The organism is Ruegeria sp. ABV3_008, from assembly GCF_056161185.1.
The window spans coordinates 113,760-225,114 of record NZ_JBSWYP010000003.1 but is presented as its reverse complement, the minus strand read 5'-3'; the positions used below and the strand labels follow the sequence as shown (position 1 = coordinate 225,114).

The 111,355-nt window shown below is 59.2% G+C and carries 120 protein-coding genes, 4 tRNA genes and 3 pseudogenes (1 of these 127 running past the window's edge); 61 read left to right on the top strand and 66 right to left on the bottom strand.

The annotated features are described in order from the left end of the window. Positions 1-185: 185 nt before the first annotated feature. Complete coding sequence (locus ACXAH8_RS07710) at positions 186-962, bottom strand: enoyl-CoA hydratase (RefSeq protein WP_170689390.1); 777 nt, start codon at positions 960-962, stop codon at positions 186-188. A gap of 66 nt (positions 963-1,028) precedes the next feature. Further along, on the bottom strand, positions 1,029-1,880 hold the full coding sequence (gene mutM / locus ACXAH8_RS07705) for a bifunctional DNA-formamidopyrimidine glycosylase/DNA-(apurinic or apyrimidinic site) lyase (protein ID WP_475217315.1): 852 nt from the start codon (positions 1,878-1,880) through the stop codon (positions 1,029-1,031). Between the two features lie 86 nt (positions 1,881-1,966). Here mutM and ubiE point away from each other — a divergent pair, with 86 nt between their 5' ends. Both ubiE and ubiB read left to right on the top strand, forming a co-directional pair. Then, the gene (gene ubiE, locus ACXAH8_RS07700; protein ID WP_170463041.1) at positions 1,967-2,719 is read left to right on the top strand and encodes a bifunctional demethylmenaquinone methyltransferase/2-methoxy-6-polyprenyl-1,4-benzoquinol methylase UbiE; all 753 of its coding nucleotides are present in this window, start codon (positions 1,967-1,969) and stop codon (positions 2,717-2,719) included. Then, positions 2,720-4,249, top strand: a complete 1,530-nt coding sequence (gene ubiB / locus ACXAH8_RS07695; protein WP_475217314.1) for a 2-polyprenylphenol 6-hydroxylase — start codon at positions 2,720-2,722, stop codon at positions 4,247-4,249. 97 nt (positions 4,250-4,346) lie between these two features. Here ubiB and ACXAH8_RS07690 read toward each other — a convergent pair whose 3' ends face one another. After that, entirely contained in the window at positions 4,347-5,522 is a 1,176-nt protein-coding gene (locus ACXAH8_RS07690; RefSeq protein ID WP_475217312.1) for an acetyl-CoA C-acyltransferase family protein, read from the bottom strand. Between the two features lie 118 nt (positions 5,523-5,640). Between ACXAH8_RS07690 and ACXAH8_RS07685 the strand changes: the two genes are divergently transcribed. From ACXAH8_RS07685 to ACXAH8_RS07660, 6 genes are all read left to right on the top strand, one after another. Next, a complete protein-coding gene (locus ACXAH8_RS07685) occupies positions 5,641-6,204 on the top strand; it encodes a helix-turn-helix domain-containing protein (protein ID WP_475217565.1) in 564 nt (187 codons plus the stop codon). A gap of 200 nt (positions 6,205-6,404) precedes the next feature. Next, on the top strand, positions 6,405-7,592 hold the full coding sequence (locus tag ACXAH8_RS07680) for a glycine C-acetyltransferase (RefSeq protein WP_475217311.1): 1,188 nt from the start codon (positions 6,405-6,407) through the stop codon (positions 7,590-7,592). Continuing rightward, positions 7,589-8,539, top strand: a complete 951-nt coding sequence (locus ACXAH8_RS07675; RefSeq protein WP_475217309.1) for a PLP-dependent cysteine synthase family protein — start codon at positions 7,589-7,591, stop codon at positions 8,537-8,539. The genes ACXAH8_RS07680 and ACXAH8_RS07675 overlap by 4 nt, the downstream gene beginning before the upstream one ends. 19 nt (positions 8,540-8,558) lie before the next feature. Beyond that, on the top strand, positions 8,559-9,587 hold the full coding sequence (gene tdh / locus ACXAH8_RS07670; protein ID WP_475217563.1) for an L-threonine 3-dehydrogenase: 1,029 nt from the start codon (positions 8,559-8,561) through the stop codon (positions 9,585-9,587). Between the two features lie 64 nt (positions 9,588-9,651). Further along, a complete protein-coding gene (locus ACXAH8_RS07665; RefSeq protein WP_475217307.1) occupies positions 9,652-10,527 on the top strand; it encodes a tryptophan 2,3-dioxygenase in 876 nt (291 codons plus the stop codon). Between the two features lie 56 nt (positions 10,528-10,583). Next, a complete protein-coding gene (locus ACXAH8_RS07660) occupies positions 10,584-11,366 on the top strand; it encodes an alpha/beta hydrolase (RefSeq protein WP_475217306.1) in 783 nt (260 codons plus the stop codon). A 28-nt stretch (positions 11,367-11,394) separates the two neighbouring features. Here ACXAH8_RS07660 and ACXAH8_RS07655 read toward each other — a convergent pair whose 3' ends face one another. The 7 genes from ACXAH8_RS07655 to pip all read right to left on the bottom strand — a co-directional run bounded on the left by ACXAH8_RS07655 (position 11,395) and on the right by pip (position 19,703). Further along, positions 11,395-12,159 (bottom strand): caspase family protein, encoded by a 765-nt coding sequence (locus ACXAH8_RS07655; protein ID WP_475217305.1) that lies wholly within the window; start codon positions 12,157-12,159, stop codon positions 11,395-11,397. A 260-nt stretch (positions 12,160-12,419) separates the two neighbouring features. Next, complete coding sequence (gene infB / locus ACXAH8_RS07650) at positions 12,420-14,894, bottom strand: translation initiation factor IF-2 (RefSeq protein WP_475217303.1); 2,475 nt, start codon at positions 14,892-14,894, stop codon at positions 12,420-12,422. Positions 14,895-14,902: 8 nt separating this feature from the next. Continuing rightward, entirely contained in the window at positions 14,903-15,526 is a 624-nt protein-coding gene (locus tag ACXAH8_RS07645; protein ID WP_425084209.1) for an RNA-binding protein, read from the bottom strand. A 23-nt stretch (positions 15,527-15,549) separates the two neighbouring features. Next, positions 15,550-17,160, bottom strand: a complete 1,611-nt coding sequence (nusA, locus tag ACXAH8_RS07640; protein ID WP_170463030.1) for a transcription termination factor NusA — start codon at positions 17,158-17,160, stop codon at positions 15,550-15,552. After that, positions 17,160-17,750 carry a ribosome maturation factor RimP gene (rimP, locus tag ACXAH8_RS07635; protein WP_475217301.1) on the bottom strand — a complete coding sequence of 197 codons (591 nt, stop codon included), beginning with the start codon at positions 17,748-17,750 and terminating at the stop codon, positions 17,160-17,162. Before rimP ends, nusA begins: the two co-directional genes overlap by 1 nt. A 160-nt stretch (positions 17,751-17,910) precedes the next feature. Then, the gene (locus ACXAH8_RS07630; RefSeq protein ID WP_475217300.1) at positions 17,911-18,729 is read right to left on the bottom strand and encodes an ABC transporter substrate-binding protein; all 819 of its coding nucleotides are present in this window, start codon (positions 18,727-18,729) and stop codon (positions 17,911-17,913) included. Further along, on the bottom strand, positions 18,726-19,703 hold the full coding sequence (gene pip / locus ACXAH8_RS07625; RefSeq protein ID WP_170470976.1) for a prolyl aminopeptidase: 978 nt from the start codon (positions 19,701-19,703) through the stop codon (positions 18,726-18,728). Before pip ends, ACXAH8_RS07630 begins: the two co-directional genes overlap by 4 nt. Positions 19,704-19,752: 49 nt before the next feature. On the opposite strand from pip, the gene ubiG reads away from it, so the two are divergent. Further along, on the top strand, positions 19,753-20,499 hold the full coding sequence (gene ubiG, locus ACXAH8_RS07620; protein ID WP_475217299.1) for a bifunctional 2-polyprenyl-6-hydroxyphenol methylase/3-demethylubiquinol 3-O-methyltransferase UbiG: 747 nt from the start codon (positions 19,753-19,755) through the stop codon (positions 20,497-20,499). A gap of 398 nt (positions 20,500-20,897) precedes the next feature. Here the strand turns inward: ubiG and ACXAH8_RS07615 are convergent, their stop codons facing one another. The 4 genes from ACXAH8_RS07615 to ACXAH8_RS07600 are packed head-to-tail and all read right to left on the bottom strand — an operon-like array spanning position 20,898 to position 23,243. After that, complete coding sequence (locus tag ACXAH8_RS07615; RefSeq protein WP_170379967.1) at positions 20,898-21,338, bottom strand: MarR family winged helix-turn-helix transcriptional regulator; 441 nt, start codon at positions 21,336-21,338, stop codon at positions 20,898-20,900. A 14-nt stretch (positions 21,339-21,352) separates the two neighbouring features. After that, positions 21,353-22,183, bottom strand: coding sequence for a carbon-nitrogen hydrolase family protein (locus ACXAH8_RS07610; RefSeq protein WP_475217296.1), 831 nt, complete (start codon positions 22,181-22,183; stop codon positions 21,353-21,355). Next, positions 22,183-22,440, bottom strand: coding sequence for a glutaredoxin 3 (grxC, locus tag ACXAH8_RS07605; protein WP_170379965.1), 258 nt, complete (start codon positions 22,438-22,440; stop codon positions 22,183-22,185). Before grxC ends, ACXAH8_RS07610 begins: the two co-directional genes overlap by 1 nt. Before the next feature lie 38 nt (positions 22,441-22,478). Continuing rightward, a complete protein-coding gene (locus tag ACXAH8_RS07600; RefSeq protein WP_475217294.1) occupies positions 22,479-23,243 on the bottom strand; it encodes a double zinc ribbon domain-containing protein in 765 nt (254 codons plus the stop codon). Between ACXAH8_RS07600 and ACXAH8_RS07595 the strand changes: the two genes are divergently transcribed. Continuing rightward, a complete protein-coding gene (locus ACXAH8_RS07595; protein ID WP_475217292.1) occupies positions 23,224-24,054 on the top strand; it encodes a class I SAM-dependent methyltransferase in 831 nt (276 codons plus the stop codon). The two genes, ACXAH8_RS07600 and ACXAH8_RS07595, sit on opposite strands and share 20 nt — an antisense overlap. A gap of 56 nt (positions 24,055-24,110) precedes the next feature. Next, positions 24,111-25,160: a ferrochelatase gene (gene hemH / locus ACXAH8_RS07590; protein ID WP_475217291.1), complete on the top strand. Its 1,050-nt coding sequence runs from the start codon at positions 24,111-24,113 to the stop codon at positions 25,158-25,160. Positions 25,161-25,235: 75 nt separating this feature from the next. On the opposite strand, the gene ACXAH8_RS07585 is transcribed toward hemH, so the two are convergent. Then, positions 25,236-25,418 carry a hypothetical protein gene (locus ACXAH8_RS07585; RefSeq protein WP_170379961.1) on the bottom strand — a complete coding sequence of 61 codons (183 nt, stop codon included), beginning with the start codon at positions 25,416-25,418 and terminating at the stop codon, positions 25,236-25,238. 140 nt (positions 25,419-25,558) lie between these two features. Then, complete coding sequence (locus tag ACXAH8_RS07580) at positions 25,559-26,158, bottom strand: L,D-transpeptidase (RefSeq protein WP_170470964.1); 600 nt, start codon at positions 26,156-26,158, stop codon at positions 25,559-25,561. Positions 26,159-26,327: 169 nt separating this feature from the next. Here ACXAH8_RS07580 and dalA point away from each other — a divergent pair, with 169 nt between their 5' ends. Beyond that, entirely contained in the window at positions 26,328-26,843 is a 516-nt protein-coding gene (dalA, locus tag ACXAH8_RS07575) for a divisome-associated lipoprotein DalA (RefSeq protein WP_209252808.1), read from the top strand. 69 nt (positions 26,844-26,912) lie between these two features. Here the strand turns inward: dalA and ACXAH8_RS07570 are convergent, their stop codons facing one another. The 7 genes from ACXAH8_RS07570 to ACXAH8_RS07540 all read right to left on the bottom strand — a co-directional run bounded on the left by ACXAH8_RS07570 (position 26,913) and on the right by ACXAH8_RS07540 (position 31,691). Next, positions 26,913-27,377, bottom strand: a complete 465-nt coding sequence (locus tag ACXAH8_RS07570) for a PTS sugar transporter subunit IIA (protein WP_475217289.1) — start codon at positions 27,375-27,377, stop codon at positions 26,913-26,915. A 57-nt stretch (positions 27,378-27,434) separates the two neighbouring features. Beyond that, the gene (gene hpf, locus ACXAH8_RS07565) at positions 27,435-27,998 is read right to left on the bottom strand and encodes a ribosome hibernation-promoting factor, HPF/YfiA family (protein WP_170379957.1); all 564 of its coding nucleotides are present in this window, start codon (positions 27,996-27,998) and stop codon (positions 27,435-27,437) included. 252 nt (positions 27,999-28,250) lie between these two features. Continuing rightward, on the bottom strand, positions 28,251-29,009 hold the full coding sequence (gene lptB / locus ACXAH8_RS07560; protein ID WP_170379956.1) for an LPS export ABC transporter ATP-binding protein: 759 nt from the start codon (positions 29,007-29,009) through the stop codon (positions 28,251-28,253). Beyond that, complete coding sequence (locus ACXAH8_RS07555; RefSeq protein WP_425084173.1) at positions 29,009-29,503, bottom strand: LptA/OstA family protein; 495 nt, start codon at positions 29,501-29,503, stop codon at positions 29,009-29,011. The genes lptB and ACXAH8_RS07555 overlap by 1 nt, the downstream gene beginning before the upstream one ends. A gap of 3 nt (positions 29,504-29,506) precedes the next feature. Then, complete coding sequence (locus ACXAH8_RS07550) at positions 29,507-30,106, bottom strand: LPS export ABC transporter periplasmic protein LptC (RefSeq protein ID WP_425084172.1); 600 nt, start codon at positions 30,104-30,106, stop codon at positions 29,507-29,509. Between the two features lie 11 nt (positions 30,107-30,117). Next, positions 30,118-31,080 carry a KpsF/GutQ family sugar-phosphate isomerase gene (locus tag ACXAH8_RS07545; protein WP_475217287.1) on the bottom strand — a complete coding sequence of 321 codons (963 nt, stop codon included), beginning with the start codon at positions 31,078-31,080 and terminating at the stop codon, positions 30,118-30,120. Beyond that, on the bottom strand, positions 31,077-31,691 hold the full coding sequence (locus ACXAH8_RS07540; protein ID WP_475217286.1) for a ribonuclease D: 615 nt from the start codon (positions 31,689-31,691) through the stop codon (positions 31,077-31,079). Before ACXAH8_RS07540 ends, ACXAH8_RS07545 begins: the two co-directional genes overlap by 4 nt. A 133-nt stretch (positions 31,692-31,824) precedes the next feature. On the opposite strand from ACXAH8_RS07540, the gene ACXAH8_RS07535 reads away from it, so the two are divergent. The 8 genes from ACXAH8_RS07535 to ACXAH8_RS07500 all read left to right on the top strand — a co-directional run bounded on the left by ACXAH8_RS07535 (position 31,825) and on the right by ACXAH8_RS07500 (position 38,873). After that, entirely contained in the window at positions 31,825-32,079 is a 255-nt protein-coding gene (locus ACXAH8_RS07535) for a metal-sensing transcriptional repressor (RefSeq protein ID WP_170379951.1), read from the top strand. Between the two features lie 3 nt (positions 32,080-32,082). After that, positions 32,083-33,297: an MFS transporter gene (locus ACXAH8_RS07530; protein WP_475217285.1), complete on the top strand. Its 1,215-nt coding sequence runs from the start codon at positions 32,083-32,085 to the stop codon at positions 33,295-33,297. A 49-nt stretch (positions 33,298-33,346) separates the two neighbouring features. Continuing rightward, a complete protein-coding gene (locus ACXAH8_RS07525; RefSeq protein ID WP_170764933.1) occupies positions 33,347-33,775 on the top strand; it encodes an Lrp/AsnC family transcriptional regulator in 429 nt (142 codons plus the stop codon). A gap of 73 nt (positions 33,776-33,848) precedes the next feature. Beyond that, complete coding sequence (locus ACXAH8_RS07520) at positions 33,849-34,547, top strand: lytic transglycosylase domain-containing protein (protein WP_475217283.1); 699 nt, start codon at positions 33,849-33,851, stop codon at positions 34,545-34,547. A 69-nt stretch (positions 34,548-34,616) separates the two neighbouring features. Beyond that, positions 34,617-36,644, top strand: coding sequence for a flagellar biosynthesis protein FlhA (flhA, locus tag ACXAH8_RS07515; RefSeq protein ID WP_475217561.1), 2,028 nt, complete (start codon positions 34,617-34,619; stop codon positions 36,642-36,644). Beyond that, the gene (locus ACXAH8_RS07510) at positions 36,641-37,414 is read left to right on the top strand and encodes a flagellar biosynthetic protein FliR (protein ID WP_475217281.1); all 774 of its coding nucleotides are present in this window, start codon (positions 36,641-36,643) and stop codon (positions 37,412-37,414) included. The genes flhA and ACXAH8_RS07510 overlap by 4 nt, the downstream gene beginning before the upstream one ends. Further along, positions 37,411-38,496: a flagellar type III secretion system protein FlhB gene (gene flhB / locus ACXAH8_RS07505; RefSeq protein WP_475217279.1), complete on the top strand. Its 1,086-nt coding sequence runs from the start codon at positions 37,411-37,413 to the stop codon at positions 38,494-38,496. The genes ACXAH8_RS07510 and flhB overlap by 4 nt, the downstream gene beginning before the upstream one ends. Further along, a complete protein-coding gene (locus ACXAH8_RS07500; protein WP_475217278.1) occupies positions 38,493-38,873 on the top strand; it encodes a hypothetical protein in 381 nt (126 codons plus the stop codon). The genes flhB and ACXAH8_RS07500 overlap by 4 nt, the downstream gene beginning before the upstream one ends. Before the next feature lie 5 nt (positions 38,874-38,878). Here ACXAH8_RS07500 and ACXAH8_RS07495 read toward each other — a convergent pair whose 3' ends face one another. The 9 genes from ACXAH8_RS07495 to ACXAH8_RS07455 are packed head-to-tail and all read right to left on the bottom strand — an operon-like array spanning position 38,879 to position 43,435. Continuing rightward, positions 38,879-39,400, bottom strand: a complete 522-nt coding sequence (locus ACXAH8_RS07495; RefSeq protein WP_475217277.1) for a flagellar basal body-associated protein FliL — start codon at positions 39,398-39,400, stop codon at positions 38,879-38,881. Between the two features lie 9 nt (positions 39,401-39,409). Then, positions 39,410-40,141 (bottom strand): flagellar basal body L-ring protein FlgH, encoded by a 732-nt coding sequence (gene flgH / locus ACXAH8_RS07490; protein WP_475217276.1) that lies wholly within the window; start codon positions 40,139-40,141, stop codon positions 39,410-39,412. Continuing rightward, positions 40,141-40,557 carry a flagellar basal body P-ring formation chaperone FlgA gene (gene flgA / locus ACXAH8_RS07485; protein WP_475217274.1) on the bottom strand — a complete coding sequence of 139 codons (417 nt, stop codon included), beginning with the start codon at positions 40,555-40,557 and terminating at the stop codon, positions 40,141-40,143. The genes flgH and flgA overlap by 1 nt, the downstream gene beginning before the upstream one ends. Further along, on the bottom strand, positions 40,557-41,342 hold the full coding sequence (flgG, locus tag ACXAH8_RS07480; protein ID WP_475217273.1) for a flagellar basal-body rod protein FlgG: 786 nt from the start codon (positions 41,340-41,342) through the stop codon (positions 40,557-40,559). Before flgG ends, flgA begins: the two co-directional genes overlap by 1 nt. Before the next feature lie 15 nt (positions 41,343-41,357). Continuing rightward, positions 41,358-42,068, bottom strand: coding sequence for a flagellar hook-basal body complex protein (locus ACXAH8_RS07475; RefSeq protein WP_475217271.1), 711 nt, complete (start codon positions 42,066-42,068; stop codon positions 41,358-41,360). Further along, positions 42,068-42,340 carry a flagellar biosynthetic protein FliQ gene (locus ACXAH8_RS07470; RefSeq protein WP_425084158.1) on the bottom strand — a complete coding sequence of 91 codons (273 nt, stop codon included), beginning with the start codon at positions 42,338-42,340 and terminating at the stop codon, positions 42,068-42,070. The genes ACXAH8_RS07475 and ACXAH8_RS07470 overlap by 1 nt, the downstream gene beginning before the upstream one ends. A gap of 3 nt (positions 42,341-42,343) precedes the next feature. Further along, the gene (fliE, locus tag ACXAH8_RS07465; protein ID WP_475217270.1) at positions 42,344-42,634 is read right to left on the bottom strand and encodes a flagellar hook-basal body complex protein FliE; all 291 of its coding nucleotides are present in this window, start codon (positions 42,632-42,634) and stop codon (positions 42,344-42,346) included. A 12-nt stretch (positions 42,635-42,646) separates the two neighbouring features. Continuing rightward, positions 42,647-43,033, bottom strand: a complete 387-nt coding sequence (flgC, locus tag ACXAH8_RS07460; RefSeq protein WP_170479807.1) for a flagellar basal body rod protein FlgC — start codon at positions 43,031-43,033, stop codon at positions 42,647-42,649. A gap of 12 nt (positions 43,034-43,045) precedes the next feature. Next, entirely contained in the window at positions 43,046-43,435 is a 390-nt protein-coding gene (locus ACXAH8_RS07455) for a FlgB family protein (protein ID WP_475217269.1), read from the bottom strand. A gap of 87 nt (positions 43,436-43,522) precedes the next feature. On the opposite strand from ACXAH8_RS07455, the gene ACXAH8_RS07450 reads away from it, so the two are divergent. The 6 genes from ACXAH8_RS07450 to ACXAH8_RS07425 all read left to right on the top strand — a co-directional run bounded on the left by ACXAH8_RS07450 (position 43,523) and on the right by ACXAH8_RS07425 (position 50,753). Beyond that, positions 43,523-44,860, top strand: coding sequence for a FliI/YscN family ATPase (locus tag ACXAH8_RS07450; RefSeq protein ID WP_475217267.1), 1,338 nt, complete (start codon positions 43,523-43,525; stop codon positions 44,858-44,860). A gap of 86 nt (positions 44,861-44,946) precedes the next feature. After that, on the top strand, positions 44,947-45,786 hold the full coding sequence (locus tag ACXAH8_RS07445; RefSeq protein ID WP_475217265.1) for a flagellar motor protein MotB: 840 nt from the start codon (positions 44,947-44,949) through the stop codon (positions 45,784-45,786). Between the two features lie 91 nt (positions 45,787-45,877). Continuing rightward, positions 45,878-47,173, top strand: a complete 1,296-nt coding sequence (locus ACXAH8_RS07440; protein WP_475217263.1) for a flagellar hook protein FlgE — start codon at positions 45,878-45,880, stop codon at positions 47,171-47,173. A 27-nt stretch (positions 47,174-47,200) separates the two neighbouring features. Further along, the gene (flgK, locus tag ACXAH8_RS07435; RefSeq protein WP_475217262.1) at positions 47,201-48,652 is read left to right on the top strand and encodes a flagellar hook-associated protein FlgK; all 1,452 of its coding nucleotides are present in this window, start codon (positions 47,201-47,203) and stop codon (positions 48,650-48,652) included. A 2-nt stretch (positions 48,653-48,654) separates the two neighbouring features. Beyond that, positions 48,655-49,662, top strand: a complete 1,008-nt coding sequence (locus ACXAH8_RS07430) for a flagellin (protein WP_475217261.1) — start codon at positions 48,655-48,657, stop codon at positions 49,660-49,662. Beyond that, positions 49,659-50,753 (top strand): flagellar basal body P-ring protein FlgI, encoded by a 1,095-nt coding sequence (locus ACXAH8_RS07425; protein ID WP_475217260.1) that lies wholly within the window; start codon positions 49,659-49,661, stop codon positions 50,751-50,753. The genes ACXAH8_RS07430 and ACXAH8_RS07425 overlap by 4 nt, the downstream gene beginning before the upstream one ends. A 24-nt stretch (positions 50,754-50,777) precedes the next feature. Here the strand turns inward: ACXAH8_RS07425 and ACXAH8_RS07420 are convergent, their stop codons facing one another. From ACXAH8_RS07420 to ACXAH8_RS07380, 9 genes are all read right to left on the bottom strand, one after another. Further along, positions 50,778-51,422, bottom strand: coding sequence for a DUF1523 family protein (locus ACXAH8_RS07420; RefSeq protein ID WP_170689426.1), 645 nt, complete (start codon positions 51,420-51,422; stop codon positions 50,778-50,780). A 10-nt stretch (positions 51,423-51,432) separates the two neighbouring features. Next, complete coding sequence (locus tag ACXAH8_RS07415; RefSeq protein WP_170720793.1) at positions 51,433-51,699, bottom strand: hypothetical protein; 267 nt, start codon at positions 51,697-51,699, stop codon at positions 51,433-51,435. 1 nt (position 51,700) lies between these two features. Then, complete coding sequence (locus tag ACXAH8_RS07410) at positions 51,701-53,038, bottom strand: DUF6638 family protein (RefSeq protein WP_475217258.1); 1,338 nt, start codon at positions 53,036-53,038, stop codon at positions 51,701-51,703. Beyond that, positions 53,035-53,799 (bottom strand): hypothetical protein, encoded by a 765-nt coding sequence (locus tag ACXAH8_RS07405; protein ID WP_475217256.1) that lies wholly within the window; start codon positions 53,797-53,799, stop codon positions 53,035-53,037. Before ACXAH8_RS07405 ends, ACXAH8_RS07410 begins: the two co-directional genes overlap by 4 nt. Beyond that, entirely contained in the window at positions 53,796-53,942 is a 147-nt protein-coding gene (locus tag ACXAH8_RS07400) for a hypothetical protein (protein WP_475217255.1), read from the bottom strand. The genes ACXAH8_RS07405 and ACXAH8_RS07400 overlap by 4 nt, the downstream gene beginning before the upstream one ends. Continuing rightward, the gene (locus ACXAH8_RS07395) at positions 53,939-54,229 is read right to left on the bottom strand and encodes a hypothetical protein (RefSeq protein WP_475217254.1); all 291 of its coding nucleotides are present in this window, start codon (positions 54,227-54,229) and stop codon (positions 53,939-53,941) included. The genes ACXAH8_RS07400 and ACXAH8_RS07395 overlap by 4 nt, the downstream gene beginning before the upstream one ends. Then, positions 54,229-56,160, bottom strand: coding sequence for an AAA family ATPase (locus ACXAH8_RS07390; protein ID WP_475217253.1), 1,932 nt, complete (start codon positions 56,158-56,160; stop codon positions 54,229-54,231). Before ACXAH8_RS07390 ends, ACXAH8_RS07395 begins: the two co-directional genes overlap by 1 nt. Before the next feature lie 53 nt (positions 56,161-56,213). Next, entirely contained in the window at positions 56,214-57,332 is a 1,119-nt protein-coding gene (locus tag ACXAH8_RS07385; RefSeq protein WP_475217252.1) for a hypothetical protein, read from the bottom strand. 251 nt (positions 57,333-57,583) lie between these two features. Next, positions 57,584-58,663, bottom strand: a complete 1,080-nt coding sequence (locus ACXAH8_RS07380; protein WP_170470903.1) for a coiled-coil domain-containing protein — start codon at positions 58,661-58,663, stop codon at positions 57,584-57,586. A gap of 261 nt (positions 58,664-58,924) precedes the next feature. Between ACXAH8_RS07380 and ACXAH8_RS07375 the strand changes: the two genes are divergently transcribed. Further along, complete coding sequence (locus ACXAH8_RS07375; RefSeq protein ID WP_475217250.1) at positions 58,925-60,400, top strand: NAD-dependent succinate-semialdehyde dehydrogenase; 1,476 nt, start codon at positions 58,925-58,927, stop codon at positions 60,398-60,400. A 189-nt stretch (positions 60,401-60,589) separates the two neighbouring features. On the opposite strand, the gene ACXAH8_RS07370 is transcribed toward ACXAH8_RS07375, so the two are convergent. Beyond that, positions 60,590-60,665, bottom strand: a tRNA-Thr gene (locus tag ACXAH8_RS07370). Positions 60,666-60,830: 165 nt separating this feature from the next. Between ACXAH8_RS07370 and ACXAH8_RS07365 the strand changes: the two genes are divergently transcribed. From ACXAH8_RS07365 to arsB, 4 genes are read left to right on the top strand one after another with little or no spacing between them, the layout of a single operon-like run. Then, the gene (locus ACXAH8_RS07365; protein ID WP_475217249.1) at positions 60,831-61,658 is read left to right on the top strand and encodes an arsenate reductase/protein-tyrosine-phosphatase family protein; all 828 of its coding nucleotides are present in this window, start codon (positions 60,831-60,833) and stop codon (positions 61,656-61,658) included. A gap of 1 nt (position 61,659) precedes the next feature. Further along, positions 61,660-62,658, top strand: a complete 999-nt coding sequence (locus ACXAH8_RS07360) for an ArsJ-associated glyceraldehyde-3-phosphate dehydrogenase (protein ID WP_475217247.1) — start codon at positions 61,660-61,662, stop codon at positions 62,656-62,658. Further along, positions 62,655-63,920 (top strand): organoarsenical effux MFS transporter ArsJ, encoded by a 1,266-nt coding sequence (arsJ, locus tag ACXAH8_RS07355; RefSeq protein ID WP_475217246.1) that lies wholly within the window; start codon positions 62,655-62,657, stop codon positions 63,918-63,920. The genes ACXAH8_RS07360 and arsJ overlap by 4 nt, the downstream gene beginning before the upstream one ends. Then, complete coding sequence (arsB, locus tag ACXAH8_RS07350) at positions 63,917-64,939, top strand: ACR3 family arsenite efflux transporter (RefSeq protein ID WP_475217245.1); 1,023 nt, start codon at positions 63,917-63,919, stop codon at positions 64,937-64,939. The genes arsJ and arsB overlap by 4 nt, the downstream gene beginning before the upstream one ends. Positions 64,940-64,944: 5 nt before the next feature. Here arsB and ACXAH8_RS07345 read toward each other — a convergent pair whose 3' ends face one another. Both ACXAH8_RS07345 and ACXAH8_RS07340 read right to left on the bottom strand, forming a co-directional pair. After that, positions 64,945-66,351: a bifunctional enoyl-CoA hydratase/phosphate acetyltransferase gene (locus ACXAH8_RS07345; protein ID WP_475217244.1), complete on the bottom strand. Its 1,407-nt coding sequence runs from the start codon at positions 66,349-66,351 to the stop codon at positions 64,945-64,947. 110 nt (positions 66,352-66,461) lie between these two features. Further along, positions 66,462-67,490 carry an AraC family transcriptional regulator gene (locus ACXAH8_RS07340; protein ID WP_475217242.1) on the bottom strand — a complete coding sequence of 343 codons (1,029 nt, stop codon included), beginning with the start codon at positions 67,488-67,490 and terminating at the stop codon, positions 66,462-66,464. A 114-nt stretch (positions 67,491-67,604) separates the two neighbouring features. Between ACXAH8_RS07340 and ACXAH8_RS07335 the strand changes: the two genes are divergently transcribed. From ACXAH8_RS07335 to ACXAH8_RS07325, 3 genes are read left to right on the top strand one after another with little or no spacing between them, the layout of a single operon-like run. Further along, the gene (locus ACXAH8_RS07335) at positions 67,605-69,368 is read left to right on the top strand and encodes an acyl-CoA dehydrogenase (protein WP_475217241.1); all 1,764 of its coding nucleotides are present in this window, start codon (positions 67,605-67,607) and stop codon (positions 69,366-69,368) included. 22 nt (positions 69,369-69,390) lie between these two features. Then, positions 69,391-70,200 (top strand): methylthioacryloyl-CoA hydratase, encoded by an 810-nt coding sequence (gene dmdD / locus ACXAH8_RS07330; RefSeq protein WP_475217240.1) that lies wholly within the window; start codon positions 69,391-69,393, stop codon positions 70,198-70,200. Between the two features lie 16 nt (positions 70,201-70,216). Beyond that, on the top strand, positions 70,217-71,830 hold the full coding sequence (locus tag ACXAH8_RS07325) for an AMP-binding protein (protein WP_475217238.1): 1,614 nt from the start codon (positions 70,217-70,219) through the stop codon (positions 71,828-71,830). 62 nt (positions 71,831-71,892) lie between these two features. On the opposite strand, the pseudogene ACXAH8_RS07320 reads toward ACXAH8_RS07325, so the two are convergent. From ACXAH8_RS07320 to ACXAH8_RS07295, 6 genes and pseudogenes are all read right to left on the bottom strand, one after another. Continuing rightward, positions 71,893-72,486, bottom strand: a pseudogene (locus tag ACXAH8_RS07320) (IS5 family transposase); the annotation flags it as partial. A gap of 350 nt (positions 72,487-72,836) precedes the next feature. Further along, complete coding sequence (locus ACXAH8_RS07315) at positions 72,837-73,772, bottom strand: glycosyltransferase family A protein (protein ID WP_475217237.1); 936 nt, start codon at positions 73,770-73,772, stop codon at positions 72,837-72,839. A gap of 71 nt (positions 73,773-73,843) precedes the next feature. Continuing rightward, entirely contained in the window at positions 73,844-74,941 is a 1,098-nt protein-coding gene (locus ACXAH8_RS07310; RefSeq protein ID WP_475217235.1) for a DegT/DnrJ/EryC1/StrS family aminotransferase, read from the bottom strand. Beyond that, complete coding sequence (locus ACXAH8_RS07305; protein WP_475217234.1) at positions 74,938-75,369, bottom strand: sugar 3,4-ketoisomerase; 432 nt, start codon at positions 75,367-75,369, stop codon at positions 74,938-74,940. Before ACXAH8_RS07305 ends, ACXAH8_RS07310 begins: the two co-directional genes overlap by 4 nt. A 7-nt stretch (positions 75,370-75,376) precedes the next feature. Then, positions 75,377-75,919: a GNAT family N-acetyltransferase gene (locus ACXAH8_RS07300; protein ID WP_475217233.1), complete on the bottom strand. Its 543-nt coding sequence runs from the start codon at positions 75,917-75,919 to the stop codon at positions 75,377-75,379. A gap of 43 nt (positions 75,920-75,962) precedes the next feature. After that, on the bottom strand, positions 75,963-77,066 hold the full coding sequence (locus ACXAH8_RS07295) for an alpha-1,2-fucosyltransferase (RefSeq protein ID WP_475217231.1): 1,104 nt from the start codon (positions 77,064-77,066) through the stop codon (positions 75,963-75,965). Between the two features lie 57 nt (positions 77,067-77,123). Between ACXAH8_RS07295 and ACXAH8_RS07290 the strand changes: the two are divergent. Next, a pseudogene (locus tag ACXAH8_RS07290) lies at positions 77,124-77,374 on the top strand (transposase); the annotation flags it as partial. Between the two features lie 67 nt (positions 77,375-77,441). Here the strand turns inward: ACXAH8_RS07290 and ACXAH8_RS07285 are convergent. Beyond that, positions 77,442-78,242: pseudogene (locus ACXAH8_RS07285) on the bottom strand (IS5 family transposase). A 445-nt stretch (positions 78,243-78,687) separates the two neighbouring features. On the opposite strand from ACXAH8_RS07285, the gene ACXAH8_RS07280 reads away from it, so the two are divergent. Further along, positions 78,688-79,401, top strand: coding sequence for a hypothetical protein (locus tag ACXAH8_RS07280; RefSeq protein ID WP_475217229.1), 714 nt, complete (start codon positions 78,688-78,690; stop codon positions 79,399-79,401). Positions 79,402-79,562: 161 nt separating this feature from the next. On the opposite strand, the gene ACXAH8_RS07275 is transcribed toward ACXAH8_RS07280, so the two are convergent. Next, positions 79,563-79,637, bottom strand: a tRNA-Thr gene (locus tag ACXAH8_RS07275). 83 nt (positions 79,638-79,720) lie between these two features. Here ACXAH8_RS07275 and ACXAH8_RS07270 point away from each other — a divergent pair. The 9 genes from ACXAH8_RS07270 to ACXAH8_RS07230 all read left to right on the top strand — a co-directional run bounded on the left by ACXAH8_RS07270 (position 79,721) and on the right by ACXAH8_RS07230 (position 85,519). Then, a complete protein-coding gene (locus ACXAH8_RS07270; protein WP_170379886.1) occupies positions 79,721-79,876 on the top strand; it encodes a hypothetical protein in 156 nt (51 codons plus the stop codon). Between the two features lie 6 nt (positions 79,877-79,882). After that, positions 79,883-81,151, top strand: a complete 1,269-nt coding sequence (murA, locus tag ACXAH8_RS07265; RefSeq protein ID WP_475217227.1) for a UDP-N-acetylglucosamine 1-carboxyvinyltransferase — start codon at positions 79,883-79,885, stop codon at positions 81,149-81,151. After that, the gene (locus ACXAH8_RS07260; protein ID WP_475217225.1) at positions 81,148-81,624 is read left to right on the top strand and encodes a DUF2948 family protein; all 477 of its coding nucleotides are present in this window, start codon (positions 81,148-81,150) and stop codon (positions 81,622-81,624) included. The genes murA and ACXAH8_RS07260 overlap by 4 nt, the downstream gene beginning before the upstream one ends. A 61-nt stretch (positions 81,625-81,685) precedes the next feature. Then, positions 81,686-82,141, top strand: a complete 456-nt coding sequence (locus ACXAH8_RS07255; RefSeq protein WP_475217223.1) for a GNAT family N-acetyltransferase — start codon at positions 81,686-81,688, stop codon at positions 82,139-82,141. 53 nt (positions 82,142-82,194) lie between these two features. After that, positions 82,195-83,496 carry a histidinol dehydrogenase gene (gene hisD, locus ACXAH8_RS07250; protein WP_475217221.1) on the top strand — a complete coding sequence of 434 codons (1,302 nt, stop codon included), beginning with the start codon at positions 82,195-82,197 and terminating at the stop codon, positions 83,494-83,496. 99 nt (positions 83,497-83,595) lie between these two features. Beyond that, entirely contained in the window at positions 83,596-84,075 is a 480-nt protein-coding gene (locus ACXAH8_RS07245; protein ID WP_475217219.1) for a UPF0262 family protein, read from the top strand. Between the two features lie 3 nt (positions 84,076-84,078). After that, positions 84,079-84,531: an arsenate-mycothiol transferase ArsC gene (locus ACXAH8_RS07240; RefSeq protein WP_475217218.1), complete on the top strand. Its 453-nt coding sequence runs from the start codon at positions 84,079-84,081 to the stop codon at positions 84,529-84,531. Positions 84,532-84,534: 3 nt separating this feature from the next. Beyond that, positions 84,535-84,933 (top strand): ketosteroid isomerase-related protein, encoded by a 399-nt coding sequence (locus ACXAH8_RS07235; protein WP_475217216.1) that lies wholly within the window; start codon positions 84,535-84,537, stop codon positions 84,931-84,933. Then, the gene (locus ACXAH8_RS07230) at positions 84,926-85,519 is read left to right on the top strand and encodes a GNAT family N-acetyltransferase (RefSeq protein WP_475217214.1); all 594 of its coding nucleotides are present in this window, start codon (positions 84,926-84,928) and stop codon (positions 85,517-85,519) included. The genes ACXAH8_RS07235 and ACXAH8_RS07230 overlap by 8 nt, the downstream gene beginning before the upstream one ends. A gap of 109 nt (positions 85,520-85,628) precedes the next feature. Here the strand turns inward: ACXAH8_RS07230 and ACXAH8_RS07225 are convergent, their stop codons facing one another. Then, a complete protein-coding gene (locus ACXAH8_RS07225) occupies positions 85,629-85,838 on the bottom strand; it encodes a hypothetical protein (protein ID WP_475217212.1) in 210 nt (69 codons plus the stop codon). Positions 85,839-85,984: 146 nt separating this feature from the next. Here ACXAH8_RS07225 and ACXAH8_RS07220 point away from each other — a divergent pair, with 146 nt between their 5' ends. From ACXAH8_RS07220 to ACXAH8_RS07190, 7 genes are all read left to right on the top strand, one after another. Next, positions 85,985-86,860: a carbon-nitrogen hydrolase family protein gene (locus ACXAH8_RS07220; protein ID WP_170720700.1), complete on the top strand. Its 876-nt coding sequence runs from the start codon at positions 85,985-85,987 to the stop codon at positions 86,858-86,860. Positions 86,861-86,950: 90 nt separating this feature from the next. Beyond that, positions 86,951-87,169: a translation initiation factor IF-1 gene (gene infA, locus ACXAH8_RS07215; protein ID WP_005978431.1), complete on the top strand. Its 219-nt coding sequence runs from the start codon at positions 86,951-86,953 to the stop codon at positions 87,167-87,169. Positions 87,170-87,180: 11 nt separating this feature from the next. Then, positions 87,181-87,759: a Maf family protein gene (locus ACXAH8_RS07210; RefSeq protein WP_475217210.1), complete on the top strand. Its 579-nt coding sequence runs from the start codon at positions 87,181-87,183 to the stop codon at positions 87,757-87,759. Then, positions 87,756-88,778: a ribonuclease E/G gene (locus ACXAH8_RS07205; RefSeq protein WP_475217208.1), complete on the top strand. Its 1,023-nt coding sequence runs from the start codon at positions 87,756-87,758 to the stop codon at positions 88,776-88,778. The genes ACXAH8_RS07210 and ACXAH8_RS07205 overlap by 4 nt, the downstream gene beginning before the upstream one ends. Continuing rightward, positions 88,775-88,957, top strand: coding sequence for a DNA gyrase inhibitor YacG (locus tag ACXAH8_RS07200; protein WP_170462961.1), 183 nt, complete (start codon positions 88,775-88,777; stop codon positions 88,955-88,957). Before ACXAH8_RS07205 ends, ACXAH8_RS07200 begins: the two co-directional genes overlap by 4 nt. A 79-nt stretch (positions 88,958-89,036) precedes the next feature. After that, a tRNA-Phe gene (locus ACXAH8_RS07195) sits at positions 89,037-89,111 on the top strand. Positions 89,112-89,174: 63 nt separating this feature from the next. Continuing rightward, positions 89,175-89,336, top strand: coding sequence for a DUF6538 domain-containing protein (locus ACXAH8_RS07190; RefSeq protein ID WP_475217206.1), 162 nt, complete (start codon positions 89,175-89,177; stop codon positions 89,334-89,336). 218 nt (positions 89,337-89,554) lie between these two features. Here ACXAH8_RS07190 and nadC read toward each other — a convergent pair whose 3' ends face one another. The 5 genes from nadC to ACXAH8_RS07165 form a co-directional block, all read right to left on the bottom strand. Further along, entirely contained in the window at positions 89,555-90,424 is an 870-nt protein-coding gene (gene nadC / locus ACXAH8_RS07185) for a carboxylating nicotinate-nucleotide diphosphorylase (protein ID WP_475217205.1), read from the bottom strand. A gap of 3 nt (positions 90,425-90,427) precedes the next feature. Then, positions 90,428-91,966 (bottom strand): L-aspartate oxidase, encoded by a 1,539-nt coding sequence (locus ACXAH8_RS07180; RefSeq protein ID WP_475217203.1) that lies wholly within the window; start codon positions 91,964-91,966, stop codon positions 90,428-90,430. Next, positions 91,963-92,934, bottom strand: a complete 972-nt coding sequence (nadA, locus tag ACXAH8_RS07175) for a quinolinate synthase NadA (RefSeq protein ID WP_475217202.1) — start codon at positions 92,932-92,934, stop codon at positions 91,963-91,965. The genes ACXAH8_RS07180 and nadA overlap by 4 nt, the downstream gene beginning before the upstream one ends. A 77-nt stretch (positions 92,935-93,011) precedes the next feature. Continuing rightward, positions 93,012-93,926 (bottom strand): NUDIX hydrolase, encoded by a 915-nt coding sequence (locus ACXAH8_RS07170; protein ID WP_475217201.1) that lies wholly within the window; start codon positions 93,924-93,926, stop codon positions 93,012-93,014. A 123-nt stretch (positions 93,927-94,049) separates the two neighbouring features. After that, positions 94,050-94,126 (bottom strand) — tRNA-Arg (locus ACXAH8_RS07165). Between the two features lie 137 nt (positions 94,127-94,263). On the opposite strand from ACXAH8_RS07165, the gene ACXAH8_RS07160 reads away from it, so the two are divergent. Both ACXAH8_RS07160 and ACXAH8_RS07155 read left to right on the top strand, forming a co-directional pair. Continuing rightward, the gene (locus tag ACXAH8_RS07160; RefSeq protein WP_170380279.1) at positions 94,264-95,289 is read left to right on the top strand and encodes a LacI family DNA-binding transcriptional regulator; all 1,026 of its coding nucleotides are present in this window, start codon (positions 94,264-94,266) and stop codon (positions 95,287-95,289) included. 4 nt (positions 95,290-95,293) lie between these two features. Next, a complete protein-coding gene (locus tag ACXAH8_RS07155) occupies positions 95,294-96,508 on the top strand; it encodes a winged helix-turn-helix domain-containing protein (RefSeq protein ID WP_475217199.1) in 1,215 nt (404 codons plus the stop codon). A gap of 3 nt (positions 96,509-96,511) precedes the next feature. Here ACXAH8_RS07155 and ACXAH8_RS07150 read toward each other — a convergent pair whose 3' ends face one another. From ACXAH8_RS07150 to ACXAH8_RS07140, 3 genes are all read right to left on the bottom strand, one after another. Continuing rightward, complete coding sequence (locus tag ACXAH8_RS07150) at positions 96,512-97,207, bottom strand: fumarylacetoacetate hydrolase family protein (protein WP_475217198.1); 696 nt, start codon at positions 97,205-97,207, stop codon at positions 96,512-96,514. 531 nt (positions 97,208-97,738) lie between these two features. Beyond that, positions 97,739-98,173 (bottom strand): homoprotocatechuate degradation operon regulator HpaR, encoded by a 435-nt coding sequence (gene hpaR / locus ACXAH8_RS07145; RefSeq protein ID WP_170380277.1) that lies wholly within the window; start codon positions 98,171-98,173, stop codon positions 97,739-97,741. A gap of 99 nt (positions 98,174-98,272) precedes the next feature. Continuing rightward, positions 98,273-99,415 carry a DUF3095 domain-containing protein gene (locus ACXAH8_RS07140; RefSeq protein ID WP_475217196.1) on the bottom strand — a complete coding sequence of 381 codons (1,143 nt, stop codon included), beginning with the start codon at positions 99,413-99,415 and terminating at the stop codon, positions 98,273-98,275. A 141-nt stretch (positions 99,416-99,556) separates the two neighbouring features. Between ACXAH8_RS07140 and ACXAH8_RS07135 the strand changes: the two genes are divergently transcribed. From ACXAH8_RS07135 to ACXAH8_RS07120, 4 genes are all read left to right on the top strand, one after another. Next, complete coding sequence (locus ACXAH8_RS07135) at positions 99,557-100,729, top strand: MFS transporter (protein ID WP_475217195.1); 1,173 nt, start codon at positions 99,557-99,559, stop codon at positions 100,727-100,729. Between the two features lie 21 nt (positions 100,730-100,750). Beyond that, on the top strand, positions 100,751-101,782 hold the full coding sequence (locus tag ACXAH8_RS07130) for a glycosyltransferase family 4 protein (RefSeq protein WP_475217193.1): 1,032 nt from the start codon (positions 100,751-100,753) through the stop codon (positions 101,780-101,782). 103 nt (positions 101,783-101,885) lie between these two features. Next, entirely contained in the window at positions 101,886-102,908 is a 1,023-nt protein-coding gene (locus ACXAH8_RS07125) for an aspartate-semialdehyde dehydrogenase (RefSeq protein ID WP_170380274.1), read from the top strand. Positions 102,909-103,068: 160 nt separating this feature from the next. After that, positions 103,069-104,901, top strand: a complete 1,833-nt coding sequence (locus ACXAH8_RS07120) for an amidohydrolase (RefSeq protein ID WP_475217191.1) — start codon at positions 103,069-103,071, stop codon at positions 104,899-104,901. Positions 104,902-104,922: 21 nt separating this feature from the next. On the opposite strand, the gene ACXAH8_RS07115 is transcribed toward ACXAH8_RS07120, so the two are convergent. Both ACXAH8_RS07115 and ACXAH8_RS07110 read right to left on the bottom strand, forming a co-directional pair. Beyond that, the gene (locus tag ACXAH8_RS07115) at positions 104,923-105,459 is read right to left on the bottom strand and encodes an SRPBCC family protein (RefSeq protein ID WP_475217189.1); all 537 of its coding nucleotides are present in this window, start codon (positions 105,457-105,459) and stop codon (positions 104,923-104,925) included. Positions 105,460-105,543: 84 nt separating this feature from the next. Beyond that, complete coding sequence (locus tag ACXAH8_RS07110; RefSeq protein ID WP_170380271.1) at positions 105,544-106,194, bottom strand: carbonic anhydrase; 651 nt, start codon at positions 106,192-106,194, stop codon at positions 105,544-105,546. A 153-nt stretch (positions 106,195-106,347) separates the two neighbouring features. Between ACXAH8_RS07110 and ACXAH8_RS07105 the strand changes: the two genes are divergently transcribed. The 3 genes from ACXAH8_RS07105 (at position 106,348) to ACXAH8_RS07095 (ending at position 108,909) form a co-directional block, all read left to right on the top strand. Then, positions 106,348-106,728: a hypothetical protein gene (locus ACXAH8_RS07105; RefSeq protein WP_475217187.1), complete on the top strand. Its 381-nt coding sequence runs from the start codon at positions 106,348-106,350 to the stop codon at positions 106,726-106,728. A 64-nt stretch (positions 106,729-106,792) separates the two neighbouring features. Continuing rightward, on the top strand, positions 106,793-108,175 hold the full coding sequence (locus ACXAH8_RS07100) for a leucyl aminopeptidase family protein (RefSeq protein ID WP_475217185.1): 1,383 nt from the start codon (positions 106,793-106,795) through the stop codon (positions 108,173-108,175). Continuing rightward, positions 108,172-108,909 (top strand): C40 family peptidase, encoded by a 738-nt coding sequence (locus ACXAH8_RS07095; protein ID WP_475217184.1) that lies wholly within the window; start codon positions 108,172-108,174, stop codon positions 108,907-108,909. The genes ACXAH8_RS07100 and ACXAH8_RS07095 overlap by 4 nt, the downstream gene beginning before the upstream one ends. Here ACXAH8_RS07095 and ACXAH8_RS07090 read toward each other — a convergent pair. The 3 genes from ACXAH8_RS07090 to ACXAH8_RS07080 form a co-directional block, all read right to left on the bottom strand. Next, positions 108,906-109,256 (bottom strand): DUF2794 domain-containing protein, encoded by a 351-nt coding sequence (locus ACXAH8_RS07090; RefSeq protein ID WP_170380289.1) that lies wholly within the window; start codon positions 109,254-109,256, stop codon positions 108,906-108,908. The two genes, ACXAH8_RS07095 and ACXAH8_RS07090, sit on opposite strands and share 4 nt — an antisense overlap. Before the next feature lie 73 nt (positions 109,257-109,329). Then, complete coding sequence (locus ACXAH8_RS07085; RefSeq protein WP_475217182.1) at positions 109,330-110,994, bottom strand: ABC transporter permease; 1,665 nt, start codon at positions 110,992-110,994, stop codon at positions 109,330-109,332. Between the two features lie 114 nt (positions 110,995-111,108). Continuing rightward, positions 111,109-111,355, bottom strand: partial view of a phenylacetate--CoA ligase family protein gene (locus tag ACXAH8_RS07080; RefSeq protein WP_475217559.1) — the 3' portion only. Its footprint extends 971 nt past the window's final position; the window shows 247 of its 1,218 coding nt (coding positions 972-1,218); its start codon lies beyond the right edge, outside the window — the gene reads right to left on this strand; the stop codon is at positions 111,109-111,111.

Below are 111,355 nucleotides of genomic sequence, written 5' to 3'. Positions count from 1 at the left end.
CGCCACGGAATTATCCGCACCGGATCAGAAATCACGAGTGTGAGTCGGGCCAGGCGGGCCGCACGCGCATGTATGACGGCGGTCTCTACCCAAGTTTTACAGGTTTGCCAAGCCGATTCTTACCCCCTACGCCAACAAAAAAAGGCAGGCCACAGCCTGCCCTTCCGAAATTCCTTGTCGCGACCCTACTTGTCGCGGAATTGCGCGGCGCGTTTTTCCAGAAACGCCGCCATGCCCTCTTTCTGATCTTCGGTGGCGAACATCGAATGAAAGACGCGACGCTCGAAAAGCAGACCTTCGCTAAGCGGTAGCTCATAGCTGCGGTTCACTGCTTCTTTGGCGGCTGCAGCCGTTAGCAAAGATTTCTCAGCAATCTTATGGGCTGCACCCACAGCTTCTTCGATCAGCTTTTTCGCAGGAACCACGCGGCTGACAAGACCCGCGCGCTCGGCTTCTTCTGCGTCCATGAAGCGACCGGTTAGGTTCATGTCCATCGCCTTGGACTTCCCAACAAAGCGCGTCAGGCGCTGGGTGCCGCCGATACCGGCTATAACACCCAGATTGATCTCGGGCTGGCCGAACTTGGCTGTATCGGCCGCAATGATGAAATCGCACATCATGGCGACTTCGCAGCCACCGCCCAGCGCGTAACCCGCAACCGCCGCGATGATCGGCTTGCGAATGGCCGAGACACGCTCGTTGACCGAGGCAAACAGGTCGGTGCTGAAAACGTCGACAAAGCTCATCTCGGACATTTCCTTGATGTCCGCTCCTGCGGCAAACGCCTTTTCCGAGCCGGTCAGCACGATACAGCGCACTTTGTCGTTCTGGTCCGCCTCTTCCAGCGCGTTGCACAGCTCACCCACCAATTGGGTGTTCAGCGCGTTCATCGCATCTGGTCGGTCGAGTTTGATAAGGGCGACGTGGTCTTCGATTTCGACGATGATCGTCTCAAAAGCCATGAGGTATAAGCTTCCGGTTGTTCCGTTCAGGTACGATTCCTTAACACGCGATTTCGCTGGATCAAGCTATCTTTGGCATTGCGCACAATAGAAGGATGAGCGACCAGACTGGGTGATTCTCTTGATTTCGGCACCGCAGCCCTGGGTTCGGCAGGGTTCTCCTTCTCGGCCATAGACATCAAAGCTGTGCTGAAAATATCCAAGTTCTCCATCGGCTTGACGGAAATCTTTCAGTGACGATCCCCCTGCCTCGATCGCGTCCTGCAACACCTGCCGAATGATCGGCACAAGGGCTGCGACACGCGCCGTAGAAATCTGTCCGGCCTTGCGACGTGGCGACACCTTGCCGCGATAAAGCGCCTCGCAAACGTAAATATTCCCCAACCCGGCAACGATTCCCTGATCCAGAAGCGCCGATTTGACCGGCGTGTTCTTGCCCTTGAACGCGTCAATCAGGTGCTGTTCGTGAAAATCATTGCCCAACGGCTCCGGCCCCAGAACGGACAGCAGTTTGTGGTCTTCTGCGGTTGCTGTTGGCAGTAAATCCATGGCCCCGAACCGGCGCGGATCATTGAACGTCACGCGGGCACCATTGGCCATGTGGAACACGACATGGTCATGCTTTTCGGGCATTGGATGGTCGTGGACGAACTGCCCCAGCGGGTCACCTGATACCGTCATGCGCCCCGACATGCCCAAGTGAATCAACAGTGTTTCGCCACTGTTGAGATCTGCCAGAATGTATTTCGAGCGCCGCCTCAACCGATCCACCCGCTGACCCGTCAATCTCTCGGCCATACGTTCCGGAAAAGGCCAGCGCAGATCGGGACGGTTCACATCGGCACGCTCGATCACCACCCCCTCCATCGCAGGGGTCAGGCCGCGTCTTACTGTCTCGACCTCGGGCAATTCGGGCATTAGATGGCTCCTATTCCAAAGGGCCGCATTGTGCCCGCCTCTGATGGCCCTATAACAGAGGCGAAATTCGACAAACGGCAAGGCAAATGTCCGACAACAGCGACAAGACGACTCATTTCGGGTTCGAAACCGTGCGCGAGGCCGACAAGGCCGGGCGCGTACAGGGCGTTTTCAACTCGGTGGCCTCGAAATACGACGTGATGAATGATGTCATGTCGATGGGCATCCACCGGGTCTGGAAAGACGCAATGATGGACTGGCTTGCTCCGCGCCCCGGTCAGCGCCTGCTGGACGTCGCCGGCGGCACCGGAGACATCTCGTTCCGCTTTCTCAAACGCGCAGGCTATGGTCACGCCACCGTTCTTGACCTGACCGAACCAATGCTGGTCGAAGGCCGTCAGCGGGCTGAAGCCGACCAGATGTCTGATAGCCTGAACTGGGTCGTCGGCGATGCGATGTCCCTGCCGTTCGAGGACAACACCTTCGACGTCTATACGATCTCCTTCGGCATTCGGAACGTCACCCGCCCGCAAGAGGCGCTGAACGAGGCCTACCGCGTGTTGAAACCCGGCGGCCGCCTGATGGTGCTGGAATTCAGCCAATTGCCAAATGACGGGCTGCAAAAACTCTATGACCTCTACAGCTTCAACGTCATCCCACGCATGGGCAAGCTGATCGCCAATGACTACGACAGCTACCAGTACCTCGTGGAATCGATCCGCAAGTTCCCCGATCAGGAGACATTCCTGGGCATGGTTCGCACTGCCGGTTTTGAGAACGCCAAATACCGCAACCTGAGCATGGGAATCGCCGCGCTGCATTCCGGCTGGAAGATCTAAATGCGCGGCCCTCACAACATCATACGCCTGATCCGCACAGGCGCCACGCTAGAGCGCACAGGCGCGATGAATGTCGTGCTTGACGCGTTCGAAGCCCCCCGCGCGGTCCGCTTTGTCGCCCACGCGCTCGGCAAACCGTTTCAATGGCTTGGGTACAAGGGCGACCCCGAGATGCCCCCTGCCACACGCGCCCTGACGGCGCTGGGTCCGGCGTACATCAAGTTTGGACAGGTCCTTTCGACCCGCCCCGACGTGGTTGGCGACGAACTGGCCGAGCAACTGCGCGTGTTGCAGGATAAGCTGCCGCCTTTCCCGAAGGCCGAGGCCATGGCCGAGGTCGAGAAGGAGCTGGGCCAGGCGATCTCGGAAATGTTCAGCGAGTTCAGCGAACCGATCGCTGCGGCCTCGATCGCTCAGGTTCATAAGGCCAAGCTGACCAGCACAGGCGAGGACGTCGCTGTTAAAGTCCTGCGCCCAGGCATCGAGCGCGCCTTCCGCAAGGATGTCGACGCGTTCTATTTCGCCGCCCGCATGGTACAACTCTGCGCCCCAGGCGCGCGTCGGTTGCGTCCGATGGAAGTGATCGAACATTTCGATGGCGTGGTTCGGGGTGAACTGGACTTGCGTCTGGAAAGCTCGGCAGCCTCGGAATATGCCGCCAACACCAAGGATGATGCCGGGTTCTGGTTACCTCCGGTCGTGTGGTCTCTGTCCGCGCGCCGGGTGATGACGCTCAGCTGGGCGGATGGCATCCCGCTTGGCGACAATGACGCTCTGGACGCCGCGGGCCATAACCGCCGCGATCTGGGTGAGCGAGTCTTGCGCCTGTTCCTGCTGCACGCCTTGCGCGACGGCTATTTCCACGCTGACATGCACCAGGGCAACCTGAAGGTCGCCGCCAACGGCGATATCATCGCCTATGACTACGGCATCATGGGCCATATCGACGAATACACCCGCCGGGTCTATGCCGAGATTCTGTTTGGCTTCATCCGTCGCGACTATAAACGCGTGGCCGAGGTGCATTTCGAGGCCGGATACGTCCCTGCCAATCAAGACGTCGACGAATTCGCCCGTGCCCTGCGCGCCGTGGGCGAGCCCATCTTCGGCATGGACGCCACCCATATCTCGATGGGTCGCCTACTGAACTACCTGTTCGAAGTCACCGAACGCTTCGGCATGGAAACCCGGACCGAGCTGATCCTGCTGCAGCGTACCATGGTTGTGGTCGAAGGCGTCGCCCGCTCACTCGATCCGCATATCAATATATGGGAGGTCGCGCGTCCGGTCGTCGAGGATTACATCAAGAAATCCATCGGCCCCCGCGCTGCGCTCCGCGACTTTGGCAAAACCGCTTTGGTTCTGGCTCGGTTCGGCCCACGCCTGCCCGCGCTGGTGGAAGACGCCCTGATCGCGCAAACGCAAAAAGACGATCAGACCAACTCCCGCCTGTGGTCCAAAGCCCTTCCCGCCACGCTCGGAGCCGTGGCAGGCGCTGCTTTGGTCCTGTTGCTAACAGCGCTCAGATAGGCGCAATCCGCCTGCTTCATCTGGCTGAAAATATCCTCGGGGGGAATCGCGCCCAGCGGCGCGATGGGGGCAGACAGCCCCCCGCCAACATCTGCAATCAGAGAAGCTCAAAGGCAATGGCGATTCCCTGGCCGCCACCGATACACATGGTCACCAGACCTTTAGAGCCGCCGGTGCGTTCAAGCTCATACAAAGCCTTCAACGTGATGATCGCTCCGGTTGCACCAACGGGGTGGCCCAGCGCGATGGCACCGCCATTCGGGTTCACCTTGGCCGCGTCCAGACCCAGCTCCTTATTCACGGCCAGCGCCTGCGAGGCAAACGCCTCGTTGCTTTCAATCACGTCGAAATCTTCAACCGACAGACCAGTGCGCGCCAGCAGGTTCTGGACCGCCGGAACCGGACCAATACCCATCACCTCGGGGCGGACGCCGGCGTGGCCGTAACCCAGAATACGCGCTTTCGGCTTCAGACCAGCCTTCTCGGCCGCGTCTGCCGTGGCCAGAACCATCGCCGCCGCACCATCATTGATGCCAGAGGCGTTGCCCGCCGTCACCCGGCCGTCCTTCTTGAACGCCGGACGCAGACCCGCCAGCGCCTCAATCGAGGTCGCCTTGGGATGCTCATCGACCATGAAGTCGATCATGTCGCGCTTGACCTTGACCTGAACCGGCGCGATCTGGCTTTGGAAATATCCGGCCTCAATGGCCGCCGCGGCACGGGTTTGGCTGGTTAGAGCAAACTCATCCATCTGCTCGCGTGTGACCTGATGCTCATCGGCGACGTTCTCAGCCGTCACACCCATATGACCGGTGCCAAAGGGGCAGTTCAACGCGCCAAGCATCATGTCGAGCGACTTGATATCGCCCATCTTGGCACCCCAGCGCGCCTGCTGCAGGATGTAGGGGCTGCGCGACATGCTCTCAGCCCCACCAGCCACAGCAAAGTCGGCATCACCCAGCATCAGCGACTGTACCGCCGACACAATTGCCTGCGCCCCCGATCCACACAGGCGGTTCACGTTCATAGCGGGAGTTTCGACCGGGATACCTGCTTGTTTGGCCGCCGCACGCGACAGATACATGTCGCGCGGTTCGGTGTTGATCACATGACCAAACACAACATTGCCAATCTGGCCGCCTTCGACGCCCGATTTCTCCATCGCGGCTTCGGTCACAACGGTCGCCAGGTCAATCGGCGCGGTCGAGGCCAGAGCGCCCCCAAACGTTCCAACAGCCGTACGGGCCCCATCCAGAATGACGATATCTTTCATGTCTCTTCTCCTCTTGGATTTGGCGGCACTATTACGCCCAGTTGGCGCGTTGTCCTATACGACGTACCGTCACAAGCAGAATTGACAACCCACCGTGAAAAGCGCATCAGATTCCGTCATGACGGAAAACACAGACGATATCCTGACCCTTCTGCCTGCCCGCCTGAAAGAGGCGCGTCGCGCCAAGGGCCTGTCGCTGGAAGCTGTTGCCAATCTCAGCGGCGTGTCCCGCTCGATGGTCAGTCAGATCGAACGGGGCGAAAGCAGCCCGACCATCTCGACCCTGTGGAACCTGACGCGGGCCTTGCAGGTGGATTTCGCAGGGCTGCTAGAAGAGACCAAAACCTCGGACCAAATCGAGGTTCTGCGCCAGGCCGAAGTGCCTAGCATCGACAACATGGGCACGAACTGCCGCATCAGTATTCTGTCCCCCCCGGAAGAGGCCGGAGGGCACGAGGTCTACGACATCCGCTTTGACCACGACGGCACTCTGAACAGCCAGCCGCATTCCCGCGGCACACGCGAACAGTTGACGGTTCTGGAAGGTGCGGTACGCGTCACCTCGGGCACTGCGATCTCTGAAATGCAACAGGGCGACACCGCCCGATATGCAGCTGATGTGACCCATTCCATTGCCTCGAAAGGCCCCGCGCGGGTTTTTCTGATCGTCAAGAACGCCTAAAGCGTTTTGCGTTTTACCTGAGGTAAGACCATCGAAATGCGCGTTCGACCGCAGGGAGAAGCAGCGTATTTCGTTTCAAATCAAACGCAAAACGATACACATTCCGCCTTCACGGAAATTTTTCCCGTATAGTGTAATTCTCCTATTTGGGAATTGTATCCGTTATGTTAGACATCCGACTCAGATGAACGGAGGTCGCCATGGCAGATGCATTCCTGTCCCATATCACGGACACCCTCGCGCAGATCGAAACCGAAGGTCTGTATAAACGCGAACGCATGATTACATCGCCTCAGGGCGGTGAGATCACGGTGGGCGACAAGCAGGTCATCAACCTTTGCGCCAACAACTATCTGGGTCTTGCAGATCATCCCGCGCTGATCGAAGCGGCCACAACAGCGATGGGGCCCAAAGGGTTCGGCATGGCCTCGGTCCGGTTTATCTGCGGCACGCAGGACATCCATCGTGAGCTGGAACAGAAGCTGGCCGAGTTCCTGAAGAAGGATGACTCGATCCTGTTCGCCGCCTGTTTCGACGCGAACGGGGGGCTATTCGAACCCCTTCTCGGCCCCGAAGACGCCATTATCTCGGACAGTCTGAACCACGCCTCGATCATTGACGGGGTTCGGTTGTGCAAAGCCAGGCGCTATCGCTATCTGAACAACGACATGAACGACCTCGAAGCCTGGCTCAAGCAAGCGCGTGAGGACGGGGCGCGGCACATCATGATCGCGACCGACGGCGTGTTTTCAATGGATGGCTACCTCGCCAACCTTCCGAAAATCCGTGAGCTGGCCGATAAATACGACGCCATCGTCATGGTCGATGACTGCCACGCCACGGGCTTCATGGGACCGAACGGCGCGGGCACGCCGGATCATTTCGGTGTTGATGTCGACATCCTGACGGGAACCTTGGGTAAGGCACTTGGGGGGGCAATCGGCGGCTATATCGCCGGACCGCAGCCAGTGATCGACCTGCTGCGGCAGCGGGCGCGGCCCTATCTGTTCTCGAACTCGCTGCCGCCCTCCATCGTCGCCGCCGGGATTGAGGCTATCCGTCTAGTTCAACAGGGCGACATGCTGCGCGCGCAGCTGTTCGGCAACGCCAAATACTGGCGGGCGGGGCTGGAAAAGCTGGGCTTTGACCTTCTGCCAGGTGAACATCCGATCATTCCCGTCATGCTGGGCGACGCGACTTTGGCGCAGGATATGGCGGCTCGGTTGTTTGACGAAGGTGTCTATGTATCGGGCTTCTTCTTTCCTGTGGTCCCGCGCGGGCAGGCCCGGATCAGAACCCAGATGAACGCCGCACTGACACGGCAGGAGCTTGACCAGGCGCTTGCCGCTTTTGAGAAAGTCGGCAAAGAGCTTGGGGTCATCAAATGACCCTTACCTCTGTCATCGACGCTATTGGCAACACCCCTCTAGTGGACTTGTCGCGCATCTGCCAGCAGCTTCAGCTGGACGGTCGCATTCTGGCCAAGCTGGATTATCTGTTGCCCGGCTTCTCGAAAAAAGACCGCGCGGCAAAATCCATCATCGAAATGGCCCGCGCCGACGGAACGCTTGCGCCGGGCCAAACTGTTGTCGAGCTGACCTCGGGCAATATGGGAACCGGTCTGGCGATTGTCTGCGGAGTCATGGGCCATCCTTTTGTCGCGGTGATGAGCGCCGGAAACTCGGTCGAGCGTGCGCGCATGATGCGGGCGCTGGGGGCTGAGGTGATCATCGTGCCTCAGGCCCCTGGCAGCAAGTCAGGTGAAGTTTCGGGCGCTGATCTGGCGCTGGTGGATGAGGCGGCGCAGAAGGTCACAGTGGAGCGCGGCGCGTTTCGCGCGGATCAGTTTGGTCACTCCGGTAACCCAAAAGCGCATTCAACCGGCACCGGGCCGGAAATCTGGGACCAGTCAGGCGGCGCTGTCACGGCCTTCTGCGACTTTGCCGGATCAGGTGGTACCTTGGCCGGAGCAGCCGCGTTTTTCGCGCCGCGTGGCGTGCGATGTTACGCCATCGAACCCGAAGGCGCACGGGCCTTGGCTGGTGAGGTCGTCAACATGCCCGACCATCCGATACAGGGCGGCGGCTATGCCATGGCTGACCTGACCCATATGAACGGCGTCCCCCTCGCCGGGCACCTTTCAGTATCAGGCAATGCGGCCCGAGATTGCGCCCGGCTGCTCGCACGCAGCGAAGGAATCTTTGCCGGATACTCAGCCGGCGCGAACCTAGCTGGTGCGATCGATCTGCTGCGCGGCCCGGAACATGGCGGCTGCGTAGCGATCGTCATTTGCGACAGCGGCCTGAAATACCTGTCCACCGATTTATGGGAGTAGTTCAATGCGTCCCAATACAATGAAAGCACTGGAAAAAACCGAACCTAAGGAAGGCCTGTGGATGATCCAAGCGCAGGTGCCCGAGATCGGCCCGGATGAGGTGCTGATCCGGATCAACAAGACCGGCATCTGCGGGACCGACATTCATATCTGGAACTGGGATGATTGGGCTGCGGCAACCGTTCCCGTTCCGATGATCACCGGCCATGAATTCGCCGGTGAGATCGTTGAGATCGGCCGCAACGTAACCGGGCTTGAGATCGGGCAGCGCTGCTCGGGCGAGGGGCACCTGATCGGAACGGACAGCCGACAGAGCCGCGCGGGCAAGTTCCACCTCGACCCCGGAACGCGCGGCATAGGCGTCAACGAACAAGGCGCGTTTGCGCAATATCTGAAACTACCAGCCTTCAATGTCGTCCCCCTGCCCGACGACGTGCCAGACGAAATCGGAGCCATTCTTGACCCGTTGGGAAACGCCGTTCACACCGCGCTCAGCTTTGATCTGCTGGGCGAGGATGTTTTGATCACGGGCGCTGGGCCGATTGGCATCATGGCCGCCGCCGTTGCTCGCCACGCAGGTGCCCGCAATGTGGTCATCACCGACATCAACCCTGACCGCCTGAAACTGGCCGAACACGTGGTGCCAACGGTCCGCACAGTCAACGTCGCCAAAGAGGACCTGCAGGATGTTATCGCCGAGCTGGGATTGAAGGAAGGTTTCGACGTGGGGCTGGAAATGTCCGGCTCACAAATCGCACTGGACCAGATGGTCGAGGCGCTGGTGATGGGGGGAAAGATCGCTCTGCTGGGTATTCCGCCAGGCAAATCCCCGGTCGATTGGTCCCGCATCGTGTTCAAGGCCATCACCATCAAGGGCGTCTACGGGCGCGAGATGTTCGAGACCTGGTACAAGATGATCGCCATGCTGCAAAACGGTCTGGATGTCAGCCGCGTGATCACCCACCAGATGAAGGTCGACGATTTTGCCGAAGGGTTTGCCGCCATGAAATCCGGCCAATCCGGCAAGGTGGTTCTCGACTGGACCTGACCCTCTGGCGCTGCGTGGGCTGACCCCTTACACATCGGGGAACCTCAGGCGTTTGGAGGAGCAAATGAGCGACACTGACAGGTATCTGGAACGAGGGATCGAAGACTCTCTGGTCACCGATTTCGCCGAGACCCATCGCAAAAGCTATGGCGATTTTCTGCAACTCAAGACGCTGCTGAACCTGCAGAAGACGTTTCAGGACCCCGCCCAGCCCGATGAGATGTTGTTCATCATCATCCATCAGGTCAGTGAGCTGTGGCTGAAACTGATGCACCATCAACTGGTCGAGGTGCGCCGCTTCCTGCAGGAGGACGCGTTTGGTCCCGCGATGAAAAACCTGGACCGCATCAAAGCCATCCAACATCAGCTGATCGCGGCCTGGGAAACCCTGCTGACCATGACGCCCGCCGACTACATGACCTTTCGCAACGCTTTGGGCAGTTCCTCCGGGTTCCAAAGCTATGGCTACCGCCAGATCGAGTTCATTCTGGGCAACAAGGACCCCTCGACCCTGAAGGTTCACGCCCATGATCCCGAAGTGATGGAAATGCTGAACGCGGCCCTCACCAAGCCTTCGCTTTATGACGAGGTGCTGCACATGCTGGCCCGCCAGGGCTTCGACGTGCCGAAAGACCTGCTGGAGCGGGACTATGCGCAACCCTACTCCGGCGATCCTCGGGTGGTCAAAATCTGGGTTCAGGTCTTTCGCGACACCGAAAAACACTGGGAGCTTTATGCGCTGGCAGAGAAGCTGATGGATGTGGAATGCCTGTTCCAACGGTGGCGGTTCGATCATGCGACCGCCGTTGAACGTGTCATCGGGATGCAGCCGGGAACAGGAGGCTCAAGCGGCGTCGGCTTCTTACGCAAAGCATTGGAATTGCGCTTCTTCCACGATTTGTATGATATGCGCACAGAACTGATCTATGCGGGGGATTGATGCTGTATCGCGGGTTTTCACAGGCTGAACTGGAACAGGAATATTCGCCGAGATCAATGATCGGCGGTGACTTGGCACCTTACATTGCCAGCTATAGCGCCCTCAGTGCGCAGGCACGGGGCAGTCTAACGGTTCAGGAAAATCTGACCTATGGCGCAGGCTCGGCACAGGTTCTGGATTATTTCCCAGCAGCCGAGGCAGGCGCGCCGTTGCATGTGTTTATCCATGGCGGCTATTGGCAGGCCCTTAGCCAGCGCGAGTCCGCCATGATGGCACCGGCGCTGATTGAAGCGGGTCAGGCTTTCGCAACATTGAACTATACTCTGGCCCCTGATGCCCGTATCGCGGACATGATCGATGAGTGCCGCGATGCGCTGTTATGGCTGGCGTCGCGGGCCGAGGCCCTGGGGTTTGACCCCAGCAGGATCACCTTGTCAGGGCACAGCGCCGGAGCGCAACTGGCCAGCATGGTTATGGCGCAATCTGCAAACGCGCTGGCCCGCGCCGGGTTGCGGGTGCGTGACGTGATCCTGATCAGCGGTGTTTACGATCTGGAGCCGATCAGCCTGACCTCGGTCAACGATCCGTTGCAACTGACCCCGGTTGAGGTCAACGACCTGTCCCCTATCCGTCACGTACCCCGACCCGGACCGCGCTACCACGTGACCGTGGCCGAGAGGGACACACCGGAATTCATCCGCCAAAGCCGCGATTACGCCGAGCACCTGCGCAAGGCCGGACACTCTGTCAGCTTCGATCTGAAAAAGGGGATGCAGCATTTCGACATCATCATGCATCCCGGGACGTTCACAGCTTCAAAGCAGTCGGGAACGTCCTAGTCTTCGCGATGCACGGGGTTGGCCACTGTCAATTCGCACTCGGGTCCTTGATGCCAATCCGTATGTTCAGGGATGACCGGGCCCAAGGGGATTGCACCCCGTCAGTTTCGCCAATCACGTCCGTACGCACCTGATCAAACATCTGCTCAAGGGTCAGACCTCGGGTCCCGATCGCACGCGCAATGGCTGCTGTGTAAGGACTGTTGGCTCCAGTCCCATCCAGTGCGACGTCGCCGGGTCCGGTGGCATAGGCGATCAGGTTGTTGGTGCGGGCTGTCATACGCGCAAGCCCGTCGCCGACATCCAGTGCACCGTCCGTTTCACTGCCAAAAGGATTGTCGCGGCAAGCGTCCAGAATCATTAAACTCACGGCCTGAGGCGTGTGAATGCGATCCAGAACCCACTCGGCCGGGACAGCCTGATCCGCAATATCGGCTTCGGACTGAATGTTCACGCCCAGGGGAAGAAGATAGTTGAACTCATCACTGCGCACGCCGTGCCCGGCAAAATAGAACACTGCCAAAGCCTCGGACCCCGCTGCGCGCACGGTGCTGGCAAAAGCTTCGACCTCCTGCTCCATCTCTGCGCGGCTTGCATCCGTCAGTGTCGTGACCGCAAATCCTGCACCGCGCAGCTCTTCGCTCATCAAGCGCGCGTCGTTCACAGGGTTGTCGAGGGCCGGGACAGTTGTGTACCCAGCATTCCCGATCACGAGGGCAAACCGTTCATGTGCCAATGCGGGCCCGGCGATCAGGGTGATGACAAAGCAGAGTGCTGTAAAAATACGTGTCAAATCTATCTCCAAATCCGGTCGAACGAGAAAAGCAGGTCTCTTCGTTTGGCCCTTAAGTGCTGCGGGTCCGTTCAATCCCGACCAACAGTAAATCAAGACCGGGCCTCGAAAGTCCATATACGAACTTGTTAAAGCCCCCTGCATAGCTTGAATGTAACGAGGAACACGTTGAACCAAAAAATAGACGTAGATCGCGATGTGCCAAAAAAAACAGCGGCCCAAGTCGAGCCGCTGTTTTCAAACTTACGTGCAGAACCGGATCAGTCCAGCGTGCGGGTGACTTCTTCGCGCTCGAAGATTTCGATCACGTCGCCTGCGCGGATATCGTCGTAGTTCTCGAACGCCATACCGCATTCCTGACCCGACTGAACCTCGGCCACTTCGTCCTTGAAGCGCTTCAGCGTCTTCAGCGTGCCTTCGTGGATCACCACGTTGTCGCGCAGCAGACGGACGCCTGCGGAGCGGCGGGCAACGCCTTCGGTGACCAGACAGCCAGCAACCTTGCCGACGCCAGTGACCTTGAAGACTTCGCGGATCTCGGCGTAACCGATGAACTTCTCGCGGATCTCGGCGCTCAGCAGGCCGGAGGCAGCCGCTTTCACGTCATCCACGAGGTCATAGATCACCGAATAGTAGCGGATCTCGACACCTTTTTGGTTCGCAGTGTTCCGGGCCGATGCGTTGGCACGGACGTTGAACCCGAAGATCGGTGCGCCGGAGGCTTCTGCCAGACCGACATCCGTTTCGGTAATCGCACCCACACCAGAGTGCAGAACACGCACGCGTACCTCGTCGTTGCCGATCTTTTCCATCGCCTGAACGATGGCTTCGGCCGAACCTTGTACGTCCGCCTTCATCAGAATCGGCAGCTCGGTGACGTTTTCGTCTTCCTTAGCCTTCTGCATCAGCTGTTCAAGGGTGGTCGCGGCACCGGCGGCGGCGCGTTTGTCCTTGGCGGCTTGCTCACGATAGGCGGCAATCTCACGGGCCTGAGCTTCGGTCTCAGTCACGTTCAGAACGTCGCCCGCTTCGGGTGTGCCGTTCAGACCCAGAACCTCAACCGGGACCGAGGGTCCGGCCTCTTTCACGCGGTCGCCCTTGTCGTTGATCAGCGCACGGACCTTACCGTATTGCTCACCCACAACGAAGATATCGCCCTGACGCAGCGTGCCGTTCTGAACCAGAACGGTGGCCACGGGGCCGCGACCCACATCCAGCTGCGCCTCGATCACAGCGCCTTGGGCGGCGCGGTCGGGGTTGGCTTTCAGTTCCAGAATTTCGGCCTGCAGTGCGATGGCTTCCAGCAGTTCGTCCAGACCTTGACCGGTGATGGCGGAGACTTCGACGTCCTGAACATCACCCGACATTTTCTCGACGATCACTTCATGCTGCAGCAGATCGGTCCGCACCTTGTCCGGGTTTGCATCTGGCTTGTCGACCTTGTTGATCGCCACGATCATCGGCACTCCGGCCGCTTTGGCGTGGTTGATCGCCTCGATGGTCTGCGGCATCACGGCGTCGTCAGCCGCAACAACCAGAACCACGATATCCGTGACCTGAGCACCGCGCGAACGCATCGACGTAAACGCCGCGTGGCCTGGAGTATCGAGGAATGTCAGCGTGGTGCCGCCATCGGTTTTCACCTGATAGGCGCCGATGTGCTGGGTGATGCCACCGGCCTCACCTGCCACAACGCGCGCGTCGCGGATTGCATCCAGCAGCGAGGTCTTACCGTGGTCAACGTGACCCATGATGGTGATGACCGGCGGACGAGGCTGCAGATCGTCTTCGCTGTCTTCGACCTCTTTGATGACGTCTTCAACATCCGAATCGGAGACACGAGTGACCTTGTGGCCAAATTCTTCGATGATCAGTTCCGCAGTGTCAGCGTCGATAGTCTGGTTCTGAGTAACCATCATGCCCATCTGCATCAGCGATTTGACAACATCAGCCACACGCTCGGCCATACGGTTGGCGAGCTCAGAGACCATGATGGCCTCGGGCAGCTGAACGTCACGGATGACCTTTTCGCGTTCGACCGAACCGCCCATGGCTTTCTGGCGCGCACGCTCTTGCTTACGCTTCATCGCGGCCATCGAGCGTTGGCGGTTACCTTCGCCACCAGTGGCCTGACCCAGTGTCAGCTTGCCCGAACGGCGATTGTCGTCTCGGCCTTTGCCACGACCACGCTGTTCACGCTCACGATCCTGTTTGCGCGGAGCAGCCGCAGGTGCAGGCTTGCTGGCCGGGCTACGGGCCGCTTTGGGCTCTTCCGGGGCCGGGGCGGCAGCCGCGCGTTTGGCAGCTTCCTCCGCCTCTTGGCGCTTGCGCTCTTCTTCTTCGGCCTTGGCGCGGGCTTTCTCTTCGGCCTCACGCTGTTCGCGTTCCTTGGCCTCTTGTTCCGCACGGCGACGGGTGCGTTCTTCTTCACGCGCCTTTTCAGCTGCCTCACGGGCGGCGGCCTCTTCGACCTCGCGCGCTTTGGCGGCCTGCAATGCCTTCATCCGGCGGGCCATTTCCGCGTCGGAGATCCCGGCAGGACGGCGCGACGGATCACCCGAGGGCGTTGCTCCGCCACCCGGCTTTCCGGCACCCGGCTTGGGGACCACCACGCGTTTGCGTTTGGTTTCCACCACGACATTCTTGGTGCGTCCGTGGCTGAAACTCTGTTTCACATTTCCGGGGCGCGCCCCGCCACGAAGACCCAATGTCTTTTTGCCGTCATTATCGCTCATAAAGCTTCTTACCCTTCCGCGCGGCCCCTGCCGCCGTCATCCGTTTCGCGCAAGCCACGCAGGCGCTGCGCTTCCTCTACAACACGTTTGGCGAGTCCGCCAGAGGCCAGCGCCGCATGAATCACGGTTTGGCGCCCAAATGCCGCCCCTAACTCGTCCGCCGTGAGCCAACCGATGTATTTTCCGAAGTGCGGCGTGCTGAGTTTCGACTTACCGCGCCCCGATCCATCGCTGGCCTGAATCAGTACCTGAGCCTCTTCCCGGTCCAGCCACGTCTTGACCTTTTCATATCCGGCGACCGCATCGCCGGACTTGCGCGCCAAGCTGAGAAGCTCAACCACACGACGCGCGACCTGTTTTTCGACCTCATCGGCCAGGTCCGCTTGAGCCGAGACCTGCGCCTTGAACCCGCGCGAGAACAGCTTTTTGCTGACCGCCTTATCCAAGGCTGCGCGATCTGCCGCCACATAGACCCCGCGCCCCGGCAATTTCGCCGCGACATCGGGATAGACCTGACCATCCGGCCCCGTCACAAAGCGGATCAACCCGTATTTGGGCTGAACTTCGCCCGTGGCGATGCACTTGCGCTCAGGTCCGTCGGACCGATCCTTATGGACGCCACCGCGACCCATCTCAGCCACCCGAGGCCCTGAGATCAGGCCTCGGCCTCCTCTTCGGCTTCAACGTCTTCTTCTGCCTGCTCCAGCTCGGCCGGATCAACCCAGCCCAACATGATACGAGCAGTCATGACCAGATCCTGCGCCTCTTCCAGCGTTACGCCGAACGGCTCAAGCACACCGTCATCCTTGATACGCTCACCATCGACCGTGGTCCAGCCACCGGCCAGTTCCCAGTCGGCACAGGTTGCAAAGTCTTCCAGAGTCTTCACATCATCCTTGGCCAGCGCTTCTACCATCTGGGGTGTCAGGCCTTCGAATTCAATAAGGCTGTCCTCGGCACCCAGAGCGCGTGCGGCATCCAGCGCGGCCTTGGCCTGCGCCTCAAGGAAATCGCGGGCACGCGCCTGCAGTTCCTGCGCGGTGCCTTCGTCGACGCCGTCGATGACAAGCAGTTCGTCCAGCTCAACATAGGCAACTTCTTCGAGGTTGGTGAAGCCTTCGGAAACCAGCAGCTGCGCGAAGAACTCGTCCAGATCCAAGCTGTCCATGAACAACTGGGTGCGGGCTTCGAATTCTTTCTGACGACGCGCCGATTCCTCGGCCTCGGTCATGATGTCGATGTCTAGGTTGGTCAGCTGGCTGGCCAGACGCACGTTCTGACCACGGCGACCGATGGCGAGGGACAGCTGTTCTTCAGGAACAACAACTTCGATCTTACCGGCTTCTTCATCCAGAACCACCTTGGAAACCTCGGCAGGCTGCAGAGCGTTCACAAGGAAAGTTGGCTGATCTTCGTTCCACGGAATGATGTCGATCTTTTCGCCCTGCAGCTCGTTCACAACGGCCTGCACGCGGCTACCGCGCATACCAACGCAGGCGCCCACAGGGTCAATCGAGCCATCATACGAGATTACGGCGATCTTGGCGCGCGAGCCGGGGTCACGGGCTACGGCCTTGACCTCGATGATGCCATCATAGATTTCCGGCACTTCCATTTTGAACAGCTCGGCCATGAATTCCGGCGCGGTGCGCGACAGGAAGATCTGGTGGCCACGAACCTCGCGGCGAACCTCTTTGATATAGGCGCGCACACGGTCATTCGGGCGATAGCTTTCGCGGCCGATCTTGTCATTGCGGCGCAGAACAGCCTCGGCACCGCCCAGATCGACGATGACGTTGCCGAATTCTTCACGCTTGACCGCACCGTTGATAATAGTGCCCGCACGATCCTTGAATTCTTCGTACTGACGGTCACGCTCGGCTTCGCGAACCTTCTGTAGGATCACCTGCTTGGCAGACTGAGCAGCAATACGGCCCATTTCAACTGGAGGAACTTCCTCAACAAAGACGTCGCCAACCTCGGGCGATTCCATGTATTGGCGCGCCTGCTCGACGGTCATCTCAGCCTGGTAGTTTTCCAGTTCTTCTTCCTCGACCACGGTGCGGACGCGGGTAAAAGTCGCCTTGCCGGTCTTGCGGTCGATCGACACGCGGATGTCCATTTCGGCGCCGTAACGGCTCTTGGCAGCACGAGCAAGCGATTCCTCCATCGCTTCGACAACCAGACCGGGGTCGATCATCTTTTCGCGGGCCACGGCCTCGGCGGTCTGCAGCAGCTCCAGCTGGTTGGCTGAGGTGATTGCCATCAGTTCGTCTCCTCTTCGGACCCTTCGGTCTCAATCTCGTCGAAAGCGTTTTCGTTCAGGGCACCGGCGTCTTTGCGCTGGCGCAACATTTCCTTGATCAGATCATCGGTCAGGACCAGCTTGGCGTCGCTCAGCCAGTCGAATTGCAGGCCGATGGTGATCGTCTCAGCCCCTTCGGGGATGTTGATCAGAACCTCATCCCCTTCGATCCCGGCCAGTTCGCCTTTGAAACGGCGGCGGCCGTCGATCAGCTCGGCAGTTTCGATCTTCGCCTCATACCCTTCGAAATTCTCAAAGTCCTTGAGACGGGTCAGAGGGCGGTCGATACCGGGGCTGGAGACCTCAAGCGTATAGGCATCGAGGATCGGATCCTCGACATCCAGTGTGGCGCTGACTGCGTTGGAAATCTCGGCGCAGTCATCCACTTCGATACCGCCATCGGGCTTGTCAGCCATGATCTGCAACGTGGTCTGCTTGCCGCTCATCAAACGGACGCGGACGAGTTCATACCCCAGATCCTCAATCACGGGGGTGATGATCTCGGCCAGTCGCTGGTCAATGGCCGCTTTGGCTATCAGGTCGTTTGTCATCAGGTTCTCTACCCTATCGATCGGGCACAAAAAAACGGGCGCGCGGCCCGTCGAATTTTCCGGTGGAGCCTTGGACCAGAAGTCCAACGCGCCGCTGTTGCAACTGCATATACGCAGGAGTTCCCGAGTCTGCAACCCCCGGCGCAATTCGTGATCGGATTTACGCCAACCACCACCGTTCAGCGATGCGACCATCATCCAGCGTCGCTTTGCCGATCTGCCGCGGCATCCCGACCTGAGCCGCCACAGCCAGCGCCATATCCGATTCGCTGGGGTAGTAGCGCAGCCCCCGTTGGGACTTAAGTTCGCCCCTTTCGGGCAGGGCGGCAATGTCCACATACCCGTCGCGTAAAGCTTCGGCCCGAACACGCGCATCGGGGATCACGATGATTTCGACCGTATCGACCCAACCGGCCTGCCCGTCCTTGTAGTGCCCGGCAACTTTGCGGCCCAGGAAATGACGCCCATCCTCGGCCCGCTCGACCCGGTAGCATCCGGTCCCGTTGGCCGCGTGTAAAGGCGTCACCGCCTGCCCATCGCGCGCTACGACAAAGCGGCTGTCGGCCAGCAGGAAAGGAAGACCGGGATTGGCCTCGGCCAGTTCCAGCCGCACGTGATCAGCAGCCAGGGCCTCGGCCTGACCAAGTTCGGCCAGCACGGCCACAATATCATCAGCGTGCAGCGCCGTTCCATTGTGGAACGAGACGTCTTGGCGCAGATCAAATCGCCAGATGCGCGCATTGTCTTCGGTCTGCCACCCAATCGCCAACTCTCCGCGCAATGTGCCATCCGGTGCAATCTCGGTCAGGGTGTCGAACACGGCCCCACGGGCCAACTGCTCCAAACTGTCATCGCGCGGAACTGCCAGCCGCAGCGCGCCACCTTTCTTCGGAGTATCGGCCAAAGACGCGCCCGTGGCCGCCAGCAGCGCTGCGGCGGCACCCGAGGCAAACAGGGCACGGCGGTCCATCCGGGTCATGCCACCCCCTCGGCCACGCGGTCCATGATGCGGACCAGCTCGGCACTTATTCCAGGTTCCGACAGGGCGTGGCCTGCATGCCGAACCATCTTCAGTTCGGCATTGGGCCAGCGCTCGGCCAGCGACCACGCCGCCTGAGGCGGGCAGATCATGTCGTAGCGCCCCTGCACGATATGTCCGGGGATATGCGCGATGCGATCCATCTGATCCAGAATCTGCCCATCCTTCTGCAGAAAGGCATTGTTGGTGAAATAGTGATTCTCGAGCCGCGCAAAGGCCCGCGCGTATTCACCGGGGCTTTCGCCGGTCGATCCGTTGGAATGGATCGACGCTAGGGCGTTCTCCCACGCGGACCAAGCGCGCCCATACAGGACCTCGGTCGCCCGGTCGCCCGAGAACAGGCGTTTGTTGTAGGCCGCAATCGTGTCCGACAGCTCTTCCTCGGACAGCAGGGCAGTAAATTTTGCCCACTGCTCGGGCCAGAACTTGCCCGCGCCGCCGCCGTAGAACCAATCCAGCTCGGCCTGTGTGGCCAGAAACACCCCGCGAAGAACCAGACGGCTAACGCGATCCGGATGCGCCTGCGCGTAGATCAGCGCCAGAGTCGCGCCCCAGCTACCGCCAAACACGGTCCATTCGTCGATATCCAGCAGCGACCGCAGCCGCTCGATATCCTCGACAAGATGCCACGTCGTGTTGTCCTCGACCGAGGCATGAGGCCGAGATTTCCCGCATCCGCGCTGATCGAACAGAATCACCCGGAACACGCGTGGATCAAAGTACCGCCGCATTGCAGGGCTGCAGCCACCGCCCGGCCCCCCATGCAGCACAACCACCGGCACCCCGTCGGGATTGCCGCTTTGCTCCATATAAATCTGGTGCCCATCGCCCACACTGACCAACCGCTGATCAAAAGGATCGATCGGCGGGTAGAGATATTGCACTGCGCGCTTTTGGTCCGGGTACTTGTCCATTATGGCCCTATATAGTCCTTAAGACGTAAAAGAGCACACGGAGACAGGAATGCAAGCGCATCCGAACACGGTCGACCCATCCGAGATCGCTAAATTCGAGGCGATGGCAGCGGAATGGTGGGACCCGCATGGGAAATTCAAACCTCTGCACATGCTGAATCCGTGTCGTCTGGACTATATCACACAGCAAATCGCGGGTGAGTTTGACCGCGACCTGACCGCACCTGCACCGTTTGAGGGCCTGCGCCTTCTGGATATCGGCTGCGGCGGAGGGCTGCTGAGCGAACCCATGGCCCGCCTTGGTGCCACTGTCGTGGGGGCCGACGCCGCAGCAGGCAACCTGCCCGTCGCGCGCATCCATGCCGAGCAATCCGGGCTTGAGATCGACTATCGCCACACCACCGCCGAGGACATGGCCGCCGCGGGCGAACAATTCGACGTGGTGCTGAACATGGAAGTGGTCGAACACGTCGCCGACCCGCTGAGCTACCTGACCGCCACGCAACAATTGCTGAAACCCGGCGGGTTACAGGTGTGTTCGACCATCAACCGCAACCCGAAATCCTATGCCATGGCCATCTTCGGGGCCGAGGTCGTCATGCGCTGGCTGCCACGCGGCACCCATGAGTGGAACAAATTCATCACCCCCGATGAGCTGTTCGACCTGCTGCGCCAAGCCGGGCTGGAGCCAGTCGACCGCAAGGGGTTCGTGTTCAATCCAATCCTCTGGAGCTGGTCGATCTCGGACCGCGACTTGAGCGTGAACTATGTGACCGCGAGTGTGAAACCGGGGTAGTCTCAGCACAAATATGCGACCGATCAGCAACTGGACAATTGGATGGTTCCTTCCGCTCTATGATCGAAATCCGCTTGTAGGAAGCGTTTTGGGCTTAGCGTGCATATTTTTTGCGCTCATTGCGATTGGTGTGTTCATGCTTGCGATCAAAGAGAGCGCCGGAACTCCAATTCCGACAACCGGGCTGGTATAGGCGCATATTGTCATCATGCTGTTGAAACCAATGTCGATGGTTATATGCCTAGCGTGCGAATTCCTATGGCGGAATTTTGGCGTATATTCTCTTCTGAGAGTTAAAGGTTGCCCCATTCGCGAAAGATATGAACCTGCAGACTTGAGCAAGGTCCTCTCGCGCCCTCAAGAATCCATCACTGGTGCGGAGTAACGCTTCTTCGCCGCTACTCCCCTTCCAACTGCAACCGCAAATCGCGCAGCACCGGCAACGTGCTCCGGACACGCTCCAACCCCAGCTCTCCGACCACACGGTTGATCAGCGGGGCGATGGACGAAATCGCCTGATCGCGCGCGCGGCGGCCAGCGGGGCTGATCGCGACCATCTTGCGGCGGGCGTCGTCCCAGTCGGGGCGGATGTGGATGTAGCCGGCCCATTCCAGCTTGGCCAAAGTGTTGGTCATCGCCCCTCGGGTCACGTGGAAGGTGCTGGCGAGTTGCGCGGGCGTCCGTTCTCCTCCGGCATAGGCCAGATGGTTCAGTACCGAGAAATGCGAGATTTCCATGCCCTTGGGCAGCACCCGGCTCAGCCGGTTGCGCAATAGCTGGTCGGCGGTCAGGATCTCGCTGAAAAGCGTGACCGCAAGGGCATTGGTGTCGTCTGTCATGGTCCGGTTCTGGTTCAGGGGCCGTCAAAAGCCCGCACATGGGTCAATGAGGGCACGCGACGGCGCGCCTCGGACACAGAACTATCATTCAATTCGAAAAAGTGAATGCCCGGATCGGTCCCTGCGTCGATCAGAACCTCTCCCCAAGGGGCTACGACCATGCTGTGACCATGTGTGTGGCGGGTTTTGCCTCGCGTTTTGGGATGCGTGCCGGTTTGCGCAGGGGCCAAAACCCAGCAGCCGGTCTCAATCGCGCGGGCGCGCAGCAGCGATTCCCAATGCGCGGCCCCTGTGACAGGCGAAAACGCCGCCGGAATGGTCAAAATCCGAGCTCCGGCCTGCGCCAGAGCGGCATGCAAGTACGGAAAGCGGATGTCATAGCAAATCGTCAGGCCGACCTTGCCGAAATCCGTCTCAGCGATGACGGCCTTGTCGCCGGGGCGGTAATTGGCCGATTCGCGGAAAGTTTCGGTCTCGGTCACCTGCACATCGAACATGTGGATCTTGTCATAGTGCGCCACGATCTGCCCCTTGGGGTCGATCATGTAGCACCGGTTGGCAAAGCGGCCATCCGCATCATGTGTCTTGATCCCCAATGATCCGATCAGCAGCCAAACGCCCAGCTCGGCCGCCTGCGCCCGCAAACCCGCCAGAGTGGTGTCGTCTTCCTCATGCTGCAAAACCTCGCGCTGTCGGGTGGTGCTGTTAGACACGCAATTCGTGATTTCGGGGGTCAGGATGAACTGTGCGCCCTGCTCGGCGGCCTCAGCCATCATGGCGCGCACCATTTCCAGATTCGCAGCCGGATCGTCCGACGAGGTGATTTGCAGCAGAGCAGTCTTCATCACGCCGCCAGAAGACGGTCCAGCTTGCCCTGACGATCGAGCTCATAGAGGTCATCACAGCCGCCCACGTGATCGGGGCCGATGAATATCTGAGGCACAGTGCGTTTGCCGCCGGCACGTTTTATCATCTCGGGCTTGCGCTTGGGGTGCATCAGCACATCGATTTCCTTGAACTCGACCCCCTTTTGCTTCAACAGGCGCTTGGCCGCGTGGCAGAAGCCGCACAGAGGCGATGTGTAGATTTCAACAGGTTTCATAAATCCGTCCCTTCGGGTTTCACACGATCTTGTGCGAATTAGGCATCCTTGGCAACGCGCGCCAGCACCAACACGAAAATATGATTTGCCCCTGCGGCAAGACACGCCCGCGTACAGGCTGCCAGCGTGGCACCCGAAGTCATCACGTCATCCACCAACAGGATATCGCGCCCCTCGATACGCTCAGACCGTTTGGGATGCGGCGCAATGACTCCATCCAGTGCCTCGGTGCGTTGGGCGGCTGTTTTGCCATCCAGAACCGGTGTGCGTGCCGTTCGCACCAAAAGGTCGGGGCAGACCTGCAACCCTATCTCGCGTCCCAGATGCTGTGCCAGAAGCGCCGATTGGTTGTATCGCCGCTTCACCAGACGGGACCAGTGCAGCGGAACCGGCGCGATCAACATGTCGGGCCTCAGAACCTCTCGGCCCGCCTGCGCCATCCAGCGCGCGGCAGGTTTCGCCAGTTCAGGCCGGTCACCATGTTTCAATGCCAGGATCAGGGATTTCGCCCGCCCCTTGTAGAGCAACGCTGCGCGCCCGTCCCTCCAGGGGCGAGGCGTTTTTCGGCAATCGTCACAGTCGATCCGAAAGCCGTCCCGTTCTCCGGGGACGGGCATGCCGCAACTGTCGCAGACCGTGCCGCCGATGAACGGCGTGTCCCGCCAACATGTGGCACACAGGCCAAAGTCGGATTCGGTCAGCTCTCCGCAGCTCATGCATCGCGGGGGATAGATCAGGTGCAACGCTGTTTGAACTCGGCGCCAAATGCGATACCTGCGGGGTATGAAAATGCCTGCGTCCAATGCACCCTCTCTGTTCGACCGAGCCACCCTGCGCCACCGCCGCGCGCGGGTTAAGGATGAGGCCCTGTTCCTGCACCGCGCCGCTGTCGACGAGGTGCAGGATCGGCTGAGCATGGTTAACAGAACCTTTACGGCGCCCGCGATTGTGACCCCGTTTGCGCATATCTGGCAGGATGCCCTGCCCGGCGCGACACTCGTGGCGGATGAGGAAACGCTTGAGCTTACGCCCGGCTCACATGATCTGGTGGTTCATGCGATGGCCCTGCATTGGGCCAATGACCCGGTCGGCCAGCTGATCCAATGTCACCGCGCCTTACGCCTGGACGGGTTGCTTCTGACCATCTGTCTGGGCGGAGAAACCCTGCATCAGCTGCGCACCGCCCTGGGGCAGGCCGAGATCGAGGTGACCGGTGGCCTCAGCCCCCGAATCGCTCCGATGGGAGAGCTGCGGGATCTAGGCGCTCTGCTGCAACGCACGGGGTTGGCGCTGCCGGTGGCGGATGCGGTGCCTGTGACGGCGGAATATCGTGACCTGACCCATCTGATGCAGGACCTGCGCGCGATGGCCGAGACCAACGTGCTGACCAACCGATTGAAATCCCCGACCCGCCGCAAGGTGTTCGAACGCGCGCAGTGCATCTACGCAGAACATTTCGCAACGTCTCAAGGCCGCTTGCCCGCCACGTTCGAGCTGATTTGCCTAACCGGCTGGTCGCCCGACGATAGCCAACCCAAACCGCTGCGCCCCGGATCCGCCCGGATGCGCCTTGCCGAAGCCCTTGGTACCAACGAGGGCAAACTGTCCGATTGACGACCGGATATTTCCCCTTATCTCAGGCCAGACCTAGAAAATGCAGGAAGACCCAAATGTTTGACGCCACACGCCCCGTGCATGCACCAGCCGACCACCCCAAGGTTAAAATGGGGCGCGTGGGCATCCTGCTGGCCAATTTGGGCACGCCCGATCACTACAGCTATTGGCCAATGCGCCGCTATTTGAACGAGTTCCTCTCGGACCGCCGTGTGATCGACTACCCGGCGTGGAAATGGCAGCCGATTCTGCAGGCGATCATCCTGACCAAGCGTCCCTTCAGCTCGGGTGAGGCTTACAAGTCCATTTGGAATCACGACAAGGGCGAAAGCCCGCTGATGACGATCACTAAGGAACAGACCGCCAAGCTGCGCGGTGCGATGCAGGCTCGCTATGGCGATCAGGTGATGGTCGATTTCTGCATGCGCTACGGCAATCCGTCGACCAAATCCAAAGTCCGGAATATGGTGGCGGAAGGCTGCGACCGCATCCTGTTCTTCCCGCTCTACCCGCACTATGCCGGTGCCACGACGGCAACCGCCAATGACCAGTTCTTCCGTTGCCTGATGGAGGAACCGTGGCAACCTGCCAGCCGTACGGTACCCGCCTATTACGACGAACCCACCTATATCGAGGCGTTGGCCCAATCCGTCGAACGCGCCTATGCCAAGATGGAGACCAAGCCGGATGTGCTGGTCTGTTCCTACCACGGGATGCCTGAACGCTATCTGCAACAGGGCGATCCCTATCACTGCCAATGCGTCAAGACCTCACGATTGCTGAAAGAGCGGCTCGGCTGGTCGGACGATCAGCTGGTTTCAACTTTCCAGTCACGCTTTGGACCTGAAGAGTGGTTGAAGCCCTATACAGTCGACCACGTGGCCGATCTCGCGAAACAGGGTAAAAAGAACATAGCGGTGATTGCACCGGCGTTCTCAGCCGATTGCATCGAAACGCTGGAAGAGATCAACGAAGAGATCAAGGAAAGTTTTGAAGAGGCCGGCGGTGAACATTTCACCTATATCCCCTGCCTCAATGACGATGATTCGCATATCGCCGCTTTGGGCAAGATCATCGAAGACAATCTGAACGGCTGGCTGGACTAACCAGCCCCGACAACTGGACATGAAAAAAGGCGGTGGAAAGCTCCACCGCCTTTTCTCTGGATATTGCTCGTCGAATTAGCTTGCTGCAACAGCTGCGGCAACTACAACCAGCAGGATCAGCGGCAGGATGATGCCCTGCGACGTGCCCTGGGTTTCTTCAACAACAACAGGTGCCTCAACAACCGGCTCTTCCAGGTTACCGGCATAAGCGGTCGAAGCAGCAGCGGTCAGTGCAGCGGCGAGAACGAGTTTTTTCATATTAACCTCCAGAATCTGCACGGCTCCAGTCCGCGGAACCGCACATCTAAGACTTACCTCGTGATATTTTTCTAATCAGCAAAGCGGTTGGAATGCAATTGCAACTTGCCGATTAATCGAGTCGGTGAGCGAAAATGTCGTCAAATTAGCAACACTTGCGTGCCAACCTTCGCCATTGAGAACAGCTCGGCAATGTCTTCGTTGAACAGGCCGATGCAGCCATTCGAAGATTTCCGCCCGATCTTGCGCGTGTCATGGGTGCCGTGGATGCGGTAATACTTCCACCCCAGATACAAAGCGTGCGTTCCCAATGGGTTATCGGGGCCGGGCGGGATGTAATCGGGCCATTCGGGGTTTCGCCTCTTCATCGACGGCGTCGGAGACCAGCTCGGCCCCTCAACCTTGCGAATGACGCTGGTGCGCCCGCGACGGGTCATTTCCTCGGTCAACGGAACCGAAGAGGGGTAGAGTTTGTATACAGATTGATCATTTGACCAATAATGCAGCGCTCGTGACGTGGTATCGACCAGAATGGCCCCGTTTCTGGTGTTCGAGAAATAAGGCCGCCAGTCCTGAGCGCGGAATCCTGAGACATTACGCCGGACCGGCGCTTCGGGTTCAGGTGCAGGTCGCAGCGGGTCGCCCGGGATGTACTGCGCGATCGCAGGCGCGGCCAGCAGAGACGAGGCTCCGGCCAGAAACCCCCGGCGGGTCGAAAGAGGAATGTGCTTTTTAACCATGACAAAAGGTCCTTCGTTATGGCGAAATGGAAAATCTGGCCCATTTTATTGCCAGAATGCTTCAGTCGCAAACCAAACCGGCAGAATCATGCAGGGTATGGTCATTGTGCGTTTGCTCAAGACAGCCTAGCGCGTTATGCCCGTTAACGACACAATAATCAGGTCGATCATGACGCGTATCTTTTCTTTTCTGTTGATTTGCCTTGTCGCCTTGGCGGCATGTACCGACACGGGGACAACGGCGCTGGGTGCCGACGGTCGCCCCTTGCCCTCAGTTTACAAAATCCGTGGCAACCCCGAGAAGCTGCAGTTCCGCATGCTCGATTCGGTGAATGCACTGCGGCAAGCGCAGGGCTTGCAGTCCGTGCAACTGAACTCTCAGCTGAACGCGGCGGCCGCGACGCATTCCAAGGATATGGCCCGGCAGAATCGCCCCTGGCACTTCGGATCGGATGGCTCTTCCCCAATCGACCGGGCGGCGCGCGTTGGCTATTTCGGGACATTCCTGGGTGAGGCGATCTCGGAAACCTATGAGACGGAAACCGAGACACTGGCTGCCTGGATGCAAGAACCCGGCCCCCGTTCTGTAATCCTGGACCCCCAGGCCACCCAGATGGGTTTTGCGTGGCATCAGGAAAACGGTGGCAAGATCTGGTGGACGCTGGAAATGGGAACCGGCGGCTAACGGACGCGCCCCTTCCAATAACAAAAAAGCCCGCGATTTTCGCGGGCTTTTTTGTTATTTCACAAAGATTTAAGCGGCTTGCATGGACTGCGCTTCGGTCAAGATCGCGTATAGCTTGACCGGATCGGGGTTCGCCCGCAGCTTGGCGCAAACAGCGCTGTCACGCAGGGTACGCGACACCAGTGCCAAAGCCTTGAGGTGATCCACACCCGCCTCTTCAGGTGCAAACAGCGCAAAGGCGATATCCACCGGCTGGCGGTCAACCGCGCTAAAGTCAATCGGCTTCTCAAGCATCACAAAAACGCCCGAGACCGACTCGATCCCGCCCAGCCGCGCATGTGGCAATGCCACGCCATGACCTACACCCGTGGGGCCGAGGCTTTCGCGCTCCAGCAGGCAATCCACGACGATCTGGGTATCCAGATCCAAAGCACCGGCAGCAACGTCGCCGATTTCCTGAAACAGCCGCTTCTTGCTAGACGCGGCAGATAACACACGTACTGCTTCGGGCTTGAGAATGCTCGAAAGCTCCATGATCATGCTCCATAGCGGCCTTTGCGTGCTAAGGCCGATTTCTCTCAACTTGCCTGTTTAAGGATCAATCCAGCCGATATTGCCGTCATCGCGGCGATACACGACATTCAACCCATCCTTGTTCTCATTCCGGAACACTAACACCGGCGCTCCGGCAAGTTCCATTTGCATTACGGCCTCACCAACGCTGAGCGATGGGATCTTTGTTTCCATCTCAGCCACAATCATGGGCTGTAGCGATTCGGGTTCATCTGCCGTGTTCGATTCGTCAGAGGCGAGGATATAAGAGGACGCCCCAAAGAGTTCAACAGGCTCAGAACGATCCTTGTGATGGTCCTTCAGGCGGCGCTTGTAGCGGCGCAACTGTGTTTCCATCTTGTCACAGCATGCCTCGAACGCTGCATAGATCTCGGTTGCGTGGGCCTTGGCCTGAGCGGTCAGGCCGGTGGATAAATGTACTGTAGTTTCGCATACATATTCATGCGCCGAACGGGAAAAGACGACATTGGCGTCGGTCGGGCGCTGGGCATATTTGCCAACAACTTCGCCCAGTTCGGTCTGCACGTGGGTCTGCAGGGCCGCGCCGATGTCGATCTGTTTTCCGCTGATTTGGTAACGCATGTGATCTCCTTCACAATTCACACCCATTCTGACGTTGCGTCACGCAACATGCTTGTTTTTATCGGGTGGGGGATATCGACATTTTGATCGGTTGCTGCCGTCCCAGCCCTTCAGTGAAGGGGTATCGAGATCCAGACTGGAACCGAATAAATGCCATACCCCAATTGAGACAAGAGGCGGCGGAAGAGTCAATCAAAACAGAGGTGTATATACGCGATTTCCGCGAAGCGTCCGGCGAAGAATCGCCCAACCCTATGAAATACGGAAGTTTTCGCCCAGATAAACCCGGCGCACGTTTTCGTTCTCGACCACTTCGTCAGGTGTACCTGACATCAGAACCTGCCCGTCATGCAGGATATAGGCGCGATCCACGATCTCGAGCGTTTCTCGCACGTTGTGGTCGGTGATCAACACGCCGATACCGCGCTTCTTCAGATCAGCCACCAGATGCCGGATGTCGCCCACGCTGATCGGATCAACGCCCGCAAAGGGTTCATCAAGCAGCAGATATTTCGGATCGGCGGCCAGACAGCGCGCGATCTCGACCCGGCGGCGTTCACCCCCCGACAGGGCAAGCGCAGGTGCGCGGCGCAGGTGTTCAATCGAGAAGTCCGACAGCAGCTCCTCCAACCGCTCTTTCCTGCGATGGGCGTGCTTGACGGTGATATCCAGAACCGAGGCGATATTGTCCTCGACGCTCATGCCGCGGAAAATCGACATCTCCTGCGGCAGGTAGCCGATCCCAAGACGCGCGCGCCGATACATCGGCAGCGTCGTGACATTCTGTCCGTCTATCGTGACCTTACCAGCTTCGGGGAAAACCAGCCCCGCGACTGAGTAAAAGGTCGTCGTCTTGCCCGACCCGTTCGGACCTAGCAGCGCGACAACCTCGGACCGGTCGAGCGTCATGGACACATCCCGGATCACGGTCTTTTTCCGATAGGACTTGCGCAGTTTCTCGATGCGCAGACCTGCGCTTCCTTCTGCGACAGACAAGGTTGGGGCAGCCATCAGTTTCCGCCACCCTGCTGAAGAATGGTTTTGACGCGGCCTGTCATTGTTGCAGTGCCCGAGGTCAGGTTCGCAACCATCTGATCGCCACTGATCGTGCTGGGCCCCTGTGTCAGCAGAACGTTACCCTTCATCACGATCACGCCGGTGTCGATGGTATATTCCGCCTGATCCCCTTCGGCGGCATCCGGAGGGCTGACCAGAACGACATTCTCGGTCGCTTCCATCCGTTCGATGGAGGAGCGATCCTGGCTGTAGATCACCAGAACCCGCTCAGCCGACAGGCGCATTTCCCCCTGAATCACGATCACATTACCGAGAAACTCGGCCGATCCGTCCTCCTGATTGACGTTCAGTGAGTCCGAGGTCACCTCGACCGGCAGGCTGGGGTCGGCCTTGACCGAACCGAATGCAACCTGCGCTTCCTGTGCGATGGCTGAAACCGGGCCCATCAACAGAGCCATGCAAACAAAGAGAAATCGAAAATGGATCACAGGTTATCTTTCTGCTTTTGTTGGCTCATATACCAACTTCACGCCGTCTGTAAAAAGAATATGGACCGGTCCGTCCTTTTTTTCAGTGCCAAATTGCATACGACCGGCAGAGAATGTGCCGATGACGCCGGTGCCATCGACCTGACCGGGAGTGTCGCCACGTATTTCTTCCAGCGATGTATTCAAAAGGTCGGTCGTGACCTGAATGCCGTCCGAGGTGGTAATCACCACATCGCCAACAAAGGTCGCCGTCCCCTTGTCGGGCCGGATCAGGCCAGAGTTGGAGTCCAGCTTGATTTCACCGCCGTTCAGCATCCCGAACCGCCCGCGAAACAGCGATGCCGTCGGCTCTTCACCCTCGGACCCTTGGGTCACCCTGGTCGACTCAATCTGGACCTCTTCGCCCTTTTTGGTGGTGCCGCGGTAGTTGGGTTGCGTAATGACCTGCCCGGCCAGGCGATCTTCGATATCCTCCTGCGAGAAGGGCACTGAGACATCAGTCTCGATGCTGCGCGACAGAAGGAAAACGGTGGACAGCAAGACAATCGCCGTCAGAGGCAGCAGCACCTTGAGGAACTGAACCATGCGGGAATAGCGGTCCACAGTTTCACTCCCTAACCCAGACCGACGCGCAGGCAGTCGTGGATATGCAGCAGACCCTGCGCCTGACCATCCGCGTCGGGATCAACTACGAACAGCGATGTGATCTTGCGGTCATTCATAATGCCCACTGCCTCTTCCGCCATGGCGTTGGGCGCGATGGTCAGAGGATCGCGAGTCATGACCTCATCCGTGGTCTTGTTCAAAAGCCCGTCCATGTTGCGGCGCAAGTCGCCATCTGTGACGATGCCCAAAAGGCGATCCGCATCATCTGTCACACCCACCACGCCAAAGCTCTTCTGGCTCATCACCAGCAGCGCCTCGCTCATGGAGGTACCTGACCGCACCACGGGCAGATCAGCATGCATGAGGTCGCGGACCGTGGACAGCTGCGCGCCGAGTTTGCCGCCTGGGTGGAAGGCGCGGAAGTCCTCGGGCTTGAAATCACGGTGCTTCATCAGCGCGATCGCCAGCGCATCGCCCATGGCCAGCGTCAGCGTGGTCGAAATCGAGGGCACCATGCCGAACCCACAGGCCTCACCCATGGACGGGATCAGCAGATGCACGTCGGCCTGTTTCATCAGCGTGCTTTCCGGCTTGCTGGACAGACCGATCAGCGGAATGCCAAAGCGGCGCGTAAAGGCCAGAAGGTTGACCAGTTCCGGCGCCTCGCCGGAATTCGAGATCGCCAGAACCACATCATCCTTGGACACCATGCCCAGATCACCGTGGCTCGCCTCGGCTGGGTGGACGAAATAGGCGGGCGTGCCAGTCGAGGCCAATGTGGCCGCGATCTTGTGACCGATATGGCCCGACTTGCCGATACCGCTAATGATGATGCGACCGTTGGCCTGCAGGATCAGCTGCACCGCTTCGGCAAATTCCTCGTTCAGGCTTTCGGCCAGCACGTCTAGTGCGCGGGCCTCGTCGGTGACAACCTGACGGGCGGTTTTCAGGAATGCTTCGATATCGGTCATGAGTGCGCAAAAATATCAGTTTCGGGCCAGCCTGCGAGGTCGAGTTTCGCACGCATCGGCAGGAAGTCAAAACAGGCCTGCGCCATCTCGGTCCGGCCTTCGCGGGCCAGCCGTTTGTTTAGCTCGTCCCGCAAGCGGTGCAGGTACAACACGTCCGAAGCCGCGTATTCCAGTTGGGCCTCAGACAGGGTCTCGGTGCCCCAATCGCTCATTTGCTGCTGCTTCGAGATATCGACGCCGATCAACTCCTGACACAGGTTTTTCAGCCCGTGGCGGTCGGTATAGGTGCGCACAAGGCGGCTGGCAATCTTGGTGCAATAGACCGGTGCGGCCAATGCCCCAAAGGCGTGGTACATCGCGGCGATATCGAAACGCCCGAAATGGAACAGTTTCAGCACGTCGGGGTCTTCCAGCACGGCGCAAAGGTTCGGAGCCTCCGTCTGCCCCTTTTCAACCTGAACGATATGGCTGTTTCCGTCGCCGCCGGACATCTGGATCACGCACAAGCGATCCCGATGCGGATTCAGCCCCATGGTTTCACAGTCAATGGCCACGATCGGCCCAAGGTCCAGCCCGTCTGGCAGGTCGTTTTTATACAGGTGGTTTGCCACAGAGGTTTCCTTTGTGCGGTCTCGACCCCGAGATAGGCGGTTTATCCGGCAAACTCAACGCTGAGCCTGTAGCCGGGCATTCTGTCGCTGGATGGGCTTGATATTATCCCCATGGGGGGGATATGGATATATCATGACCAATCACACGCATGAATCGCACCCGCAAATCACCGCCCGCCTGAAGAGGGCGCATGGGCATCTGGCGAAAGTCATTGCCATGCTTGAAGATCACGCGCCCTGCTCCGACGTTGCTCAGCAGCTGTTTGCGGTCGAGAAAGCAATCACCAATGCCAAGCGGGTTCTGATCCACGACCATATCGACCATTGCCTGACATCCGAGGACGGATCGGCCATCGAGGATTTCAAAACCATCACAAAGTACCTCTGACCAATGCTCAGTGTCCTGCAAAATCGCACCTATCGCCACCTTTTGGCAGCTCAGGTCGTTGCATTGACGGGGACCGGGCTGGCGACGATCGCATTGGGCCTTCTGGCCTATGATCTCGCAGGCGAGGCTGCGGGGATGGTTTTGGGCACGGCACTGACCATCAAGATGGTGGCCTATGTGGGCATCGCCCCACTGGCGGCGGCGTTTGCAGAACAGCTCGACCGGCGCAGGATGCTGGTGGTGCTGGATCTGATCCGGGCCGCGGTCGCACTGTGCCTGCCTTTCGTATCCGAGGTCTGGCAGGTCTATGTGCTGATCTTCGTCCTGCAATCGGCCTCAGCCGGTTTCACCCCCGCGTTTCAGGCCACGATTCCCGACGTCCTGACGGATGAGCAGGACTACACGCGCGCGCTGTCCTTGTCGCGCCTTGCCTATGATCTGGAAAGCCTGCTCAGCCCGATGCTGGCGGCTGCGTTACTGGTCTTTGTCAGCTTTGACACGCTGTTTTGGGGGACCGGAGCTGGGTTTATTGCCTCCGCCCTGCTGGTGGTCTCCGTTGTTTTACCTTCGCCCAAACCCGCGGAGCGACGCGGAATATACGACCGGACAACGCGCGGCATCCGCATCTATCTATCGACAACACGATTGCGCGGCCTTCTGGCACTCAGCTGGTCTGCAGCCGCGCTCAGCTCCATGGTGATCGTTAATACGGTGGTCCTTGTGCGCGCGGACCTCGGCCTGTCCGAAAGCGCGGTGGCGATTGCTCTGGCTGGGTTCGGAGGCGGCTCGATGATCGCGGCCTTCGTACTTCCCTCTCTGCTGGATCGGTTCAAGGACCGCCGGGTCATGCTGACCGGGGCGACACTTGGCGTGCTGGCCATGGCCGGAGCTGCAATAACATCCGGAGCACTCTCCTTACCGCTGCTCACGGCCTTCTGGGCCTGCGTGGGCTTCGGCTATTCGATGACCCTGACCCCCTCGGGCCGCCTTTTGACCCGTTCGGCCCGGCCCGAGGACCGACCCGCCGTATTTGCCGCCCAGTTTACCCTGTCCCATGCCTGCTGGTTGGTCCTCTATCCGCTATCGGGATGGCTGATGACCCGTTTCGGCGCAACCGTGGTAATGACCACCACAACCTGCGTTTCTGCCTTAGGCATCGTTGCTGCACTGATCATCTGGCCGCGATCCGACAAAGCCGCCTCGGCGCAGAAGCCTTGAGCCTCCGGGCGCTTCTGCTCTAAACCAAAGCGACCCTGCCGGAGGCCCCATGGATCAGCTCGACCGCCGCATCATCACCGCGCTGCAGCACAATGCCCGTGAATCGACCACGAATATCGCGGCCAAGTTGGGCGTGGCCCGCACCACCGTGCATGAGCGGATCAAACGTATGGAAGAGCGTGGCGTGATTGCGGGCTATTCTGTTCAATTGCACGCCACCGACGATACCCCGCGCGTGCAGGTGATCGTGATGCTTGAGGTCCAGCAAAAGCAAACCACCCGCATCATCAAACGGCTTGAAGCCTACCCCGAGGTCAAACGCTGCCTGTCGATCAATGGCGAGTTTGACCTGCTACTGTCTGCCGAGGCCCCCCGGATCGAGGATCTGGATATTCTGGTCGATGAACTGGCCAAAATCCCCGGTGTTCTGCGCACCAATACCAGCGTCGTGTTTGGGCGTCGGATCGACCGAAAATGATGGGGCGATAACCCTCTGTAAACCGATGACTGGCTAGCTTGGCCCGGAATGACCCGAATCCCGGACCGGCAGAATGCCCCATTGTTTCGTCTCGATTATCGTTGTGCTGACGCTTGCGCTGGTTGCGCAGGCCGGGCGGGCCATGCCGGATGCCCGAGCGGGTGATATCTGCGATCAGGCCGCACGCCGCGCGTCACTGTCCGAAGGCGTACCACTGGACGTCCTGCGCGCCATATCGCGGGTCGAAACGGGGCGCACCCAAGACAGACGGCTACAACCCTGGCCCTGGACCATCAATGTCGAAGGGCAGGGCTATTGGTTCACCTCCGAGGTTGAGGCAAAAACCTATGTTTTCCGGATTTTCAAAGCCGGCAAGCGCAGCTTTGACATCGGGTGTTTTCAAATCAACTACCGCTGGCACGGCAAGGCCTTCCGCTCGATCGACGCGATGTTCGACCCGCAGGAGAACGCCACCTACGCCGCAAAGTTTCTCAAAGACCTCTATGCCGAGCTTGGATCCTGGCCCGCCGCCGCCGGGGCCTATCATTCGCGCACGCCGTCTTTGGCCGAGGCCTATCGCGGTCGGTTCCGGACCGTTCTGGCCCAGCTGGACGGGTCCGTTCCAACCCAAACTCATTTGGCATCGCGAGACCCTTTCACAGGGGCAGCCGCCCCGTTGATCCCGGTACAACCAGTTGAATCCAATGGTGGGTCTCTGGGGTCTCTGGTTCCGGCGGCGGGTGCTGCCACCGCCTTCATCGCATTCAACTAGGAGGTCCGCGTGCCCACCATAAACGCCCGATCCCTGTTCTCGCCCACCGTCCTGTTGGCACTGGCGCTGATGACCGTCATCGTGATGATGATCCTGCCAATGCCCGCCTGGGTGCTGGATGTGGGTCTGGCCGCCTCCTTCGCGCTGGCCATTCTGATTTTCACCCTGACCCTGTTCATCGAGCGCCCACTGGATTTCTCATCCTTCCCGACGATCCTTCTGGCCTCGCTGATGCTGAGGCTGTCGCTGAACGTCTCATCGACCAAACTGATCATCGGTCAGGGCCATACCGGGCCAAATGCGGCGGGCAACGTGATCGAAGGCTTCGCCAACTTCGTGATGGGCGGCAGTATCTTTTTGGGCCTCGTGGTGTTCTGCGTCCTGCTGATCGTGAATTTCATGGTGATCACCAAAGGCGCTGCGCGGATGGCCGAGGTCGGCGCGCGCTTTGCTCTGGACGGGATGCCGGGCAAACAGCTGGCCATCGACAGCGACATGTCTGCCGGAGCCATCGATCACCAGCAAGCCAAAGAGCGGCGCGAACGCGAACAGCAGGAAACAACCTTCTTTGGCTCGCTCGACGGTGCGTCGAAATTCGTCAAAGGTGATGCGGTCGCCGGGCTGCTGATCACGCTGCTGAACCTTGTGATGGGACTGGTCATGGGTGTGATCGTGCATGGCATGCCGGTCACATCCGCCTTTGAAACCTACGCCATTCTGACCGTGGGCGATGGTCTGGTTTCGCAAATCCCGGCGGTGATCATCTCCATCGCTTCGGCGCTATTGCTGGCGCGCGGCGGCACGCAGGGCGCGACCGACAATGCCATCTTCTCGCAACTGGGCAAGCACCCGGCCGCGCTGGGCACGGTGGCTGTGTTGATGGTTCTTTTCGCGCTCGTCCCCGGCCTGCCCTTCCTTCCCTTCATTCTAGGCGCGGGCGTGTTGGGATACGCGGCCTACAGGGTCCATCAAAAGCAGAAGGCCAAGGTGCTTCAGGCACAAACTCCAGCCCCCGAATCGGAGACCCCTGTTACGCAAGCAATCGGAGATATCCTGGATCTGGACGACGTACATCTGGAATTTGCACCCGATCTGGTCAGCATGGTGTTGAACCCCGGAACCGGGCTGGACGCGCGTATTGCGAATATGCGGACCTATGTAGCCTCGACCTTTGGCCTCATCCTGCCCGAGATTCGCCTGACCGACCGCGCCGATCTGCCCACCGGCACCTATGTCATCAAGGTTCAGGGCGTCGAACAGGCGCGCGGCGTACTGAACCCCGATCTGGTGTTGGCGCTGGTGCAGGACGGGCATGAATTTCTACCCGACGGCAATGACGTGACCGAGCCTGTTTACGGTGCCCCCGCTCGCTGGATTCCACCTAAAGATCAAGAGGATGCCGCCCTGAACGGCGCCACCATCGTTTCACCGCCCGAGATTCTGGCAACCCATTTGCTGGAGATCATAAAACAGAACTTCTCGCGCCTACTGACATTGAAATCCCTGCGTCGTCTGTTGTCGGAAACGACTCGCCTCAGCGATCCCGTCCGGGCTGAAGCAAACCGCAAGCTGCTGGATGAGTTGATCCCCGACAAGGTGCCGATCGACACGCTGCACGCAGTTCTAAGGCTGCTGTTGGATGAGCGTGTTTCGATCCGCAACATGGCCCTGATCCTTGAAAGCGTGGCCGAAGCGCGGCTGACCACGACCCAGCCTGAAGGCATTTGCGAGTTGGTCCGCCAACGGCTGGGCTTTCAGCTGGTGGCCGAGATGAAGCGCGAGGATGGCTCGATCCCGCTGATCCAGCTGGCTTCGGAATGGGAGGATACGTTTGCCAGCTACCAGATCGACGGCCCCGCCACCGGGCTGGACGTGGCGTTGCCCCCCAACCTGTTCAACAAGCTGGCCGATGGTGTGGTGGACAGCGTCGCAAAATCCGCGGATCACGGGTTGTTTCCAGCCGTCGTGACCTCGACCCGCCGACGTCGCCTGTTGCGCTCGATCATGCAGGCGCGCGGGGTGTCCAATCCGGTTCTCTCCTTCGAAGAGATCGGGCTCGAGGCACGCCCTGCCCTGGTCGGAACCGTACCCGCATGATCGCCCTGCCGCCCGAGCTGTTGGGGCAACTCGGCACGGGGCTGTGGCATTTTTTTGCCGTTTTTTTGAGGGTGTCCGCGTTGGTCACCCTCTTGCCCGCTTTTGGCGAACGCAGCATCCCGGTCCGGGTCAAGCTTGCGGTCGCTGTGGCCTTTACCTTGATCGTGCTGCCAGCAGTGCCCTCTCAGCAATCCAATCCGGGCCTGCTGCCGATGGCGCGTCTGGTCGGTACCGAGGTTCTGATCGGCATGGTTCTGGGCATGGGGCTGCGCCTATTTGTGCTGGCCCTGCAGACCGCCGGGTCCATTGCGGCGCAATCGACCTCGCTGTCTCAGCTTCTGGGGGGCGCGGCCGCCGACCCGGCCCCGGCCTTGGGGATGCTTCTGACCTTGGCAGGACTGGCCCTTGCGGCGCTGATGGGGCTGCACATCCGAGTCGCCGAATTCCTGATCCACAGCTACGCGTTGTTTCCAATGGGCCAGACCCTCTCGGCCCCTGACCTATCACAATGGGGCGTCAGACAGATCGCTCACAGCTTTGGTCTGGCCTTTGCGCTGGCCACGCCTTTCGTGATCGCCTCCTTGATCTACAATCTTGCTCTCGGGGTCATCAACAGGGCGATGCCGCAGCTGATGGTTGCCTTCGTTGGCGCCCCCGCAATCACCTTTGCCGGGCTGTTCCTGCTGTTTGCCGGAGCCCCCCTGATCCTATCCGTCTGGGCGGATGCGTTGTTCTCATTCACACTGAATCCGCTGGAATCCGGTCGATGAGCTCCGATGACGACAGCGACAAGTCCTTTGACCCGACGCCACAGAAGCTGCAGAAAGCGCGCGAAAAAGGTGAGGTTGCGAAGTCCAACGATCTGTCCGTCGTTGCCGCCTATACCGGTTTGCTGATCGCGCTACTGACGGTCGGAAAGTTTACAGTCGATCAGATGGGCACATTGTTTGTGGTTCTGATCGACCAGTCGGATGACATCGCGCAGCTTGTTACTTCGGGGCCTGCATCAGCACCGGTCGCCGGAATGCTGAAGGGCGCACTTTTGCCGGTGGCTCTTCTGTTTGCACTTCCCACGGCGGCGGTTCTGCTGAGCCTCATCGCCCAGCGTGCGTTGATTTTTGCACCCACCAAGTTGCAACCCAAACTCTCGCGGATCTCACTCCTATCCAACGCCAAAAACAAGTTCGGGCGGGGCGGGCTGTTCGAATTCGCCAAGAGCTTTGCCAAACTGCTGATCTACGGCACCTGTCCTACCCTGTTTCTCAAGGCCAACCTGGCCGAGATCGTTTCCGCCAGCGCAGCCCCGGCCCATAGCTCGATCTTGCTGATGATGAACCTGGTGTTTCGCTTTCTGTCTATCGTGATCGCCATCGCACTTGCGATCGGGGTCGTCGACTACGTTTGGCAATATGCCGAACACATGCGCAAGAACCGGATGTCGCGCAAGGAGATCCAGGATGAGACGAAGGACGCCGAGGGCGACCCGCATGTTAAACAACAGCGCCGCGCCCGGGCGCAGGAGATCGCGACCAATCCGATGATGGCCGATGTACCGAAAGCCGACGTCGTAATCGTGAACCCGACCCACTATGCGGTCGCTTTGAAATGGTCACGGGCGGCTGGGGCGGCCCCTGTCTGTGTGGCCAAGGGGGTCGATGAGGTGGCCGCAGCAATCCGGACGGCTGCGGACGAGGCCGGCGTTCCTATCCACTCGGACCCGCCAACAGCACGCGCGATTCACGCGACCGTCGAGATCGGGCAGGAGATCGCCGAAGAACACTACCGCCCGGTCGCCGCTGCGATCCGGTTTGCCGAAGCCATGCGAAAGCGCGCGAAAGGACAGATTGGATGAAACCTCATGAACTGCCCGCCCTGAAATCAGTGACAGAAGCTGTCTATCAAAGCGAATATCAAAAGCTGCGCCCCGTGTTGGAGGCCGAAGCGCGTGTGCAGGCTCAGTTGGCGCGTCTTGACGCACAGGTCGTGCAAACCCGTCAGGACAGTGCGGTGACAGATGGGTATCAGATCACCGGAACCGATGTTTTGTGGAATGGGTGGGAGGCCGCGACACGGCGGCAATTGAACATGGAATTGGCGCGATGCCGGGCACAGAAACTTGCTGCCATGCAGCAACTGCGTCAGGCCTTTGGGCGCAAACAAGCCGTTGAACGCCTGAATGACACCCTCAAGGCCGAACAGAAACGCGCGCGGTCACGGCCCAAACCGTAACGGCCTCAGGTATCCTGGCGACTGACACTCATGATCAGGACCTTGGAGACATCGTCACCCAGATCCTGCTTCGCCACCTCAAGCAGAGATTTTCGCAAGGTGCCGAGGTTGTCGGAATGCGTGAAAGCTCCGTCAAACCCTCCGGTATTGGCGTGATCGAACAACACTTGCAGAAAACCGTTGCGCAGCTTTGGCTCGATCGCGTAGAAGGTTTCGGTGATGGCCGAGTTTGCCTCGAGGCTCAAGGACATGGTGACGAGGGCTGAGATCTCCTCATCCTCCACAATCGGCACGACAAATTGCTTGGTGAGTTTCAGGTATTCGAAGCCTCCGCCCTCACCCTTTTTCCCTTTGTCCTTTTCCTTGGACTTGGCGGGTTTTTCCTTTGTTTCTTTATCGGCCTTTTCCACCTTTTCGGTCTTCTCAGACTCGACCTTCGCCGCGCCGCCGCCAAGGAATTTCCCAGCGCCAATGCCGGCGCCCGTGCCAGCGATCAGAAAGATCACAGGAAGCAGTTTCTTGATCATGAGAACCCTTTAGAACGGCAAAACGGTATCGAGGATCTGCTGGCCGTAGCGCGGCTGTTGCACATCCGTGATCTGCCCGCGACCACCATAGGACACACGCGCCGAGGCGATCTTGTCATAGGTAATCTCATTCTTGCGCGAGATGTCCTGTGGGCGCACATAACCTGCCACCAGCAGCTCTCGCAGTTCGAAATTTACGCGCAGCTCTTGCGCGCCCGAGATCGAGAGAACTCCGTTCGGCAGCACGTCAATCACCGTTGCGGCCACGCGCAGGGTCAGTTTCTCATTCCGCCGCACCGATCCGCGGCCGGAACTTGAGGCCTCAGATTCGATCCCAACGGCCTCGTCGAACGAGGCCCCTTCGGGCAGTTTGTCCTGTGCCCTTTGCGGTAGTCCAAGCAAGTTCGGCACGGACAAGTTTTCAAATCCTGACCGCGACCTGTTGGTGTTGTTCGAAATCTCAGCCTCTTCATCCAGCTCAATCACGACGGTCAGGATATCGCCTTTCTTGATGGCCCTTTGGTCACCCAGCAGGGACTGCTGTCCGCCGCTCCAGAGCGACGATCGATCCACCGTGCGTTGCGGTTGAGTATGTAAGGGAAGGCCCGGCCACAGCATCGCCACCTGTTCCGGCGAATCCTCGGTCGGGGTGAAGCTGGGCGGTTTGCCCAGGTGATCCAATCGCCCGCAGGCCGAAATCGCAAGTACCGCAAGAAGAAGGGGTTTTGACAATCCAGACATTATTTTACCTCGATTTGACCATCGGACCGTATCCGGCCCGTCACTGTTGTCCGCGAGGACAGGTTCATTACTCGAATTCGGTCCCCCACCGCGCCCCGGCCCAGCGCGCGGCCTTCGGTGGTGATCGACAGCGGCTGGCTGCTGAACACCAAAACGACCAGATCATTGCGATCCACAAGCGCGGGCGGACCGACATCTGCCGCGCGAATGGGACGACCGGGATAGAGCGCAACGCGGGCCTCCTGCCCGATCAGTGCATTCAGATCGGTTACAGCGCCTGGCAGGTCGCGGGGCTTTGTCTCAAGATCCGCAGGTGAGATGATCTCTTTCGCGCGGATCGTTCGGGTCGGCACCACAATCTCGGCAAGGGCCGCGACCGGTGCCATCAGAGTCAGGCCAAGCAGCAACACACGCATCAGCGCACCTGCGTCGTTGCGCTCATCATCTGATCGACGGCGGTGATGACCTTGGCGTTCATTTCATAGCCCCGCTGGGCCTCGATCAGTTCGGTCACCTCGCGCACAGCATCGACCGAGCTGTCCTCAAGATACCCCTGCCGCAATGTGCCCAGCCCATCCTCACCAGGGACGCCCTGCACCGGTGCGCCAGAGGCCTCGGTCTCTTTGAACAGGTTGCTGCCAATGGCTTCCAGCCCCTTGGCGTTCGAGAAGCTGGTCAAGGTGAACTCGCCCAGCCGTTGGCCTTCGGGGGCATCGTCGAAATAAGCGTAGACCTCGCCTGACGCGTTGATCGAAATGGAACGAGCGTCATCTGGGATTGTGATCTCGGGTGATACGGCGAACCCGTCCGATGTGACGATCAGCCCTTCGGCCGAGCGTTTCAGGCTGCCATCGCGCGTAAAAGCGGCCTGACCGCTGGGCAGCGTCACCTCAAGATAGCCCCGCCCTTCGATGGCCACGTCGAGATCATTGCCCGTCGCCGACACGGCCCCTTGTGCCAGCTGCACAGTCACTGCGGACGGGCGCACGCCCAGACCCAGTTGAATACCCGTTGGCAGCACCGTTCCGTCTGAGGCATTGACCGCCCCGGCTCGTGCCATCTGTTGGTAGTGCAAATCCGCGAACTCGGCTCGGCGCGCGTTGTATCCGGTGGTGTTCATGTTCGCGAGGTTGTTCGAGATCGTCTCGACCCGCATCTGCTGCGCGGTCATACCTGTCGCTGCGATTTTCAATGCCCGCATGGGATGTCTCCTTTCTTAGCGCATCAGCGCCTTGAGCGCGCCGCGTACCCGTTCATGTTCGGTTTCGAGAAAGCTCTGACCCAATTCGTAAGCGCGCTGGATTTCGATCAGCCGGGTCACCTGAGCGATGGCGTTAACATTCGAACCTTCGAGAAAACGGTGTAGGACAACGGGCTCATCAACGGGGTCAATATTGCCGGTCGTACTGAACCGCGTATTGCCCTCACGCACCAAGTCCTTGAGGTCTTCGACGCGGTAGACCCCGATCTGACCCAGCAACTGCCCTTCGACGCTGAGCGTGCCGTCGCTGCCCACATCAATCGAGGCCGCATCCGGCGGGATGAAAACCGGCGAGCCATTGCTGTCCAACACCCGCGCGCCATCCGGGGCGACCAAATCGCCCTCGGCATTGGGAGAGAAGCTGCCCGCACGGGTCAGGCGGTTGCCTTCGGGTGTTTCCACCATGAAGAAGCCGTCCCCCTCGATGGCAAAGTCGAACTGCCCTCCGGTTTCGGTCAGGACCCCTTGCTGCTGAGAGGTATTGCGCGCCTCGGCCCGGCTCATGGACAGGGACGGATTACCCGGCATGTCGCGGACAAATTCCGAGAACACCAGCCCCTGCGCGCGGTAGCCGGTGGTGTTGGCATTGGCGATATTGTTCGCCACCAGCCGCATTTCATTCATCAGCCCGGATTGGCGGGACAGGGTGACATAGGCGGTATCCATCAGCGACCTCCTGCGATCAGCGGAACCAGGGTTCCCGTGAAAAACGTGACAAGTGTCTGGGTCATGAATCCCATCGAAATCCAAAACACGACGACGATGGCGATCAGCTTGGGTACGAAGGTCAGCGTCATCTCCTGCACCGAGGTGAGGGCCTGAAACAGACCTACGATCAGGCCCGAGATCAGCGCCACCGTCAGGATCGGGACCGAGGTGATCACCGCGACCCAAAGCGACTGACGGACGATATCGTAGAAAAGACCTTCGCTCAGCATGGCTCAGACCGGCATTCTCAGGATTTCCTGATAGGCCTCGACCACCTTGTTTCGGACGATCACGGCGGTTTCGACGGCCAGTTCCGTCTGGGCCAGAGCCTGCACCAGCGCATGCGGGTCGGCCTGCCCGGTCATCGCGGCCTGCGACATCTGCTCGCTTTGCTTGAGGGTTGTGGCAAAGTCCTCAAACGTTGAACGCAGGCCTTGTGCCATGCCTTCATGGTCGGGATTGGCCTGCGTTGCAGGGCGGGCGACAGTATAGTTCTGTGCGGCGGTCAGGGATCGGATATCCATTCTGGTTCTCCTTTATTTTCTAAGCAATTCCATAAGTGACGACGACATCTGCCGCGTCTGATCGAACATCTTCAGATTGGCCTCATAGCTTCGCTGGGCCTCACGCGCGTCTGCGATCTCGATCATCAGATCGACATTCGAGCCGAGGTAGTGCCCGCTTTCATCGGCAAGCGGATGACTCGGGTCGTGAATGCGAGACAGGTCGCGGCGATCCAGCTGCACGCGGCCCGCCTGAACCATCGCTTTTCCATCCTGCTGGACGGTCTCAAAAGGGACGGTTTTACGCCGGTATCCGGGCGTATCCGCGTTCGAGATATTCTCGGACACGTGCCGCAAGCGGGCCGCTTGCGCGCGCAAAGCACTGGCCGAGGCAGACAGGGAATGGGAAAAATCGCTCATATCAAACGCTCCTTACCCACGGCCCAGACTGGTGCGCAGAATGCCAATGGACGAGCGATAGATCGTCAGAGCGCGGTCGTGCTGGCGCTTGACCTCGATCGCTTTGAGCATCTCGCCTTCCAATGACACGCCATTGCCATTGGGATCGCCATGCGGCTCAGCCTCATACTCGGCCCAGCTTTGCCCGGTTAGGTTGCTGCCGTTCAGATGACCCTGCCGGGTGGCGGTCATTTCGGTCTTGGCCGAGGTGTTTTCGAATGCGGTTTTAAAGGCCTCGATATCGCGGGGCTGGTAGCCCGGCGTATCAGCGTTGGCCATGTTGCGTGCAATGACTGCCTGCCGTTGTCCGGCATGGGTTGCCATTGTGTACGCTGTCTTAAAGACGTTCAGGTCATAGAACATCGGGGCTTCTCCCTCGATCAATTTCAATCAAGGCTTAACCCCGATTCCTTTAGAAACCGTTTTCAGAACCCAGTTGGAGAACCCATAATGTCCGATCTCGATCCGATGCTTCTGAAATACGAATTCGACAGGCTGTCCGCAGTGCGCCATGTGGGCCTTGTGTCCGGCGTGGCGCATGGGGTGATCGAGGTCAGCGGCCTGACCGAACACGCGCGAATCAGTGACCTGCTGACGCTCCACCGCCGCGCGGGTCCCGATCTTGAGGGCGAAGTTCTGCATGTGGGGGCCGAGCATATCCACATGATTCCCGGCTCCGCGCCCGATGGCGTCAGCCTTGGCAACCGGGTGAGCCTGAAGGCCTCACCCGAGTTTGCGCCGGGGATGCATTGGTTGGGTCGGGTCATTGACCCGTTTGGCCGGGCGCTGGACGGGAAACCGCTGCTGCCGGGGGCGCAGGCGCGGGACATTGTGCAACCTCCTCCGCCCGCTGTTGAGCGCAAACCGCTGGGTGAGCGGATGGCAACGGGTCTGTCTGTACTAAACACCATCCTGCCGATCGTGCAGGGCCAGCGCGTGGGTCTATTCGCTGGCTCGGGTGTGGGTAAATCGACGCTGCTGGCGACTCTGGCCCGGTCGATGCAGGCGGATGCGGTTGTGGTGGCTCTGGTCGGGGAACGCGGCCGCGAAGTGAATGAATTCGTGACCCATGCGCTGGGGCCTGAGGCGATGAAACGCGCTATCGTGGTGGCGGCGACCTCGGATCAGTCCGCTCTGGCCCGACGCCGCTGCGCGTGGTCGGCGATGTCGGTGGCCGAGTATCTGCGCGATCAGGGCCTCAACGTGTTGTTCCTGGCCGATTCGGTCACGCGTTTTGCCGAGGCGCATCGTGAAATCGCCGTGGCGATGGGGGAATCCCCGTCGCTGCGCGGGTTCCCTCCGTCGGTGACCCCTTTGATCGCCAATCTGTGTGAGCGCGCGGGTCCGGGCACACAGGCTCAAGGCGACATCACTGCCGTTTTCAGCGTTCTGGTCGCTGGATCCGATATGGACGAACCCGTTGCGGATATCCTGCGTGGCGTTCTGGACGGCCATATCATCCTGAGCCGCGACATCGCCGAACGCGGGCGATTCCCCGCGATTGACCTCAGCCGGTCGGTGTCGCGCAGCCTGCCTGCCGCCGCGACCGAGACCCAGAACCAGATGATCTCGGAAACCCGCAAACTGGTGGGCAGCTACGAGCAGTCCGAGGTGATGATCCGGGCCGGTCTCTATGCCGAAGGTTCGGACCCGCTGTTGGATCAGGCCGTGCGTGTTCATGATGAGCTGGACAGCTTCTTTGGCAAAACCGATCCAGAGGGCATTGAGAACAGCTTCAACCGGTTGTCCCTGATCCTGCGCAGGGCGTCGGCGGGCTTGCCGCGATGAGGCAAAATCCGAAGCATTTTAAGTGTTAAGCCGCCCTTAAGACCTGCACTGCTACGCCTGTAACTGGGTGAAAAAAGGTGGTGGAGATGGGTGCGCAGACTAATGCGGCGCCAATCATCATCAAGAAGAAGCGTGTATCAGGTGGCGATGGCCATCACGGTGGCGCGTGGAAGGTTGCATATGCGGACTTCGTCACGGCCATGATGGCCTTCTTCATGTTGATGTGGCTGCTGAACGCAACGACCGAAAAACAACGCAAAGGGCTGGCGGATTATTTCTCGCCAACGATTCCGGTGAACCCGGTCTCGGGTGGGGGCGATGGAGCCTTTGGCGGCAACAACATGTTTTCCGAGAAAACGATGGTGATGGATGGATCGGGCGCAAGCGCTCGTTTCCCGACCGAGGCTCAAAAGGCGCGCGGCTCCACCGGGGTGGATGCCGATGGCGCAGGCAAAGGAACGACCGAGGATTTCTCGACACTCGAGGCGCAGCTTTTGGGGCGCACGGGCGAGAGTAAGGTGTCGGACAAGGTGCTAAAGCACATCGTTACGCGGGTCACCGACGAAGGGTTGGTGGTCGAACTGTTCGACACCGAGGATCAGCCTCTATTCGAATCGGGAACAAACAAGCCGACCACGATTATGCGCGCGCTTGCCTTGTTGGTGGCCCGATCATCGGATCTGGTGCGCAATGACGTCGCCGTCGAAGGGCATGTCAGCGCGTCTCCAGTGGTTCTGACCGACAACCCGGCCTGGGATTTGTCAACCGCGCGGGCGCAGGTTGTCCGGCAGCTTCTTGAGGATAAAGGCTTTTCAGAACAACGGCTTGACCGGGTGACCGGGCACGCGGACCGAGAGTTATCGAACAGCAATCCCATGGCCGTTCGCAACAACCGGATCGAGGTGATCTTTCTGCGAAATCGCTAAAGGATAGGTGGCATTTTACCTGTTAGCGCGCTGTTAAGGCCCAGCGCGTTACCTGTTGCATCAACGATTGACGCAACAGAAGGGCGTGCCAATGACCATTTCCTCTTCGCTGAATGCCGGTGTGGCGGCGTTGAAGGCCAATGCCAACAGGCTGGCTACGATTTCAGACAACATCGCCAACTCCTCGACCTACGGCTACAAGCGGGTGGAGACGGATTTTCACTCCATGGTCACATCCGGCCAGGGGGGCAGCTATTCCGCCGGTGGTGTGCGCACCACAAGCCAGCGACTGATTGATCAACGTGGCTCTCTGGTCACCACAAACAACTCGACCGATTTGGCGGTGCGCGGGCGTGGCATGCTGCCGGTGCGGCCAAGCTCGCAGATTGCGGGTGGCTCGAATGAGATGCTGCTGACCACCACCGGGTCATTTCGCACCAACGATCAGGGCTATCTGGTCACCGAATCGGGTCTGGTGCTTCTGGGATGGCGCGCGAACCCAGATGGCTCGATCCCTGCTGTGCCTCGGGATACGCCAGCCGCGCTCGAGCCCATACAGCTGAGTGTGAACCAGCTGTCAGGCGCCCCAACAACACAGATGAACCTGCGCATGAACCTGCCCGCGACCGCAACAGATGCGGGCGCGCCAGGAGATTCGCAGCCACTGTCTGTTGAGTATTTCGACAACCTGGGCAAATCCGAAAGCGTCGATATCGAGCTGGTGCCAACCGTTCCGGCAACAGGCTCCAGCAACGAATGGACCATGATCATGCGCGATTCAGCGTCGGGCGGGGCGGTGATCGGCGAATACACCCTGACCTTCACCGACAGCCGGACCGCAGGCGGTTCGCTTGCCACGGTCACTCCGGTAACAGGTGGCGCGTATGATCCGGCAACCGGCAGCGTGGTTGTGAACGTCGCAGGCGGCCCGATGGAGATCAATATCGGCCAGATCGGCGATGCGGACGGGATCACGCAACTGTCGGACACCTTCGCCCCCGTCTCGATCACGCGCGACGGGTCAGCGGTGGGAACGATGACCAGCGTTCAGGTCGATGAAAACGGATATGTCTACGCCTTCTACGACACCGGTGTCAGCCGCCGCATGTTCCAGATCCCTCTGGCAGATGTCCCAAACCCCAACGGCCTGACCGCGCTGGATAGCCAGACCTACGCACCGTCGCGTGAGAGCGGCACGTTCTTCCTGTGGAATGCGGGCGAGGGCCCAACAGGTGACCTCGTATCCTTTGCGCGAGAGGAATCCACCACGGATGTCGCGACCGAGCTGACCTCGATGATCAAGACACAGCGCGCCTATTCCTCAAGCGCCAAGGTGATCCAGACCGTCGATGAGATGCTGCAGGAAACTACCAATATCAAACGCTGACTTTGACCCTCGGAAAGGACCCGTCGGATGAACCTGTCGACAGCTTTGAACAACGCCATGACCGGCCTGACCGCCACCAGCCGGGGTGCGTCGGTCGTTTCCGGAAACATTGCCAACGCCCTGACGCCCGGCTACGCGAAACGCTCATTGGAGCTGACCACCAGCCTGATTTCAGGCAATGGCGTGCGCACCGCAGGCATCATTCGGCATCAGGACCCGGTTCTGACGGCCAATCGCCGCGCCACCGACGCCGATCTGTCGCACCAATCCGCTGTGGCCGACTTTCACACTCAGCTTGAAAGGGTCGTGGGCACGTCCGAGGACGCGGCATCTCTCTCCAATCGTCTGGCCGAGTTCGAAAGCAGTCTGATCACCGCCGCCAGCCTGCCTGACTCGGTCGAGCGTTTGGATCAAGTGGCCCGCAGTGGCAGCGACCTGGCCGCCAGTCTGAACCGGGCATCCGAAGGATTGCGGCAGCTGCGCTCGGACGCAGACCGGACGATCGGCTCGCATATCGCCAGCCTGAACCAGACCCTCAGGGATATCGAGGATCTGAACGCAAGAATTCCCGCGATCCGGAACTCAGGCGGTGACATCAATGCCTTTCTGGATCAGCGGCAGGTTCTGATCGACCAGGTCAATGAGCTGATTCCGGTCAATGTCGTCCCGCGCGACAATGACCGTGTTTCTCTCTACTCCGATGGCGGGCTGATCCTGCTTGAAGGCAAAGCGGCTGAGTTTTCCTTCACCACCACAGGCGACACTCAGCCCCATATGACTGTTGGCAACGGCTTGCTGTCGGGGCTGGAGATGAACGGAAACCCGGTCCGGACCAGCGGTGATACCGCTCAGATCCGCGGCGGGGCCCTGGCGGCCCAATTTGAAATCCGCGACCAGCTTGCGCCCGAGGTTCAAACCCAACTCGACACGGTTGCGCGTGATCTTGTCGAGCGGTTTGAAACACCCGGGTTGGATCCAACGGCATTGGCCACCGATCCGGGTTTGTTCACGGACGGCGGAAACCGTCTGGATTTGACGATGCTGACCGGGATTGCCTCTCGCATCAGCCTCAACACGGTCGTCGACCCGGATTCCGGTGGCGACAGCTGGAGGCTGCGTGCAGGTCTCGGCGCTGCTGCCCCGAACGACCCCGGAGATTCGACCCAGCTGCAGGCCTTCAGCGCCGTTCTGGTTGAATCCCGCCCGGTCGCCGGGGCGATCTTTGGCACCGGCAAAATGCGCGCCTCAGAGATCGCCGAGGCTATGATGTCGCGCGTTGGCGCAGATGCCCATGTCGCCGAACAACGCAAAACATTCGCCACCGGTGCCCAGAAGCAGATGCAGCAGCTAGAGGCGGAGCAGGGCGTTGATACCGATCAGGAACTGCAACAGTTGATGCAGATCGAACAGGCCTACGCGGCCAATGCGCGTCTCATCTCGGTCGTGGATGAGCTGATGGACGCTCTATTGAGGCTATAAACATGACGCTTACATCCATAGGCGATCTGGCCCGAGGTCTGACCTTGCAGACCCGGTCCACCCAGATCAAGCAACAGATTGAAACCCTGTCGTATGAAATGTCGACCGGCAAGGTGCAGGACGTCTCAGGCCATCTGGGCGGGGACTATTCGCATCTGTTCGATTTGGACCGCAGCCTAACGCGTTTGGATGCGTTTGGCATCGCCACGTCCGAGGCCAAGCTGTTCTCGGACGCCATGCAGCAGAGCCTTGGCGTGTTCAGTGACTCGACTGGCGAAATGACGGCAACGTTGCTGGCCTTTGGCACGGCAAACCACGCCGTGACGCATGAACAGGCCTCGGTCCAGGCCCGGAATGAGCTGGACACGATGATGTCCGCGCTGAACACCCGGATTGGCGGTCGCAGCCTGTTTTCGGGCACCGCGACGGATGTCTCGCCGCTGCCCTCGGCCGAGACCTTGCTGACCGCGCTTGAAGCTGAGTTGACAGGCCTTGTGACCGTGACCGACATTCGCAACGCAGCCGAGGCCTGGTTCAACGACCCCGCAGGTTTTGACGCGGTGATCTACCAGGGGTCAAACGCCGCACTCCCGTCGATGCAGATTGCCGAGAATGAACGCATTACTCTCGATATCACGGCGACGCACCCTGCGCTGAAGGCGGCGCTCAGGGATGTTGCTGTGGCCGCACTGGTTGCCGACGATGCCTTGGCGGTGCCAAACGATCAGCGCACCGGGTTGTTCAAGCAATTGGGTGTTGCTCTGGCAAATGCGCAGGATGACACGGTCATTTTAAGGGCCGAGGTCGGTGCAGCCGAAGCGCGTGTCGAAAAGGCGACAACCCGCAACGCCGCCGCGCGCACCAGTCTGGAATACACTCGCAACGCCCTGATCGAGGCCGATCCTTATGAAACGGCCACCAAGCTTCAGGCCGTGCAGTTCCAATTGGAAAGCCTCTATTCCGTCACCGTTCGCAATGCGAACCTATCACTGGTGAACTTCCTGAGATGAGGGTTCTTGTTTTTCTTTTGGCTCTGATGCCCTGCCTTGCTTTCGCCGGCGCAATCCGTCTGAAAGATCTGGTTGATTTCGACGGGGTGCGCGGCAACGACCTGGTCGGCTACGGCCTTGTCGTAGGCCTGAATGGAACCGGCGACGGGTTGCGGAATTCCCCCTTCACCGAAGAGATCATGTCCAACATCCTCGAACGGCTGGGCGTGAATGTGAATGGCGAGGATTTTCGCCCCAAGAACGTGGCCGCCGTCCTTGTGACGGCCAGCCTCCCCCCGTTTTCGCGGGTCGGAGGGCAAATCGACGTCACTGTCTCGGCCATCGGGGATTCGAGCAGCCTTTTGGGCGGCACGTTGATCATGACCCCTCTGAACGCAGCGGACGGGCAGATCTATGCCGTCGCCCAAGGCACAGTGTTGGCAGGTGGCGCATCGGCTGAGGGTGAGGCCGCGACTGTCGTCCGGGGCGTGCCGACCTCGGGCGTGATCCCATCCGGCGCGCGGGTCGAGCGCGAGATCGACTTTGACTTGTCTACCCTGACCCAAATGCGGTTGGCCCTGCGTGAGCCCGATTTCACAACAGCGGGTCGGATCGAAACGGCCATCAACCGTGAATTCAACCGCGCCGTGGCCATAATGCGCGACTCCGGAACCGTTGAGCTGAACATCGCGGCCACTCAGTCCGTGTCAACAGCGCACGCTATCGGTCGGATCGAAAACATCCTGGTTGAGCCTGAAACCAAGGCCCGCGTTGTGGTCGATCAGCGCTCGGGTACGATTGTCATGGGGCAAGAGGTTCGGATCTCTCGGGTCGCGGTGTCGCAAGGCAACCTGACCCTGACGGTAGAGGAGGCTCCGATCGCGGTTCAACCCAACCCGTTTGCTGACGGAGAGACCGTCGTGGTGCCCAGAACCTTCGCAGGCATCGAAGAGGAAGAAGGCACCGGCCTGGCCGAGATCCCCGAAGCCACCACCCTGTCAGAGGTCGTGGCCGGGCTGAACGCCCTGGGGGTTTCGCCGCGCGACATGATCGACATTTTGAAAACGATCAAAGCCGCGGGCGCCCTGCATGCCGAATTCATCGTACGATAGAGGCCCCCTTCACGGGTCGGGCCCCTATTTTGATTTCCAACTATCCAGCCAACGGCGGAAACGACCGCGCCGTTCATCGATAGCGTCGCCTGCGGCATAGATCCCATCTTCCATCGACTCGAGCATTGGGTCGATCCGAGCCTGACGGAACCGGCGCCAGCGTACCCAAAGCGCCCAGACAATGGCAGCAAAGACCGTCAGGAAGACAATGTTGAACCACGGGATGATCCGCACGTCGGGCCCGTCGACCGGTTTGATAAAGACGGCGTTAGGGAAGATAGACATGAACTCATTGCGCCAGCCATAATGGGTTACAACAACCCAGTCGGGGTTGTTCTTGTCCGAGATCGCGTCATTGGCCTCGGTGTACAGGTTGGCGGTGTCGAACTTGAAATAGAACGGCCAGCCCCAGCCGGTATCCTCGTTCCGATAGACGATGGGCTTCCCGTTAGCACGGACGGCCTGGATAAACTGCACGTCGCGGTTCGACAGGCTGGCAGATTGGTCTTCGGGCTCGGACCAGAAAATACGGGTCCAGTCGTTCAGATCTTGCCGTTCTTCATAGGTGTTCACGATGCGCACAACATCATGCTGCGGCAGCGAGTATTGCAGGATCACAGCGACACTGCCCCAGAAGATGATAATGAATGCCCATTTCACATAGGCCATGCTGTAACCCTCACATATAATTCACGATGTAGATCAATGCGCCGATTGCCACCCAAGGGACAATATAAACCGCCAGGATCAGTTTGCGCCGGAACGAATTGTCGTAGACGTGCAGCCCGCGTTCCACAAAGGCCTCTTTGTTTCCCTGTTTGCCCTTTTCGTCCCACCACGTCTCAAGCTTGCGACGGCGGACGCCGCGCGAATAGAACGACAGCGCGAAATAGGCAATTGTCTGCAGAACCAGCAGGACCAGAAACAGGCGCATCGCTCCGAACATATCAACTCCTCCCGACTGCGCCCCAGGGGCCGACCCGCGCGATAATTGTATCGCTGACACGATCTTCTCCACTCATATCCGGTTCATGACCGAACAGAGCCGCACGGGCGCCGGATTTATCCACTTGATACTCGCGGGCCAGAAACTCGGCAACATAGGCCTTCTTGGCCTCGGGCCATGTGGCATAGGTTTTGTAGAATAGCTCTTTGTGGCAGATAAACATCTGGCGAGGATCCAGCGGAGCCAGTTCGGACAGCAACATATTCACCAAATCGCGGTACGGCGTATCCGCGGCGCGCAACGTGTAGAAATACGCCGGATGGTCCGAGGTGATCCGCGGCCAAGGTCCGCCATCCGTCGCCCAGCGCAACAATTGGGCGAGGCCGTGATATGCTTCGGGCAGGCGATCCGAATGGTTTCGCGCCAAACGCCTCATATCGCGGCGATCCAGCCCCATCAGATCAACATCAGCATCTGCGGCGGCGGCAACGGTAAGAAAATCCATCTTTTGCTGAAGGATCGCCGCCGCATCCACGCCGCGCGCCTTCACGATGGGTTGGACCAGATCGTTATAGTCGAGGAATTTGGCAATCTGATTCCTCTGGGACGGGTCAAACGTGTACTTGATTTTCAGGTCGTCCGGCTTTTCGCCCATACAGATCGCCGCAGGGTGATCCATGTCCGGGAACAGGTACAGCCCGCCGAAATGCGCCGTCCAGAAGTTGCGCTGCTCAAACGCAGTGTGGCGCAGGCGGACCGGGTTGCGGGTGACGTCTCCGGTTTCTTTCACCGTTTCGATCATCCGGGCGATCAGCACATCATCGAACCAGGCATCCTCCTCGGTTTTGAACTTTTCGACCATGCCCGCCAGCTGCTCGGCCTTGCGCAGGGTGCCGCCTGCGGTATCGGCCTCAATCTCGATCTTGCGCAGGTTCAGCAGATCATTGGGCGTGGTGAGTTTGAAGACCGAGTTCACCAGTTCACCGGCCACCGCATCGGTGGCGGTCAGGGCAAACAGCTGCGCCTCGTTCATCTCGATAAACTCGCGCAGAATATCGCGCGAGGTCGAGAATTTGACGTTCAGCAAAGGCGCGCGTTTCTGCTCGGTTGTCAGCAGGATGAACTGCCGGTTGACCCCGTTGGGGTTGAGGTAGAGCGGGTCGTCCAGTTCAATCCCCACCTCCGGCGAATAGCCCGAGATATCGACATGGAAATCCGAAAGCTGAGTGGTCTTGCCCGCAAGATGCTCCAGCGCGCGGTTATAACGCTCGACCAGAGCCGGGCTGGAGATGTGGACGAGGTTGCCGAACATCAGGCCTTTTTTGATGAGGCGGATCATGCGTCGATCCGAACAAATACTGGAATCACCGCGTCACTATCCGCTGCGATGAACTCAGGTTCTACGAAGTAACTTGTCTCTTTCGCCACTATTCCTACTTTGCTCAGTACGAAACCAATCAATTCCGATTGTAGTTCCATGATCAGAAAAACGACTTGTGAAGACCACTCTATCCAACTTTTCGCAAGCTCGTCTGGATCTTCGAATTTCTTGTCCGCTTCAGAAAATCGTCGCGGTCGCTCCACGAACATCAACCGTTCTCCCAAAACGCTGTACGAGTTGCAGTCCAGAGAATTTAGGTAGACTGACGCATCCGCGTTTTCAGGCAGACTTTTGATATTCTTTTTGGCCAAATCGAAATCATAGTGAAAACTCACATCGTTTCTAATATTTAGATTCTTCGCTCGGCCATCGGAGCTTTTTAACTCATTAATATTTCGCCATTTTTTCTGAACTAGCGCAAAAATCTCAGAATCGGTCGATTTAGCTTTCTTACTCACTTGTCTGAGGAACTCATGAGCCTCAAAAGCCTTAGAAGTTAAAGTTCTAAGAACCACATTGTATTGCAGATCAGCTGCAAATTTAACTGGGCCAATGTCGTCTACCTGCTGCTCAGTGAGCCTCAGAAATCGCGCGAAAACGTTTAGTTCATTGCAAATGAAGGATAGCATACCAAGTACGGCCATCTCTTCCTTGGTCATCCAACTAAGATTAGACTTCGTTAGTTTGAACTCATTAAAGCGGATTGGACTATCGCTCACCCCTTCCCCTCCAGATGTAGCCGATTGGCCTCTTCTATCCGACGCATTTCACGGACGTTCTCAATAGCGACCTTGTCGCTCTTGTTGGCGGACCGGAATTCACTATCCAGTTGGGTTTTCGTCTGTAGCGTCACTTGTTTCACCCCACCCTCTTGAAACGCCAAACAACCACAACCGCCAACACCAACAAAGGCAATGCAAACGCTCGCCCTGTGATCTGCAAGTTGAACCCGAGGTAAGACACTACGCTGCCCTCAAACAGGATCAGCGACTCTTCCCATGAGGTGCCCTCGAAGCCGCTGCCCGCGTTGACACCGAACTGGGTCAGGAACAGCACCGCCACAGCGCCCAGAAATCCGATCACGCCCCAGCGCAGAGGTAGGATCAGACCCAATACGAGCGCAAAGCCAGAAATCGCGTAGACGAGCACTATCCCTTCCCCTCCAAGTACCGCCGCTTGGCCTCTTCCATACGGCCCATCTCACGAACCGCGTTTTCGATGGCGACCTCGTCGCTCTTGTCGGCATAGCGGAACTCGCTGTCGGCGTAGCGGTTGATTTCCTGCATCACCATCTCGACCGTGATCGGCTGGCGCAGCTCCTCGATCATCGCTTTCTTGGTGTCGTAGTCGCGGAACAGGAACAGGTCGGGGTTCTCCATCCACTCGTCGGGCAGTTCGAAATCCATCGCGCGGACCTTGACCGCGTCGGTGATGTTCTTGATCGCACGGCCGGTGAAGCGCTCATCCGCCTGTTGGATCGCCTTGAGGTAGGTGCCCAGCTTCGCAATCGTGTCCATCTGGCCGATATCGCCGGAGACCCGGTCAAAGACCTGCAGCAGGGCGTCCTCATGCGGGCGGGCGTGGCTTTCGAAACTGGCGGCAACGGCCTTTTTGATCTCCTGCGCGGCATAGGCATCGTGTTCACCCAGCGGGATGTCATGGTTGCGGCCCATCAGCAGGTGCAGGATGTCGATGTAATCCTCGCGTGTCCGCGGCCCGTCCACCAGGAACCGCGCACCGGCCCGCTGACGCAGGGCGTCGTCCACATTCTCGGGGTAGTTCGAGAACATGCCAAAGGTGCAGTTGCCGCGGACAACGGTGTTGGCGCCGGCAAAGCTTTCCATCAGCACGGCGGTGATTTCCAGCTGCCCGGCTGAAGACTGCCGGTCGCCGCGTTTGCCTGCCAGTTGGTCGATATCGTCGATGGTGCCGAACCCGATGACCGAGGGGTCGATGATCGTGTTGACAAACGCCTTGGCGTTCTGGCCGGATTTACCCTGATAGCTGTCGATATTGTCGGTGCTGAGGTTCTGATAGCGGAACGGATAGCCCGCGTTCTGGCAATAATCGTTGATCAGCCCGGCCATCATCTGGATCAGAGTTGTCTTGCCCGTACCCGGCTTGCCGTCGCCCATGAAGGTAAAGATGAACCCGCCGAGTTCCGCGAACGGGTTCAGGCGACGGTCGAAGTCATAGGCCATCAGCATCTTGGCCAGCTTCATCGCCTGATACTTGGCGATATGGTTGCCGACCACTTCGTTTGGTTTCTTGAAGGTCATGGTCAGGGTGGTGGATTTGGCCTTGGAGGCCGGCTCAAACCCCCGGATCGTCAGATCGTCGGCCTCGATATGCCAGGCCGCGTTTTGGAACGGGGACAGATGGCCAGCGGATTGCGCGCGCAGGGCGACCTTGTCCATCAGCTGCTCGGCATAGGCGCTGATGGCGGCGATCAGATGCGCGTCGTCGGGGGCGTGTTTGGCCAGCACCTGATCCAGCTCCCACAAGGATCCGTGCAGGGCAAGCTGGCCATTGTCGGTCAGAACCTCTTCGATCTCACCGAGGTCAAGGGTGGTTTCGCTCAGATGGGACGACATCAGATAAGCCAGCGCATTGCCGAATGTGTGTGATGTGATCAGCGCCTCAGCCGTCAGCAACTCCGAGAACTCCGTCTTGCGCGCGGCCGGCAGGTCCCCGGCCAGATTGGCGCGTTTCAGATCGGCCAGAGGGGTCTGCTCCGCATATGCCTCGGCCACGGCCAGAGCGATGGCAATTGCGCGTCGAATGGCCTGCTGCGCGGTAGCCTGAGGGGGCGAGACCAGCGTATCACCATCATCCGACGCCTCGATCTGCTCAACCAGATGCACCCCATCCGTCCGCGCAGCGCGTCGTGTCACCAATCCCGGCGTAGTCGATCGAAACCTCCGCCCCGTCGACACGCCCGAGGACCGCTCTACCGCCACATCAACCGGTTTCGCAATCCGCGGCGCGTGTTCGAACCCGTTCAACAAGGCCGTCGCCGCCGGGTAATGCTTGCGAATATCGTCTTCCCGCAATTCCATCTGATCTGACGTCAAAGACATGTGCTCAACCCTACATCTTCCTCTCGTTCAAAATACGGTCGCCGAAGGCGAAATTAATAGCGCAACACCTGCCCCGTCTTGCTGACCACGAATTTGCGCACATCGGCAAAGCCCGGCGGGTTGCGTTCGGCCAGAACCTGAAACGGCCGCTGAGGCAGAATGATCGAGCGCTGCGTCCGCGTCGCTCCGGTCTCGGCCCCTTGTCCGCCAAACGGGTCCAGGGCAAAAACCTCACGCTCGACGGTCGAGAACCATCCGGCGCGTTCCTCGATCACCTCTTCGCTTTCCAACTCTTCCGTGGTCCATGCCAGCGCCCAGTCCTGCCCCTGAGGCGCTTGCGCGTCCTCCAGCACTTGCCGCAAGGGGCCGGACTGCTCTGTAAAGGCCGAGGAATACATCGGACCCACATGAATGCGGCGCAGGTGTTTGGGATGCAGGTCGTCGAAATCCTGATCAAAGCCCTTGGCGATAGTCACCAGTTTCAACCCGCCTAAGGATTGCGCCATCAGATGCGCCTGCACCTCGGGCCAGCGGCGTTGATCCTTGGGCAGCGCCGTCTTGCCGCTATCCTCCAACTGCATCAGGTAGATGACCGGAAGATTGATCTGGCTGTCATAGACCGCCCAATGGATCATGAACTTCCGCCGTTCACCCTCATTCCCGATCCAGTGGCATTCGGGATCGTTGCGCGCCCAGAACAACTGACCTTTCAGCAATTCCTCGTAATAGAGCCTTTGAGACAGCGCGAATTGCAGCTTGGTCGGGATTTCCTGGTCGCCGATGATCGTTCGCACCATGTCGGTTTTCAGATCATCTTCCGAGGGCATATTCGCCAGATGCACCTGAGCCTGCTGCGCGTCATTGGCCATGGTCAGCAACTCGGCCGCCACCGGAAAGCCGCTGTCGCGCTTGTCCATGGCGAGGCTGCCGAAGAACCGCCCCGTATCGCTCCCGACCAGCAGGTATTTCATGCTGAGCGCACGGAAGGTGTAGAGCAACCCCGAGAGGTAGCGCGACACGATCCGCACCTCTTGCTTGCTGATCGCGCCCTCAGCCTCCATCGTCGCGGCCACGCGCAGGAGGTGGACGGTGATCACCTCGAATTTGCGGAAATAGCGGCGCGAGGCGAAGGTGTCGGTCAGGCCGACATGGTCTTGGGTTGGGTTATTCATTTAGATTACCGACCAATAGAAGGAATACCTCGAATGCCAACCAAAGCGCGCCCCAGACTGCAAATACGGCTGAAACTCCAAAGGATCCAAGCGCGAAGACCAATGGTACGAAGAACATCATCAACCTCAGATCGGGACCAAGGTATGCTGGAATCAATTGGGTCAGGTACCCGAATAGGATGAGAAGCGCCCCAAAGAGCGCAACGCCCACTGCTGAACTTAGCATCTTTAGCGGCGAACGGATTGAGTCCTCACCCCCCATACAAATTCTTGTCATGCTTCTCGACAATCGAGGCAAAACGACGGGCAAAGCGTTCATCCGCCTTGGCCTTTTTCTCCAGCACGTCGCGGGCAAAGACCATGTGGTCCTCATGCGCCTCAAGCATGTCGGCCATTTTCTGGTTGGTCGCGGTGCCGATGGCGGCCATGGCCGTCTGCGCCTCTTGGTCAGTCTGAACGCCGATCTCGTTGATGCGGTGGGCGACGTCCTGTTGCTGCGCGGTTTTCAGCGATTTGGTCAGGGCGTCATACAGCACCACGCGCTGTTGCGTGTCTGTCTGCAGCTTGTTGATCAGCACCATCTGCGTCGCCGCCTGATTTTGCAGTGAATCGACCCAGGTCTTGCCCTTTTCAATGTACCGCTCCAGCGTCTGTGACTTGGCCAACTTCACCTGCTCTTCCTGAACTTTGGCGTTGTATTGCTTGTTCAGCTCGGCCAACTCGGTTTCCAACTGGGTACGCGCGGCGGCGTCCTGTTCGACGCTGATCTTGTTCTCCAAGGTGATGATCGTCGGGTCCATGCCCTGAATTTCGGCCCGCAGCGCCTCAAGTTCTGCAACAGTCGCCTCACGGTCATCCAGCGTGACGGTCAGGTTGTCCTCGACCTTCACGCGCTGTTCTTCCAGTACGGACAGTTGCCCCTCCAGCAGTTTGACGATCACGTCGGATTTGGCGATCAGGTCCTGCAGCTTGTCGTCAATGTTGGCCGTGCGCATCCGCTCCTGCCGCATCGACTCGGATTTACCTTTCGAGAAGATTCCAACAAACGACTCCCACCCGGTTTTCGAGCGCATCTCATCGAAATCCTTGGAAAACGCACTGGTGACATCGTCCAGCCCCATGATCAACTCAGCGATATTGGCGTTCATCACCTCGGTATGGGCATGCACATCCTCAAGCGTGGCGTTTTCGATGTCGATATCCGCCTCAGCCGTACCGATCTTGGCGCGTGCAGCCTCGATCCGTGAAGTCAGGCCTTCGATCTGCGATTGCGACTCACGCACCTTGGACTGAGTCTCTTTGATCAATGCCTCAAATTGCTGGTTCGACATCTATGCTATCCCTTTTTCTTTATATTTCTATATAGATAGGTAATGTAACGCTCATTTACATCTCCTATCGCTCGGAAATTTCAAAAACTGTCGCAAACTCCCAAGAGAAATGAAAGCCATATGGCACCGGCGGGGGGCCAAAGTCGCTTCGCAGTGGAAAAGAGGCACAACTGGGTTCATCGCCGCGCAACAATGGACATAGACAAAGCGCATGACACCTGCTTGGGTGCGCGCAACGCAAATATTGCCGGAGGCTGACCCATGCTGGACGCAACGACCGATCTGAAATCCCTGCTCAAGAATCCCGACCTTCTGGTGACCAAAGCCTATATTGGCGGCCAATGGGTGGATGGTGACAACGGCACGTTCGCAGTGACCAACCCCGCACGCGGGGACGTGATTGCCGAAGTTGCCGATGTCAGCCGCGCGCAGGTCGCAGGCGCCATCGCACAGGCCGAAGCCGCGCAAAAGGAATGGGCCAAGCTGACCGGTAAGGAACGCGCCGCCATCCTGCGCCGCTGGTTCGACCTGATGATGGAAAACGCCGAGGATCTCGGCAAGATCCTGACCGCCGAGCAAGGCAAGCCGCTGGCCGAGGCTGTTGGCGAAATCGGCTATGGGGCCTCTTTCATCGAGTTCTTCGGGGAAGAAGCCAAGCGGGTCTATGGCGAGACCATCCCCGGCCATCAGCGCGACAAGCGGATCATGGTGATGAAACAGCCGATCGGCGTGGCGGCTTCGATCACGCCTTGGAACTTCCCCAACGCGATGATCACCCGCAAGGCTGGCCCGGCACTGGCTGCGGGCTGCGCCTTTGTCGCGCGCCCGGCGACAGAGACCCCTCTGTCAGCCCTGGTTCTGGCGCTGCTGGCAGAGCAGGCGGGCGTGCCCGCGGGTGTTTTCAACGTCGTGCCGTCGACTCAGGCCAGCGAGACCGGCAAGGAGTTCTGCGAGAACCCGGGCGTGCGCAAGTTGACCTTTACTGGCTCGACCGAGGTGGGACGCATCCTGCTGCGTCAGGCGGCCGATCAGGTCATGAAATGCTCGATGGAGCTGGGCGGCAACGCGCCCTTTATCGTGTTCGACGATGCCGATCTGGATGCAGCGGTCGAAGGCGCGATGCTGTGCAAGTTCCGCAATAACGGTCAGACCTGTGTCTGCGCCAATCGCATTTACGTGCAGGCCGGCGTCTACGATGCCTTTGCCGCCAAGCTGAAAGCTGCGGTTGAGGCGCTCAACGTCGGCGACGGACTGAGCGCTGGCACAACCACCGGCCCCTTGATCAACGACGACGCAGTGGCCAAGGTCGAAGAGCATATCAAGGACGTCACCGACAAAGGTGGCGCGGTTCTGACCGGCGGCCTGCCTCATGATCTGGGCGGCACCTTCTTCCAACCCACGATCGTGACCGGCGTGACTCAGGACATGATGGTCGCTCAGGACGAAACCTTTGGCCCACTTGCGCCCTTGTTCAAGTTCGAGGACGAAGATGACGTTATCGCCATGGCCAACGACACGATCTTCGGCCTGGCCTCGTATTTCTATGCCAAGGACCTGAGCCGCGTTTACAAGGTGGCTGAGGCACTGGAGTACGGCATCGTCGGCGTGAACACCGGCATCATCTCGACCGAGTTGGGCCCGTTCGGCGGCGTCAAGCAATCCGGCCTTGGCCGCGAAGGCAGCCACCACGGTATGGAAGACTATATGGAAATGAAATACGTCTGCTTGTCGGTCTGAACTGGAAGACTGCCCCTCTCGTCGCGTTGAGGGGGGCAACCAATACATCAGGGTTTCCCCTCCTGGTATCTTTTTTCCCTAAAACGGATCAAAGATGCTCGGATGTAGACGGGCCGACAGCCAGTCGCGCGTCTCAACTCGTGCGTCAGATGTTATGCCCTTCGGCCATGATGAATACTTGGAAACAAGTGGTGCCGCTGAAGGGACTCGAACCCCCGACCCCATCATTACGAATGACGTGCTCTACCAGCTGAGCTACAGCGGCACCGTTGGTCCTCCGAAGCTGAATTCGGAAGGATGCGAAGGCTTCTTTAATTCGTCAGGTCTGCGCCTGCAAGCCCGGATCAGCGCGCCGAGGCTTCATGAAAATTCTGTGACACAATAGGGTTCCCGGTTGACCACCAATATATATTTTCATAATTCATGAAATATGATAGAAGAGATCACCGATCAGCTGGCCATTCTGGGGCATCCGCAACGCATCACTGTCTTTCGCATGTTAATGCGACGGTTTCCTGACATCGTGCCAGCGGGTGAGCTGGCCTCGGAGCTGGATATCAAACCCAGCACCATGTCGAATTATCTGAATGCGCTGCAAAGGTCCGGCTTGGTGACCCAGGAACGCTCTGGCACGTCCCTGCTTTACTCCGTTGATATGGCTAAAGTGCAGGGAATGTTTGATTTTCTGGTCGTCGATTGCTGCCGGGGTCGTCCCGATATCTGCATGCCTTTCACACAGGGAAATGAAGACATGACTGACCGCAAGTTCAACGTCCTGTTTCTATGCGTGGGCAATTCCGCCCGCTCGATCTTTGCCGAAACACTGCTGCGCCAATTGGGTGGCGACAGGTTCACCGTCTATTCCGCCGGAACGCAGCCCGCGTCCGAGTTGAATCCCTTTGCCGTGCAGGTGTTGCAGGACAAGGGTCACGATACTTCGGTCCTGCGCTCCAAGCATATGTCGGAATTTGCAACGGACGGGGCGCCGGAGATGGATTTTGTTTTTACCGTTTGCAATCAAGCTGCGAACGAAGACTGCCCGGCCTGGGAAGGCCAACCGATCAGCGGCCATTGGGGCATGGAAGACCCGGTGAAAGCTACCGGAACCGATGCCGAGAAAAGCCTCGCCTTTCAAAACGCCTATGGCGCGTTGAAGCGCCGGATCGAGGCGTTCACCTCCTTGCCGGTCGAAAGCCTTGACCGGATCGCCCTACAATCTGCTGTCGATGACATCGGCAGAACCTCTGTCGGAGACTGAAATGACCACATATGCTGTGAATGGCCTGGGCCGGATGGGAAAGCTGGCCCTGAAACCGCTGCTGGAGAAAGGTGCCAAGATCGCCTGGATCAATGACGCGGTCGGTGACGCCAAGATGCACGCGCATCTAATGGAATTCGACACGGTTCATGGCCGCTGGGACGCCTCTTTCGAGCATGATGAGGATAGCGTCACCGTCAACGGCACCCGCATTCCCTTCATCGGCACCAAGGACCTGAGCGCCCTGCCGCTGGACGGCGTCGATGTGGTGATCGACTGCACTGGGGTCTTCAAGACCGAAGCCAAGCTGGCCCCTTACTTTGAGGCGGGCGCGAAGAAGGTTGTTGTGTCGGCCCCGGTCAAGGATGGCCCGACCGCCAATATCGTGATGGGTGTGAATGACGACATCTACGATCCGGCGACCCATCAGATCGTGACCGCAGCCTCCTGCACCACAAACTGTCTGGCGCCTGTAGTTAAGGTGATCCATGAGAATCTGGGTATCCGCCATGGCTCGATGACCACGATCCATGACGTGACCAACACGCAGACTATCGTCGACCGTCCCGCCAAGGATTTGCGGCGTGCGCGCTCGGCGTTGAACTCGCTGATCCCGACCACAACCGGCTCGGCCACGGCAATCACGCTGATCTACCCTGAACTCAAGGGGCGTCTGAACGGCCATGCGGTGCGCGTACCGCTGTTGAATGCCTCACTGACCGACTGCGTGTTCGAGGTTGAGCGTGAGACCACCGTCGAAGAGGTCAATGCCTTCTTTAAAGCCGCCGCCGAAAGTGAGTTGAACGGCATTCTGGGCTATGAGACCCGCCCGCTGGTCTCGACCGACTACACCAATGACGAACGCTCTTCGATCGTCGATGCGCCGTCGACCATGGTGGTGAACGGGACGCAGGTCAAAATCTACGCCTGGTATGACAACGAGATGGGCTATGCGCACCGTCTGGTCGATGTGGCGCTGATGGTTGGGGCTTCGCTGTGACCGACCGGCCCGAGGGGCTGTCGGCCTATATCGCGGTCACAGCGGCCTATTGGGCCTTTATGCTGACCGACGGGGCCCTGCGGATGCTGGTGCTGTTGCACTTTCACACGCTGGGCTTCTCGCCGGTGCAGTTGGCCTACCTGTTTGTCCTGTATGAAATCGCCGGAATGGTGACGAACCTTGCAGCGGGCTGGATCGCGGCGCGGTTTGGCTTGACCTCGACGCTCTATGCAGGGCTGGGCTTGCAGGTTGTGGCGCTGCTGGCGCTGACGCAACTAGACCCTAATTGGGCGATTAGCGCATCTGTGGCCTTCGTCATGATCGTGCAAGGCGCAAGCGGAGTGGCCAAGGATCTGGCCAAAATGTCCTCAAAATCCGCAGTGAAATTGCTGGCCCCGACCGAGGGCGGCGGGCTGTTTCGCTGGGTAGCGGTGCTGACCGGATCCAAGAACGCGGTCAAAGGGCTGGGCTTCCTTCTTGGTGCAGCCATGCTAGCAACGCTGGGCTTTCAGGCGGCGATCATCGTGATGGCACTCGTTCTCGCCGTGATCCTGTTCGCCGTCATCCGCTTCATGCCCCCCGGCCTACCCAAGGGGCGCAAGGGCGCGAAGTTCTCTGAGGTCTTTTCGAAATCTGCCAACGTCAATTGGCTGTCCGCCGCGCGGGTCTTTCTGTTTGGTGCCCGCGACGTTTGGTTCGTGGTCGGCATCCCAATCTATTTCTACGCCGTCCTCTCGGATGGTACGGAAGAGGGCAACCGCGCCGCCTTTTTCATGATCGGCACCTTCATGGCGTTCTGGATCATCCTCTACGGCGTCATTCAGGCCAACGCGCCCAAAATCGTGCGGGCCTCAGACCGGTCCGAGGGCGATTTAATCCGCGCCGCACGCAGCTGGGCCGCCATGCTGTTCTGCGTTCCTGCGGCTCTAACGCTAGCAGTTTTGCTGTCTTCCGGGCCGGAAACATGGCTGACAATCACTTTGGTCGTAGGCCTTCTGGTGTTTGGAGCAATCTTCGCCGTTAACTCATCCCTGCATTCCTACCTGATCCTCGCCTTCACCAAGTCCGAACGGGTCACGATGGATGTCGGCTTCTACTATATGGCCAACGCGACAGGACGCCTTTTGGGCACCGTCCTGTCCGGCTTTACCTATCAGGTCGGCGGCCTGCCCCTTGTGCTGGGCACAGCGGCTGTCATGGTGGCCCTTGCGGCGCTCACTTCGGGCAAGCTGACCGACCAAACAACTGAGGCATATTCATGAGCATCTTCGAGCGCTATCTGACCATCTGGGTCGCCCTCGCCATGGTCGGCGGCGTGCTGATCGGACTGGCCGCGCCTGGTCTGGTCGGCCTGATCGCCGGGGCCGAGGTGGCCAGCGTCAACCTGGTCGTGGCCCTGCTGATCTGGGCCATGGTCTATCCGATGATGGTCGGCGTCGATTTCAAAGCGGTCGCGGGCGTGGCCCGGCAACCCAAAGGCCTGATCGTGACGCTGGCGGTCAACTGGCTGATCAAACCCTTCACCATGGCTCTACTGGCAGTATTGTTCTTCGACAATGTCTTCGCCCCGTGGATTCAGCCGGAAGATGCTGCACAATACACCGCGGGTCTGATCCTGTTGGGGGCCGCACCCTGCACCGCGATGGTGTTTGTCTGGTCACAACTGACCAAAGGCGATGCGACCTATACTTTGGTGCAGGTCTCAGTAAATGACCTGATCATGGTGGTGGCTTTTGCGCCCATTGTGGCCTTCTTGCTGGGGGTCACCGATATCTCGGTCCCATGGCAAACGCTTGTTCTGGCAACTGTCCTCTATGTGGTTTTGCCGCTGATTGCTGGTTTGATCACCCGCAAGCGGCTGGGCTCGCAGAAGGCCATCGACGCCTTCTCCGCCCGTGTCAAACCGTGGTCGATCATGGGTCTGATCGCAACGGTGGTGATCCTTTTCGGCCTTCAGGGAGAGACGATCCTGGCCAAGCCGATGGTCATTGTTTTGATCGCCGTGCCGATCCTGATCCAAAGCTATGGCATCTTCGCGCTGGCGTACGGAGCTGCGTTTGCCCTGAAGGTCCCACACCGCATCGCCGCCCCGTGCGCTATGATCGGGACCTCGAACTTTTTCGAACTTGCCGTGGCGGTCGCTATCAGCCTGTTCGGCTTGAATTCTGGCGCGGCTCTTGCAACGGTGGTGGGTGTGCTGGTCGAGGTGCCGGTGATGTTGTCACTGGTTGCCTTCGCCAATCGCACGCGGGCCCGGTTTCCCGAACCCGCGACGCAGTAACTTAGTCAGCGCACCGATTGATCATACAGCACCGCAATCGCCGCCGAGGCGATGCGGGTGCGGCGATCATCGGCGCGGCTGGTCAGCATGATCGGAACCTGCGCGCCCAAAACAATCCCTGCGGCCTCGGCTCCGGCCAGATACATGAGCTGCTTGGCAATCATGTTGCCGGCCTCAAGGTCCGGCGCGACCAGTATATCGGCCTGCCCCGCCACATCGGATTTGATGCCCTTTGTCGTGACCGCGCGCATCGACACGGCGTTGTCAAAGGCCAGAGGACCATCGAGCATACCGCCCGTGATCTGCCCGCGATCCGCCATTTTACACAGGGCACCAGCTTCGACCGTGGATTGCAGCCGGGGTGTAATGGTCTCAACCGCTGACAGGATCGCCACCTTTGGTGTGTCGATCCCGATGGCGCGCGCCAGATCAATGGCATTCTGAACCATATCCGCCTTGGTCTGCAGATCGGGCGCTATGTTGATGGCCGCATCGGTGATCAGAAGCGGTTTGGAGTAGGTCGGCACATCCATGACATAGACATGGCTCATTCGGCGTTCGCTGCGCAAACCATTGGCCTTAGAGACAACGGCGGACATGACCTCATCCGTGTGCAACGCGCCCTTCATCAGGGCCTTCACACGACCATCCCGCGCCAGATGCACCGCCCGTTCGGCCGAGGCATGGCTGTGCGGTGTATCAATGATCTCGAGCCCGCCGATATCCAACCCGGCCGCATCCGCCGCATGTAGAATTCGGCTGCGCGGGCCGACCAAAACAGGCTCTAACAAACCCAAATCGCGGGCCGAGAGCGCCCCCTCCAACGCGCTTTCATCACAGGGATGGACCACAGCCGTTGGCAATGGGTCCATTTTCTGAGCCGCGCTCAGCAATCGGTCATACGAGGCCCCTCGATGATGCAAAACCAGATCGGGCATCGCCATTCGGGGCCTTTTGACTTTTTTGTCTGGCGCGATCACAACGGCCTGTCCGGTGATGACAGGCTTGCCATCGCCAGTCGTACAGAGACAATCCAGAGTGACGTGTTTATTCTCGGGCTGCTTTTCGGTCACGGTGACGCGCACAGTGACCGTATCGCCGATGCCAACGGGTTTGAGGAATTTTAGGGTCTGATCCAGGTAAATCGTCCCCGGCCCCGGCAATTGCGTGCCCAAAACATTGGATATCAGCGCACCGCCCCACATGCCATGCGCGACCACCCTGTGAAAGACATCCTCCTGCGCGAAGGCCTCATCCACATGGGCCGGGTTCACATCGCCTGAGACCGCCGCAAAGGCATCGATATCCTGCGCGGTCAGGGTACGGGACAGTTCGGCCGTATCTCCGACGCTGATCTCATCAAACGGCCGGTTTTCGATAAAGCCGATGCCGGTATCCTCATCCGATGACATTCATTCCCCTTTCAATACAAAAGCCAAACCTTGGGCAGACACCCCGAACAGTTGCTGTTCAACGACCCATAAAGGCTGAATATGACAGAGACATGCAAGCGCCGCGACGTTCAGACCGCACGATCCTGTGCGCGATAGGAACCCGGGCTGCGGTTGGTCCATTTCCTAAACGCGCGGTGAAAATTCGCCGGTGCAGAGAAACCCGTGTCGAACGCAATCTGCTCGATACTGTCGCAGCTTTGCTGCAGGGCGCGGATCGCAATATCGCGGCGCAGGGCGTCCTTGATGTCCTGAAACGAGGTGCCCTCGTCCTTGAGACGCCGGTTCAGGGTCCGAGGTGTCATCTTCAGCGCAAGGGCCGCGTCGGGAAGCTGACTGCTTTTCCAGGACGCCCGATACAGGAACGCACGGACCTGCAGGCTGTTCGTGTGCGCGCGTGAGTTGGTGAAAATCCAGTCGATCGGTGCGCGCTCCAAGAAGAGAGACGCCTCAGCCGGGCTGCGCGTGATCGGGGGATCAAAGCGGCGCGGATCGAACAGAATGCTGGTCTGCGGAGCATCGAATGTGACCGCGCAGGGGAAGACAACCGCATAGTCCGCTGCAAAACTTGGCCTCGCAAAGGCAAAGCGAACGGCTTTTACAGGCGTTTCCAATCCGCTCAGCCATGACAGCAGCCCATGCGCAAGTTTCAGGATCAGCATATGGCCGAAGCGTTGGGGTGCCGTGTCTTGCCGATACGGTATTAGCGAAAGTTCAGCCTCGTCCGATCCGGTGCGCAGGTCCAGATGAAAATCATCCAGCAATAAATTCCAGAATGTCGAGAAACGATACAGCGCCGAGGTCAGGCTGCTTGCTTCGCGCAAGACGGTCACAAGATGCTGCAGAGCGCGTGGCCGAATGGGACGGCTCCAAAGGCCCATCATTTCGTCCCCAGTCTCAGGCGCGGCCAGTTGGTACAAGCGGGCGATTTCCTGAAGCGTCACACGCTGCGCAGGCTCTAACGCACCGGCGTGAAGGCCCGAACGGCTCAGCAGGAACTGCATCTGATCTGCGTTGCAACATATCCTCAGCGCCTCAAGCCAATCCTGGATGAAACCGGCAGAAACGGTCGTAAGTGAGATGGGGTCATTGCTGACCATGATCGCCCCCAGTTTGGCAATATCGGATATTAACTTGGCAATATATGAGCTTTTCGGCAAGCTAAACGGCAGATAAATGACGTGAAAACACAATTACCATTGGGGGAATCTGGCATGTCCTATCAGCCACCCGTACAGGATCTGATGTTCTGTATCGAACACCTGTCCCATTGGGAAACAGTGTCCACTCTGGACGCATACTCGGACTTCGAACTGCCCGATATCGGCGCTGCGCTAGAAGGCTATGCGCGGTTCTGCAGCGAACAGATCGCGCCGCTGTCCCATATCGGCGACACGTTGGGTGCACAGTTTGACAATGGCCGCGTGACGATGCCCGAAGGAGACGCGCAGGCCTATGCGCAATTTGTTGAGATGGGCTGGCAGGCCCTTACACACCCGCCTGAGTTTGGTGGTATGGGACTGCCGCGTACGGTTGGCGCGGCGGCAGTCGAGATGCTGAATGCTGCCGACATGAGCTTTGGCCTGTGTCCCTTGCTGACCGACGGCGCGATCGAAGCGCTGCTGTTGACAGGCTCGGACGCGCAGAAAGCCACCTATTTAGAGCCTTTAATCGCTGGGCGCTGGTCGGGCACGATGAACCTGACCGAACCGCAGGCGGGCAGCGATCTGGGTCGCGTTTCGACTAAGGCAGTGCGGCGCGAAGATGGTAGCTATGGCGTGTCCGGCACCAAGATCTTCATCACATATGGCGCGCATGACCTGACTGAGAACATCATCCATCTCGTTCTGGCGCGCACCCCTGACGCGCCAGCCGGACCGAAGGGTCTGAGCCTGTTTATTGTCCCGCAGAAGATGGTGGCAGAGGATGGCTCGGTCGGGGCGGAGAATTCGGTGAACTGTGTCAGCATCGAACACAAGCTGGGCGTTCGCGCCAGCCCAACGGCGGTGCTGGAATACAAAGACGCCACGGGCTTCCTGATCGGTGAGGAAAATCGCGGGCTGGAATACATGTTCATCATGATGAACGCCGCGCGCTTTTCGGTCGGCGTTCAAGGCATCGCGACATCAGAGCGTGCCTATCAACGCGCCTTGGCTTATGCGCGGGACCGGGTCCAAAGCCGCCCTGTGAATGGGCAGGTAAAAGACGCGGTGGCGATCATCGAACACCCCGACGTGCGTCGCATGTTGATGCGGATGCGCAGCCTCACGGAAGGCGGGCGCGCCATGGCAGCGGCCACAGCCGGTCTGCTTGATATCGCACATCATCAGAAGAATCCGGAAATGGCCGCTCTGGCCGAGTTCATGGTTCCGCTTGTCAAGGGCTTCTGCTCGGAACGCGCGGTCGAGGTCGCCTCACTTGGCGTTCAAATCCACGGCGGCATGGGCTTCATCGAAGAAACCGGCGCCGCTCAGCACTACCGCGACGCTCGCATTCTACCGATTTACGAGGGCACCACCGCTATTCAGGCCAACGACCTTCTGGGTCGCAAGGTCATGCGCGACGGAGGCGAGACCGCCCGCCGGTTCGCCGCCCGCATCGCCGCGACCGAGGCCGAGCTGGCAGATGGCGACGCCACCGCGCAAGCCATCGGTGCAAGCCTTGCGCAAGCACGCGGCGCGTTTGAAGCCGCCTTGGAATGGCTGTTGGAACACAGCCGAAAAGATATCGACGCCGCATTTGCGGGCTCGGTCCCGTTTTTGATGCTGGCAGGTACGCTTGCGGCGGGTTGGAAACTGGCAAAAGGTGTCACCCCGGCGCAGGCTGCGTTGAATGATGGGCAGAACACGCAGTTCATGACCCAGAAGATCGCCACAGCGCTGTTCTTTGCCCAGCATATCCTGCCCGAATGCAGCGCCGAACACACCCGCATCCTGCACGGCGCGCGCAGCCTGCTTGACGCGGCCTTCCCCGAATAACGCCTTAAAAAGGATCCGCAAAATGAATAATGTCGTGAACCCCGCCACTTACGAAAACCTCGCGATTTCCGAGCGTGACAATGGCCTCTATGTCGTGACCCTGAACCGCTCGACCAAGCGCAATGCACTGGACGTGGCCACGATCGAAGAACTGATCCGCTTTTTCAGCGGCGCGCGTATGGCCGGCGTGCGGGCGGTGGTGCTGACCGGCGAGGGCGATCACTTCTGCGCAGGCCTGGATCTGGTGGAACACTGGAAAGCTGACCGAAGCCCCGATGACTTCATGCATGTCTGCCTGCGCTGGCACGAGGCGTTCAACAAGATGGAATATGGTGGTGTGCCGATCATCGCCGCCTTGAAAGGCGCGGTGGTTGGCGGAGGGCTGGAGCTTGCCAGCGCCGCCCATATCCGCGTCATCGACCCCGGCACCTATTTCGCCTTGCCCGAGGGTCAGCGCGGGATTTTCACGGGCGGAGGCGCAACCATCCGCGTCTCAGACATGATCGGCAAATACCGCATGATCGACATGATCCTGACCGGCCGCGTCTATCAGGGGCAAGAGGCCGTCGATCTGGGGCTGGCGCAGTACATCACCGAAGACGGCGGTAGCATGGCCAAGGCAATGGAACTTGCAGACCAAATCGCGCAGAACCTGCCTTTGACCAATTTTGCAATCTGTTCGGCAATCAGCCATTTGAACAACATGTCCGGCATGGATGCAGCTTATGCCGAAGCCGTGGTGGGCGGTGTGGTCAACACCCAGCCCGCCGCCCGCGAACGATTGGAAGCTTTTGCCAACAAAACCGCCGCCCGCGTGCGGCCCAACAGCTAAGACAGGCAGGACCCGGATGCGTCACCATTTCGAAGCTCTTCAGAAGACACGGGCCAACCACGTGCCTTTGTCACCTTTGTCCTTCCTGCGCCGCGCCGAAACCCTGCACGGCGCGCGCACCGCTGTTATCTATGGCGATATCCGACGAAGCTGGGCGGAAACCGCCGCCCGCATTCGCGCGGTGGCCAGTGGGTTGGCCGCGCTTGGGGTGCAGAAGGGCGATACGGTCTCAGTCCTAAGTCCGAACATCCCGGAACTGTTTGAGCTGCATTTTGCCCTGCCCCTGACCGGGGGGGTGCTGAATACGCTCAACACCCGGCTTGAGCCCGAAACCATCGCCTATATTCTGGATCATGCGGACACCAAGCTGGTGATCGTGGACCGGGAACTGGTGCCGCTTCTGTCCAAGGCCTTTGATCTGCTGGGTCGCACAATACCTGTGGTCGAAATCGCCGATCCTGCCGCCACTGGTCAAAGCCTCGGCGGCCAGACCTATGAGGCGCTGACCACGGCCCCGCCCCTGCCGGTCGATCTGCCCGATGATGAGTGGGACGCGATTGCGCTGAACTACACCTCGGGCACCTCGGGCCGCCCCAAGGGCGTGGTCTATCACCACCGTGGCGCTTACCTGATGGCGTTGGGTACGGGCACCGCGTGGCAGATGCCGCCCTATCCGGTCTATCTGTCCGTCGTGCCGATGTTCCACTGCAATGGCTGGGGCCATCCCTGGTTGATGGCAATGCTTGGAGGGACGGTTGTGTTTACACGCGTTCCCGCTGCAGACCGTATTCTGGACGCGATCCGCACCCATGGCGTGACCCATTTCGGTGCCGCCCCCATCGTGCTGCAAATGCTGGCCGAGGCCGAAAGCGACGCCGCCCCCTTTGATCCCGCAATCCGGGTGCTGACCGCCGGCGCACCTCCGCCCCCTTCGGTCTTGGAGAAGACCCGCGCGATGGGGTTTGACGTCATGCAGGTCTATGGCCTGACCGAGACTTACGGCCACATCTCGCAATGCCTCTGGCAGGAAGAGTGGAACGATCTCAGCCCCGCAGATCAGGCTGAATTGCAGGCGCAGCAGGGCATCGCCTTCCCGATGGTCGAAGATGTCACGGTGATCGACCGCGACAGTGGCGCACCGGTGCCACGCGATGGAGCCACACAAGGTGAGATCGCCATCCGGGGCAACACGGTCATGGCTGGGTACTACAAAGACGCCGAGGCGACCTCGAACGCCTTCGAAGACGGCTGGTTCTGGTCCGGCGACGGAGCTGTGATGCATGAAAACGGCTACATCCAGATCCGCGACCGGCTGAAGGACGTGATCATCTCGGGCGGAGAAAATATCTCATCCGTCGAGGTCGAAGCGGTGCTGTATCGCCATGACGCGGTTCAGGCCGCCGCCGTGGTCGCGATGCCGCATGAGAAATGGGGCGAGGTCCCCTGCGCCTTTATCGAATTACGCGACGGGGCCGAGGCAACCGCTGAGGACATCATCGCTTTCTGTCGCGATCATCTGGCCGGGTTCAAGGCCCCAAAAGCGGTTGTTTTTGAAACACTTCCCAAGACCTCAACCGGCAAGATCCAGAAGTTCCAACTGCGCGACCGTGTCAAAACACTGTCGCGTTGACATAGCTCTGCCCGGGTTTCTCCAACGAAACTCGGGCAAAGCCTCAAACCTAGGGCGAGGCTTCATAGCCAATAGATAACGAGTGCTGCGAGGGCGATTGCTGACAGGAAGACCTTTGGGCACCTGTCGTAGCGGGTTGCCACAGGCCGCCAATCCTTCAACCTGCCGAACATGATCTCGATCCGGTTGCGCCGTTTGTAACGACGCTTGTCGTACTTAACCGGTTTCTTCCGCTACTTCCGGCCAGGGGTGCAGGCGAGCACCCCTTTGTCTGTCAACGCTTCCCGGAACCAATCGGCGTCATAGCCACGATCCCCGAGCGGCCAATCGACATCCGGCAGGCCGCTCAGCAGTGCCCGCGCACCAATGTAATTGCTGACCTGACCGGCGGTGATGAACAGGTTGAGCGGACGTCCTCGGCTGTCGCAGATGGCATGCAACTTGGTGTTCATGCCGCCCTTGGTGCGACCCCTCTCGGCAGCATCCTCCGGATGCGACTGCCGGGCAGTGAATCAGGCGTCTACGTTCCCTTTTTTGACACCCAAACTGCTTGCGTCACGGTGGGCCTTCAGGTCGGTGGCATCGACCATCACAGTCTTCTCTTCACCGTGTTCGGCAGCCAGACCGGCCATCATCCGGGCGAAGATGCCTTGTTCGTGGCGGCATTCGAACCAGTAGCGTTTGCCACTCACCTCCTCCGCTTCCAACGGTTATAGGGCGTTTCCGCGGCTTGCGCGGTCCCACTAGGACCACGATTCCCTTAAACTGTGTGGGCCATAAGCCAAAGGGGCATTCCCTTTGCCAGTATCCCGACCAGATCCACGAGGCCTTCACGCATGACGCAGAGCGCGACGTTTTTGTCTGCCCACAAGGGCACGACCTGAAACTGTGCGCCAATAGCCCCGAATAATCGCCGCACTCACCGGGCGCGGTGATAAACCGGCGCAAACACTAGATGTAGTCGGGAGCTTTTTTCACCGATATCGACTGACTATGAGATCGGAACCTAAGCGCCGAACAACTTTCGGATTTTCCGCTTAGTGTTGCGACGGCGATAAGTCCACGTCCTTTGGTAACTTTGAATGAACTGCGCGACCTGCGGGCTAAGATCCGAAGCTTTCCGGATATCTTCGGGCCGATCCTGCCTGATGCTCTGCTCGATAAAGTGTTCGAGCCACCTGAAAAACAGGTCGGGGTAAGCGCGGCCCGGGAAGTACTTTTCCCCCCACTGCACGATTGTCTTGATCTGCCGGAAGGCGTTCTGGTGCAGATTATTTCCGTGTTTGCGGTAGGAGAGAACGATCTTGTTCCCCAGCGAAAAGGTCAACTCGGGGTGTCGCACCATGTGCTGAAACAGGCGCGTCCGCAGAACTATGTCGTCCCCTGTCATCGTGTCATCAAAACCGCCCACGGCCATGAGGGCGTCGCGGCGGAACACCTGACCCTGGATGTAGAAGGAGCCAAGGCTCCTAAACTCCAGCTCAATCAGGTCCTGAGCCGTTTCGGGGTGGTTCGCAGGAAGCGGAAGGTGAATGGCATCCGTAATCCGGTGGCCGTTTTCGTCGATCTCGTAATGACCGGTATTGGCTGCGAAGACGATGTTCCGAGCTTTCGACAAAACCTCGACCGCATCTTTGATACAGTCCGGCATCAGGAGGTCATCCAACGACATCATTGTGACAAATTCGCCCGACGCTGCGTCGAGAACCTTGTTGAAGTTCGCCGGCACATTGCCGGAGTTTTCCTGCTTTATGAAAGTGGTCGGAAAGGGGCTCTTAGCCAGTACGGCCTCAATCACTTCGACCGAATTATCCGGTGATCCATCGTCCAGGACGATGATTTCGATATTGCGATAGGTTTGTTCGTAGATCGATTGCAGACCCGCCGCAGCAAATCTCGCGTGGTTGTAGGAGACGCATAATACAGAACACAAATGAGACATTCAGTTCTCGCTTTTCGGCCTCGTCATGAACGGGACGTTCAATTGAAGCGATTGACCGTCCAGCGCCCATGTCAGCAGGCGCGCAGGATCTCGGGTATGACTCGGTTTTTAACGCGTGATCTATCCAGTTGAGGTCCCATTGGCAAGCTCAGCACTTCTTGTGCCAGACGGCGGGCAATCGGGAAAGCCTCGGCTTCGAAGCACAGATCGGCATAGGCGCCCTGCATGTGCGGCGGGATCGGATAGTGGATGAGCGTCCCGACCTCGGCCTCGGCCAGATGCGCCTGCATCTCAGCGCGCATTGTGGTGCGGACAACAAAGAGGTGCCAGACAGGGTCTGCCCAATCGGGCACATGCGGCAGGATCAGGCTGCTGTCCTTCAACCCCTCGAGATAGTCGACGGCGATCGCGCGGCGCCGTTCGGTCCAGTCGTCCAGCGCCTTCAACTTTACCCGCAGAACAGCCGCCTGCACGGGATCGAGGCGTGAATTCACGCCGGGCTCTTCGTTGACATATTTCTCGTGAGAGCCGTAGTTGCGCAGTATCGCCACCCGGGCGGCCAGGTCTGCGTCGTTGGTGGTCACCGCCCCGGCATCCCCAAGTGCCCCAAGGTTTTTGCCCGGATAGAAGCTCCAGCAGACGATATCGCCATGCCCGCCAAGCCGCTGCCCCTTGTAGGCCGCACCATGCGCCTGCGCCGCATCTTCGATCACCCGAAGCCCGTGGCGGCCCGCAATCTCGAGGATAGAATCTAGGTCGGCAGGCTGGCCGTAAAGGTGCACCGGAAGCACAGCGCGGGTACGCAGGGTGATGGCCGCCTCGATAAGGGTCGGATCGATATTGTGGGTGGCCGGGTCAGGTTCGACCGGAACTGGTGTTGCACCGACACCAGAGACGGCAAGCCAGGTGGCGATATACGTGTTCGAAGGCACGATAACCTCGTCTCCCGGCCCGATGTCCAGCGCACGCAGGGCCAGTGTAAGTGCGTCTAGTCCGTTGGCCAGCCCCACGGCGAACTTGCTGCCGCAATAGGCGGCCCATTCTGCCTCGAAGGCCTCGACCTCGGGACCGAGGATGTAGAAACCACTGTCTAGCACTCGCGCCACAGCGTCGTCGATTTGTTGCTTCAGCTCGCGGTAGGCCGCGCCCAGATCGAGGAAAGGGATCATTCGACCCCTCCACGCAGCGCGTTCTGAAATTCACTATAGTCCCGGAAATAGTCGGACTCATCATAGACATGCGAGGCAAGCACCATGCAGACTGCGCCCTGACTGAAGGCATCCATTTCGCGCCAGATCATCCGGTTGACGTAAAGCCCTTTGCGCGGGTCACGCAGCCAGAATTCGGTCTTGGTTTCTCCGTCGTCAATCTTAATGCGGAAACTGCCGGACAGCGCAAAGATGACCTGTTCAAGATCGCGGTGCGCATGGCCGCCACGTTCGGAGTCGACGGGTACGTTGTAAAGGTAATAGACCCGAGCAATGTCGAACGGCAGATGGTTGCCCCCTTCCACGAAGGTCAGGTCGCCACGGGGATCATGGATTTGCGGAAGGTCGATGATCCGGACGCTGCCCTGGTGCGCGGAAATTCGTGTCATGGAAAGGTCACCCTTTGAGAAGTTGTAGATATGTGACGCGTAACTCTTCGAACAACTTGCGCGGATAGTCAAAGAAGATGTCTTGCGCGGTCCTATTGGTCTCGATCATGCCGAGACGGCGATAGAACGCCTCGGCGTGGGTGTTTTCCACCCGGACATCAACCTTAGCCATGCCGAGGTCTAGATGGTCGAAGCCGATACCAAATGACAAGACGGCACTCTCCAGCGCGGCTTTCCGGGGTTTGTTGGCGTCGAGTATCCAGCTGCCCCAGGTGAATTGGTCTTTTTCGATTTTATACAGGCGCACCAACCCGCAGCGGATGCTGTCGTGACGTTCGATCACGTAATAGAGCTGCCGACACTGGGCCTCCTCGGCTTTGTAGCCTTCGATCCACTGTCGCTGATCCGCAACCGTGCCCGTGACCGGGGACAGGTGCCGATTGTAGCGCGGGTTCGTACGCAGTGCATGCACATAGGGCGCATCAGCGGGCGTGATAAGCCTGAGTCTAAGGTTTGGCCCGGCCACTTGGGCAACAGGTGATTTGGTCATGATCCCCTTAGAGCTTGTGGTAGCGCCGCGGTCACAGGCGCCACTATGGATGTTTCCGACGCGTTGCACCAGCCATAACTTCGGTCTCAGGCTGAGGTCCGCGGTGGCCCTTTCGGCTTTGCAAGGCCTCATTGAACGGGCGAAACTCTCTGGCGCCGGGGACGTTCTCGAGCTTCTGGAAGCCAGGGTAGTCATGCGCGGTGTCGCAACCGGCCAGCTCCGGGCCACGTGTCTGACCTGGCAGCCAGCGCATCGGGACAATCACGGTCTTATTATGGTTGTCGTTCAGCAGGCCGCCCCAGTACCCGAAGCTGGAATTCGAGCTCACCTGGTGATCGCACTCCGAGATCAGCAGAAGGTCCAAGTGTCCAGCCTCGGTATTGTTGACATCGATGCAGCGCCATTCGATGTGTGGCGGCAGTTTCGGCGCCAGGTGACTGCGCACCCAGTCGATGTCGTCAGAGAAGAAGAAGACCTTCGCCTTATCCTGATCCGAGGCTGAGACGATATGATCGATGGCAGTTCTGTAGTAGTCCTCGCCAAGCATCGCCATGCCGATGCTTACGTAATCCCCGCGACGCACATGGACCGCGATCGACATGGGCGCCTTATGAATATCCGACAGTACATCGCGGTTGGCCTCGTTCAACTCAAGGTCCTTGAAGCGCAGTTCTGAAAGCACCTTGTCTTCGACGTCGGCCACGTACTTCCAGTGTTCTGCGTAACCATCGAAATACAGCGGCTGTGGGTGATCAAAGATGGCCGGGTCGTACCAGTAGGGCTTCGGATTGTTATAGTAGAAGTGTCGCTTGTAGAAATCGATCTCGTCCTGCGTGGCGGCGTCCATTTTGATATTTGGAAACAGCGTAGTCAGGGTAAACAGGCGGCGGCTCTTGTTGGAGCAATCCATGCCGTTGGTCTCGAACCACATCAGATCGTATTTGACGACCATCCCGAAGGCCTTTCGGAAACACTCGCCCAAGACGTACTTCGTGATCGCCGAGCAGAGCCCACCGTCAACCATGACAATAATCATCGGGTCTTCCCCGCGCGCGCGCAGGATCTCCTCTCCCTTCTGGCGAAGTGAACGGTTCTTTCGTTGAGCGACCAACGAATGCAAGGTTTTACGAAGACTACGAGGCGTCATGGGCTTATAGATATGACATTAGATATGCCATGACCATGCCAAAAAAAACGGCATTTTAGACCTGTGCCGTTCAGCGACGCCGCTATCCAGGCCTGCCTTACCTTGAAGGTTTTGTTTAGGATGCCGCTCCGGCCAATGATCGGGTTCGTGCAGAGTTTGTTGCGGCTGGTCGGTTTGGATTGGGCTGTCCAGACTACAGCACGCTATACCGAAGCCAGAAGACCCTGAATGACAGCATTCCGTATGGTGGAGGAGCGGGGCTATTGAACCTACTGATAGGCAGCACTGGCATCAAATCCGAGGGTGAGATAGTTCAAAGCAAGTTTCGCCGTAGGTTTGTGCTCGGAGCGAAAGCAACCGTTTTAGGGTCAGGACTCATAGCCAATAGATAGCGAGTGCTACGAGGGCGATTGCTGACAGGAAGACCTTCGGGCACCTGTCGTAGCGGGTTGCCACACGCCGCCAATCCTTCAACCTGCCGAACATGATCTCGATCCGGTTGCGCCGTTTGTAACGACGCGTTTTGTATTTAACCGGTTTCGTCCGCTGCTTCCGGCCAGGAATGCCGGCGCGTATCCCTTTGTCTTTCAACGCTTCCCAGAACCAATCGGCGTCATAGCCACGATCCCCGAGTAGGCAATCGACATCCGGCAGGCCGCTCAGGAGTACCCGCGCACCAATGTATTCGCTGACCTGATCGGCGGTGATGAACAGGTTGAGCGGACGTCCCCGGCTGTCGCAGATGGCATGCAACTTGGTGTTCATGCCGCCCTTGGTGCGACTGATCAGGCGTCCACGTCCCCTTTTTTGACGCCCGAACTGGCTGCGGTAAGGTGGGAATTCAGGTAGGTGGCATCGATCATCACAGTCTTCTCTTCACCGTGTTCGGCAGCAAGACCGGCCATCATCCGGGCGAAGATGCCTTTGTCGCTCCACCGCTTCCAACGGTTATAGAGCGTTTCCGAGGCTTACGCGACCCTACTGGGGCCACGATCCCCTTCAACAGTGTGGACCCTACGCCGAAGGGGCATCGCGCCATCTCTACCTATTGCGATTAATGAAGATAATGCCGCTCAACACACGTCGGTCATCAACGCGTGGTTTGCCGTGGGACTTGGGGAAGAAAGGTTCAAGTCGCGCCATCTGCGCATCCGTCAGCCAGAAAAGATCAGACATGGTCACCGCTCGATTTTCGAACCGCGAACCACGCAGCCAAGCGGAAATCAATGAATCCTGACCCTAGCGAGGCAAACGGCACAGCCAAGTCTGACAGTGTTGCAAGTCACCAAAAGCAAATACCGGCCAGATTGAAATCGCATCGTTTGTCCATCCAGCATAAAGTCATCCAGTTCTCCCCAAGGCACGTAACTAACCTACCCCAAACTGTTTCCCAGGCTCACCTTTCCACTCCTCGGTAGCGCGGAATTTTTTTGTTAATGCCATCATTTCGGCCATTTGGCCCAAATTCGTCTGCAAATCACATGCCGGTTTGGGCATGTGTTCCTATGTACTTTTTGAGTGCTGTAGGAAGGGGACTCCTATGAAGCAATTTGCATTTGCCGCTGCCGTACCTGCACCACCCTAAGCAACGACCGCCCAGGCGTGGGTTTTGGAGGACATAGTGTCTGCCGAAAATATGCCCGGAGTAGAGGTCGTAATCCAAGATGACGCTGACGGACGCTGTTGGAACATTATCGGAGAGGTGAAGACCTATGCGCAAGACAAACCGAGAGAGCTTGGCAACTCCATTTATTCTAGCGACGACGGTGCTGAAGATGGAAGGCAGATGGACTTCGACATCTTGGTCAACAGCGGGCGTGGTTCGGATGGTACTTGCTATGGAGCTGTTTCGATAAGATTGCTCGCACCGGCGGAGCTCGTATATTCAGAGGGTAGTGCTTTTGCTATCTTGGGTGAGCAAGGATATACATTCGTGAAGCGCGAGAATGCCAACGCACTCGTTCTGGACGTGATCAAACTATTGACGGATGAAATGATACCTGAGGCTTTGGCAGCTTCAGTTTCGCCCTCTCTGGGATTAGATCTCTGGCTCTCTGGGTACCGGATGCTTTGGTGGCCGAATCCCGTGTTGGTTCAACCACTCAAAGATCGCACCCCAATCATCCTGCAACGACGGAGCGCTGCGATATTCGCGTGTGCTCTCAAGCTTGCATTTGAGGTCAAAGGGAATTGTTCTGGGCCATTTGTTCATGAACAAATATTCTATTTTTGTTCTCATGCGAGTCAACGCAAGAATAATGAAGAATTGCCTCACATCGTACTTCAGATTTCATTAAACCTTGTGAAAATACTGCTCTCATTGTCAGATGCGTGACTTCAAAGCAGCAGACAATCACGCAGTATCGGGAGTGTAGTCTGGCCGAGGTTCCAGATTTTTTGTCGCCTAGCGATGGAGATGCGGGGGGATTAAAAGGGGGATTAAACTATGCTCACACAGTTCATATCATTGAAAATAAACATAAATTAAAATGAAAATGGTGCTGCTGGAGAGAATTGAACTCTCGACCTCTCCCTTACCAAGGGAGTGCTCTACCTCTGAGCTACAGCAGCATCGTGGGCGGGTGATTAGACTCAAACGAAACGCGGCGCAAGGGTGTCTGGACGGTTTTTTTCGCCTCCTGTAGAGAAAGACCATGGCAGACAAAGATACACCTAAAAAACACGGCAAATCCGGTGATGCGCGGGAAGAGCGGCTGAAAGCAGCACTCAAGGCCAACATGGCTCGGCGCAAGGCGCAGGCCAAGGCGCGGGCGGCCTCGGATGACAAAGCCGACAAGGATGAGGGATAAGAGCAGATGGATTCGATTCTGGTGACGGGCAACGGGCCGCTGAACGGTCAGATACCGATTGCGGGGGCCAAGAACGCGTGCCTGACGCTGATGCCTGCGACGCTTCTCAGCGAAGAACCGCTGACGCTGACCAACGCGCCACGCCTCAGCGATATCAAGACCATGACTGCGCTGCTGCAATCGCTGGGGGCCGAGGTGTCCGCGCTGCAGGATGGGCAGGTCATCGCGATGTCCAGCCATAACCTGACCAGCCAGACGGCGGATTATGACATCGTGCGCAAGATGCGGGCCTCAAATCTGGTGCTGGGGCCGTTGCTAGCGCGATTCGGTCAAGCGGTCGTGTCGCTGCCGGGCGGCTGTGCCATTGGCGCGCGTCCGATGGACTTGCATGTCGAAGGTCTGGAGGCTCTGGGGGCCGAAATCGAACTGAAAGACGGGTATCTGCATGCCAATGCTCCGGGCGGGCTGAAAGGCGCGGTGCACGAGATGCGCTTTGCCTCGGTCGGAGCGACCGAAAACATCGTCATGGCTGCAACCCTGGCCAAAGGCACCACTGTCCTGAAGAACGCCGCGCGCGAGCCCGAGATTGTCGATCTGGTGGAGTGTTTGCGCAAGATGGGCGCTCAGATCTCGGGCGAAGGGACATCGACGATCGAGATTCAGGGCGTCGACCGCCTACACGGTGCCACCCATCAGGTGGTGACAGACCGGATCGAATTGGGCACCTACATGCTGGCCCCTGCGATCTGCGGCGGCGAAGTAGAACTGCTGGGCGGGCGCATGTCGCTGGTCAGTTCCTTCGTGGAAAAACTCGAAGCCGCAGGCGTCAGCGTTTCGGAAACCGAAAAGGGCCTGAAAGTTGCGCGCAAGAATGGTCGCGTGCGGGCCGTGGACGTGGTCACCGAGCCTTTCCCCGGCTTCCCCACTGACCTGCAGGCGCAGATGATGGCGCTGATGTGTACGGCCGAAGGGACCTCGGTTCTGGAGGAGCGCATTTTCGAAAATCGCTTCATGCACGCGCCGGAGCTGACGCGCATGGGTGCGCAGATCGAGGTGCATGGCGGGACGGCCACGGTCACAGGAGTTGAGCAGCTGAAAGGCGCACCGGTTATGGCCACAGATCTGCGGGCTTCGGTCTCGTTGATACTGGCGGGTCTGGCGGCAGAAGGCGAAACAACTGTCAGCCGGGTCTATCATCTGGACCGCGGATATGAGCATGTGGTGCGCAAGCTGGAAGGCGTGGGTGCCAAAATCGAACGGATCAAGGGCGAATGACAGACGCAAGTTTTGAAGACGGCCGCGAGACGCCGCTGAATCTGGGTGCCGAAGACGGCGATGATCTGCAGGTGATCTCATCGCTTGCGCAGGATGCGGTGTTCCCGGTGACCGAGATGAAGTGGCAACCCTCGCAGCGCCGTTTCGGGCTGTTGCTGAACCGCTTTAGGTGGGAGGACAAGGATGCCGCCACTCGCCGCGATCGTCCGTTTGAGCGCGTGCAGTCGGTTCTGGTGTTCGACTCGGTGCTATCCGTCGCCAGTCAGGGCATCGACCGCCGCGACACGGATATGGTGATGTCCTTGCTCTCGGTCGATTTCGAGGCGGGCGAGGACGGCGCGGGACAGATCCTGTTGACCCTTGCGGGTGACGGCGCGATCCGTCTGACGGTCGAGGCAATTGAAGCCACCCTGAAAGACGTGACGCGCCCCTATAGCGCCCCCTCGGGCCAGGCACCGCATCATCCAGAATAAACGCGGCATATCGCAGGCCTTCTCTGGACCCGCCTCGGGTCTGGAGCTGCGCCGTGCGACCGTGTTTGATGTGTTCCAGATCAGCCAGGTGCTGATCCGCTCTATCACCCATCTCTGCGCGGCGGATCACCACAAAGACCCCGAACTTGTGGCGCTGTGGACATCCAATAAAGACCCGCAGACCGTTCGCGGCTGGATACAAAGCGGCTCGGGTATCTGGGTGGCTGAGCTTGACGGACAGATCGTGGCCGTCGGAGGGCTGCGCCACGGCTCGATGATCTCACTGCTTTATGTCGATCCCGGACATGTGCGGCGTGGAATCGGGCGGGCCCTTTTGGCCCGACTGGAGCAGGAGCTGGCGGATCAAGGCTGCGCACAGGCCTATCTTGATGCCACCCACACAGCACGGGCCTTCTACCTCAGATATGGCTGGGTTTCGGCGGGCGATGTGGAAGAGTGGCAAGGGATGACCCAATTCCCCCTGCGCAAATCGCTGCACCCGGCCGAGAAGGGTTGAGACCAACCCTTGCGGGCGATATGTCCCCGTGAAACGCTCCGGAGTGCCAGATCATGCCCGTTTTCCTCGACACCACCTCGCCCGAGTTTGAGGCCGCCTTTCAAACGCTGCTATCGGCCAAGCGCGAAGACAGCCCGGATGTGGATGCGGTGGTGGCCGGGATCATCGAGGATGTCCGCAGCCGTGGCGATGCGGCGGTGATCGAGCTGACCGCAAAATTCGACCGTCTGGAACTGACGCCCGAGACACTGGCCTTTTCGGCTGACGAAATTGCGGAAGCCGTCGCACAGGTGAGCCCGGAAGACCGCGCCGCTTTGGAACTGGCGGCAGAGCGCATCCGCGCTTACCACGAAAAGCAGATGCCCGAGGATCACCAGTGGACCGATGAAGCCGGCGCAACGCTGGGCTGGCGCTGGTCGGCTGTCTCGGCGGCGGGTCTTTACGTGCCGGGCGGATTGGCGTCCTACCCGTCATCCGTTCTGATGAACGCAATCCCCGCCAAGGTGGCAGGGGTCGAGCGGCTGGCCGTCGTCGTGCCCACACCCGACGGGCAGGCAAACCCGCTGGTCCTGCTGGCCGCGCAACTGTCCGGTGTGGATGAGATCTACCGTATCGGTGGCGCGCAGGCCGTTGCCGCGCTGGCCTATGGCACCGACAGCATTGCACCGGTCGACAAGATCACTGGCCCGGGCAACGCCTTTGTCGCCGCAGCCAAACGCCGGGTGTTCGGCAAGGTCGGAATCGACATGATCGCAGGCCCCTCGGAGATCCTCGTAATTGCCGACAAGGACAATGAGCCCGACTGGATCGCGCTGGACCTGCTCAGCCAGGCCGAACATGATGAAAGCGCGCAGTCGATCCTGATCACAGACGATGCCGGGTTCGGACAGGCCGTGGCGCTGGCCGTCGAAAAACGACTTGAGACCTTACAGCGCCGCGCCATCGCCGGAGCCAGCTGGCGCGACTTTGGTGCGATCATCACCGTGCGCGATCTGAATGAGGCCGCCGCGCTTTCGAACCGCATCGCGCCGGAGCATTTGGAACTCTGCGTGGCCGACCCGGTGAATCTTAGCGAAAAGACCATCCACGCAGGCGCGATTTTCCTTGGGCAATACACTCCGGAAGCCATCGGAGACTATGTCGGCGGCCCCAACCATGTGCTGCCAACGGCACGCTCGGCGCGGTTCTCATCCGGCCTCAACGTGATGGATTTCCTAAAGCGTACAACCCTCAGCCAGATGACCCCCGAAGCGCTGCGCGCGATCGGCCCCGCGGCAGAGACATTGGCGCAATCGGAAAGCCTTGAGGCGCATGGTTTGTCCGTCACCGCACGTCTGAACCGGCTGAACGGCTGATAGGGCGCAAAGATCGCCAGCTTGAGGCGTTTCTGTGCGTTGCCCATTGAAATCCATTGTTATAGGTCTGAGCAGACGTGAAGGATTGTGACCGTTATAATGACCCGTATCTCGCAAATCGAACTGGATGACCGGAACCTGCCCCCGCCGACCCCTGAGATCGAGCAGGAGCGTAAGGTCGCCATCTATGATCTGCTTGAGGAGAACAGCTTTGACCTGCCTCAGCGGGCTGATCGCGCAATTCCCGACGGCCCCTATCACCTACAGCTTTCGATCCGCGACAAACGTCTGGTCTTTGATATCAGCACCGAAGAAAGCCAGAAAGCGGCTGAATTCCACCTGTCCCTCGGGCCGTTCCGGCAGGTGGTGAAAGACTATTTCCAGATCTGCCAAAGCTATTTCGACGCGGTCAAATCTCTGCCTCCCAGCCAGATCGAAACCATCGACATGGCCCGGCGCGGCATTCACAACGAAGGCAGCCGGGTTCTGCAGGAACGGCTGGAAGGCAAGGCCGACGTAGACACCGACACCGCCCGGCGCCTGTTCACGCTGATCTGCGTTCTACATTTCGGAGGCTAACGGGTGACGCCTCTGCCGCAGTCCATTCTGTTCTGTTGCGACCACAACTCGGTTCGGTCTCCGATGGCCGAAGGCATCATGAAAAAGTTCTACGGCACCGGCACCTATGTACAGTCCGCTGGCGTCCGCAACGATCTGGACATTGACGGCTTCTGTATCGCGGTCTGTCAGGAAATGGGCGTTGAACTGTCCCGCCACCGCACACGATCCTTTGACGAGATGCAGGAATGGGGCGACGACCTCAGCTCGTTCGATCTGATCGTCGCTTTGTCCCCGGCCAGTCAGCGCAAAGCGCTGGAGCTTACCCGGATTTTCCACCTCGATGTCGATTATTGGCCAATAATGGACCCTACCGGGATGGGCGAGACACGGGAATCAAAGCTACATCACTACCGACAGACCCGCGATCAGATCATAAATCATCTGAAAGACCGCTGGGGCGAACCAACGGAGTGACTGATGAACCAGACCGTGAAGACCTATTTCGACGCCTTCAACGCCGGTGATGTCGATGGCATGCTGGCCTGTCTGTCCGATGACGTGGCCCATCATGTGAACGAAGGCCAGATCCGCGTCGGCAAAGAGAAATTCGCAGCTTTCTGCGCCCATATGAACCGCTGCTACGAAGAGAACCTGACCGATATCGTGGTGTTCGATGCCGAAGGTGGCACCCGCGCTGCGGCCGAGTTTATCGTCAACGGCACCTATCTGGAGACGGACGAGGGCCTGCCCGAGGCGCATGGCCAGACCTACCGCCTGCCTGCAGGCTCGTTCTTTGACCTGCATGACGGCAAGATCACCCGCGTCACCACCTTCTACAACCTTGCGGACTGGACCAAACAGGTCTCGAATGGCTGAGGTTACATCCGTCCGTCCCCTGACCGGAGCGGCTCTTGAAGCCGCTCTGGACGACGTCGCGCGCCTGCGGATCGAGGTGTTTCGGGCCTGGCCTTACCTCTATGATGGCGACCTCGAATACGAGCGCAGCTACCTGCAATCCTATCGCAACAGCGACAAGGCCATCGTTGTCGGCGCCTTCGACAATGACCGCCTGATCGGAGCCTCGACGGGCGCGCCTGTGACCGACCACGCTGACGATTTTGCCGCCGCGTTTCAAGGAACGGGTCTGGACCTGTCACAGATCTTCTACTGTGCCGAATCCGTCCTTTTGTCCGACTACCGAGGCCAAGGCGTCGGTCACAAATTCTTCGACCAACGCGAGGCCCACGCCCACGCTCAGGGTTTCACCAAATGTGCCTTCTGCAGCGTCCAACGCCCGGCAGATCACCCCATGCGGCCTGCAACCTATCGCCCACTTGATACGTTCTGGAAATCCCGCGGCTACGAGCCATTACCTGGCGCGATCGCCCAATTCTCGTGGAAAGATGTCGGGGACGAGGGCGAGACGCTCAAGCCATTGCAGTTTTGGATCCGGGATTTGTGAGTATGAGCCTTGCCGGCAGTCTCCGGTGCCATACCCAATCAACGAAGGCTTGAGCTGCAGCCACATTCTGAGGAAGTCTTGAAAGACAAGCGAGGCAAAGTTTTCAAGCTCAGCGCCTTCGACTGATCAAACCGTATTTGACGGCCCAGCCGCGGAGAGACCCGGTTTTGCGCTTTTTCGGGACCACACTGTCTTTGCTCTGGGCGCCGCCTTTGCGGTTGAACTCATACACGTCAATGACACGTTCAGCGCAGCCGCAGGCCTCGCCCATGCCGACCTTGGCGAAATAGAACTTCTCGAAGCTTTCCGGTTTTTGCATGGTGTCCTCCGGGTTCGATTAAACCACATGGGCCTGAGACCTCCAATTCACTTTGTCGTCGTTTCATCAGACCGAAAGGTTGGGCCTGTACACGCCCAGCCATCGTCACTTAGTGTCCCGACAAATCAGTATCGAAGGACAGATCGATGAGAGTCGCCACCGCCGCCTACGACCTCGATTGGCTCGACAGTTGGGCGCAGTATGAGGACAAGTTGAACGCATGGGTGGCGCGGGCCGCCGGGAACGGAGCCGAGTTACTGGTCTTTCCCGAATACGGCGCCATGGAACTTTCGACACTGGACGGGGCCGACGTGGCAGGCGATCTGGAGCAGTCGATTCAGGCAGTCTCGGACCGGATGGACGAGGTGCAAAACCTGCACCAGCGCTTGGCGAAGGAATACAAGGCCTACATCCTAGGGGCTTCGGCCCCAGTCGCAACAGGTGCAGGGCGTCCGGTGAACCGGGCGGAACTTTATGCGCCGGATGGCCGTCAGGACCATCAGGACAAGCAGATCATGACCCGGTTCGAGCGCGAACAATGGGACATCGCCCCCGGCGGCCCTCTTAAACTGTTCGACACGGCATTGGGCAAGATCGGCGTATTGATCTGCTATGACAGCGAATTCCCCCTGCTAGGCCGCGCCTTGAGCGATGCGGATCTAATCCTTGTCCCCTCCTGTACCGAAGCGCTGGCCGGATATTGGCGCGTGCGCATCGGGGCGATGTCGCGTGCCTTGGAAAATCAATGCGTTACGGTCATGGCGTCCTTGGTGGGGAACAATGACTGGTCCGAGGCCGTGGATATGAACACCGGCACAGGCGGCATTTTTGGCCCGCCTGACAAGGGCTTTCCACAGACGGGCGTTCTGGCCGAAGGTGTGTTGAACCAACCGGGCTGGACCTATGCCGATATCGACCTGAGCGCCATCGCCGATGTCCGCGCCGACGGGCATGTCCTGAATCGCACCCACTGGGACGAGCAATCCCCCCGAGTCGAATCTGTCACATTCTCCGCGCTTTAATGATTCCGCCCTTGAAATAAGGGAAAAATAGGCTCATTTAAGCGCACATCCTCGCAGATTCTGCGAGTGCAACGTAATGATGGAGACAACATGGCCAAGGAAGATACGCTCGAATTTCCCGGTGTCGTGAAGGAACTCCTGCCTAATGCGACGTTTCGGGTCGAGCTGGAAAACGGCCATGAGATCATCGCACATACGGCAGGCAAGATGCGCAAGAACCGCATCCGTGTTCTGGCCGGCGACAAAGTTCAGGTCGAGATGACCCCTTACGATCTGACCAAAGGTCGGATCAACTACCGCTTCAAGTAACGCCCTACCTCATGGCGTTTATCCTCGGATCGGGCAGCCCAAGGCGGCTGGACCTGCTGGCGCAGCTTGGCGTGCAGCCCGATGCCGTGCGCCCTCCTGACATTGACGAAACACCTTTGAAGAGCGAGCTTCCGGTTCCCTATTGCAGCCGTATTGCACGCGAAAAAGCGCAGGCAGTTCAGGCAGATAGCGCGGATATCGTCCTGTGTGCTGATACCACGGTGGCGCTGGGACGACGCATTCTGGGCAAACCCGAAAACGCAGGCGAAGCGGCCGAGTTTCTGCATGCTCTGTCCGGGCGTCGGCACCGGGTTGTGACCTCGGTCGCGGTGCGCTGCGGAGGTCGGGTTTTGCAGCGTGACGTGGTCTCTCAGGTCAAGATGAAACGCTTGTCGGATGTCGAGGTGAACGCCTATCTTGCGACAGATGACTGGCAAGGCAAGGCGGGTGGCTATGCCATCCAAGGTCCGGCCGGGGCGTTCATTCCATGGATTTCCGGATCGTTCACCGGCATCGTGGGCCTGCCCTTGTCCGAGACCGCCGCACTTTTGCAGGCAATCGGCTACCCATTGTACAGAGAGGCGCCATGAAAGGCCGCACAATCGTTCTGGACCATATCGAGGGCCGCGAAGCAGCCGCGCTGATGGTCGACGGAAAGCTCGACGATTTTCTGATCGCCGGAGACGCACCGCCCCCCGGCACGATCTACCGTGCCCGTGCAGATCGCCCGGTCAAAGGCCAAGGCGGCATGTTCCTCACCACCCCGGACGGGCCCGCCTTTCTGCGCCAAGTTAAGGGCCTTGCACCCGGAGCGCTTCTGCTGGTGCAGGTGACAGGTTTTGCTGAACCGGGCAAAGCCATTCCGGTCACCGACCGCGTTCTGTTCAAAAGCCGCTATGCGATTGTCACACCCGAAGCTCCGGGCCTGAACATCTCGCGCAGCATCAAGGACGAGGATGAGCGCGACCGCCTGCTGGAAATCGCCCACGAGGTCATGGGTGACAGCGCCTACGGCCTGATTCTGCGGTCATGCTGCGTTGGTGCGGGTGCGGATGACATTGCCGAAGACATCGGCGCCATGCTGACGCAGGCCGATCAAGTCCTGAACGATCCGGGCACCGAGCCTGAAACCTTGGCCGAGGGCGACGGCCCTCATATCCTGGCCTGGCGAGACTGGACCGACCCTGCGGATGTCGTGACCGAGGCCGGAGGCTTCGAACATCACGGTGTTCTGGACGCTCTGGACATTGCCCGCGGCATTGCCGAGCCTCTGCCGGGCGGAGGGCATCTATACATCGAACCCACTCGCGCGCTTATTGCAGTGGATGTGAATACCGGCGCCGACACTTCGCTGGCAGCCGGTACAAAAGCCAATTTCGCCTGCGCCAAGACCCTTCCACGGGCCCTTAGGGTTCGTGGTCTGGGCGGGCAAATCACTATCGACATGGCTCCGATGCCCAAGAAAGACCGTCGTGGTCTGGAGCAAGCCCTACGTGCCGCGTTCAAGGCGGACGGGATCGAAACAACACTCGCAGGTTGGACACCGCTGGGCCATTTCGAGCTGCAACGCAAACGTGGGCGCATCCCTTTGAGTGAGGTGCTGGAATGACTTGCCCGATCTGTCAGGAAAAGACGGTTTCCAAATACCGCCCGTTCTGTTCCAAACGCTGTGCGGATCTGGATCTGGCAAAGTGGCTGAACGGATCGTACGCCGTGCCCTCGCAGCGCGAAGAGGATATCGAAGACGCTATTTCCGAACCCGAAGACATCCCCCGCCGTCCACACTGAAAAAATGTCAAAAAGCCTCTGGACACTGCTTGGTGCAAGTCATAGAAGGCCTCCACCCAATGGCTATTGCCATTCCCGTGCCCGGGTAGCTCAGGGGTAGAGCAGTGGATTGAAAATCCTCGTGTCGGTGGTTCGATTCCGCCCCCGGGCACCATTCCCAACAGGTAAGCTACTGTTTCCCTTCAGCTTTAACTGGAGCTGACCAAGGGCGTAGTACATGCTGGAGAACAAAACCATTCCCTTCTCATTTGTTAAAGCAGGGGTCTTCTGCTTCACACGGCGGGACCCGAAGGACCTCGATTATCACTATACCACCGGAAAAACATCTTTCTCGCTGCGAACAAGGTTAGAAACGGTCGCGAAGTCCCGAGCGCAATGAACCGCTCAGCAAAAGTATGATCACTGGTATCACCCAAGTTTCCAAGACGTAGACCTACCAGGTCTGAGGATGACCGCCCTCCCTTGATGAGACGAGATTAGATCTAATCAGATCGACTAAACCTTCGACTCTATGATTTGTTGTATTCCAAACATCGGGGATGCTTACCCTATGGACCGATGATGACCGCGGCGCCCAGTATTCTGCGGCTAGTGTTTTCAGGTGTGACTGGCGACGAAATCCAAACCGATATCAAGACAGGGTGCGCTGTGGGTGATCCAGCCCATTGAAATCAGATCGACCCCGGTTTCCGCCACCGCGCGCACGGTGTCGGGTGTAATCCCGCCAGAGGCTTCGGCAATGGCTCTCCCATCAATCATACGCACTGACTCGCGCAATGTGGCCGGGCTCATGTTGTCGAGCAGCACGGCATCGGCGCCGATTTCCAAGACCTGCTCCAACTGCGCGAGCGTATCGACCTCGATCTCGATCTTGACCATATGACCGATCGTTTGTTTCGCGCTGGTCAGGGCCGGGCCGACGCCTCCGGCAATGGCGATGTGGTTGTCCTTGATGAGCACCGCGTCGCTTAGGGAATAGCGGTGATTCATGCCTCCGCCAGCGCGTACGGCATATTTTTCCAGCGCGCGCAGACCCGGGCTTGTCTTGCGGGTGCAGGCGATCGAGACATGCGTGCCTTCGACACGGCGCACCAGATCAGCGGTTACACTTGCGATGCCTGAGAGATGACCCATGAAATTGAGCGCGGTCCGCTCAGCGATCAACAGGCTGCGGGACGGCCCTTGGAAAGTTGCGATCGGCGCGCCGCGCGAAACCGAGTCTCCGTCGTTCACATGGCGGGTCATAGTGATGGCGGGATCAACCAAGGCGCAGGCCAGCTCGGCACAGTCCAGACCGGCGATGCAACCGGGTTGACGGGCGCTCGCGACGACTTCGGATCGGTGATCTGGCGGAATGACGGCGGCAGAAGTGACATCGCCCGCCAGGCCGAGATCTTCATCCAGAGCGCGCCGGATCATCGGCTCAAACATCGTGCGCGGCAACGGGGTTAGGGGCATGGCGGTCATGGATCAGGCTGTCCTCAGCTGGGGTTCTTGGTCGACCGAACCCGCATGCGACAGGATTTCGGTCAGGTTCATCAGGGTTGATCGCGGATTAGTCTCTGGCTCAGGGAAGTCGCTACGATAGTGCCCGCCGCAGGAGCCTCGGCGCTTTTCGGCGAAGACTGCGATTGCAAGCGCCACGAGGGCCGGGTCCGAGGCAGGCCCGCACGACCGAACCAGCGGCAACAGGTTCGAGATCGCGTTCCGCAGCCCAGCGCCATGGCGGATCACACCCAGATGCTGCGACATTATCGGCCGGACAGCGCCGGGATCGGGATCAGGCAACGCAGCGGGGTTGGGGACAAAAGCCCGGTCTCGCATCTTGCTGGCCGCGACATCGCTGGCGGCGCGGCGCGCCATCACAACCGCCTCGAGCAGAGAATTGCTGGCAAGGCGATTGGCCCCGTGCAAACCGGTCGCCGCACATTCACCGATCGCCCAAAACCCGGGCAACGTACTCTGGCCGGTCTGGTTAACGGCAACGCCACCCATGTGATAGTGCGCAGCCGGACGAATTGGAATCGGGTCACGTGCGGGGTCGATGCCATGCGCTGCGCATAGGGCCTGAATGCCGGGAAAACGTTCAGCAAAGCTCGCGCCCAGCGCAGCGCGGGCGTCAAGAAACGTGCGCCCGCCGCCTGTGATGACCTGATGCACGGCGCGGGCCACCACGTCCCGCGGGGCCAGTTCGGCATCCACGTTATGCGCCATGAACCGCTTGCCTTTCTGGTCGATCAGAGTTGCCCCCTCGCCCCGCACCGCCTCGCTGATCAGGGCCAAGGGTGCTTGGGAGGTGGCCAGCGCGGTCGGGTGAAATTGTACGAATTCCATATCGCGCAGAGCTGCGCCTGCACGTGCGGCCATCACCAGCCCTTGCCCGAAATTGCCGGATGGGTTGGTGCTGGCGTCGAACAGACCCCCGCAGCCACCTGTCGCCATGATGACCTGAGCGGTTCGCAATACGGCCGCTTGACCCATCGCTTGCAGATGAACTCCGGCAACGCACCCGTCGGCGGTCACAATACGCCGGGCTTCGACGCCCGTGAGGCAGGTGATTGAGGGGCAATTCTGCACGGCGCGGGTCAGAGCGGACATGATATCGGCCCCGGTTCGGTCGCCGCCGATATGCAGAATACGGCGATGGGAATGCGCGGCCTCGCGCGCCAGGGCAAATGTGCCATCCTGCGCCCTGTCGAAGTGAATGCCGTATCGCTCAAGCACAGCGATCGCCTCTGCGGCCTCTGCAAGAATGCCCGAGGCGACAGTTGCATCACACAGCCCATCTCCGGCCCGCAGCGTATCAGCCAGATGCCGGGCAGGATCGTCATCAGCACCCAGCGCCGCTGCAATCCCGCCTTGCGCCCAGGCACTTGAGCATTCCTGCCCCAGCCCGGCGCGAGTGATCAGCACCACAGGCTGCGGCGCCAGTTCCAGAGCGGCCACCAGCCCAGCGATACCGCCACCGATGATGGCGATCCGGTCATGGAGCCCCTCGAGCCGGATCATTTCACGGCCAGCATCCGCTCGACCGAACGGCGCGCATCGTCAGCGATGGCCGGATCGACGGTGACTTCGTGGCGACCCAATTCCAGCGCTTTGCGAATATTACCCAAACTGATGCGCTTCATATGCGGGCACAAATTGCACGGGCGCACGAATTCCACGTCTGGGTGATTCAACGCCACATTGTCGCTCATGGAGCATTCGGTCAGCAGACAAACCCTTGCAGGTTTCTTTTCGCCGACGAAGTCCGACATCACAGCGGTAGAGCCTGAGAAATCCGCCTCGGCCACGACCTCGGGCGGACATTCCGGGTGGGCCAACACCGTGACGCCCGGCCACGCCTCGCGCATCGCCCGAATGTCGTCCGGGGTGAACAGCTCATGCACCTCGCAATGCCCGTGCCAGGCGATCAGTTCGACATCGGTCTCTTTGGCGACGTTCTTGGCAAGGTACTCATCCGGTATCATCAACACACGCGGCACCCCGAGGGACTCCACCACTTTCACCGCGTTGCCCGAGGTGCAGCAGATATCTGAGGCAGCCTTCACCGCAGCCGATGTGTTGACATAGGTGATCACCGGCACACCCGGATGGGCTTCGCGCAACAGTGCGATATCTTCGGGCGTGATGGAATCCGCCAGCGAACATCCTGCCCCCATATCGGGGATCAACACGGTCTTCTCAGGGTTCAGCAGCTTGGCGGTTTCGGCCATGAAGTGCACGCCCGCCAGTACGATGACATCGGCGTCGACCTCAACTGCTTCGCGCGCAAGAGCAAGGCTATCGCCTACGATATCGGCCACGCCGTGAAAGATCTCGGGCGTTTGGTAATTGTGCGCTAGGATGACGGCATTCTTCTGCTGCTTCAGGTCGAGAATAGCTTCCAGATCCTCTTCGTACTGCATCCATTCGGCTGGCGGAATGACTTGCTTAACCCGATCGTACAACTCTGGCAGGCGGAAATCTTTCATTGGCTCCTCCATTTATACTCGATTCGAGTACATTCGAGCCGTGATTATTCTCGATTCGAGATTATGTCAAGTGCAACTCAGGATTTGGACAGAGGCAGCCTTGCGCCCGACAGCATGCGGGCCTCAAGAATAGCAGGTCGATATCGGAACAGACGCGCCGGGCGGCCGCCGGTGCCGCTCGAGATTTCGCCTGTTTCTTCAACCAGTTCCTGCTGGTCGATCTGGCGGCGGAAATTGGGTTTGTGCAAATGCAGACCCGACAGCGCCTCGACCGTGCGCTGCAATTGAAGCAGGGTAAAGCTCTCAGGCATCAGCTCGAACACGACCGGAGAATATTTGATCTTGGCCCGCAACCGCGAAATGCCAGTGGCAAGGATGCGGCGGTTGTCCCCCGCCATGGGCAGGCCAAACTCGGGCACGTCGACCAGACCGGCCTCATACATTAGCTCATAGCGCTGCAGAACCAGTTCCTCGTTCCACGTCTTTCCGTTCAGACCGAACAGATAATCGACACGCTGTGCCTTGAGCGGGTCCACCCCCGCCCAAGCCGTTAGGCGATCGGCGATGCGCGGCACTTCTTCGGGGATGCTGTCGCGATGATCTTCCCACGGGAAGTACCGGTACCAACTTCGCCAGGACGGGCGCCCTGCCCCGGCTGCATCCTGTTCGCGCACCAGCCCTAGATAGCTGATCGAGATCCGCTGCGAGGTTTCTACATCCCCAGACCGAGGATCGCGATCCCTGTCCGCAAAGGTATAAAGCTGTTCGAGATACCCCACGGGATGGCCGGTCTGGGCTTCAATCCAAGCACGCAGGCTGCTCTGTAGGCTGCGATGAGAAGATTCGAACGGCCCCGATGGCAGCGCCTCACCGCCCCGCAAGGTCATGACACGCGGCTGGTTGTCGGTCACGGCGACAAGGATTGCGATCAGTTCGGCAGGGGCTAGTCCGCTGGGCAAGAAGATACCTGTGTATTGCGCAATGCCAATCATTGACATCGTGTTTGATTTCTAACCCAGATTTCAAACCTTTGCTTGAGGAAAATGCCATAGTGCCAACACCGACCTCAAAATCAGGTTTTCGCCGTTGATTGAAGGCATTTCCGGCATTTGCAGTGGCGACCCCGGCAGGATTCGAACCTGCAACCTGCCCCTTAGGAGGGGGCTGCTCTATCCAGTTGAGCCACGGGGCCGTGCAAAGCCCTCTCTACCTTTGTTTTTTCGGCTTGTCATGGGGTTTACTGTGGGTTTGCTGTAGGCGTGCTGAACAGTTGTAAACTGCACGGTGTTTACGCTAGCATCAGATAAAACAACAACGCAGGTGCCTTCCGTGAACACAGAAACAAAACGCCCGCTTACCCTCCGCGATGTCTCTGAGGCTTCTGGGGTATCCGAGATGACGGTCAGCCGGGTCCTGCGCAATCGGGGCGATGTGTCGGATGCGACGCGCACCCGCGTTTTGGCCGCTGCGAAGGAACTGGGCTATGTGCCCAACAAGATCGCAGGCGCGCTGGCCTCTAGCCGGGTCAATCTGGTGGCGGTCATCATACCATCCCTGTCCAACATGGTCTTTCCCGAGGTTCTGACCGGCATCAATCAAGTGCTGGAAGACACCGATCTGCAGCCTGTGGTCGGCGTCACCGACTACCTGCCCGAGAAAGAGGAAAAGGTGCTGTATGAGATGCTCTCCTGGCGACCCTCGGGGGTGATCATTGCCGGGCTCGAGCATACAGACGCGGCGCGGGCGATGCTGGATTCGGCGGGAATTCCAGTGGTCGAAATCATGGATACCGACGGCAAACCGGTTGATGCGATGGTCGGGATCTCTCATCGTCGCGCCGGGCGCGAAATGGCGCAGGCGATCCTGAAAGCGGGCTATGAACATATCGGCTTCATGGGCACCAAGATGCCGTTGGACCACCGAGCGCGGAAGCGCTTCGAAGGCTTTACCGAGGTTATGGGCAAGCACGGGATCGAGATCGAGGATCGGGAATTCTATTCGGGCGGCTCGGCTCTGGCCAAGGGGCGCGAGATGACGCAAGCAATGCTGGAACGCTCGCCAGATCTGGATTTTCTGTATTATTCTAATGATATGATTGGCGCTGGGGGACTGTTGTACCTGCTAGAGCAGGGCATCGACATTCCCGGTCAGATCGGCTTGGCGGGTTTCAACAATGTCGAACTTCTGCAGGGCCTGCCCCGCAAACTGGCGACGATGGATGCCTGCCGACTTGAGATCGGACAGCAAGCGGCCAAGATCATCGCCACGCAGCTTGACGATCCAAATGCCGAGATCGAGACCCGCGTGACTCTGACCCCCAAGGTCAACTTTGGGGATACGCTGAAACGGCGCTGATATCGTGGCGCTGAAACGGCTGGACAACCGCACGGCGCGGGCGATCTTCATGGATCGCCACGCGCTGGCCGAATCTCCTTCGGGCGGCTCTAAGGGCACCGATCTGCTGGATCTGATCCAGAGGCTGGGCTTCGTTCAACTCGACAGCATCAATACCGTGGCGCGCGCGCATGACATGATCCTGTTTTCGCGTAGGCCCAGCTATCGCAGCGGGAACCTCAAGCGTTTGTATGAGCGGGACCGGGCGCTGTTCGAACACTGGACCCACGATGCCGCCGTCATTCCGATGGAGTATTACGCGCATTGGCATCTGCGGTTCCAGCGCGATGCAGATCTGCTAAAATCGCGGTGGAAAAACTGGCGCCGTGACGGGTTTGAGCAGCAGTTCGAAACGGTTCTGAGCCATATCCGCGATCATGGGCCAGTGTCCTCGTCCGACGTGGGGAAGGATGAAAAGAAGGGCTCTGGCGGGTGGTGGGATTGGCACCCGTCCAAGACCGCGCTTGAGTATCTGTGGCGCTCGGGCGCGCTGACCGTTGTCGGGCGGGAGGGGTTTCAGAAACGCTATGATCTGACCGAACGGGTTATCGAAACGCATCTCTGCCCCGGTCAGCGACCCTATGACGCCGAGGCGACGGTTGATTGGCTTTGCAATGCGGCGCTGGACCGGCTTGGCTTTGCCACTTCGGGTGAGCTGGCCGCGTTTTGGGATACCGTTAGCGCGGCTGAGGCTAAGGCCTGGTGCGCCCAAGGGTTGCAATCAGGCGCACTAGAGGAGGTCGAGGTCGCTTGCGTCGACGGACGCCTTCGCAAACTGTTTACCCGCCCCGATCTGACCGATGGCTTGAGCGATCTGCCCGCACCAACAGGCCGCATCCGAGTTCTCAGCCCATTCGATCCGATGCTGCGTGACCGGAACCGGGCCGAGCGGCTGTTCGGTTTTCACTACCGGATCGAAGTTTTCGTGCCCGAGGCCAAGCGGACCTACGGTTACTATGTTTTCCCGCTTCTGGAAGGCGACAAGCTGATTGGCCGGATCGACATGAAAGCCCATCGCGACGAAGGCGTTCTGCGCGTCACATCCCTCTGGCCGGAGCGCGCGATACGCTGGTCGGATGCGCGCACGCGACGGCTGCAATCCGAGTTGGACAGGGTGCGCCGATTTACCGGTCTCGATACGGTCGAATTTGCCAATGACTGGCTGAAAGAGCCTAAATAGACTCTATTCTGCGTCCGTCAGGGTCAGGTGAATGGGCTCCAACCCATCTATCCCACCTTCAATTTCATCCCCTGCACCAACCGGCCCTACCCCGGCGGGGGTGCCTGTCAGGATCACGTCGCCGGGGCGCAGGTGATAGAAACCGGACAGGTGGCAGATGATCTCATCAATTTTCCAGATCAACTCATGCAAAGTCGCGTCCTGCCGAACCTCGGCGTTGACGCTCAGGTGAATGCGCTTGCTGTCCTCTGGCGACCATTCGGCGGCACGGGTCAAAGGCGCAAAGACAGCACCGTTCTCCACATCCTTGCCCAGATCCCAAGGGCGCTGTTTGTTGCGTTCGCGGATCTGAAGATCGCGACGGGTCATATCCAGCGCGCAGCCATAACCATATACCGCTTCCCACGCCTCTGCAGGGGCGGCGCGGAACACGCGGCGACCGATGGCGACGGCCAGTTCCATCTCGTGGTGGTAATTTTCGGTCCCCGGCGGGTATGGCACGCTCGCTCCGGTCAGAATGGCGTTTGCGGACGACTTGGTGAAATAGAACGGTGCCTCACGATCTACCTCGTGGCCCATTTCAGCGGCATGCGCCGCATAGTTGCGCCCAACGCAGAAAATCCGACCGATGGGATAGGTCGCCTGTTCGCCGACCACGGGGATCGAGATTGGTTCGGGTAGAGAAAACAGATGCGGCATGAGGATCCCCTGAGTGTTGCGCAGCGCAGCTTATCGTCTGGCACGCAACTGGCAAGACGTAGCGATGCGCCGGTTCACGCCGACATTTGCGGCGAGATCAGGCGCAAAGCCGCCCAATTTCTACCGCGGCGCATCTGGGCGTATGAATCCCTTGGAAACAGGTAAAATCGCGCTAGATCGCGTTTTGGATTTGAGAATTGATGGCGCCCCCACCACCTGCCCGGCACAGAAGTACTGCCGGAAAGATCAATACGACTGAAGTGACCTGAAGATACCTCTTGCGGACGCCTCAACATGTCGGCATTGGGACGTGAACGTATCGGAGACGGCAGGCGAAGACACCCATCCCCCTGGGAGTTTCGCCCGTGTTAGACCCTGTTTCTGGGCTGACGCGCCCTCCGACACGTGGGCCGGGCCGTCGGGTAAGACGACACGCAACGGCCTTGGGCCAGGCACAGAATCCAACCCGGGTCTGGCCACCCCGCCGGAGAATTCCCCCTACCTTCTCCGGCGGGGTTTTAGCTCAGCGGCTCACTCTTTGAAGTTTTTCAGCTCGTTGAGGATATCCAGAAGCGTTTCGTGCTTTTCGGGACCAAGATGCGCGCGCATGCGATCGGCCTGTTGAACAATGCCCGTTAGGTTGTCCTGAATGATCTGTTCCCCCTTCGCGGTGATCTCGACAATCTGACGTCGTCGATCCTTGGGGTGACAGCGGCGCTTGATCAGGCCCTTGTCTTCCAGTTTTTGCAGGATGCGCGTCAGGCTGGGCAACAACAGGCATGCCCGTTCCGAGATATCAGTCGGTTCGCTTGCACCTTCTTCTTTCAACAAGCGCAGCACGCGCCATTGCTGCTCGGTTACCCCGGCATCAATCAGCAATTTGCGAATAGGACCCATCACCCGTTCACGGGCGCGCAACAACGCGATGGGAAGGGATCGCGACACCAAGGGGAGTTGATCGGACATGCTGAATCATTACTGAAAAAGCAGAAGGCCTCAAGCCACCTAGAGAGGAAAGACCTATAAGACACTGATAAATATCAATTTAAAGCCACTAGTAGCAAACTACACCCGCATCGCCTCGGCAGCTTTTGCATATCCACCCGAAGCCCCATCCACGAAATGAACGTGATCGTCCCGCATGGCTGAAGGGACAAAGCAGGTCATCATCGCCTCGTCCTGAACATGCAATCCATAGCGGATTTTGCCGCGACCGCGGGCTTCATCCAGCATACGCTGGAGGCGGTCCAACGTGGCAGGGTCACAGTCCAGCGTCATTTTCAGGCCATCGTCGAATTTGCGGTAGTCTGCATTTTGGCTGACCATACGCCGATAGTGGCCGGGTTCGAACTGCCCCAACCGCTTGCCCGTCAGAAATAACAGGGCAATCAACAGGTTCTGACCAAGCAATTTCAGCTTTTGCGCAAACAGATTGCCCCCTGCGCGCGAGACATGAGCATCCAGCCCAACATCCGGCGGTGGCCATGTCATCGGAGGTCCGTTTTCCGGAACTGGATGCCCCGAACGATCCAGTTCTGCGGCCATGGTGACAACAGATTGCGCCAGATCCGCAAAATCCCGCTCTGTCGCCTGGGCCGTCGGCTGCACCACAACCGAGACGATCTGGCCATGCTGCGCAGGGCTGTTGGACCAGCGGCAGGACAGGCCGTCCAGGTTTGGCTGCGCGTTGGGCGCGGCAGGCGCGACCGAATAGTGCCCGGATTTCATCTGCGCCTCGGCCCAGGCCAGCCCTCCGCCCGCGAACATGGCATAGTCCACCCCGGTGGACGGAGCATAGCGCGCGACCCTCAGGTCTTTCCCGGCTTTGCGCAGTTCCGCCACCGGAACGAGGGCAGCGCGCAAAGGCATCTCAAACTCCTCTTCGGCCCAGCGCCGCAGGGTTGCCAACGCCCCCGCTGCTATATCGGCCGCACTGGGGGGCACGGCAAAGCCAGCCCCATCGCCACCAAAGACATAAGGGAAAGGCTTGTTTTCCAAAGCGTTGATCATGGCCGAGATCACCGCAGCACCGACCATGTTGACGGTTTTGTACCGTCCCTGGGCGATCTGCGCGGTCGAATCCACAATGTCGGCAACACCCACAACCCAATCGTCCGGAACCGAGGCAAACTGCGCCGGGTCCGACAGAAGGGTGAAATCGCGCCAAAGCGGCAGGGACTCGTAAAAATCTGAATGGAGGTCTTTCATCGTCCCCCCTTTGTTCCAATTGGAGGTAAAGCTAGCCCGAATGTGATCGCTGTCCTCCCCTTGCAACATAGTACACGTGCTTGTGCGTTTTGCCACGGCGTGCCAATCAGGGCGGTGGAAATGCGCAGGAAAGGGCCGTTCATGCAGGCAGGTTTGGTTGTACTATGTCTGGCTTATGTCCTGAGCCAGTTTTTTCGCGCGTTCCTTGCCGTTCTCAGCCTTGATCTGGCGCGTGATATCGGGGCTTCGCCCGAGGATCTGGCCTTTGCCTCGGGCCTCTGGTTTCTGGTCTTTGCCGCAATGCAGCTCCCAGTGGGCTGGGCGCTGGACCGGATTGGACCACGGCTCAGCGCATCCGTCTTGCTGCTGATCGGTGGGGCCGGAGGGGCGCTTGTTTTTGCCGCCGCCACCAGCCCGCTGCATGTCAGCATTGCGATGGCCCTGATCGGTGTCGGCTGTTCACCGGTTCTGATGGCCTCGTACTTCATTTTTGCGCGCGAGTTCCCTCCGGCCCGGTTCGCCACGCTGGCGGCGCTGATGCTGGGCGTCGGGTCGGTTGGCAATCTGGTCGCGTCTTATCCAACGGCGCTGGCTGTCGAGCTGATGGGCTGGCGCGCCACGATGGTTGGGCTGGCGGTTCTGTCCGCCGCAATCGCCTTGGGCATCTGGTTCAGCGTGCGTGATCCGAAAAAGGTCGAGACCGACCACAAAGGATCTTTGCTGGACTTGCTGAAAGAGCCTGCCTTGTGGCTCATCCTGCCCTTGATGCTGGTCGCGTACGCTCCGGCGGCGGCATTGCGCGGGCTTTGGGCGGGGCCATACCTGAACGACGTGTTCAGCCTGAACACCACGCAGATCGGTACGGCCACGTTGGTGATGGGAACCGCGATGATCGCGGGGACATTTGTTTATGGCCCGCTAGATCGTCTTCTGGGCACTCGCAAATGGGTGATTGTCGGTGGCAATGTCCTCTGTGCGGTCGCGCTTGGGCTTTTGTGCCTGTGGGTGGAAAATGCCGTCTGGGTGTCGGTTGTGATGTTGTCGCTGATCGGGTTTCTGGGCGCGAGCTTTCCAGTCATCATGGCGCATGGCCGAGCCTTCATCCCGCCGCATCTGACTGGGCGCGGCGTGACCTTACTGAACCTTTTCGGCATCGGCGGCGTAGGGCTTGCGCAATTTGCCACCGGGCAAATTCACGCCGCCTATGCGGGCTCAAGCCCCACGGCCCCCTACTCGGCGATATTCGGCTTTTTCGCGGTGACCCTTGCCATTGGATGCGTGATCTATCTATTCAGCCGGGATAGCGTCGACTGACGCAACGATCAGGAGAGCCCGGTGAAAGACCCCGTCGTCATTGCCCCCAATCTAAAACGCAGGCTTTCGGGCGTGACGGCAACGATTGCTCGGCTGGTCCCTTTGCAGGCGCAACAGATCGACATCGCCGCCACCGGGCCGGGGCTGCCCGCCGACATTCCGCATATCCCGCTGGGCCGCCTGCCCTTCCTGTCCCGTCGCACGCTGCGGGTCTGGCACGCGCGCCGCAATACCGAGATGTTGCTGGGCCTGATCCTGCGCAATGTGTTCCGGTTGAAACTGAAACTGCTGTTCACCAGTGCCTCGCAACGGGCGCATACGGGCTATACCAAATGGCTGATCGACAAGATGGATGCGATTGTCGCGACCTCGCGCAAGACCGCAGGCTATCTGGAGCGGGACGCGCAGGTGATCATGCATGGCATCAACCTGGGCGATTTTACCCCGCCCGAGGACAAAGCCGCCCTTCGCGCACGGCTGGGGCTACCGGATGGCCTGCTGCTGGGCTGCTACGGACGCATCCGGCACCAAAAAGGCACGGACGCGTTCGTCGACGCCATGATTGATCTGTGCGCGCGGTCCCAGGACGTCTCGGGCATCGTCATGGGCCGCGCGACTGAAAAACACACGGGTTTTCTGGCCGAGCAAAAAAACAAGGTCGCCAAGGCAGGCCTGTCGGATCGTATCCTATTCATGCCCGAGGTGACGGTCGATCAGATTGCCGAATGGTATCAGGTGCTGGACCTGTTCATCGCCCCCCAACGGTGGGAGGGCTTCGGCCTCACCCCGCTTGAGGCGATGGCCTGCGGCGTGCCCGTTGTCGCAACCGATGTCGGGGCGTTTTCCGAGATCGTGACCGACCCGTCGCTGGGCCGGGTGGTGGCCCCGGGTGACATCCCGGCACTGGCCAATGCGGCGGCAGAAATGCTGGAAAACCGTGATTCCCTATCCCAGGCCGGACAGGCCGCCCGCACCCATGTCGAGCAGAATTTCGACATTCAGGGCGAGGCACAGACGCTGGTTGCCCTTTATGAGCGTCTTCTGAGCGAATGAAGCGCCTCAATTCGGCGTCATTAGTCGAAATACCCGCCGAAAGCCCTTTTTTCTTCGCTGCAACGCGGCTATGAACGCGCGTCCTTAACTTTGGAGACATGAAATGGGCTATCGCGTCGTCGTCGTCGGCGCCACAGGTAATGTGGGCCGCGAAATGCTGAACATCCTGGCGGAACGCCAGTTCCCCGTGGACGAAATTGCCGTGCTGGCAAGCCGTCGTTCGCTGGGTACTGAGGTGACATTTGGCGACAAGACACTCACGACCAAAGACCTGGACACCTTTGATTTCACCGGCTGGGATATGGCCCTGTTCGCTGTAGGCTCTGCCGCGACCAAGGATTATGCACCCAAGGCCGCTGCGGCGGGCTGCGTGGTGATCGACAACTCGTCGCTCTATCGCTACGACCCCGAGATCCCGCTGATCGTGCCCGAGTGCAACCCGCAGGCGATCCACGACTACAAGAACAAGAACATCATCGCCAACCCCAACTGCTCGACCGCGCAGATGGTCGTCGCGCTGAAGCCGCTGCATGACCGCGCCAAGATCAAACGCGTTGTTGTCTCGACCTATCAGTCGGTGTCCGGTGCGGGCAAAGAGGGCATGGACGAGCTGTGGGAACAGACCAAAGCCGTCTACAACCCGATCAACGAGGTTGAGCCGAAGAAGTTCCAGAAACAGATCGCGTTCAACGTCATCCCTCAAATCGACGTCTTCATGGAAGACGGCTCGACCAAGGAAGAGTGGAAGATGGTTGTCGAAACCAAGAAGATCGTCGATCCGTCGATCAAGGTCACGGCCACCTGCGTTCGCGTGCCCGTGTTCGTTGGCCACTCCGAGGCCGTGAACATCGAGTTCGAGGAATTCCTGGACGAAGACGAAGCGCGCGATATCCTGCGCGAAGCGCCAGGCATCATGGTGATCGACAAGCGTGAGGCCGGCGGCTACGTCTCGCCCACCGAATGCGTTGGTGATTTCGCAACCTTCATCAGCCGCATCCGTCAGGACTCGACCGTTGAAAACGGTATCAACCTGTGGTGCGTCTCGGACAACCTGCGCAAAGGTGCCGCCCTGAACGCGGTTCAGATCGCCGAGCTTTTGGGCCGTGAGGTTCTGAAAAAGGGCTGACGTCTGAATTGATATTCTTCGCAAGGGGCCGTTTCGTCAGAAGCGGCCCTTTTTCTTTGCGTGTGCTCAGCCATGATCCCGTTCAATACAAAGGACAGACACAACAATCCGTGCTAAGTTGCGTTCATAGCCTTAAGAAAACCATCCAAAGGGTTTCACGATGCGCATTTTCTCTGTTCCTTTCATAATACTCGCCACTCTTTCTCCGCTGTCCGCGACATCACAAGAGATAGCCGATACGATCTATTCCGGCGGTCCCATTCTGACGATCAATGATGAGCAGCCCTCGGCCGAGGCCGTGGCGGTCCGCGATGGCCGCATTCTGGCGGTTGGATCGCTTGCCGATATGGCCGCGCATCAAGGCGATGGGACCACAGTATTCGATCTTGCAGGCCGAGCAATGTTGCCTGGATTTGTCGACAGCCACGGGCACGTCGTGATGGGCGGGCTGCAAGCCTTGTCGGCCAACATGCTGGCACCTCCGGACGGAGAGGTGACAGACATCGCCAGCCTGCAGGCCACTCTGACAGCCTGGGCCGAGGCAAATGCCGAAGCCGTGGAAAACGCGAACATGATCATTGGCTTTGGGTATGACAATGCGCAACTGGCCGAATTGCGGCATCCCACGCGCGAGGATCTGGACGCCGTATCCACCACCATACCCGTTGTGATCATCCACCAATCCGGACATTTGGGTGTTGGCAACTCAAAGGCACTGCAACTTGCGGGCATCACTGCCGAATCCGAGGCACCACCAGGCGGCGTTATCCAGCGGGATGAAAACGGAGAACCCAACGGCGTACTAGAGGAATACGCGTTTTTCGCTTTGTTAGTGCCTCTTCTTGGCGATCTGGGCGAAGAGGGCTTGGCTGAATTTGCCCGTGCTGGCAGCGCGCTTTGGGCGCGGTTCGGATACACCACCGGGCAAGAAGGCCGATCATCCGGTGAGATCGTCGAGGTGCTGAAAAAGGTTGGGGCCAATGGCGAACTGCCCATTGACGTGGTTGCCTTTCCCGACGTTCTGGAGGCACAAGACTACATCGGCAGCAATGTCTCAGAGGATTACACGAACAGGGTCCGCGTGGGCGGCTGCAAGCTGACCATTGATGGCTCACCCCAGGGTTTCACGGCGCTGCGCGACCGTCCCTACTACGATCCGGTTGGCTCTTACCCCGCAGGCTATGCCGGCTATTCCGCGATCACGATGGAGCAGCTTCAGGGCGCGGTGAACTGGTGCTATGAGAACGGCATTCAGATCCTGGTGCATTCCAATGGCGAAGGCGCATCGGATATGCTGATCGCCGCTCTGGAAGAAGCTCAAATGAAATACGGCGACCCCGGAAACCGCCCGGTTCTGATCCATGGCCAGTTTCTGCGCGAGGATCAGGTCGCCAGTTTCAAGCGCTTGGGCGTTTTCCCATCTGTCTTTCCCATGCACACGTTTTATTGGGGAGACTGGCATCGCGACCATACCGTCGGCCCGATCAACGGTGAGAATATCTCGCCGACCGGATGGATACGAGAGCGTGAAATGATGTTCGGAACGCATCACGATGCGCCGGTCGCCTTGCCCGACAGCATGCGTGTTCTGGCCGCGACAGTGACGCGACGTACCCGGTCAGGCGACATACTTGGCCCGCATCAACGTGTCGATGTTATGACCGCCCTCAAGGCCATGACGATTTGGCCCGCATGGCAGCATTTCGAAGAGGATCAGAAGGGCTCAATCGAAGTTGGCAAGGTCGCCGACTTCGTCATCCTTTCGGACGCTCCGACAGCGGTGGACCCGGAAACTTTGGCCGAGCTTCAGGTTCTGGTGACCGTGAAGAACAATACAGTTGTCTACGAAGCTAAAGAAGGCATCCGAGAAGGAAAGCTGGACGTCTCACCCTTTTCTAACGATCCGGTTGTTGCACATACCTTCCTGCACGCGATTTATCAGGGGATGAAAGTCGAACAGCCTTGGCTGGCGACGGAACCAAAACGCAATTAAAGGGCGTTTCCGAGGGCAGGGCTATCCCTGCCCTTCCACCAAAACCTTGAGGTTCATCAGACCACGCTCATAGTCTGGGCCTAGCCACCGGTCCATCATTACCCCCATCCAACGAGACATCGGGTTCATGCCAAACTCGGATTCGAAGCCCCATGTAACCTGCGTCTGATCCCCATCGGGCTGCAAGAGGAAGGCGGCCGAGGCTGTTCCCATCGGGCCAAAATCAAGCGCGGTCTGGACGCTTTGGTTTTCGACGCTCGCCAAGATTTTTTGTGATCCGGTGCCGACCTGCGGGTCGTCAGAGCTCCAGTTCAAAATATTCCCCACCCCCGACTCTGGCCCGGAATAGGTCAGCTTGGTCTCGGGGTCCCGGTGCAACCAAGGTGACCAATGCTCGGTCTGCTGCATCGAGTTTACATATGGAAAGATCGCGTCAGGCGCGGCGTTGATCGTGATGCTACGGGACACATCAGCTTTTGAGGGCAGCAGGTACGCAATGCCGACCAGTGCCAGTACAAGAACGATCAGGCCAAGAAAAACGCGTTTAATCAATTTCATAATATGCTCCAAAAGGAAATTCCTTTGCCGGGAGCATATCATAGAAAATTGGACGGAACCGCCGCTTACCGCGACATTGGCACGTCAGACCGGAACAAACTTTTTCTGATAGGGATCGAAACACTCCAACCCGCCCGCACCGATATCTGTCCAAAGCCCGTGCAGGCTGAGCGTATCGTTCTTGACCGCGTCGGAAACAAACGGGAAGGTCATCAGGTTTTCCAGCGACGCAACAACGGCCTGACGTTCAAACTGGCGGGCCTGCTCGACGCCATCCTCGATATCCGCGACCTGTTCATACTTGGGCTTGAGGATATCCATCCAACGGCCAACAAAGCTCTCTTTTGCTTCCAGCTGCGGGGCTTCCCCTTTGCACATGTCTATGCAGCCCTGCACCCCACCGCATTGCGAATGACCAAGCACGATCAGATGCGCCACTTTCAACGCGGTCACAGCATATTCGATGGCTGCACTGGTCCCGTGGTGATCCCCATCCGGCGCGTAAGGCGGCACAAGGTTGGCAATGTTGCGGTGAATGAAGAACTCACCCTGATCGGCACCGAAGATCGCGGTCACATGAACGCGGCTGTCGCAACAGCAAATCACCATCGCACGGGGGCGCTGCCCCTCATCCGCCAAACGCCGATACCAGACCTGATTTTCGGAATAGGTCGTCGCTTTCCAGCCGTGATACCGTTTCACCAGATAGGTCGGCAAAGGTTTGGCTAAATCCATTTCGGCATTCCCGTCTTTCGTTTCGTAGGCTGCTGTAAACCGAATTCAAGAAAAATTCGAGCCATTATCCAAATTCATCGCAAGGTTTTGCAAAGGAATTGACAGCAAGGATCAATGCCACGCCGTGGGGGCGACTAAACTAGGGTGAATGTGGTGGAAAACGTACTCAGGCTTGAACACAAGGAAACCGTGCGACTGGATCCGGATCGCCTCAGCGGGCTGTACCGGCAATTGGGCGACAAGAACGCGCTGGACGTGCTGTGCCGCACGGTCGAGGAACTGGCTGTGCGCTTATCGAATTGCGAACGGCACTGGCGGCAACGCGATTGGGAGGCATTGCGCAAATGCTCCAAGTCGCTGGTGGCAATCGCCGATCAGATCGGAATGACGGCGCTGGCGCGGGTTGCCGGCGATGTCACCGGTGCCGTCGATGCGGGCGATGCGGTTGCAGCAGGTGCAACGCTGGCGCGGTTGATCCGGGTTGGAGAGCGCTCTCTGACCGCGATTTGGGATCAGCAGGACCTTTCGGTTTGATGGGGGTTGCGGGCACGCCGTAGGCGGATAGTCTGGTCGCAAATTCACTCAGCCCGAGACACCTATGACCCTCAGCTTTGCTCAACCCTCTGGCAACTCTGTGCCCCTGCATGTGGTGGCGCAACCTGATCTGGACGATTGGCTGGTCAGTCAGTCCGATCACATCCGACATTGGGTAACGGCAAACGGGTTCAAAGGCGCGCTGGGCCAGGTCCTGACTGTGCCAAGCACGGACGGCAGCCCGGGGTTTGCGCTGGCCGGATACGGGACCCAGGACAAGCGCGCCCGCAAGCGGTTCCCTCTGGCCGCTGCGGCGGATGCGCTGCCAGAAGGCAGCTACCACATCGCGGCAGGCGTCCCGGCGGAGCGTCTGGAGATGGAGTGTCTGGGCTGGTTACTGACCGGTTACGCCTTTGATCGTTATGCACCTCAATCCGCCGCCAAGGCGCGTCTGGTTGCTCCTGAGGGGGTTGATGCCGCGCGGATGGAAGTACTGGCAAATGCCGAGACACTGACCCGCGATCTGGTCAACACGCCAGCCTCCGATATGGGGCCGGATCAACTGCAAGCGGCTGCCGAGGCGTTGGCGGACGAATTCGGAGCCACCTGCAAAACGATCACTGGCGACGCGTTGCTGGAGCAGAACTTCCCGATGATCCACACGGTCGGACGAGCCGCAGATCAGGCCCCGCGCCTGATCGAGATGAATTGGGGCGCGACCGGACCGACGCTGACGCTTGTCGGCAAGGGTGTGTGTTTCGATACCGGCGGGCTAAACCTGAAACCGGGCGCGTCGATGGGTCTGATGAAAAAAGACATGGGCGGGGCTGCAAATGTACTGGGCCTTGCCCGGATTATCATGGCGCTGAACCTGCCGCTGCAACTGCGAGTGCTGATCCCGGCAGTCGAGAATGCGGTCGCAGGCAACGCCTTCAGGCCAGGGGATATCCTGACCTCTCGCAAGGGCCTGACCGTCGAGATCAACAACACCGATGCCGAGGGGCGCTTGGTTCTGGCCGATGCGCTGGCGCTGGCGGATGAGGGGAAACCGGATCTCGTGATCTCGATGGCAACTCTGACCGGCGCGGCGCGCGTGGCCGTGGGGCCCGATCTGGCGCCGTTCTACACCGATGATGATCGCGCCGCTGGGGCGCTGAGCAAAGCTGCCGCCCAAGCCGCTGATCCGGTCTGGCGCATGCCTTTCCATACGCCCTATGAGGCGATGATCGAACCCGGCATCGCCGATCTGGACAACGCGCCCTCGGGCGGTTTTGCAGGCTCCATCACCGCAGCTCTGTTCCTGCGCCGCTTTGTTGAAGACAGCAATTACATGCATTTCGACATCTATTCCTGGCAGCCCAGCAAGCAACCGGGTCGCAGCAAGGGAGGTCTGGGGCAAGGCCCACGCGCCCTACTGACCGCACTGCCCGAGATCTTGGGCCTATGACCCAGCTTCGCGTCTTGGACCCGGTCGTTGACCTGCTGCGCAGCCCTGATGGCCCGCGCGATCGTCAGTTGCTGTTCGGAGACACAGTACAGCTTGCAGAGCAGAAAAACGGGTGGAGTCGTATCAAGGCTGACAAGGATGGCTATGTCGGATGGGTTCGCTCGGCCCAATTGGGGCCGCAACAGACCACGACCCACAGGATTGTTGCACCTGCCACGCATGCCTATGAGCAGGCGGATATGAAAACCCGCGATCTGGCCTCGCTGAGTTTTGGCAGCTCCGTACGCGCCCTCTCCCAAACGGATAGGTTTGTTGAAACTGAGCTGGGTTTCATCCCAAAAGTCCACACGGCCCCGATTGCCGAATTGAACCGTGATCCTGTCACTGTGGCTGAGTTGTTTCTTGGCACTCCCTATCTGTGGGGCGGCAACAGTCGGTTCGGAATCGACTGTTCGGGGCTGGTTCAGGCGGGGTTACTGGCTTGCGGTATCCCCTGTCCCGGCGACAGCGGCGATCAGGAAATGGCCCTTGGTATCACTCTGCCCGAAGGATCAGAGGCCAAACGCGGCGATCTGTTGTTTTGGAAAGGCCATGTCGCATGGGTTTCCGGGCCGAATATGCTGTTGCATGCCAACGCGCATCACATGGCAGTCGCGTATGAATCCTTGGATCACGCCATCACGCGCATTCAGGCGCAGGGCGACGGGCCTGTGACGGCCCATAAAAGGCTCTAATCCGGGGAAACTGAGCGGATCAGCTTGCGCTCCAGCACCCTCAGAACGGTGCGCAGGTCATGGCCGCGTTTCAGAATCCGTCCGTCCATCCCCACAACGGAATACATCCCCTGCTTTTGGCGCAAACGAGGGTGTTTCTCGATCCGATAAATGGGATGCTCGGCGGTCCGTCGGAAGATCGAAAAAATCGCCATGTCGCGCAGGTTGGAAATTCCGTAGTCCCGCCATTCTCCGGCGGCAACCATCTTACCATAGACGGACAGGATATGGGACATCTCGCGCCGGTCGAACGCGACGGGCATCTGGGCCGAGTTTGTAGGGAACCGGCTAGGAGGCTGCATATTCATGCCCCAAGCCTTGCCGGAAATCGCGGCTGAATCAAGCCCGATGCGCAAGCGGGCCATAATTCGTCAACGGGTGTTACCGCCGTCCGACTTGTCGGCAGATCAGGATCACAGGCAGCAACCCAACGGCCAGAATGACCAAGGATGGCACCGCCGCCCCCTCGAGCCGCTCGTCCGAGGCCAGCCGGTAGGCCTGTACCGCCAGCGTGTCAAAGTTGAAGGGGCGCATGATCAGCGTTGCGGGCAATTCCTTCATCACGTCGACAAAGACGATCAACAAGGCCGTCAGCAATGAGGGCGTCAGGATCGGCAGATGCACCCGCCTCAGTGTACCCAGAGGCGTCTGCCCCAAAGACCGGGCCGCGGCATCCATATTGGCGTGAACCGTACTCTGCCCGCCTTCATAAGCACTTAGGGCCGCCGCAAGGAACCGCACCATATAGGCCGCCACCAGCAGCCAAATGGACCCCGTTACCAGCAGCCCCGTCGATACATCAAATGTCGCGCGCATCCACGCATCCAACGCGTTGTCAAAGCTGGCAAAAGGCACCAATAGTCCAACCGCGATCACCCCACCCGGCACCGCATAGCCCAGCCGCGCGATATAACCCGCGATGGTCGAGGGCCGCCCCGGCCTCAGGCGCTGAAAGAACCCAACACTGACGGCCGCAATAACGGTAATGGCAGCAGCCGTCCCGGCAAGGATAAGCGAATTCTGAATGAAGCCGAGGTAGCGGGGCGACAGCAGGTTCTGCTCGGATTTCAACCCCATCTCGAAGAGAACAACCACCGGCAGCAGGAATCCGAAAAACACGGGTATGGCGCAGAGGGAAAAAGCCCCGATCGCGCGCCATCCAGTCAGTTGAGCAGCCGGCAGAGCTGCATGTTGCTTGCCCGCTTGATAATACTTGGCCTTGCCGCGCCGCGTGCGTTCAGCCACAGCCAATACAAGCGCGAAGGTCAGCAGGCACGATGCCAGTTGTGCGGCGCCTGCACGATCTCCCAGCGAAAACCAACTGGTATAAATGCCCGTGGCGAAGGTCTGGACGCCGAAATACGAGACGGTTCCGAAATCGGCGATGGTCTCCATGATCGCCAGAAGAACGCCTCCGGCAATGGCCGGGCGCGCCATCGGCAGCGAAACCCGCCGAAACGCCAGCCAGGGGCTGTTTCCCAAGGCACGCGCCGCCAGAAACGCGGTGGCGCTTTGTTGCAGGAACGCTGCCCGCGCCAGCAGGTAAACATAGGGGTAAAGCACCAGCGTCAGCATCACCGCCGCGCCCTCGGTCGAGCGGATTTCGGGGAACCAGTAGTCGCGCGGCCCCCAACCCGTCACATCGCGCAGCGTGGCCTGCACGATACCCGGATGATCCAGTATGAACGTGTAGGCATAGGCCAGAACGTAGGCCGGGAAGGCCAGCGGCAGGACCAGCGCGATCTCCAACAGGCGCACGCCAGGGAACCGCGTCATTGTCACCAGCCAAGCGGCTCCGGTCCCGATGCTGAACGTACCCACGGCCACCAGAACCACCAATATGGCGGTGGTCATCGTGTAGCGGGGCAGCACGGTTTCAGCCAGGTGCGAGATGGTTTCCGTGCCACCGGTCAGCGCCGCCAGAACCACCGCGACCATCGGCAACAGACAGGCCGCTGCTACGATATAGGCAATGGCGGCCAGCAGCCGCGTGCCACGCACGCCGCGGTTTCGTGATCCATTTTCAGAATATTCGATCTGGGCCATTTTCCGGGCTTGTAAGGGACGAGGGCGTCCTCTTTCTCGACTAAAACGCTAGGAAACGCCAGTGCCCAGAGCAACAAATCTTGCAACAAATCTGCGGCTCAAAAGCCGCAGATATCAGTCATAGACGCGCTGATCCTCGATCACCAGACCATCCTTGGGCAACGACCCAGGGGCCACAACCTCGATCGCGCCTTTCAGCTTCAGCACTTCGGCCACGGATTTCGCATAAGCCATGTCATCGCCACCAGCACTCTCGATCTGGACGGTCATTGTGTCCATCTCACCCTGACGGGCTGCGATCACGCGGGCTTTGACGATCTCGGTATGTTTGTTGACCAGCGCGGCCACCTGCTCGGGCCGG

Coding starts and splice junctions, on each gene's coding strand:
- ACXAH8_RS07205 (WP_475217208.1), top strand. CDS start 87,756: ATGAAAGGCCGCACAATCGTTCTGGACCATATCGAGGGCCGCGAAGCA.
- flgA (WP_475217274.1), bottom strand. CDS start 40,557: ATGCGTGTGTTGCTGCTTGGCCTGACTCTGATGGCACCGGTCGCGGCC.
- ACXAH8_RS07585 (WP_170379961.1), bottom strand. CDS start 25,418: ATGAAAAAACTCGTTCTCGCCGCTGCACTGACCGCTGCTGCTTCGACC.
- nusA (WP_170463030.1), bottom strand. CDS start 17,160: ATGGCAATCACCTCAGCCAACCAGCTGGAGCTGCTGCAGACCGCCGAG.
- ACXAH8_RS07525 (WP_170764933.1), top strand. CDS start 33,347: ATGGATCAGCTCGACCGCCGCATCATCACCGCGCTGCAGCACAATGCC.
- arsB (WP_475217245.1), top strand. CDS start 63,917: ATGAGCATCTTCGAGCGCTATCTGACCATCTGGGTCGCCCTCGCCATG.
- ACXAH8_RS07425 (WP_475217260.1), top strand. CDS start 49,659: ATGAGGGTTCTTGTTTTTCTTTTGGCTCTGATGCCCTGCCTTGCTTTC.
- ACXAH8_RS07245 (WP_475217219.1), top strand. CDS start 83,596: ATGACCCGTATCTCGCAAATCGAACTGGATGACCGGAACCTGCCCCCG.
- ACXAH8_RS07570 (WP_475217289.1), bottom strand. CDS start 27,377: ATGGAGCTTTCGAGCATTCTCAAGCCCGAAGCAGTACGTGTGTTATCT.
- flgC (WP_170479807.1), bottom strand. CDS start 43,033: ATGAGCGATTTTTCCCATTCCCTGTCTGCCTCGGCCAGTGCTTTGCGC.
- lptB (WP_170379956.1), bottom strand. CDS start 29,009: ATGGCTGCCCCAACCTTGTCTGTCGCAGAAGGAAGCGCAGGTCTGCGC.
- murA (WP_475217227.1), top strand. CDS start 79,883: ATGGATTCGATTCTGGTGACGGGCAACGGGCCGCTGAACGGTCAGATA.
- ACXAH8_RS07120 (WP_475217191.1), top strand. CDS start 103,069: ATGCGCATTTTCTCTGTTCCTTTCATAATACTCGCCACTCTTTCTCCG.
- ubiB (WP_475217314.1), top strand. CDS start 2,720: ATGCGCGGCCCTCACAACATCATACGCCTGATCCGCACAGGCGCCACG.
- ACXAH8_RS07440 (WP_475217263.1), top strand. CDS start 45,878: ATGACCATTTCCTCTTCGCTGAATGCCGGTGTGGCGGCGTTGAAGGCC.
- ACXAH8_RS07385 (WP_475217252.1), bottom strand. CDS start 57,332: ATGAATAACCCAACCCAAGACCATGTCGGCCTGACCGACACCTTCGCC.
- ubiE (WP_170463041.1), top strand. CDS start 1,967: ATGTCCGACAACAGCGACAAGACGACTCATTTCGGGTTCGAAACCGTG.
- mutM (WP_475217315.1), bottom strand. CDS start 1,880: ATGCCCGAATTGCCCGAGGTCGAGACAGTAAGACGCGGCCTGACCCCT.
- ACXAH8_RS07110 (WP_170380271.1), bottom strand. CDS start 106,194: ATGGATTTAGCCAAACCTTTGCCGACCTATCTGGTGAAACGGTATCAC.
- ACXAH8_RS07455 (WP_475217269.1), bottom strand. CDS start 43,435: ATGTTCTATGACCTGAACGTCTTTAAGACAGCGTACACAATGGCAACC.
- ACXAH8_RS07335 (WP_475217241.1), top strand. CDS start 67,605: ATGTCCTATCAGCCACCCGTACAGGATCTGATGTTCTGTATCGAACAC.
- ACXAH8_RS07315 (WP_475217237.1), bottom strand. CDS start 73,772: ATGTCTCATTTGTGTTCTGTATTATGCGTCTCCTACAACCACGCGAGA.
- ACXAH8_RS07140 (WP_475217196.1), bottom strand. CDS start 99,415: ATGAAAGACCTCCATTCAGATTTTTACGAGTCCCTGCCGCTTTGGCGC.
- ACXAH8_RS07235 (WP_475217216.1), top strand. CDS start 84,535: ATGAACCAGACCGTGAAGACCTATTTCGACGCCTTCAACGCCGGTGAT.
- pip (WP_170470976.1), bottom strand. CDS start 19,703: ATGGACAAGTACCCGGACCAAAAGCGCGCAGTGCAATATCTCTACCCG.
- ubiG (WP_475217299.1), top strand. CDS start 19,753: ATGCAAGCGCATCCGAACACGGTCGACCCATCCGAGATCGCTAAATTC.
- fliE (WP_475217270.1), bottom strand. CDS start 42,634: ATGGATATCCGATCCCTGACCGCCGCACAGAACTATACTGTCGCCCGC.
- ACXAH8_RS07100 (WP_475217185.1), top strand. CDS start 106,793: ATGACCCTCAGCTTTGCTCAACCCTCTGGCAACTCTGTGCCCCTGCAT.
- ACXAH8_RS07365 (WP_475217249.1), top strand. CDS start 60,831: ATGATAGAAGAGATCACCGATCAGCTGGCCATTCTGGGGCATCCGCAA.
- ACXAH8_RS07545 (WP_475217287.1), bottom strand. CDS start 31,080: ATGACCGATATCGAAGCATTCCTGAAAACCGCCCGTCAGGTTGTCACC.
- ACXAH8_RS07380 (WP_170470903.1), bottom strand. CDS start 58,663: ATGTCGAACCAGCAATTTGAGGCATTGATCAAAGAGACTCAGTCCAAG.
- ACXAH8_RS07220 (WP_170720700.1), top strand. CDS start 85,985: ATGAGAGTCGCCACCGCCGCCTACGACCTCGATTGGCTCGACAGTTGG.
- ACXAH8_RS07090 (WP_170380289.1), bottom strand. CDS start 109,256: ATGAATATGCAGCCTCCTAGCCGGTTCCCTACAAACTCGGCCCAGATG.
- ACXAH8_RS07580 (WP_170470964.1), bottom strand. CDS start 26,158: ATGGTTAAAAAGCACATTCCTCTTTCGACCCGCCGGGGGTTTCTGGCC.
- ACXAH8_RS07200 (WP_170462961.1), top strand. CDS start 88,775: ATGACTTGCCCGATCTGTCAGGAAAAGACGGTTTCCAAATACCGCCCG.
- hpaR (WP_170380277.1), bottom strand. CDS start 98,173: ATGTCCGATCAACTCCCCTTGGTGTCGCGATCCCTTCCCATCGCGTTG.
- dmdD (WP_475217240.1), top strand. CDS start 69,391: ATGAATAATGTCGTGAACCCCGCCACTTACGAAAACCTCGCGATTTCC.
- ACXAH8_RS07270 (WP_170379886.1), top strand. CDS start 79,721: ATGGCAGACAAAGATACACCTAAAAAACACGGCAAATCCGGTGATGCG.
- nadC (WP_475217205.1), bottom strand. CDS start 90,424: ATGACCGCCATGCCCCTAACCCCGTTGCCGCGCACGATGTTTGAGCCG.
- ACXAH8_RS07520 (WP_475217283.1), top strand. CDS start 33,849: ATGCCCCATTGTTTCGTCTCGATTATCGTTGTGCTGACGCTTGCGCTG.
- ACXAH8_RS07510 (WP_475217281.1), top strand. CDS start 36,641: ATGATCGCCCTGCCGCCCGAGCTGTTGGGGCAACTCGGCACGGGGCTG.
- ACXAH8_RS07135 (WP_475217195.1), top strand. CDS start 99,557: ATGCAGGCAGGTTTGGTTGTACTATGTCTGGCTTATGTCCTGAGCCAG.
- ACXAH8_RS07685 (WP_475217565.1), top strand. CDS start 5,641: ATGACGGAAAACACAGACGATATCCTGACCCTTCTGCCTGCCCGCCTG.
- ACXAH8_RS07615 (WP_170379967.1), bottom strand. CDS start 21,338: ATGACAGACGACACCAATGCCCTTGCGGTCACGCTTTTCAGCGAGATC.
- ACXAH8_RS07305 (WP_475217234.1), bottom strand. CDS start 75,369: ATGACACGAATTTCCGCGCACCAGGGCAGCGTCCGGATCATCGACCTT.
- hisD (WP_475217221.1), top strand. CDS start 82,195: ATGCCCGTTTTCCTCGACACCACCTCGCCCGAGTTTGAGGCCGCCTTT.
- rimP (WP_475217301.1), bottom strand. CDS start 17,750: ATGACAAACGACCTGATAGCCAAAGCGGCCATTGACCAGCGACTGGCC.
- ACXAH8_RS07500 (WP_475217278.1), top strand. CDS start 38,493: ATGAAACCTCATGAACTGCCCGCCCTGAAATCAGTGACAGAAGCTGTC.
- ACXAH8_RS07095 (WP_475217184.1), top strand. CDS start 108,172: ATGACCCAGCTTCGCGTCTTGGACCCGGTCGTTGACCTGCTGCGCAGC.
- tdh (WP_475217563.1), top strand. CDS start 8,559: ATGAAAGCACTGGAAAAAACCGAACCTAAGGAAGGCCTGTGGATGATC.
- ACXAH8_RS07340 (WP_475217242.1), bottom strand. CDS start 67,490: ATGGTCAGCAATGACCCCATCTCACTTACGACCGTTTCTGCCGGTTTC.
- ACXAH8_RS07690 (WP_475217312.1), bottom strand. CDS start 5,522: ATGAAAGATATCGTCATTCTGGATGGGGCCCGTACGGCTGTTGGAACG.
- ACXAH8_RS07115 (WP_475217189.1), bottom strand. CDS start 105,459: ATGAAATTGATTAAACGCGTTTTTCTTGGCCTGATCGTTCTTGTACTG.
- ACXAH8_RS07495 (WP_475217277.1), bottom strand. CDS start 39,400: ATGATCAAGAAACTGCTTCCTGTGATCTTTCTGATCGCTGGCACGGGC.
- ACXAH8_RS07665 (WP_475217307.1), top strand. CDS start 9,652: ATGAGCGACACTGACAGGTATCTGGAACGAGGGATCGAAGACTCTCTG.
- flhB (WP_475217279.1), top strand. CDS start 37,411: ATGAGCTCCGATGACGACAGCGACAAGTCCTTTGACCCGACGCCACAG.
- ACXAH8_RS07410 (WP_475217258.1), bottom strand. CDS start 53,038: ATGATCCGCCTCATCAAAAAAGGCCTGATGTTCGGCAACCTCGTCCAC.
- ACXAH8_RS07645 (WP_425084209.1), bottom strand. CDS start 15,526: ATGGGTCGCGGTGGCGTCCATAAGGATCGGTCCGACGGACCTGAGCGC.
- ACXAH8_RS07325 (WP_475217238.1), top strand. CDS start 70,217: ATGCGTCACCATTTCGAAGCTCTTCAGAAGACACGGGCCAACCACGTG.
- ACXAH8_RS07420 (WP_170689426.1), bottom strand. CDS start 51,422: ATGGCCTATGTGAAATGGGCATTCATTATCATCTTCTGGGGCAGTGTC.
- ACXAH8_RS07170 (WP_475217201.1), bottom strand. CDS start 93,926: ATGATTGGCATTGCGCAATACACAGGTATCTTCTTGCCCAGCGGACTA.
- ACXAH8_RS07190 (WP_475217206.1), top strand. CDS start 89,175: ATGCTGGAGAACAAAACCATTCCCTTCTCATTTGTTAAAGCAGGGGTC.
- ACXAH8_RS07415 (WP_170720793.1), bottom strand. CDS start 51,699: ATGTTCGGAGCGATGCGCCTGTTTCTGGTCCTGCTGGTTCTGCAGACA.
- ACXAH8_RS07535 (WP_170379951.1), top strand. CDS start 31,825: ATGACCAATCACACGCATGAATCGCACCCGCAAATCACCGCCCGCCTG.
- ACXAH8_RS07150 (WP_475217198.1), bottom strand. CDS start 97,207: ATGCCGCATCTGTTTTCTCTACCCGAACCAATCTCGATCCCCGTGGTC.
- ACXAH8_RS07430 (WP_475217261.1), top strand. CDS start 48,655: ATGACGCTTACATCCATAGGCGATCTGGCCCGAGGTCTGACCTTGCAG.
- flhA (WP_475217561.1), top strand. CDS start 34,617: ATGACCGTCATCGTGATGATGATCCTGCCAATGCCCGCCTGGGTGCTG.
- ACXAH8_RS07345 (WP_475217244.1), bottom strand. CDS start 66,351: ATGTCATCGGATGAGGATACCGGCATCGGCTTTATCGAAAACCGGCCG.
- ACXAH8_RS07630 (WP_475217300.1), bottom strand. CDS start 18,729: ATGACCCGGATGGACCGCCGTGCCCTGTTTGCCTCGGGTGCCGCCGCA.
- ACXAH8_RS07445 (WP_475217265.1), top strand. CDS start 44,947: ATGGGTGCGCAGACTAATGCGGCGCCAATCATCATCAAGAAGAAGCGT.
- ACXAH8_RS07295 (WP_475217231.1), bottom strand. CDS start 77,066: ATGACGCCTCGTAGTCTTCGTAAAACCTTGCATTCGTTGGTCGCTCAA.
- ACXAH8_RS07085 (WP_475217182.1), bottom strand. CDS start 110,994: ATGGCCCAGATCGAATATTCTGAAAATGGATCACGAAACCGCGGCGTG.
- hpf (WP_170379957.1), bottom strand. CDS start 27,998: ATGCGTTACCAAATCAGCGGAAAACAGATCGACATCGGCGCGGCCCTG.
- infB (WP_475217303.1), bottom strand. CDS start 14,894: ATGAGCGATAATGACGGCAAAAAGACATTGGGTCTTCGTGGCGGGGCG.
- ACXAH8_RS07360 (WP_475217247.1), top strand. CDS start 61,660: ATGACCACATATGCTGTGAATGGCCTGGGCCGGATGGGAAAGCTGGCC.
- ACXAH8_RS07260 (WP_475217225.1), top strand. CDS start 81,148: ATGACAGACGCAAGTTTTGAAGACGGCCGCGAGACGCCGCTGAATCTG.
- flgK (WP_475217262.1), top strand. CDS start 47,201: ATGAACCTGTCGACAGCTTTGAACAACGCCATGACCGGCCTGACCGCC.
- nadA (WP_475217202.1), bottom strand. CDS start 92,934: ATGAAAGATTTCCGCCTGCCAGAGTTGTACGATCGGGTTAAGCAAGTC.
- ACXAH8_RS07310 (WP_475217235.1), bottom strand. CDS start 74,941: ATGATCCCTTTCCTCGATCTGGGCGCGGCCTACCGCGAGCTGAAGCAA.
- dalA (WP_209252808.1), top strand. CDS start 26,328: ATGACGCGTATCTTTTCTTTTCTGTTGATTTGCCTTGTCGCCTTGGCG.
- ACXAH8_RS07450 (WP_475217267.1), top strand. CDS start 43,523: ATGTCCGATCTCGATCCGATGCTTCTGAAATACGAATTCGACAGGCTG.
- ACXAH8_RS07595 (WP_475217292.1), top strand. CDS start 23,224: ATGAAAATGCCTGCGTCCAATGCACCCTCTCTGTTCGACCGAGCCACC.
- ACXAH8_RS07710 (WP_170689390.1), bottom strand. CDS start 962: ATGGCTTTTGAGACGATCATCGTCGAAATCGAAGACCACGTCGCCCTT.
- ACXAH8_RS07680 (WP_475217311.1), top strand. CDS start 6,405: ATGGCAGATGCATTCCTGTCCCATATCACGGACACCCTCGCGCAGATC.
- ACXAH8_RS07390 (WP_475217253.1), bottom strand. CDS start 56,160: ATGTCTTTGACGTCAGATCAGATGGAATTGCGGGAAGACGATATTCGC.
- ACXAH8_RS07125 (WP_170380274.1), top strand. CDS start 101,886: ATGGGCTATCGCGTCGTCGTCGTCGGCGCCACAGGTAATGTGGGCCGC.
- ACXAH8_RS07675 (WP_475217309.1), top strand. CDS start 7,589: ATGACCCTTACCTCTGTCATCGACGCTATTGGCAACACCCCTCTAGTG.
- grxC (WP_170379965.1), bottom strand. CDS start 22,440: ATGAAACCTGTTGAAATCTACACATCGCCTCTGTGCGGCTTCTGCCAC.
- ACXAH8_RS07230 (WP_475217214.1), top strand. CDS start 84,926: ATGGCTGAGGTTACATCCGTCCGTCCCCTGACCGGAGCGGCTCTTGAA.
- ACXAH8_RS07470 (WP_425084158.1), bottom strand. CDS start 42,340: ATGCTGAGCGAAGGTCTTTTCTACGATATCGTCCGTCAGTCGCTTTGG.
- ACXAH8_RS07610 (WP_475217296.1), bottom strand. CDS start 22,183: ATGAAGACTGCTCTGCTGCAAATCACCTCGTCGGACGATCCGGCTGCG.
- ACXAH8_RS07475 (WP_475217271.1), bottom strand. CDS start 42,068: ATGGATACCGCCTATGTCACCCTGTCCCGCCAATCCGGGCTGATGAAT.
- ACXAH8_RS07300 (WP_475217233.1), bottom strand. CDS start 75,919: ATGACCAAATCACCTGTTGCCCAAGTGGCCGGGCCAAACCTTAGACTC.
- ACXAH8_RS07375 (WP_475217250.1), top strand. CDS start 58,925: ATGCTGGACGCAACGACCGATCTGAAATCCCTGCTCAAGAATCCCGAC.
- ACXAH8_RS07225 (WP_475217212.1), bottom strand. CDS start 85,838: ATGCAAAAACCGGAAAGCTTCGAGAAGTTCTATTTCGCCAAGGTCGGC.
- hemH (WP_475217291.1), top strand. CDS start 24,111: ATGTTTGACGCCACACGCCCCGTGCATGCACCAGCCGACCACCCCAAG.
- infA (WP_005978431.1), top strand. CDS start 86,951: ATGGCCAAGGAAGATACGCTCGAATTTCCCGGTGTCGTGAAGGAACTC.
- flgH (WP_475217276.1), bottom strand. CDS start 40,141: ATGTCTGGATTGTCAAAACCCCTTCTTCTTGCGGTACTTGCGATTTCG.
- ACXAH8_RS07660 (WP_475217306.1), top strand. CDS start 10,584: ATGATCGGCGGTGACTTGGCACCTTACATTGCCAGCTATAGCGCCCTC.
- ACXAH8_RS07180 (WP_475217203.1), bottom strand. CDS start 91,966: ATGATCCGGCTCGAGGGGCTCCATGACCGGATCGCCATCATCGGTGGC.
- ACXAH8_RS07210 (WP_475217210.1), top strand. CDS start 87,181: ATGGCGTTTATCCTCGGATCGGGCAGCCCAAGGCGGCTGGACCTGCTG.
- flgG (WP_475217273.1), bottom strand. CDS start 41,342: ATGCGGGCATTGAAAATCGCAGCGACAGGTATGACCGCGCAGCAGATG.
- ACXAH8_RS07530 (WP_475217285.1), top strand. CDS start 32,083: ATGCTCAGTGTCCTGCAAAATCGCACCTATCGCCACCTTTTGGCAGCT.